Raw genomic sequence first — 113,274 nt, forward strand, 5'->3', positions numbered from 1 at the left:
GACCAGCCGTACCGAGCCGTCCGGCAAGCGCACTCGCGGCACCCGCACTTCCAGATAGCACTCGTGTTGGAAAAAATTAAGGTGGCGCAGCCGCTTGATTTGCGTGTCATGCGCAGGGTGCTCGCCGGCGAGCCCGGGGTAGGCGAATCGGCTGCCGGCAACAAAGTCCACGGCAATCGTGAGCTGCCGTTTGGCAGTATCAAAGTCGACACCTTGCACATACCACGGGGCCTTGATTCCCAAGGCGGCTTCAAAGAGTTGATTCGTCATCGCTTCGTCCCGCATGGCTGGTTGCAGCATTCTGCCGCAACCAGCCATGCCCCAGCTTATCGATTCAAGGCGCCCCAAGGGTGCGCTGCGCCGGGCTCACGCCCGCCCTTGACTCGCTAGACCACCCACTCGGAATTCAAAAGAGGCCTTTTTCTCTGGCGTCCGTTCCGCTTCAGGTCTAACGCGCTTGCGAAGCCTATCTTCTTCCTCGCAAAGCGCAGGGAAGTCGATGCCGTAGACCATGGCCTGGCCAACGGCTTTGCAAAGATGATTTTTGAACATGCGGCCAAGCGCTGCGTCAGGTATTTCGAGCAGGGTTTCGGCGACTCTCGGGTCAAATAGGATGGCCGCAACGACGGCCCGATGAATGAGATGCTCCAGCCAATCTTCATCGAGCGCTGTTTTGTTGTCCGTACTACCTGTCGACTTCGCCATTCTCATTGTCTTACCTAAGTGGCCAATTCCTACTCCGCGCGGAATCGATGAAGCTTATGGCGCCGAAAAGGCTTGCGCAGCAACTGACGCGCCGAGACCAGTTTCATCTCTCACCGTAAGCGCGGTACTGTTAAACGTCTACGCTGACCCCGCAATGAGCAGTTCCGTGACATCGGTAACCGCGCCCTCACAGTTGGCTTGAAACCAGCACTCCCACACGCGTTCAACGTCCCAGAACGTCCCGGGCTTCCCAACAAGTCGATAGGTGTTCCCGTCGCTTGTAAATGCGCGCATCGCATCGTGGTCAAAGACGCCGACAGCCCAGCTAACGCGCCCTCGATTCACAGGGTCGAAGCCGACAAGATGCATCAAGCCGTCCGATGTCTCAAAGGCTCTCCAGCGCGATAAAGATATTTCAGCCTCTGGCGGAGACAGGAATTTGGGGCAAAGGGGCATGGAAACCTCCTTGATTGCTCGAGCGCGTCCTTTCGCTGGCACTGAGGGGGCCGCTGCCCGGTGTCGTCCTTCGTCCAGGCAGGCGTGGGTCAGCAAGGCACCGGCATGACCTGACGACCGACTACACCGACAGTTGCGCTGGTTAGCGGTCGTCGCACATCGGCTCGCATGTGCAGGCCCCGGACAAATGGCAGGCTCCGACGTTGACTTGGCAAGTCGCCCGGAACACCTTGACGAACCAGCAATTTCCGGTATGCGTCGAGTAGACGTCACTACCGTTCCCAATTCTACGAATTACGTAGAGATTCGACAAGCGACTTCTACGATATTCGTAGAATGACCAAACAGCAACCTGCATCCCTTTTCGGGCGTCGGCTTCGAGAAGCGCGACGCTTGGCGGGCATGCCACAAGACAAATTAGGCGTTCAGATTGGACTCGATGAGCACACAGCGAGCGCGCGAATCAGCCGCTATGAGACTGGCGTGCATGAGCCGCCCTTCGAAATCGCCGTGAAGCTCGCGGAAGTGCTACGCCTGCCGGCGGCATACTTCTACTGCGAGGACGAGGACCTCGCGGGAGTGGTGTTGGCTTGGGGGCGACTGCCGAAGCCCGACCGCAGGCATCTGCGGAAGTTGGTTGAGGCGCAGCTTGAAGAGAGAATCGCCTCGAGATAACCGCGCTTTGAGATACGACCCTTACCCGACCGCAGCATCCTGCTAATCATCCGCCAACGGTCAGCTCTTGCCTGATGCACCGCAAACTCTTGCTCACGCCCTCCTCGCTTCGCTTTTCTCACCGTCAATGCGTAATGCTCCTCGCGCTCGGCCCAGAAGCAGAAATGCGTAACGTCGGCAAAGCTTGAACCATTAGAGACGGAACGCCTCGGTCCGCTGGAAATCCCCGATGAGTTCGCTGACAGTCATTCTAAGGCCGCATTTTACCTCAGAGACCCGCCCCTCAAGCTGTCCGGTCGGCTACGAGGACGCGTAGCGCGCGACCGCCGCTGTGGTTTGCTGATTCGAAAATTAGCGGCCACGACCGTAACAGTCGTGGCCGCGCCGTCCTGCGTCGTATCAATTTGGGTTGTGACCGATAGTTTTTCCGTCGGCACTTTTTGGTTGATGCCCCACTCGCAGTCGCGCTTCGACATCGGTCAATGCTTACGTTGCTTGCGCCTTTCCGTTTGGCAACGACGTAAATCCCGCTGACATCGTCATTGAAAATTTGTGCATTGCACGTCGAATTTCGCAGTTCCCGCACACTTTATTGTTCCTGGCAGGGGGCTCTTGCCTCCCCGCACACCTTGTTGTGCGCCGATACCGAAACAAACTCCATTTGACAAACACTCTTAAGATATATAACTTAAGATATGTTTTACGATACCTGGAGCCAGTCGATGAAAAACCATTTCCCTTTCGGCCGCGGTAAAGACTTCGCGGCGCACTTCGGCCCTCACTCGCACGTCGGGCGCTGCATCGCGCAGGCAATCGGCCGGCACCGCGGACACGGCGGCGACTTTCCGGGCGGGCCCGGCGGCCATGGCGGACGCGGTGGCCGGGGCGGCTTCGGCGGCGATGACGGCATGCCGCGCGCCCGCAAATTCACCTCCGACGACCTGCAACTCCTGCTGCTCGCGCTGCTCGCCGAGGCGCCGCGTCACGGCTATGAACTCATCAAGGCGCTGGAAGACCGGTCGAACGGCTTTTACGCGCCGAGCCCCGGCATGGTCTATCCCGCGCTCACGTATTCGGAGGAACTGGGCTACGCAACCGTCGAACTGGAAGGCAACCGCAAGCGCTACGCGCTGTCCGACGCCGGTCGCGAGCATCTCGCCGCAAACCGCGAACGCGTGGACCTGATGCTCGCGAAGCTCAAGCATTTCGCCCGCAAGATGGATTCGGTGCGCCGCGCCTTCGCGGGCGAGGAAGCCGACGACGCCAGCGAAGGCGGCTGGGTGCCCGAACTGACCGCCGCTCGCCGCGCGCTCAAGCGCGCGCTGCTTCTGCGCACGGACGCGCCGCAGGACGAACAGCGGCGCATCGCCGCGATCCTCGCGCGCGCCACCGACGAAATCGAACAGGGCGCCGCCCGAGACAAGGAGTAATCCGCCGATGAACGACACCACCTTGCAAAGCCGCCCCGATCTGGAAGTCACGCGGGTGCGCCACGCGCTGAAATTCCGCCTTCTGCAGGTGACGCATGTGCAGGCGCTCACGCCGCATCTCACGCGCGTGACGCTCACGGGCGAAGCGCTCGACGACTTCGTGTCCGCCTCGTTCGACGATCACATCAAGGTCTTCTTTCCCGAGCCGGGCCAGGACAAGCCCGAGGTGCCGGTCGCGGGTCCGGACGGCCCCGTTTTCGATCCGGACAAACCGCGTCCGGTCGCGCGCGATTTCACGCCGCGCCGCTATGACCGCGAGGCGCGCGAGCTCGACATCGAGTTCGCGTTGCATGAAGCGGGCCCCGCCACGGCGTGGGCCGCGCAGGCGAAGGTCGGGCAGTATCTGGGCGTCGGCGGGCCGCGCGGGTCGTTCGTGATTCCCGCGCATTTCGACTGGCATCTTTTCGTCGGCGACGAAACCGCTCTGCCCGCCATCGCGCGCCGTCTGGAGGAATTGCCGGCCGGCACGCGCGCGGCGACCGTGATCGAAGTGGCCGATCCCTCGGCGCGCATCGAATTCGAAACGAAAGCGGATCTCTATGCGGAGTGGCGCTATCGCGAAGACGCCGTTCATCCGGACGGCGGCGCCCTGCTGCTCGCGCTGCGGGAAATGTTCCTGCCCGACGGCGACGGTTATGTCTGGGCCGCGGGCGAAGCGACGCTCATGCGCGCCGTGCGTCGGTTGCTATGCGGGGAACGGGGCATCGACAAGCGCCGGATTCGCGCCTCCGCCTACTGGAAACGCGGCGCGCAGGCGGTGCACGAGACGATCGACGAATAAGGCGTTCAGAGCGGCACGTCTTCGATCAGATCCGCGCGCACCGCGCGAATCCTGCGATCGACGAAGTAGCCGCCGCCTTCCGTGTAGCGCAGATAAAGAGCCCGCAGACCGAACATTCCCACACGCCGCAACGGTTGTACGGAAAATAGCGCGGCGCGATGGGCGCATCGGCGGACCAGTAGTTCGTCTTGCCGGGCAAGTACTCGGAAAACGTCGGCTCCGGATCGTTCTCCGGCGCGAGCGTACCGATCTCGCGCAACTGCGTTTCGTCGAGCGAAAGCGGCTGGGACTGCCAGCCGTCGAGCGGCGTCTTCGTGCATCCGCACGGACCGGGCGCCCGCGCTTCCGCGCGCCGCGCGTGGTCGATAAGGGTGGCTGCGTTCATATGAGGGAAGTCGTTAAAGCGAACGGGCCATGATGCGCGTGCGCACCTCGCACGGCAAGTCGTCAGCCGTTCATCATCCGGTCGCGCTGCGCGCTCACCCATGAGCGGTCGAACCGTCCCTCGGCAATCGATGCCAGCGCCGCCGCTTCCTTCGCCGCCTGCCGGCGCGCGCCTTCGATCACCGCGTGCACGTCGGCGGGCGAGATCGCGAGCACGCCGTCCTCGTCGCCGACGACGATATCGCCCGGATGCACCACCATGCCGCCGACCGTCACCGGGACGTTGATCTCGCCCGGCCCGTGCTTGTACGGCCCCCGATGCGTGACGCCGCGCGCGTACACCGGGAAATCGCGCTGGCCGAGCGCGCCGACATCGCGGATCGCGCCGTCGATCACGAGGCCCTGCACGCCGAGGCTCTCCGCGAAGCTCGCCATGATGTCGCCCATCAGCGCCTGCGTGAGTTCGCCCGCGCCGTCGATCACGAGCACGTCGCCCGGGCGACAGTAGTCGAATGCGCGATGGATCGCGAGGTTGTCGCCGCCGCGCGTGCGGACCGTGACCGCGGTGCCGGCCATCGGTTTGGGCCGGTGGAACGGCCGCAATCCGGTCGTTCCGCTCACGCGGGCCAGGTTGTCGCTCAGGAGCGATACCGCGAGTTCGCGCAGGGCGTCGAGCGTCGCCGGGCTCGCCTGGGCAGCCGATTCGTATTCACGCCATCCGGCCGGATTCATGAGGTCGCTCCTTCGGTTGATCGTTGTCGTTCGAGTTGCACGGACAGGCGCCCGTACACCGTGCGGGCGTTGTCCTCATAGATGCGTTGCCGGTCCGCCGCGCTCAGCCATTCGATGCCGTCGATATAGCGTCGCGTGTCGTCGTAGTAGTGGCCGGTTTCGGGGTCGATGCCCTGCACCGCGCCGATCGTCTCCGAGGCGAACAGGATGTTGTCGACCGGAATCACTTTCGCGAGCAGTTCGGCGCCCGGCTGGTGATAGACGCAGGTATCGAAGAAGACGTTCTTCAGCAGATACTCGGTGAGAAGCGGCCGCTTCATGTCCTGCGCGAGTCCGCGATAGCGTCCCCAGTGATACGGCACCGCGCCGCCGCCGTGCGGGATGATGAACTTGAGCGTCGGGAAATCCGCGAACAGGTCCGCCTGGAGCAGTTGCATGAAGGCGGAGGTGTCGCCGTTGATGTAATGCGCGCCGGTCGCGTGGAAGTTCGGATTGCACGACGACGAAACGTGGATCATCGCCGGCACGTCGAGTTCGACCATCGCTTCGTAGAGCGGATACCACGAGCGGTCGGTCAGCGGCAGTCCGGACCAATGGCCGCCCGACGGATCGGGATTCAGATTGCAGCCGATGAAGCCCAGTTCCTCCACGCACCGCCGCAATTCGGCGATGCAGTTCGCGGGAGCGACACCCGGCGCCTGCGGCAACTGGCAGACGCCCACGAAATTGCGCGAAAAAAGCCCGCACACGCGATGCACGAGGTCGTTGCATTCGCTCGACCAGGCCGCGTTCGCTTCGGCGCCGGCCAGGTGATGGCCCATCCCGGCGGCGCGCGGCGAGAAGATCGTGAGATCGGTGCCGCGCTCGCGCTGGATGCGAAGCTGCCCGCCTTCAATGCTCTCCCGGATTTCGTCGTCGGAGATGAACGGGCGCGGCGGCGGCGCAACGCCGTCCTTCAGCGCGGCGACCTGCTTCGTCCGCCAGGCTTCGTGTTGCGGCGGCGAGGTCGTGTAGTGGCCGTGACAATCGATGATCATATGTTCAGTCCCAGTGCGTGTTCTCAGGTGTGCGTGGCCGGATCGGCGGCGGGCAGTGCGGCGGTTTCATCGTCGGCGGGTTTGACGCGCATCACGAGCGCGATCACCGTCGCCACGACGAGGAATGCCGCGATGGTCAGCAGCGCAAGCTTGAAGTTGCCCGTCGCGCTGCGCACGAGGCCGATGCTCCACGGCCCGACGAGTCCGCCGAACTGCGCGATCGTGTTGATGAGCGCGATGGTCGCCGCGCCCGCCGCGCCGGTCCGAAACGACGAAGCGAGGCTCCAGAAGAGCGGATTGCCCGCGTAGATGAAGAGTCCCGTCACGCACAGCAGTGCATAGGCGATCACGGGATTCGGCGCATACGCGCTGCCCGCGATCGCGATGGCGCTCATGCCGTAGACGAAGGCGAGATGCTTCTTGCGATCGCCGGTGCGGTCGGAGCTGCGGCTGATGATGAACGTGCCGAGCACGCCGAGAAGCGGCGGCGCCGCCGAAAGAAAGCCGACCTCGATGTTGCTCAGTTGGCCGAGACTCTTGACGATCTGCGGCAGCCACAAGAAGAGGCCGTAGATGCCGACCAGCGCGCAGCCGAAAAGACACGCGAGGCTCCACACGCGGACATCGCCCGCGACGCGCATCAGCGGGAAATGCTTGTCGCCGCCGACTGCCACGCGCTCGGCCGCGAGCGTCGATTCGAGCCATTGCTTTTCGTCGGCGGCGAGCCAGTCGGCGTCGGCGGGGCGCTCCGTCATGATGCGCAGCGTGAGGAGGCCGAGCAGCATCGCCGGGACGCCCTCGAGGATGAACATCCATTGCCATCCTTGCAGGCCGAGTATGCCGTTCGCATACGTCATCAGCGCGGTCGAGATCGGACCGCCGAGCACCGCCGAAAACGAGCCCGCGATGATGTAGCCGCCGACCGCGCGCGCCCGGTAGCGCACGGGAAACCACTTCGTCAGGTAGACCGCGACGCCCGGCAGGAAGCCCGCTTCCATCACGCCGAGCAGAAAGCGCAGAACGTAGAAGCTCTTGTCGTCGAAGACGAAGGCGGTCGCGGCCGCCACCGCGCCCCACGTGAGCAAAATGCGTGCGATCCAGCGACGCGCGCCCACGCGATGCAGCAGCAGGTTGCTCGGCACTTCGAGCAGCATGTAGCCGACAAAGAAGATGCTGCCCGCAAAGCCGAACACGGCGGGGCTGAAGCCGAGCGCCTTGTTCATGTCGAGCGCCGCGAAGCCGATGTTGATCCGGTCGAGGTAATTGAAGAACATCATCGCGAAGAGCAAGGGCATGAGCCGCCCGTACACCTTTCGCATAGTCGCTGCTTCGTTGAAAGAGGTCATGCCGTCTCCTGCTCGTCGGCTTCGGCGGTAGCCGTTGCCGCGTTCTTATCGTCGGGTCGCGTGCCTCACGGCCCGCACTTGCGCTTCATGCCTACAAACACCCTTCGTCGATACGCTTGCAGGCATGAAGTCGATGATAAGAATCTGAGCAGGACGCGTCCAAGACGACTTCCTTATGCTTCTATAAGTCTTTTCTTATAGTGAGGCGTCGCCGAGCGGCGCGGGAAGGCAGCCGAGAAACGCACGCAGATGCGGCGAGGCGTCGTCGGTACGGAACGTCGCGGCGAGCGTCGACCACTGCGACGCGCCCGGCCCTGCGAGATGGCGGAACACGACATCCGTGCGCCCGTGCCGCGCCACCGACTCGCCGACGAACGTCACGCCGAGACCCGCCGCGACGAGCGCGATCGCGGTCTGGATTTCGTAGGCCTGATGCGCGACGAACGGCGTCACGCCCGCATCGCGATAAAGCGACTGCACCATGCGCTTGAACTGCGCGTTCTGATGCTTCGGATAGAGGATGAGCGGCGTATCGGCGAGTTCGGCGATGCGCACTTTCTTGCGCGCCGCCAGCGGATGATCCGGTGCGAGCGCGGCCACCACATGCTCGCGCAAGAGCGGATACGACGTGCAGCCGGGAATCGCGAGCGGCTGGCGTCCGATGCCGATGTGGATGCGCATGTCGCGCAGCGCGTCGGTCTGTTCCTCGGTGAGCATTTCGAAGAGCTTCAGTTCGACTTGCGGATACGCATGATGAAACGCCTTGAGCGCGGGCGGCAGGATGCTGTACATCGCGGAGCGCGTGAAGCCGATCGAAAGCCAGCCGCGCCGGCCGATGCCGATTTCCTGCGCGCCGAGGCTCGCCTGCTCCCACGAGCCGAGAATCTGGCGCGCTTCCGTGCAGAGATAGTGGCCCGCTTCCGTAAGACGCAGCGGCCGCCGCGCCCGGTCGACGAGTTGCGTGCCGAGCCGGTCTTCCAGCAGGCGGATCTGCTGGCTCAGCGCGGGTTGCGCTATGTGAAGACGCTCGGCCGCGCGGCTGAAATTCAGTTCCTCCGCGAGAATCACGAAGCACTGCAAAGCCCGAAGATTCATATCGACTTGTGTTGGGATGTGGCGTTGACGGGACGCCGCCTACTATAGCCGCGCCGTCCACGTCCGGCGCCGCGTTCCTTCTGCTGTGCTCATCCCCGTCTTATTGCAGCTTTCACACACTTCCGTTACGTACTTACAACATCTTTTAATGATAACGATTCGCATTTGAGTATAATCCGGGCGCCGCAAGTGCCGGCCGTCCGCGAATCAACCGGACGACACGCACACCGCCGCCCGGAATCCCTTTGCCCGGGACGGAAAACTCACCATCATGCATTGCTCCGTTCATGTCCGCTTCCCGTTTGTGCAATTCGCAGTTCGAAATTTCCCGGCGCTCCGTTCATCACGCGTCGATCGTCGCCGCGATCGCCCTCGCCTTCCAGCTTCCGGCCGCGTTCGCGCAGTCGGCCGACACCGCCGCACCGGCTGAAACCACGCTTCCCGCCGTCAAGATCCAGGCTTCGAAGGAAGCCCTGCCCGGCGATCTCGAACCGACTTTCGCGGGAGGCCAAGTCGCCCGCGGCTCCGATTTCGGCGTGCTCGGCCAGCAGAAGAACATCGACGTGCCGTTCAGCATGACGACCTACACGTCGAAGCTGATCGAAGACCAGCAGGCGCGCACGCTCGCCGACGTCCTCGACAACGATCCGGCCGTGCGCACCGCCTACGGCTTCGGCAACTTCTCGCAAGTGTTCGTGATCCGCGGCTTCGAAATGACCGGCGACGACATCTCGCTCAACGGCCTTTACGGCATCACGCCGCGCCAGCTCGTCTCGACCGACGCGCTCGAACGCGTCGACGTGTTCAAGGGCGCGAACGCGTTCCTCGGCGGCGCATCGCCGACGGGCACCGCGATCGGCGGCGGCATCAACCTGCAACTGAAGCGCGCCGACGACAAGCCGCTCACGCGCGTGACGGTCGAAGGCAGCGGCTCGGGCGAGTTCGGCGCGCATCTCGATGTCGGCCGGCGCTTCGGCAGCGAAGACCAGTTCGGCATTCGCGTGAATCAGGCGAATCGCGACGGCGAAACCAGCATCGACGGCGAACATCGCCGCGACAACACCACAGCGGTCGCACTCGACTGGCGCGGCGACAAGCTGCGTCTTTACGGCGACTTCCTCTATCAGCGCCAGCGCGTCAACGACGGCCGGCCGGTCGTGCGCGTGACGGGCGATGTGGTGCCGCAACCGCCTTCGGCTTCGTACAACTACGCGCAGACCTGGAGCTTCAGTTCGCTCGAAGACACGGTGGGCATCGTGCGGGCGGAATACGACTTCGTGCCCGGCTGGACGGCCTATGTCGCGGGTGGCGCGCGTCACACCAACGAGCACGGCGAATACTCGACGCCCGTCGTCGGCAACGCCGGCACGACGGCCTCGCGCCTCGGCGTGCCGCATCAGGAAGACGCCACCTCCGCCGAAGCGGGCGTGCGCGGACGTTTCAACACCGGGCCGGTTTCGCATTTCGTGACGGCGGGCGCGTCGATCGTGCGCGTCGACTCGCAGTCGGCCTACACGATGAGCCGTTCCTTCCCGACGAGTCTCTACGACACACAACAGGTGCCGTCGCCGGCCACGGCCTTCTCGGGCGGCGATCTGTCCGATCCGCAGACGACCGCGCTCACGCTGATGCGCAGCGTCGCGGTGTCCGACACGCTCGGCTTCCTGAACGACCGCGTGCTGTTCACGATCGGCGCGCGTCATCAGGGGCTCGTGTCGAACTCGTACGATTACACCGGCAAGCAGACCGAGGCCTATAACGATTCGATCACGACGCCGCTTTTCGGGCTCGTCGTCAAGCCGTGGCAGAACGTGGCGTTCTTCGCCAACCATAGCGAAGCGCTGGCCGCGGGCGACCAGGCGCCGTCGACGGCGAACAATTTCGGGCAGTTGCTGCCGCCCGAGCGCTCTAAGCAGTACGAAGTCGGCGTGAAGTACGACAACGAGAAATTCGGCGCGTCGCTGGCGGCATTCCAGATCGAAAAGCCGTCGACGTTCACGAACGGCGCGGGCTTCTTCGTCGCGGACGGCAACCAGCGCCATCGCGGCGTCGAGGCGGCGGTGTACGGCCAGCCGGTGAAAGGCGTGCGGCTGATCGCGGGCGCGACCTACATCAACGCGCAGCAACTCGACACGGCCAATGGCGCGACGGACGGCAACCGGCCGGTCGGCGTGCCGAGCTTCATGTTCAACCTGGGCGCGGAATACGACGTGCCGATGCTGACCGGGCTCACGCTCTCCGCGCGCTGGATTCACACCGGCTCGCAGTATCTGAACGTGACGAACACGCTGTCGATTCCTGCCTGGGACCGCTTCGACCTCGGCACGCGTTACGCGACCGTGGTGTTCGGCAAGCCGACCACCTTCCGGGCGAGCGTGACGAACGTCGCGAACAAGTCGTACTGGGCGTCGACGGCCGGCGGTTATCTGACGCAAGGCGCGCCGCGCACGTTCCTGCTTTCGATGACGACGGATTTCTGATTTCCGTCCATCGAGCGAGCCGCTAACGAAAACGCCGCCGGTTTCTGGAAACCGGCGGCGTTTTTTTTGCGCTGTCCTGTGGCCGGGCTAACGCGCGCCCCGCCGCTCCTCGTCAACCGAGGAGCGCGCTTCTTCGTCCCGCGCGGGCCGCGCCCGCAACGACCACACGCTGTCCGTGCGCGCCGATGCAACGCGCTGGCGCGTCTTGTGCCACATCCACGCGAAACACGACGCGCCGAGCGCCGCGCCCACGTCGACGCCGATGGCGTGCGCATCGGCGGAAAACCAGAGGCCGCTCGATGGCGCCAGCCAGCCGGCGACGCTCGCGAGCGGAATCGCGGCTGTACTGAGCGCCGCGAGCGCCAGCAGTTCCACCGATGCCCGCGCCGCGCCGCGCGCCATCGCCCAGACGATCGCGGCGACGAACGTCGTGTAGTAGATGCCGACATGCCACGCATGCAGGTCGCCGACGCGGCCGGCGAGCGCCTTGGCCGCCGCGAGCGTGAGCGATATCCCGCAGATGCAGCCGAGCGTCACGCCGACCGTCAGCGCGGCCATCACGAAGGTCGAGCGGCGTTGCGCGAGTTGCACGCCATCGCGGCGCGTCGCCTTGCGGCGGCTCTCGATCCAGAGCAGATTGCCCGAATAGAACAGAAACGCGCCCGCTAGTCCGAGGAAGAAATAGCTCCAGCGCACGGGCGCGCCGCCGTAGCTGCCGAAGTGGAGCGCGTAGAACGCACTCGTCGCCGCCGACCAGTTGCTGCCGCCGCCGTCGCCCGGCAGAAATTGCGCGTTGAGGAACGCGCCGGAGGCGGGGTCCATCAGCGCGAAACCGCCGTCGCGGGCGAGAAAGCGCGCGTCGTCGCCGGCGACGAAAACCGTCGCGCCCGGTTCGCCCGCGCGACGGTAGCGCAGCGCGGTCGGCTCGAAGTGCGGCGCGCGCTCACGGACCTTCGCGAGCAGTTGCGCGGGCGGCAGCATCGCGGGCGCGCGTTCGCCCGCCGCGTTCAGGTGCGCCGGCGCCTTCGCGAAGTACGGGTTTTGCGCCGCCATCATCGGCTTGAGCGCGCCGTCGTAGATCAGCTTGTCCTGCGCGCCGTAGATATAGTCGCCGAGGCCGAACGCGACCACCGAGAGCGCCATCACGAGATGAAACGGCAGGCTCAGGATGCCGACCGCGTTGTGCGCATCGAGCCACATCCGCTTCAGGTTCTTGCCGATACGCAGGGCGAACAGGTCCTTCACGAGCGTCGGCAGCAGCACGATCACACCGGACACCAGCGCGAGTCCGTACAGCAGCGACACGACGCCCATCACGCCGACGCCGAATTCATAGCCGCCCGGAACGCCGCCCGTCATGTGCAGCAAGTCGATGACGCGCGCCGCGTCCGAGGGCCGGCTTTCGGTCGCGTGCAACTGGCCCTGATCGTCGAGCCACGCATGCCAGCGACGTCCCGGCGACGGTTGCCAGGAAAGACGCACACGGTTTTCGTCGACTAGCGACAGGTTCAGGAGCTTGCGCGCGGCCGGATAAGCGGCGAGCGTGCGCTCGATCAGCGCGTCGGCGCGTTCGATCGGCACGGACGGCGTCGCGCTGGCGGCGGGCGGTGTCGTCCAGGCGGTCAGCGAGTCCTTGAACATCATGACGGCGCCGGCGTAGAACGCGATGAAGAGCAACAGCCCGGCGACGATGCCGGTCCAGGTGTGGACGGTCTTGTAGACACGAATGACGTCACTGCGCATGCTGAAGGAAGCCGAATCGGGGAAGTGGGTTGATGCGCTCAGGTCACGACGCGCTGGCAGAGCATGACGAGCGCGAACGCGGCGACGTTGAGCGCGGCGAGCCACGCGACGGCGCGCGCCCCGCTGCGGAACAGGAACGCGGCGGAGGCGACCGCGATCCAGACCGGCGGCACGAGCCACATCGCGACCTGGAATTTGCTAGCGGCGGCCAGACCGCCTGGCGAGAGGCGCGCGAGCAGCGCGCTGGCGGCGATCGCCAGTCCGAGACCGCCCGTGACGCCCGCGATGAACTTCGTCATCAGGGCGCGTTCGATCGGATTGACGGCGCGCGTCATCGTGCGCGCATCCGTTCGATCAGCACGCCGACAAACGGACACGCGGTCAGGCAGGCCATCGAAGCCGCGATGACGACGGAAAGCGACGTCGCGATTGGCAGCCCGCGCGCGGCGCTCACGAGCGACGCGACGATGCATACGATGCCCGCGATGCGCGACGGCCGGGCGGGCCAGGGGCGGCGAAGCCATCGCTGGTTGGGCGAACTGGAATGGAACAGCAGCGCGCCGGCGAGCGCCGACGCGACGGTGAAAGCGTGGTTCATGAATCTCGCGAAACGACCGGCGGACGTCTGCAATCAAATGAGAATGATTATCATACAGAAGTCGCTCTTGCTGATGACCGGTTTTTCGTGCCGTTCGGGGGATTCACCAAATTAATGTAGGGCGATTAATTCGACCGTTAGTTGCATTTGATGGCACTCGTTCGTAAAGGCCACCATCGCGAACGCCCGCAGAACGTCAGGGCGCCATCGCTTCGAGACGGCGCTGCGATCCACGTTCGAGCAGCCTGTCGAGCGAAACCGGCCTGCTCAACAAAAAGCCCTGCACCTCGTCGCAGCGTGCGTCGCGCAGAATGTCCATCTGATCCTGTGTTTCGACGCCCTCCGCGACGACCGCCATGCCGAGCTTGTGCGCCAGATCGATGACGCCTTCCACCACCGTCCTGACGGTCTCGTCGGACATGATGTTGTCGACGAATGACTTGTCGAGCTTCAGGACATCGGGACGAAAACGCGCCAGATAGCTAAGGCTCGAATAACCCGTGCCGAAATCGTCGATGGCGATCCGCACGCCCATGCGCTGGATCTGCGTGAGGACTTCCTGCGCGCCGTCGATGTTCTCGATCAGCGCCGACTCCGTGATTTCCAGCGTGATGCGGCGTGCGTCGATGCAACATCGCTTGATCGTCTGCTTGAGGACGGAAACGAGCTGGGGATCGCGGAACTGTTTCGGCGACACATTGATCGACACCGACTTCACCTCCGGCGTCGATGTCGCGAGCACGCTGGCCGCCTGCACGGCCTCGCGGATGATCCAGTGACCGGCCTCCACGATGAGCCCGCTCTCTTCGAGCACCGGAACGAAGGCGCCCGGCGCCAGCAGGCCGAGTTGCGGATGATTCCAGCGCAGCAGCGCCTCCGCGCCCGTGAGCGCGCCCGAATCGACGCGATAGTGCGGCTGGTAATGCAGGACGAACTGGTCGTCGCGGATCGCGTCGTGAAGCTCGGTCTCCAGATGCGCGCGCGCGAGGTCGACCTTTTCCTCTTCGCCGAACACGCGGAACGTGTTGCGTCCCGCCCGCTTCGCCGCGTACATGGCGAGGTCGGCGCTCGTGAACAGTGCCTCGGGCGTGCTGCCGTTCTCGGGATACATCGCGACGCCGATCGAGCAGGTCATCGTGACGGTCTTGCAGTCGATGCTGATCGGACGATGGCACGCGACCGCCAGCCGGCGGCACGCCTGGGCGATCCGGTCCGGGTCCGGCACGCCGGGCAGGAGAATCGTGAATTCGTCGCCGCCCGGCCGCGCCACGATCGCGCTTTCCGGCAGGACGCTGCGAATGCGCTCGGCGATGGCCGTCAGCACCGTGTCGCCCGCCGAATGGCCGGCGGTGTCGTTGATCGACTTGAAGCGGTCGATGTCGATGAAGAGATACGCGAACGGTTCGCCGGCATTGCAGTGGGCGAGCAGCGCCTCGGTCATCGAATTGCGGTTGTGAAGTCCCGTCAGACTGTCGATGTTCGCGAGCCGATGCAGTTCGCGAAGCCGCTCCTGCTCCTCGGTCGCGTCGACGCACACGCTCACCACGCGCGCCACCGCGCCCGCCTCGATGACCGGATAGATGTCCGCGCGCACCCAGCGGATACGCGCCTCGGGCAGACACAGCCGGAAATAGCTCTGCGCCGGCGCGCCGGTCTGGACGGCATCGCGCATCCGGCCGCGCAGTTGCGGCAGGTCGTCGGGATGAACGCGTTCGGCCCATGAGGTTTCATCGGCTTCGAGCGCGGACATCGGCATTTCCCACATCCGCTCGAACGCCGAACTCACGTGAAGCAGCGTGCGGAAGTCGTGGCTTGTGGTCCAGAACACGGCGTCGACGTGGTCTTCCATGTCTTTCTGGACCTGGGCATTGCCGCGCAGCTCGGCGATCAGATCGACTTCGGCCGTGATGTCGCGCGATTTGCAGAGGATCGCGACGACCTTGCCGCGCTCGCCGAACACGGGCGCGAAGGTCGACGTCCACCATTTCATCGAGCCCGTGACGGTGCGGCAGGCGCCCGAAAACGACGTCGATTCTGCCGCGATCGCGCGCGCGAATGCGTGCCGCGCCTCGGGGCCGTCCCAGAGGCCGAGCCAGTCGACGCCGACCATGTCGTCGGGGGAATCGGCTTCGAAGAGACGCGTACCGACGTCCGAAATGCACACGATGCGGCCATCGAGATCGAGCAGCTTGAGACAGTCCTCGGCGATGCCGAGCAGCCCTTTGGCGAACTGCTGCGCGACGAAAACCTGACGCTTCGATTGCTGCATGTGTTGCGCGACGACCGCCGCGCCCGCGATGAAGACGGCCAGCATCAGGTTCCACGGCAGCGGCGCCCACGCCGAGACAACCGCCGTCAGCGCGACGGCGGCGCATGGGAGCGCGAAGCCGTCGAGGCGCCGGCCGCACGTGACGTAGGAAAATCTCCTCAAGATCGTTTTGTCGATGGTCCCGAGGAAATCCGTCGCCTTTACCTGCACCGCACACCCCTTTCTACTGTTCGCTATTCGCTTCTTAACGGCGCGCGGCGGCGGGTCTTTAGTGGTCGATCCGCGACAATCGGCCGCATACTCAAGTTCGCCACGAACGCGCCGTAAAGCGCATATGGCAAAACCGGAGCAATCCGGCGACGCAAAACTAAAGGGACTTCGCTAAGAAGTCAGCCAGTTGCCCGGCGCGCGAGCGCAGGGCCAATCGACGGAAGTCCTTCAAGGGACGCCGCTCAGGAGGCAACAGATGTTCAACGTCCGCATCCGAATCGCTCTGCTGATGACGGCGCTCTTCCTCGCCATCCCGCCGACGCCATCGTTCGCAGCCGCGACCGGCCTGCCGCTCGTCGTACCCGCGTATTTCGATCCCGTCGGCAAGGGCGCGGCCTTCTGGAACGAGCTCGCGACAACCGCCGCGAAAGTCCCCACCATCGTGATCGTCAATCCGAACAGCGGCCCGGGCCTGCGCGAAGACCCCGCCTACACGGCGGCCATCGCAAAGGTGCGGGCGGCGGGCGGCAAGGTGATCGGCTATGTGTCGTCGTCGTATGCGAAGCGTTCGCTGTCTGCCGTGGTGAGCGACATCAACCTGTACGTGTCGCTCTACAGGATCGATGGCTTTTTCATCGACGAAATGACGAACGACAGCGTCACGTCGCACGTCCAGTTCTATCAGTCGGTGTACAACTACATCAAGGGCTTGTCGCCGCGCTATTCGGTGATGGGCAACCCGGGCACGAGCGTGCCCGAGCTTTACTCGAGCCTGCCGGCCGCCGATCAGTTCGTCGTATTCGAGGACAGCGCGAAACGCTACGCGAGCTATGCGAGCGCGCCCTGGCAGGCGCGTTATCCGAAGTCGCGCTTCGTGCATGTCGTCTATGGCGTGGACGCTTCGCAGCTAGCGAAGACGATCCAGTTCGCGAGCACGCATGGTGCGGGCGGTGTGTTCGTCACCTCGACCGGATTGCCGAATCCGTATAAGAACCTGCCGGCCTACTGGAATCACGAAGTCGCCGCCGCGGCGGCGATCCGGTGACGGCACACGAACGCGCGTCTAAAAGATCTTCCCCGGGTTGAGAATGCCGTGCGGATCGAGCGCCTGCTTGATCGCCCGCATCGATTCGACGTCGGCTTCCGTGCGGCTTTGGCGCAGGAAGTGCTTCTTCTTCACGCCGATGCCGTGCTCCGCCGAAATCGAGCCGTGGAATTCGCGCGTGACGTCGTAGACGATGCGGTCGATGTCGTCGTGATCGTGCTTCGGCATGCCCGGCACGTCCACGACGATGTGGATGTTGCCGTCGCCGAGATGTCCGTAGACCAAGATCGTGGCACCCGGCCAGCGCTCGCGCAGACGCGCCTCGCAGAGCGCCGCCGCCTCGCCGACCTGCGCGATCGAAAAGCTGACGTCATAGGCGGCATGATCCGGAATGAAGCGCTGGTATTCGCCGGGGGCGTCGCGGATCGCCCAGAACGCCTGCGCATGCGCTTCCGACGAGGCCAGCGCCGCGTCGCTCACGATGCCTTCTTCGAGCATCGTCCCGAGAAACTCCTCGAAGGCTTCGCCGTGCCGGACCGGGTCCGTGCCCACGCTTTCCAGCAGCACGTAGAACGGATGCGGTGAGGCGAGCGGCGCGCGCAACGTGTCGAGATTGGCGAGCACCGTATCGTGATAGCCCGCCCACATCACCTCGAACGCGGAGACACCCGGCGCGAGTCCCGCCTGCGCGCGCGTGAGGAGCGTGGTGACGGCCGCGAAGTCGGGCAGGCCGCACCACGCGGTCGCGGTCGCCGTGGGTTTCGGCCGCAGACGCAGCACCGCGCGCGTGATGACGGCGAGCGTGCCTTCGCTGCCCGTCAGCAGGTGACGAAGATCGTAGCCGCTGTTGTTCTTGATCATCTTGTTGAGCCCGCCGACGACGGCGCCGCTCGCGAGCACGGCTTCGAGGCCCAGCACCTGATCGCGCATCATCCCGTACTTGATGACGCGGTTGCCGCCCGCGTTGGTCGCGAGATTGCCGCCGATCGAGCAGCTGCCGCGCGCGCCGAGATCGAGCGGAAAGTAGAAGCCCGCCGCGCTCGCCGCTTCCTGGACCACTTGCAGCGGCGTGCCCGCTTCGACCGTCATGGTGCCCGACACGGCATCGATTTCCACGATGCGGTTCATGCGGTCGAGGCTCAGCGCGACCTCGTCGCCGCGCAGGTTCGCGCCGCCGACGAGTCCCGTCAGGCCGCCTTGCGTGACGACCGGCAGCGCGTGGCGCGTGCAGAGAGCGAGCGCCGCCGCGACTTCGGCCGTATCGCGCGGCCTGACGAGCGCGAGCGGCACGGCGCTCGGCAACCCGCTCCAGTCTTCGACGCGGCGGTCGCCGAATTCGCCGGGAAGCATCACCACTTGCGCGCCGAGCGTTTCCCGCAACGCGCGCACCCCTTCGTCTGCTGCCATGACTCTGTCTCCTTTCGTTATCGCGATTGCGGCCTTCATCATAAACAGATCAGACGAAGCCCGCGATCGCATGCGGCACATACGGCGCTTCGAGGCGCGCGATTTCATCCGCCGACAGATCGAGCGACAGCGCGGCGAGTGCGTCCGTCAGATGCGCGGGCTTCGATGCGCCGACGATCGGCGTCGTCACCGCCGCCTTCTGCGCGACCCACGCGAGCGCGACCTGCGCGCGCGGCACGCCGCGCTCCGCCGCGACGGCGGCCACCGCTTCGATCACCGCGCGGTCCGCTTCGAGCGAGCGCTCGTAGAGCCCGCTGCCGAAGTCGTCGGTTTGCTGCCGTTCGCTCGACTCGTTCCAGTCGCGCGTCAGGCGCCCGCGCGCGAGCGGGCTCCACGGCATCACACCGATGCCCATGTCTTCGCACAGCGGCAGCATCTCGCGCTCTTCCTCGCGATACAGCAGGTTCAGATGATTCTGCATCGTGACGAACGGCGTGAAGCCGCGCTCGCGCGCGGTGTAGAGCGCCTTGCTGAACTGCCACGCATACATCGACGACGCGCCGATATAACGCGCCTTGCCCGCCTTCACGACATCATGGAGCGCTTCGAGCGTTTCCTCGATCGGCGTGTGATAGTCCCAGCGATGGATCTGGTAAAGATCGACGTAATCGGTGCCGAGGCGGCGGAGGCTGTTGTCGATTTCGTTGAAGATGGCCTTGCGCGACAGTCCCGCGCCGTTCGGACCCGGACGCATGCGGTTGAACACCTTCGTCGCGATCACGAGGTCGTCGCGCTTGGCGAAGTCACGCAGCGCCCGTCCGACGATTTCCTCCGACGTGCCGTCCGAATACGCGTTAGCGGTATCGAAGAAATTGATGCCGGCTTCGAGCGCCTGCCGGATGAGCGGTCGGCTCTCGTCTTCGTCGAGCGTCCACGGATGCTTGCCGCGCGAAGGCACGCCGTAAGTCATGCAGCCAAGACACAGACGCGAGACGTCGAGTCCCGTCGAGCCGAGTTTCACGTACTCCATGGATTCGCTCCTTGCTGGAAGGTTGCCGGTGTCTGCCTGTGACCGGCGCACACGGCGTGCCGTTCCCGGGCGTGTCGTTTCGCATGGCAACTGAAAGCGTTCTAAAGTTCCGGCTTTACCGACCGATAGTTCCCTGATGGCACTTCCAATCCAACCGTCCACGATGAGTCAAGCCGAAGCACGACAGGTCCGCGAACCCGATGACGCCGAGCGGTCGCGCCTGCGCCGCGCCATCGTCGCGACCGTCATCGGCAACGGCTTTGTCGCGTACGACTTCACGGTGTACAGCTTTTCGGCCGGCATCATCGGGCGGCTCTTCTTCCCTTCGCACGACGCCGCTTCGTCGCTGCTGCTGTCGCTCGCGACCTTCGGCGCGGGCTTCGTCATGCGCCCGCTCGGCGCGTTCCTGATCGGCCGCGTCGCGGACAGTCGCGGCCGGCGCGCGGGCATGACGCTGTCGATCGCGCTCATGACCGTCGGGACGTGGCTGATCGCCTGCCTGCCGACGCCCGCGACCATCGGCTGGGCCGCGACCGTCCTGATGGTGATCGCGAGACTGCTGCAGGGGCTGGCCGCGGGCGGCGAGATCGGGCCGGCGTCGGCATCGCTGATGGAATCCGTCGCCTACGGGCGGCGCTGTTTCATCGTCAGCTGGCGCGGCGCGAGCCAGGGCGCGGCCGCGTGCGCGGCGGCGCTCGTCGGAGCCTCGACGACGGCGCTCCTCTCGCCCGCCGCGATGCACGACTGGGGCTGGCGCGTTCCGTTCGTGCTCGGCGGGCTGATCGGGCCGGTCGGCTGGTATCTGCGGCGGCGCCTGCCCGCCACGCCCGTCGCGCGCCGCGCGCGCACGCCGCTCGCGCAGGTCGTGCGGGAAGACGGCCGCGCGCTCGCCTGCGGCATCCTGATGATGGCGGCGCCTTCGGTGAGCATCTACGTCGCCGTGTTCTACATGCCGAGCTACCTCGTGCACACGCTGCACCGCCCCCCGGCGATCAGCCTCCTCACCGCGTCGCTCTCCGGGCTCGTCATTCTGGTGACGACGCCGCTCGTCGCCCATTTCGCCGACCGGCTCGCGAGCCGCAAGACGCTGCAGTACGCATCGCTCTGCGCGGCGCTCGTGACGGCGTATCCGGCCTTCCTCGCGCTCACGCACGGCGCGGCCGATCTGGTCGCGCTCGCCGTCATCACGGCCTATGTCGCGCTTGCCGTGAACAACGCGGGCGCCAGTTCGGTCCTGATGCTCGAAGCGTTCCCGACGCACCGGCGCGCGGCGGCGCTCTCGGTGATCTACGCGGTCGGCGTGGTCGCGTTCGGCGGATTTTCGCCGCTGATGGTCGCGTGGCTGATCGACGTCACCGGCAATCCGATGACGCCCGCCTGGTATCTGCTGGCGGCGACCTGCGTGACGCTCGTCGGGCTCAGGCGCTTTCCGGAACGTGCGTCAGGCGAACGGCCGGCCAGCGCGTGACACGCGCGCCGCAGCGTCGCGCCGCAGATCGAGCGAGCGCAGACGCGCGTCCTGCGGACTCATGTCGAAGGCCCGGCGAAACGCGCGCGTAAAGTCCGACGCGCTCTTGAAACCGAGCCCGTAGGCGATGTCGGTCACCTGGAGATGCGGGAAGCGCACGAGTTCGTCGGCCGCCTCGCGCAGCCGTCGATGACGGATATACGCGCCGAGGCCGCCCTCGTGCTCGAACCAGCGATAGAGCGTCGCCCGCTTGAGTCCGAGCGCTTCGACCACCCGCATCGGCGTGAGATCGCCCTGATGCAGGTTCGCGTCGATGAAGCGCCTCACCTGTCCCATCAGCGCGCGCTGCACGGCCGCGCGGCCCGTGTCCGTCAGCTTCGTCTCCTCGCGAAACGCCGCGATCAGGAGCTGCGCGCCCGCATCGAGCGTGCGGGCGGCGTCCGCGGCATTCTCGGCATTCTCGGCATTCTCGGCGCCGAGGCCCGGCAGTTCGCGCGCCGTCGCGCCGAAGTGATCGAAGACGAGTTGCGCGAGCGGCGCTTGGTACGGCACGACGCGGCCGTGCAGCGCGTCGCCGTCGCCGAGTCCCGCTTCGACGATCGCGCGCGGCACGAACATCGTCAGCACGCGGCACGCCGGACGGTCCACGCGAAACGGCTGATTCATGTCGAACGCGACGATGCCCCGCACCGACCCCGGCGCGCTGCGCTTGCGGCTCACGCCGCTCACCTCGCCGGTTTCGCCTTCCGCATACACGTGAAACGCGAAATCGCGGCGCGTGTCGGCGGAAACGCGCGCGACCGAGCGCTCCAGACGCATCGCTTCGGTACGCGCGTCGGTGAAAACCAGTCCGCCGACCGAATGCAGGTCGATGTTCGCGCCGAAGCCGTCCGCGAGTTGCGTCTTCTGCGGCGGCACGTCGACGACGTGGCCCACCCGCGCGCGCCACGCGAGCAACTGCTCGACGGCGGGAAGCGCGTGCGTGCTGAAGCGGGTCGACACGATGCCGGGACGCGGCGCGTCGTCGCGGGCAGGCCGGTCGGCGTTCGGACTCGAATTCATAGACGGTGGTCGAGGCGGCGGCGCGCGGTCATTCGCACGGGCGGGAGCGGCCGTCGCCATTTTTGTTCTGCGGATTTGAGACGCATGGTAAAGCCGGTCGAAGTCAGCACGTTATCTTGTTTTCCCGAAGTCGGCAGTTGCGCGAAGCGTGCGCGAAACGCCGCCGATTCCCTGTTTACGGCAGCGCAACCCGGAAAACACAGCCTCGGCGCCGCGAGGATGCCGGGGCCACACGAGATGAGTACCCCCATGACCAGCAAGTCCGCCCATGTCGACGGCGCGAAACTGTTGCCGTCGAATCTGGCGGATAGCGAACTCGACCATCTGGAACGCGTGATCGAATCGTTCGCGCGCTCCAACAAGCCGCACATGCTCGGCTGGCTCGACGACGACTATTGGCAGAAACGCGTGCGTACGCTGGCCAAGGAGAACGACCTCGTCGCGGCCCAACGTCAGCGCGTGCTGCGGCTGCTCGATTTGCTCGAACGCAAGGCCTTGCTCAGCGAGCGCAGCCGCGCCGCCTAGTGCGTCGCGCGCGAATCGTCGGAGCGGCGTCGCGAGCGGTTCTGCGGCGCGGCGCGCCGGGCGGTTTACTTGCCATTCCCCCCGCGACGCATCCGTTTCTCTCCACCGAGTCAGCGCGGCCTGCATCTTCCGCCGCTTCTCCGGCCCGTTGCGTAAAGCATGCGAAAAACGCCGAGCGCGTCCGCGAACGTGGCGACCGTCCAGTCGCGTTCGGGATCGCGATGGACCGTCGCAAGGCCGCTCGGGCGCCGCGCTCGCGATTTCCGCGAATACGCACGCATACCGACGCGCCGGCGCATGCGAACCGAACTGATCGGCCGGGAAACGGTCGGAATGAGCACTGACTGCACCGAACGGCGCACGCGCCGCCGCCCAGAATCGAACGATTGCCACGCGATGGCATGTTCGGTGCTAGTTCTGCGACCATGAATGGGAGCACGCCATGAGGATCGCATTGACACATGAGCTGGGTCTGAAACGAATCGCCCGAGGGGCGGCGGAACAACTCGCGGCGCTATGGCCGAAGCCGCGCGGCGACGGGCCCGACGCGGCGCCGGGCGGCGACCCGGCCGTAGTGGGCGTCATCGACGACTGTTATTCCGAGGCGGTCAACTTCCGTTTCGAGATGCACGGCGTGACGCACCGGGGCCTCGTGACTTACGACGCTTTGAAAATTCGCCACGGTGATGCGGGCCACGAGCCGGAAATGGCGCTGTTCCTTCAGCACGCGCAGGAGATTTGCGCGTCGGCGGCCGAGAAAGTGTCGCGCGGCGAAGCCGAGCCCGTCGTGCTCGAAACCGAAGACATCTAGCGCGCCGAAACGCGCCTGCCCTCAGGCCGCGCGACGCGTCATCGTTCCGTCCGGCTGCTGCTCGCGGGCGATGAACACCGAAAGCGCATTCTCAAGACGGACGAGCCTCACTTTCTGCGGCGGCAGCAGATCGAAGCGCATCTGAAGTTCGGCGATGCGTCCGAGCCAGTACTGCGCGGTGAACGTCGCCGGCGTATTTCGGTGGCCGGATTGGACGTAATGCCCGATCACCATTTCCAGATGAACGATCGCCGGTTCGGCCGCGCACGCGGCATGGCGATACATCTTGGGCGTCTTTTCGTCGAGATGAAGTCGATTCTGCATCGTCTGCCTGCGGGTCAGGATTGAGTGGCGACCTTAGGCAATCTTCATACCTGAACGCGGCGCAAAGCCGCCCCGCCCCCGCCCCACAAGGGTTTTCCCGACATCGCCTTGCGCCGAACCGCCCCGCGCGCACGGCAAAAAGCGCCAACGTCTCTGCCGAAACTACAACCCGTTTCAGCCGCTTCAATCCCCCGCGGCCCGCAGCGCCGCGCGCGCGAGCACGCCCTCCAGTTCGGGCAAGTCGACCGGCTTGGTGAGATGAGCGTCGAAGCCCGCCGTCCGCGTGCGGGCGATGTCCTCGTCCGAACCGAGGCCCGTCATCGCCGCGACGATCACGTCGCCGCTCGTCGCCTCGCGGATGCGCCGGATCACGTCGAACCCCGTCATGCCCGGCATCGACAGGTCGAGCAACACGACCTGCGGCGCGCGTTGCCCGAACGACTGCAGCGCGTCGGGGCCGTCGTAGGCCGCGCGCGCGGTGTGTCCGAGCATTTCCACGAGCAGCGTCATGCTGTCGGCGGAATCCTTGTTGTCGTCGACGACCAGCACGTCGAGCGGCCGGTTCGCGTGCCGATCCGGCGTCGGCGGCACGCTCGCGGCGCGCGTCGGCGCCTGCACGAGCGGCAGCCACATGCTGAACGTGCTGCCCTGTCCCGCGCCGCCGCTGCGTGCTTCGACGTGTCCGCCGTGCAGTTGCGCGATGGCGCGCACGAGCGTCAGGCCGATGCCGAGGCCGCCCTCGTCCGCATGGGCGCCAGGCGGATGTTCCTGCACGAACAGGTCGAACACGCTGTCGAGCGCATCCGGCGAGATGCCGCGGCCCCGGTCGATCACGCGGACCACCACCGAATTCCCATGCGGCCCGGTTTCGAGCGTGATCTTCGAACCGACCGGGCTGAATTTCGATGCGTTGTTCAGCAGGTTGTTGAGCGCCTGGACGAGCCGCGTCGTATCGCCTTTCACGAACAGCGGCTGCTCGGCGCCGCTCACCGCGAGCCGTTGCTGGCGCTCGTCGAAAAGCGGCTGGCTCGCCTCGACGCTCAGCTGGATCACGTCGGCGACGTTGACCGTGTCGCTCGACAGGCGAATCTTGCCCGAACTGACGCGGCCCGCTTCGAGCAGATCGTCGACGAGCTTCGTCAGGTGCGCGAGCTGACGGTCGACGATCTGGCGGCTGCGCACGACGTCGGCGTCTTCGGTCGACTTGAGCTTGAGAATGCTGACCGCATTGCGGATCGGCGCGAGCGGATTGCGCAGTTCGTGGCCGAGCAGCGCCAGAAATTCGTTCATCCGGCGGCTCGACGCTTCCAGTTCCTCGAGCCTGCGCCGCGCGGTCATGTCGCGCGTGATCTTGACGAAGCCTTGCTGCTGTCCGTCGCCATCGCGCAGCGCGGTCAGGATCACATGCGCCCAGAACGCGGAGCCGTCCTTGCGCAAGCGCCAGCCTTCGTTCTCTACGCGTCCCTGCGACGCCGCCCGCAGCAATTCGGCCTCCGGCTTCTTCTTGCTGACGTCGTCGGGTGAGAAGAACAGCGTGAAATGCCGCCCGACGATTTCGTCCGCTTCATAGCCGTGGATCTCGCGGGCGCCGTCGTTCCAGGACCGCACGAAGCCGTCCTGGTCCAGCATGAAGATGGCGTAGTCGCTGACGGAATTGATCAGCAGACGCAGGCGTTCGTCGGCTTCCGTGGCGCGGCGCCGGTCGGAGATGTCGTGGATGAAGCAGGTGAACTGCCGCTGGCTCTCGAACCAGACCTCGCTGATCGTGAGTTCCGCCGGAAACTCGCGCCCGTCGCGGCGCATCGCCGGCAACTCGACGCGCTTGTTGATGAAGCGCGCTTCGCCCGTCGCGAGGTAGCGCGTGAGGCCCGCCCGGTGCGCATCGCGAAAGCGCTCGGGCACGATCAGCGCGGACAGTTCCTCGCCGATCGCCTCATGGGTGCGCCAGCCGAACAGGTTCGCCGCGGCCTCGTTCCAGTCGGCGATGAGCCCCGCTTCGTCGATCGCCACGAACGCCACGTGCGCGTTGTCGAGCACGGTGCGCCGGCGCCGCAGCGCGTCGGCGAGCTTTTTCTCGTATTCGATGCGCAGCGACGACTCGACGTTCAGATCCGCGGCGACGCTTTGGTTCGCCCGCAACAGCTTCTCGTTTTCCTGGGCGATTTCTTCCCGCGCGATGGTCACGGCGATGCAGGCGCAAAACGCGTCGAGGATGCTGACGTCGGCGGCCTTGAACTGATCGACCTGGCGCGAAATCAGCTTCAGCACGGCAACCGAGCGTCCTTCGTAGACGACGGGCGCCACCACCATCGACACGGCCCCGACCGCTTCGCACGCGGCGCGGTCGACGCGATGATCGGTCGACGCATCGCGGCAGATGAGCGGCTGCTGCCGCGTGATGCACAGGCCCGAGAGGCTGCCCTCCAGGGCGATCCGCGTGCCGATGTGACGGGCGGCCTCGCCGCTCACGGCGCGATAGACGAGTTGATCGCCCTCGATCCACTCGACGACCGCCGACGCCACGCCGGCGACTTCCTTCAGCGTATCGGTCACGGATTGCAGATAAGGATCGAGCGGCAGCCGGGAATGCGCGAGGCTCGCAAAGGTCGAAAACCATCTTTGAAAATGCGCGTGCCGAACGGGATTCGACTGTCGCTCTTCAGGTGATGACGCCTCGTACTGAAAGTGCATGGCCCGTTTCCGTTGTTATTGAATTCGCATCGGTAACGCGGAACGTGTCCGCGAAACGCCGTCCGATTGAAACACAAAACTCGCGCAAACGTTTGCGCACGGCGGTCAAACTCGCCTTCAAGATTTCAATATTAGTTTTATAGACCGTTGTTAGCTCCGCCAATTAACCGATTTAATCGATTACATACACTATGTTCCGGGTTTATTGAAATGATTCTTCGACACCATGTAAATCCGTCTTTTTAATCCGGGGCGTATCGCGAAGGAAATGCCGACAAAATTGCGCGCGGATGTCCCGATACGCTCCGAACGGTATCATCGGGCCTCGCGATTCCATAACAACAACATGACCCATTCGACGACGCGCTCGCGCTGGCCCGGCCTGATCTTCCTCTTCGTGACCGCCGTCGGCTGGGCGCTCAACTGGCCCGCCATGAAAGTGCTGCTCAAGCAATGGCCGCCGCTTTTTTCGCGCGGCGTCGCGGGCGTCGCGGCGGCGCTTTTGCTCGGCGCCATCGCGACCGCGATCGGCGAGAACACGCGCATTTCGCGCCAGGTCATGCCGCGGGTCGTCCTCGCCGCCTGCACCAACGTCTTCGCGTGGATGGGTTTTTCCACGCTCTCGATGAAATGGCTTTCCGTCAGCGAGGGCGCGCTGCTCGTCTACACGATGCCGGTCTGGGCGATGCTGCTCGCCTGGCCGATCCAGTCGCGCCGGCCGACGCGCCGCGGCTTCGCCGCGCTCGCGCTGGCGCTGGCGGGCGTCGTCGTGCTGCTCGGCGGGCACGGCATCGCGTTCGACGCGGGCAAGCTCGCCGGCATCGGCTTCGCGCTTTCGGCGGCGGTGCTGTTTGCGCTCGGCACCGTGGTCGCGCGCACGGCGGTGCCGGTTGCGCCGGTCACGCTCGTCGCGTGGCAGGTCGGGATCGGCTGCGTGCCGATGGTGATCGCCGGCCTGCTTTTCGAGCATCCGGATTTCGCGGCGCTCAAGGCGAACGGCTGGGCCGTGCTCGTCTACATGGCGCTCGTGCCGATGGGCGTCTGCTATCTCGCGTGGTTCGCGACGCTGCGCTATTTGCCGCCGGAAGTCGCGTCGATCGGGATGCTGCTCGTGCCGATCATGGGCATCGTGGCCGCCGCGATCGCGCTCGGCGAACCGCTCGGCGCCCGCGAAGCTGCGGCGATGGCGCTCACGTTAAGCGGCGTCGGACTTGCGCTGCGCCGACCCGACGCGCCGTCGCGCGGCGAATGACACGGCCGCCGCAGCAACCGAGAAGCAGTACGCAGAGGGCCCACGCGCGACCTAAAATATAAGCGTGGTCGGGCTCGGATGCGGAGGCCGCGATGAACGAGTTTTTGGGTACCCTGATCCGGTTGTCCGGTTCGGCTTTGAGTTCGCGCGTGACAGTGGGCGACGTCGTCAACGTGCTGTTCGCGCTCTCGCTGCTGGCGCTCGTCGCGCTGGTGCTGCTGGTGCACGAGGGCATCGAATCGCGCCGCTCGCGCGAGGCGCTGCGCGGCCATGCGCCACACGAGGCGCATCACGGCTGGCTGCGTCATCGCCATTGAGCGGCTGCGAAACATTGCCGGGCGCGGGCGCTTGGACGGCCGCGAGCGTCCGCAAAACTAAAGGCCCCGTCGCGCAATGCGCCGGGGCCTTCTCTCAAGATAGTTCGTCGATGGGAAGTAGTAGGCGCGGCTGTGTCCTGCCGCGCCAGAACGCTTCTTACATCGGCTCTCACACTCTGTGGCGGATGTCCCAATGTACATACAAATAAATGCCGCCTGTGTGGGACGTCGCACGCAGAGTGCGAAATAGCGCGACGCTCGGCGGCTCGTTTCAGGGCGCGGCGCCCGGGCCGGAGGCGGGCTGCTGCTCTTCGGACGGCAGCGGCAGCAACGGCGGCATCTCGGCCGGCATTGACGACGCGATGATCGGCGGCACGGCCTGCGGCGCTCTCGCCGGCTTCGAAGCGAACCGGTTCGCGAACCATCCTCGAACACTCGCGACCCACGCGCGCAACGTGCCGGTCTCTTCTTCCCTGGCGAAGCGCTCGCGCGGATCGATCAGACGCGAGCGCATCGAACGCTGGAAGAAATCGCCGACGATCGGTAACGCGCTGTGCGCGCCCTGTCCCCAGTAGTCGCTGCGCAGCGTCACGCGACTGTCGTTGAAGCCGACCCACGCGCCCGCCACGAGCTGCGGATGCACCAGGATGAACCAGCCGTCGGCGTTGTCCTGCGTCGTGCCGGTCTTGCCCGCGACCTCTCCGCGAATCCCGAAGCGGCTGCGAATGCTCGAACCCGTGCCGCGATCGATCACCGCGCGCATCGCGTCGAGCAGTTTCTGCGCGGCGTCCGCGGGCAGCACGCGTTCGGGCGTCGCGGGCTCGAACTGCGCCAGCAGTTCGCCCTTGCGATCCTCGATGCGCGTGACGAGCACCGGCTCGACATGGCCGCCGCCGTTCGCGATCGTCCCGTATGCCGACACCATTTCCTTCAGCGTCACCGGACTCGTGCCGAGCGCGAGCGACGGCACGAGTTCGAGCCTGCTGTCGCGCACGCCCATCGCACGCGCGAGCCGCGCGACGCGCGCGGGCCCGACTTCCTGCATCAGTTGCGCCGTGATGCGGTTCTTCGAATAGGCGAGACCATCGCGCAGGGTCACGGGACGGCCGCTCGGCGGCGAGTCGTCCTCGGGACGCCAGACTTCGCCGCCCGCGAGCGGGATCTCGACGGCCTGGTCGATGAACGTGTCGTCGGGCTTGGCGCCCTGCTCGAAGGCCGCGCCATAGACGAACGGCTTGAAGGTCGAGCCCGGCTGGCGCCGCGCCTGGCTGACGTGATCGAACGGGTCCTGGCTGAAATCGCGACTGCCGACCCACGCCCGGATATAGCCGTTGCGCGGATCGAGCGCGAGAAACGCCGCCTGCATGCGCGTCTTGTTCTCGCACAGCGTGCGCATGAAGTTGCGGTCCGATGCGAAGCGCTTCATCGCTTCGTCTTCGGCGACGCCGGCATCCTTCGCCGCGCGGTATTCGGGCGACTCGCGCACGAACGCGCGCACGAGGTCGGGATTGCCGCCGGCGCAGCCCGCACGCGCGCCCCACGCCGCGTTCGCGATCGACTGCAACTGGTTGCCCTGCCACGTGACGGCTTGCGTCGCCATCGTCTGCAGACGCGAGTCGATGGTGGTGCGCACCACGAGCCCGTCGGAATAGATGTTGTAGTCGTTGTCGTCGGCCCACGCGATCAGCCACTTGCGCAACTGCTGCGCGAAATGCGGCGCGCGGCCGGGCGCCTCCAGCTGACGCTCGAAATCGACGCGCAATGGCCGGCGCTTCAGCGACTCGTAGGTCGTAGGCGCGAGATGTCCGTACTTCACCATCTGCGCGAGCACGATGTTGCGCCGCTCCAGCGCGCGCTCGGGATTGATGACCGGGTTGTAGTAGCTGTTGCCCTTCAGCATGCCGACGAGCGTCGCGCTTTCGGTCACGTCGAGACGATCGGCGGATTTGTCGAAGTAGGTGCGCGCCGCCATCTCGATGCCGTACGCGTTGTACAGGAACGGCACGGTGTTGAGATACGTTTCGAGGATCTCGGCTTTCGTGTAGATCATCTCGATCTTGAGCGCGGTGATCGCTTCCTTCAGCTTGCGCGTGAGCGTCTGCGAGCGGCCGATGTCGTCCGGGTACAGGTTGCGCGCGAGCTGCTGCGTGATGGTGGAGCCGCCCTGCCGGTCGCCGGAGAACGTGCGAACCGCCGCCGACGCCGTGCGCCGCCAGTCCAGGCCGTGATGCTGATAGAAGCGATGATCCTCGGTCGCGACGAGCGCCTCGACCACATGCGGCGAGATGTCCGCGAGCTTCGCCCACTCGCGGTTGACGGGTTTGAATTCCGCGAGCAGCTTGCCATCGGCGGAAAAGATGCGCGCGGGTTCGTCGACCTTGGCACGGCGGATGTCGCCGATGCCCGGCGTGAACGGAATCAGCACGAGCACGTAGAGGAGCACGAGCGCGGGCACGGCCGCCGCCGCCCGCACGAGACCGCGTCGCGTGGGATGACGCAGGCGGCGCAAAAGTTCGGCGGCGACCGGACGCGTGCGCGCGATGGCGCGGTCGAAATGGTCTCGAAGGAAGGATACGTCGGGGCGCTTCACACTGACCTGCCGGCTGCGGGGAAGGCAGCATGCTAGCAAATTGGGCACGGACGGGATCGGAAGGCGCGCCTCCCACGTTTTTTTCGATCGGCCATAATGTGCCGTCCGCACGATCGAGCCCATCGCATGATCCAGGAATCCGTGACACGCGCCGCGAGCGCCCTGCGCAGCACGGCGGACTTCTGGTCCGTGCGCATCGTCGATGAACGAATCGACCAGCATGCCGTGCGCAACGACGTCGTCCAGCCGCTCTCCACCACGCGCGATCGCGGCGCGATGCTCGTCGCGTGGGCCGGGGCGGGCGCCGGTTATGCCGCGAGCCCCGACCTCTCCGCGTCGGGCCTGCAAGCCGCGCTCGACGTCGCCACGCAGCGCGCACAAGCGTGCGCGGCCGCGTCGCTCGTCGATCACCGGCAGATGCTGCGTCCCGTCGAAAGCGGCCGATACGAATCGCCCGGCGCACAAGCGCCCCTGCCCGATCGCAACGAATGGCTCGCGCGTCTCGCGCACGAATGCGCCGCCGCACGCATCGACGAGCGCATCGTCGAACGCATCGCGGGCGTGACCCTCACGCGCATCGAGCAAACCTTCATCACGAGCGACGGCGTGCGCGTCGACCAGCGTTTCAATCTCGTGATGCCGCAATTCACCGCCGTCGCGCACGCGGCGGGCGACACGCAAGTCCGCACGCTCGGCGGCGACTACGGCACGCTCGCGCAAGGCGGAATCGAAGTGCTCGCGCGCTATCGGTTCGACGGCGCGGGCGAGCGCATCGCCGACGAAGCACTGCAACTGCTCGCCGCGCCGAATTGTCCGTCGGGACCGCGCGACCTGCTCCTGATGCCCGACCAGATGATGCTGCAGATCCACGAATCGATCGGTCATCCGCTCGAACTGGATCGCATCCTCGGCGACGAGCGCAATTTCGCGGGATCGAGCTTCATCAGGCGCGAAGACTTCGGCACCTATCGTTACGGCTCGCCGCTCCTCAACGTGACCTTCGACCCCGGCTACGCGGCCGAAGCCGCCACCTACGCGTTCGACGACGACGGCACCCGCGCGCACAAGGCGTATCTGATCCGCGACGGCGTGCTCGAACGGCCGCTCGGCGGCGCGCTGTCGCAACAGCGCGCGGGGCTTCCCGGCGTGGCGAACTCGCGGGCGTCGGGCTGGAACCGTCCGCCGATCGACCGCATGGCGAATCTCAACATCGAGCCGGGATCGAGCTCGCTCGACGAGATGATCGCCGGCATCGAACGCGGCATCATGATGCGCACGAATACGTCGTGGTCCATCGACGATCATCGCAACAAGTTCCAGTTCGGCTGCGAGTGGGGCCAGTTGATCGAGAACGGCACGCTCACGCAAGTGGTCCGGCAACCGAACTATCGCGGCATCTCGGCGAACTTCTGGCGCAGCCTGGCCGCCGTCGGCAACGAGGAGACGCGCCGCGTGTATGGCACGTCGATGTGCGGCAAGGGCGAGCCGATGCAGATCGTGCGCGTCGGCCATGCGTCGCCGGCATGCGTGTTCAGCAACGTCGACGTGTTCGGAGGCGCGCGATGACCGCACCGGCATTCGACTGGCATCGTCATTTCGCCTCGCTCGCGGACGACATCGAAGCGCGGCTGCGCGAAGGCGAAGTCGCGTTGACGTCGCTCTCGGCCGAAGACTCGGACTTCGTTCGCTTCAACGCGGGCAAGGTGCGGCAGATCGGCCGCGTGACGCAGGGCAAGCTGACGCTGCGGCTCGTCGAGGGCGAACGGCAGGCGTATGCGACGCTCACGATCGGCGGCGACCCCGCGCAGGATCGAAGCGATATCGCCGAGACGCTCGCTATCCTGCGCGACGGTCTGCGCGACGCGCCCGACGATCCGCACCTGCTCTTCGACCGCTCGCCGTGGTCGCAGTCGACGCACCGGCGCGGCACCTTGCCCGGAATCGACGCGCTCGTGCGCGTCGTCACCGGCTGCGCGGCCGGGCTCGATTTCGTCGGCTTCTACGCGGGCGGCTCGATCGTGCGCGGCTTCGCTTCGTCGCTCGGCAGCCGCGGCTGGCACGAGGTCGAGAACTTCAACTTCAGCTGGTCGCTGTGCGAAGCGGGCGGACGCGCGATCAAGACAACCTACGCGGGCGACGACTGGCGCGACGATGTCTTCGCGAGCCGCGTCGAGCAGGCCGCCGCCCACATGCGGGTGTTCGAGCGCACGCCGCGCGTCCTGTCGCCGGGACAGTACCGCACTTACCTCGCGCCGGCCGCGCTTTGGGAACTGATCGGCACCGCGTCGTTCACCGCGTTCTCCGCGCGCCAGCAGGCGAGCGGGCGCAGCGAGTTGCATCGGTTGCACGCGGGTGAGGTATCGCTCGATCCGCGCGTCACGCTGACCGAAGACCTCGGCCTCGACATCGCGCCGCGCTTCAACGAGGACGGCTATCTGCGCGAGAGCGTGCCGCTCATCGAGCAGGGCCGCAGCGCGGGGCTGCTCGTCAGCGCGCGCACGGCTCGCGAACACGGCCAGCGTCCGAACGGGGCGCTCGCAAGCGAGATGCCGGTCACGTTGTCAATGCAAGGCGGCGATCTCGCCGACGCCGATGTGCTGAAGGCGCTCGATACGGGGCTGTATGTGGGCAACCTCTGGTACGTGAATTTTTCCGATCGCGTGAACGGCCGGCTCACCGGCATGACGCGCTTTGCGACGTTCTGGGTCGAGCATGGCGAGATCGTCGCGCCGGTCGAGGCAATGCGTTTCGACGACAGTCTCTATCGCCTGCTCGGCAGCGAACTCGAACGGCTCGGCGAGACGCCGGAGCTGATGCTGAGCGACTGGACCTGGGGCGAGCGGTCGACAGGCGGGATGAAGCTGCCCGGACTTCTCGCGCGTTCATTCGACCTGACTCTTTAAGCAGGGCAACGACTCGCGTTCGAATTCGCACGACGAGTCATATTTCTTACACAGGTAATACCTATCCTTGGACCCCATCTCTTCAAGATGCGCGCGTCCGGGTATGCCTGCGTTCTTCCTTCACTCCGTCTTCACGCTTTCTGCGCGCGTCTGTCGCTCGACGCTGCGGGCGCTTCGGCGTCCCTTGCTCGCGCCTCTTGTGCTGCTCGCATGCGCAAGCGTTTGCGCATGCGATGACGCGAACAACAGCGCGAATGACGACACCAAGCCAACGCCCGCAACGTCCCTTTCTGAACGTCCCAACCCGCAACAGCAACAAGCCGTGAGTTCCCTGCAAAGCTGGGCGCAGCAGGCGACCACAGGCGAGGCCCCGGCGCCTCGCCCTGCGTCCGATGTGCTCGCCCCGCCCGTCATCCACACCGTCGACTAACCCCTCCCCTGGTGCACACCCCATGACATCGAAAAACCGACGCGAATTCCTGCGCGCCGCCGCTCAGGCGGCCGGCGCGGCCACTGCACTGAACGTGATGCCGGCAGGCATCCGCAACGCGCTCGCGATCCCCGCGCACAACCGCCACGGATCGATCAAGGACGTCGAGCACATCGTCGTGCTGATGCAGGAGAACCGCTCGTTCGATCATTACTTCGGCACCTTGCGCGGCGTGCGCGGCTTCGGCGACACGCGCGCGGTCACGCTGCCGAACGGCAAGCCCGTCTGGCATCAGCCGATCGCAGCGGGCGCCGGCGACGTGCTGCCGTTTCATCCGGACGCGCCGAACATGGGCCTGCAGTTTTTGCAGGACCTGCCGCACGACTGGAAAAGCGGCCTCGGCGCCTTCAACGGCGGCCGCTACGACCAATGGGTGCCGTACAAGGGCACGACGACGATGGCCTACCTCACGCGCGAGGATATTCCCTTCCACTATCGGCTCGCCGACGCCTTCACGATCTGCGACGCGTATCACTGCTCGACCAACACGTCGACCGATCCGAACCGCTACTACCTGTGGACCGGCTACGTCGGCAACGACAATACCGGCGGCGGCCCGGTCATCGACAACGCCGAAGTCGGTTACGGCTGGTCCACCTATCCGGAAGTGCTGGAACGCGCGGGCATCTCGTGGAAGGTGTATCAGGACATCGGCACGGGCCTCGATGCGAAAGGTTCGTGGGGCTGGACGCAGGACGCGTTCATCGGCAACTACGGCGACACGTCCCTGCTCTATTTCAAGCAGTATCAGAACGCGCAGCCCGGCAGCGCGCTGTACGAGAAGGCGCGTCGCGGCACGAACGCAGCCGCGGGCGACGGCTACTTCGACATCCTCAAGCGTGACGTGCAGAACAACACGTTGCCGCAGGTATCGTGGATCGTCGCGCCGGAAGCGTTCTCCGAGCATCCGAACTGGCCGGCGAACTACGGCGCGTGGTACATCGACCAGGTGTTACAGGTCCTGACGTCCAATCCGGAAGTCTGGAGCAAGACCGCGCTCTTCATCAATTACGACGAGAACGACGGCTTCTTCGATCACCTCGTGCCGCCGTTCGCACCGGGATCGAGCGCGAACGGACTCTCGACCGTCGATACGACCGGCGAGTACTTCCCCGGCGACGCGAAGTACGCGCCCGGTCCCTACGGGCTCGGCGCGCGCGTGCCGATGCTCGTGGTGTCGCCGTGGTCGAAGGGCGGCTGGGTCTGCTCGGAGACCTTCGATCACACGTCGGTGATCCGCTTCATCGAGTGCCGCTTCGGCCACGGTCGCGACGTGAAGGAAGCGAACATCTCGCCGTGGCGCCGTGCGATATGCGGCGATCTCACGTCGGCGTTCAACTTCGAGAACCCAAACGACGCGTTCCCGCCGTTGCCCCCGACGACGGGCTACGTCCCCGCCGACAAGCAGCGTCATCCCGACTACGTGCCGTTGCCGCCGGTCTCGCAGGCCGTGCCCCGACAGGAACCGGGTGTGCGCCGCTCGCGCGCGCTGCCTTACGAGTTCTTCGTGCGTTCGCGGATCGACGAATCGGCGAAGCAGGTGTCGATGGCCTTCATCAACACGGGCCGTGCGGGCGCCGTCTTCCTGCTGTATCGCGCGCCGAGCACCGACGCGCCTCGCACCTACACCGTCGAGGCAGGCAAACGGCTCACCGACCGGCTCGCGCTCGACGCCGACGGCACGTTCGACTTCACGATCCACGGGCCGAACGGTTTCCTGCGCCGGCTGGCAGGCAAACCGGCCGCGGGCGGCGGGTGGAATCAGCGCGAACGCGCGCTGCCCGATGTCGCGGAAGGCTACGACGTCGCGAACGGCAACCTTCAGTTGCGCCTGAAGAACCTCGGCACGTCGCGATGCGAGTTCTCCATCGTCAACGCCTACGATCCTTCGGCCGTGGTCAAGCGTCGCGTGGCGGGCGGCGATACGGCGGCGGTGTATCTCGACTTGCGCGGCGCGCATGGCTGGTACGACGTGCAGGTGACTGTCGATACGGACCGCGCGTTCGTGCGCCGGCTTGCCGGCCACGTGGAGACCGGCCGCGACAGCGCGAGCGATCCCGCGCTCGGGGGTTAAAGCGCCCGGCGTAAGACAGCGGCGCGCGCCGCTGTCCTTCCATGCGAGCTTCGCCAATACCGCAAATAACGATACGAACGGTTGCCATTCGCGCTAAAAGCGCATAACAAGGGCTTGGCACGCGAATCATCCGGCGTCGGCTAACCTCTATCGGTTCGCATCCGAAACGAGGCGACCGGCGATGGCATCGAACAACGAACTCAAGCGATATCGCGCGAACCTGATCGACGAGCTTCACAGCGCGGCGCTTTATGAAACGCTTGCCCGCGTCGAGAAAGACACCTTGCGCAAGCAGGTGTTCGGCGAACTGGCGCAATCGGAGCGCAAGCACGCACGCGTCTGGGCGGACAAGCTGGAAGCGAACGGCGTGCACGTGAAGTCGCGAGGCCCGGGCGTCAAGACCGTTCTCATGCGCGGCCTCGTGCATGTATTCGGACCGGCGTTCGTCCTTCCTTCGCTTGCAGCCGCCGAATACGCGGATCGCAACAAGTACGCAGGACATCCGGACACCGCGGAGATGTCGGAAGAAGAACATCGGCACGCAGACGTCGTGCAGGCCATGGCCGATGCCGACAAGCCCGACGCGTCGAAGGGCGCGCAAATCGCGAGTGCGGAGTCGTGGCACAAGGGCGTGTCGTCGGGCAACGATCTGCGAGCGGCGGTTCTCGGCGCGAACGACGGGCTCGTGTCGAACTTCTGCTTGCTGATGGGGGTCGCGGGCGCGGGCACCAGCAACAAGACCATCCTTTTGACGGGGCTCGCCGGACTGATCGCCGGCGCCTGCTCGATGGCGCTCGGCGAGTGGCTCTCGGTGACCAACGCGCGCGAGCTTGCGAAGACGCAGATCGCCAGGGAAGCAGACGAACTCGAACATACTCCTGAAGCCGAAGAGCATGAACTCAGCCTGATCTATCGCGCGAAGGGACTCGACAGCGCGGTCGCGAAGCGCGTGGCATCGCAGATTATGCGCGACAAGGACAAGGCACTCGATGCACTCACGCGCGAAGAACTCGGCCTCGATCCTGCCGAACTCGGAGGCAATCCGTGGTCGGCGGCGGCGGTCTCGTTCTGCCTGTTCGCAATCGGTGCCATTTTTCCCGCCATGCCCTTTCTTTGGGCGAACGGCTTAACGGCTGTGATCCAGTGCATCGCGCTAAGCGTACTCGCCCTCGCTGCGATCGGCATGTTCACCTCGCTCTTCAACGGACGCGGCATCGCATTTTCGGCTATCCGCCAGATCGTGATCGGCCTTGTTGCCGCTGGATTCACCTTCGGCGTCGGCCGATTGCTGGGCGTCTCGGTGACCTGAGGGAGCGAGACTTACCGAACTAACCGGTTGGTACAACCGTTGCGCATGAGGTGGATCGTGTTTTTTAAATGCGCTCTTAAGGAAGCAAAAAAAGCACATGCGGCCGTATGACAATGCACCCGACGGTATGCGGCCCAGACAACATCCAGCGTCAATCCGCCAAATTGAAAGTCGGGGAGACGCGTATGATGCACTGCATGCAACACGCTCCGCGCGCATCCGATTTACCGATCCGGTTCAAATGACCGCAAATCTGCCGCACAGCAGCAATCAAAGCGTAAACCCGTAACACGGCGCTTACATTTGGACCTCGCCATACCGAAGCGGCAGCTAGCAGGCGTGGAAAAACGTACTTCTTTCGTCCTTCGGATGTGGTACCGCTTAGTCATAGCGTTGACGAGCGGACGCCCGACAGCCTTTAGGCAGGCAGCAAAAGTCTCCGACATCAATACGGATGATCCATTACGATAGGGTCATCGCGCACAGCATGAAAGACCCGGCTAAGACTTAGCGTCAGGCGACGTGTTAGGTTCGTCTCACCATCGAAGCAAGTCGTCCGTACCTGTCGCGCGCACTCCCGGCACTTGAATCCTTGGCGCTAAAAAGCGTTTCCGGTGAAATTCCTCATAGGATATGGAATGTTTTTTCCCAAGCATATAGTTAGCAAAACGAAAGGTATGAAATCAGATCGACTGATCGGATGGGACGCCATCAGGAGTTCTCTATGAAGGTATTGATTGCGAACACCCTGTATTACCCCGATGTCGTGGGCGGCGCCGAAGTCTCGACGCAACTGCTCGCGGAAGGTCTTGCCGCGGCCGGCGTCGACGTCACTGTCGTATGCGCGACCGGCACCGGTGTCGATCACATCAGCAAGCTCAATGGCGTGAAGATATGGCGGCTTCGCTTCGCGAATGTCTACTGGCCCCATCGCGCGGGCAAGCGATCGCGCGTAGCGAAGCTCGTATGGCATGCCATCGACACGCACAACCTCATCATGGCGCGCAAGCTGAAAACCGTCGTGGCTCGCGAGAAGCCGGACCTCGTGAGCACGAGCAATCTCTCGTGTCTGTCGGTTGATCTTTGGCGGATTGCGAAGAACGCCGGCCTGCCGGTCGTTCATACGACGCGCGACTATTATCTCTTGTGCCCCGCGGCGACGATGCTCTCCAACAATCGGAGTTGCGAGCGTCAATGCACGCTTTGTGCGTGCTACGCGGGTCACAAGCGAACACAGTCGGAAAAGGTCGACATCGCCATCGGCGTCAGCCGCTTCGTGCTCCAGAAGCATCTCGACAACGGCTTCTTCCCCGCGGCGTCCTCGACACGCGTCATCAGCGACTGTCATTTCTCCGATGCCGGCGAGCCCCCGGTCTCCACCGCGCCGTCGGTCAAGGACGTCGTTCGGCTCGGCATGCTCGGCCGCATTTCGCCCGAAAAGGGTATCGAGCTGCTGATCGACGAACTGATGAAGGACAACTCGCTCAACTGGAAACTGACGATCGGCGGAACCGGCGACGGTGATTACGTCGCCAGCCTGAAGTCGCGCTACAACGACGCGCGCGTGCGATTCCTCGGCCATGTCGATGCGTCGAGCTTCCTGCGCGAACTCGACGTGCTGGTCGTCCCGTCGCGGTGGAACGAGCCGTTTGGCCGCGTGATCGTCGAAGCGTACTCGCAGGGGATACCTGTCGTCGGCGCCAACACCGGCGGCATTCCGGAGGTGATCGAACCGACTTCCCATCTCGTCTTCGACATCGACAAGCCGCAATCTCTGATCGAAAGGATTCACGATGCGATCGAGATGGCGCGGGATCCTGAAACGCACGACCGGCTTTTACGCTACGCTGATTCTTTCAGTCCCGACAGGATGGTTGCAGCCTACCTGAAGGTCTACAGCGATGCGCTCAAGCAGAGCGCTCCGACAGAGAACCACGAGGCGCAGTTGCATGTGTCGAGCGAATGAGGAAGTCTTCGTATGAATACACCGAGTCTTGACTATGTCCCCGCGCGCGGCGGCCCGACCGTAACGTCCACGACCGCAAGCCTTTACCAGGCGGCGGTCGACAATGTCTGGGGCGTCGTATTGATCGTAGTGGCCGTCACGTGCCTGGCTATCGGCTATGCATTGCTGTCGGTTCCGAGCTACACAGCCGACGCCATCGTGCGAGTCGAATATCCGAACTCGAACGCGCTCGGCCTCAATTCACGTTCGGGACGCGGCTCGCAGGAAGTTGTTCCGAAGACCCTGCCGAGCGATGCCGAGATGCAGATCATCCTGAGCCGCACGGTACTGTGGCCGGTCATTCAGAAGTACAAGCAGGACATTCTCGTGACACCGGATGAGGTGCCTGTCATCGGGCGCATCTCCGAACTGATCGCGGCTGCTCGTTCGTCCGATCAACCGATGGCGGCCTTTCTCGGCCTGCACGCCTATGCGTGGGGCGGCGAAAAGATCGACGTGCAGACGCTCGATGTGCCGTCGCGCTACATCAATCAGGAAATGACGCTGCGCGCACTCGCCGACCAGCGCTATCAACTGATCGACAAAGACGGCAACACGCTGATTGAAGGCACCGCGGGTTCGCTCGCGCAGAAGGATGGCTTGTCCATTCTGGTGAGCCGCCTCGTCGCGCGGCCCGGCACCGAATTCACGGTCGAGCGCCTGAGCGAATATTCGGCGTTGCAGCGGTTTAGCAAGCAGGTCAAGGCATCCGAGCCCCAGAAGGAATCTGGCGTCGTGCAGATTTCCTACGAAGACAAGGACCCGAAACTCGCGCAAGACATCACGAATGCGATTGCGCAGACGTATATCGCCTCGCATGTCGATCAGCGCCGGACCGAAGCGGGCAGCACGCGCGAATTCATTCAGAGCGAACTGCCCCGGCTGAAGGAACAACTCAAGCGCACGGAGACCAACCTTAGCGACTATCGAACCAACGCCGACTCGATGACACCCAGTTCGGAAGCGGATTCGTACCTCAAGAGCACGCTCGACATCGACAAGCAAATTGCCGCACTCGACATGCAGCGCGCCGAGGTGGCGAGCCGCTTCGGCCCCGGCACGCGCGACATGCAAACTATGGACGAGCAGCTCGGGCTCTTGAAGCAGCAGAAGGCGGAACTGGAAAGCCGCTTCAGCCAGTTGCCCGAGTCGGACCGCAGGGCGGCCGACCTGACGCGGGAAGCCAAGGTCGCGGAGAGCATCTACGTGGCGATGCAGGGCAAGTCGAACGAACTCGACGTCACGCGCGCCGGCACGCTCGGCAATGTGCATCTCGTCGATTCCGCGTTGTTCCCGAGCGAGCCTTCCAAACCGAAGCGCTTGATCGTGATTGCGGGCGGCCTCGTTGCCGGCTTGCTGCTGGGCTTGCTCTTCGTGGTCTATCGCAAGCTCACGTCGCGCAGCATCGTGCTGAGTCCGGACGCCGCCGAATATCAACTACAGCTGCCTGTCTTCGGCACGGTGGCCTTCAGCGCGGAACAGGCGCGTCTGGAAGATTCGCCGATCCGCACGGCGCGCATGCTCAGCCAGCGCGCGGGCGTGCCGCCCTTGGACAAGACCGCGCTCGTGCTCTCGGCCGACACGGAGAACGAAGGCGCCATCGAGGCATTGCGCGCGATCCACGCATCGCTCATGCGCGACATCGAGCGCACGGGCAGCAACGTGCTCGCGATCGTCGGCGCGGCGCCAGGCACCGGCAAGACCTTCGTCGCATCGAACCTCGCGGTGATTCATGCGCACGCGGGCAATCGCGTGCTGCTGATCGACGGCGACCTGCGACGCGGCAAGGTCGCCACCGAGTTCGGCTTGCCGAACGACATCGGTCTCGCCGACCTGCTCGCGGAGAAACAGGAGATCGACCGCGTGATCCAGTCGTGCGCCGTGGCGGGACTCAGCGTGATCTCGTCGGGCGTGCCGCCTGCGAACCCCTCGAAGCTCTTGTCCACGACGCGGCTGCGCCTCTTGCTCGAACGGCTCGCGCCTCACTACGACCTCATCGTGATCGACACGCCCGCGGTGCTCGCCGCAAGCGACGCGGTGATGATCGCAGCGACAGCCGGCTCGGCGGCGATCGTGGTGCGGCCCGGTGCGCAAACCGGGGATCAACTCGGCGAGACGACGCGTCGGCTCGACCGCGCGGGGGCGCGTGTCGCCGGTGCAATTTTCAACGCGATGCCCAAACGTCGCAGCGAAAAGCGCATGCATCCCTACCCGCATCATTACTCCGACCCGTCCACGCGTGGTCACTCACCCGCCTGACCCCAGGCATGCAAAATGCGCAGGAGCTTCGACGAATCAACCCCATGCGCAAAAGCAGGACACAATAAATGTCGATATCAAAAACAACGCAAAATCTCCTGAAGAGCCTGCTGCCGGATGCGATTTTCCTGAGTCTTTCGCATCGGCAAAAAGTCGGGCGCTTTCCTCGCCTCAGGCACCCCGTCACGTTCAATGAAAAGATCCTGCAGCGCTGTCTGTATCCCGATCCACGGTACGCCGATTTGACCGACAAGCTGCTGGTGCGCGACTTCATCAAGCGCACGATCGGCGAGGAGCATCTGATTCCTTTGCTGGCGAGTCCGGAGACCTTCACGGAAGCGGACTTCGCGGCCTTGCCTTCGTCGTTCGCGATGAAGGCCAATCACGGAAGCGGCTTCGTCAAGATCGTCCATGACAAGACGCAGACGTCGTTCGAGGAGCTTCGAGCACTCGGCGAAAGCTGGCTGAAGACGGACTTCTACGACGTTGCAAGAGAACGCCACTACCGCGATATCAAACCGAAGCTCTTCTTCGAAGCATTGCTCATCGAGAGCGACGGCAACGTGCCGCCCGACTTCAAGATCCATTGCTTCAACCAGCCCTCGGGCGCGCATCAGGCGTACATCCTCCACATCTCGGACCGCTTCAAGGCGCACCCGCGCGGCGATTTCTATGACGAAGAGTGGAATCAGCTTGCCGTCCGGATCGGGCACTATCCGTGCAGCACGGTGCCCACGCCGCGCCCCGCTCATCTCGACGCGATTCTCGCGTGTGCGCGTTCGCTGTCCGCGCCGTTCGACTATGTGCGCGTCGACCTGTACGCGCCCGGCGACCGGATTTACTTCGGCGAGTTGACGTTCACGCCGGGCGCGGGCGTCTATCCGCTCTACCCGGAGAGCATCGACTACGAATGGGGGCGCATGCTGCATTCGCAGCCCATCCTGCCGACGCTCGCGACCGCCACGCCCGATATGCGAAGCCGCGAGGAAGAGCGTCACGCCGTGGATTTCGCCCAGCGGTAACAGGCGGTTCTTCGGCGCGCGGCCGCAGGGAATCATCGTCGCGCTCCGTTCTCATGCAGCGGCCATAAACAGAATAGGATGGGCCGCAGACGGGATTGCATGACGCGCTCTGGCGCCCTGCCGGGGGCGCCAGAGCGCCGCTATACTCAGGCTCCGTAGCGACGACCGTGCACCGCACGATCGCGCCGTACAGGGCCGACCATGGACAATCACGAACCGCTGAACCTTGCCTATCTGCGCGCATTCAGGCTCGTCGCGCAGACCGGCAGCGCCACGCGCGCGGCCGCCGCGCTCTTTCGCGCTCAGTCCGCCGTGACACGTTCGTTGCGGGAACTCGAGGCATCGGTCGGCGAGGCGCTCTTCGAGCGACGCTCGTCCGGCATGCTGCCGACGCCAGCCGGCCGCGCGGTGCTGCAACGCTGCGACCGCATTTTCGCGGAGCTGGAAGAGCTGGCCCAGTGGTGCACCGCGCGCCAGTCGCGCCGGCGTCCTGCAACGGGCAACGCGTTGCCCGCGTATCTGCTCAATACGCGACGCCTTCAGTTGTTCTCGGCGCTCGCCCGTCACCGTCACATGCCGAGCGCCGCGCAGACCTTCGGCATCAGCCAGCCTGCGGTCAGCAGCGCCATCCGCATCATGGAGAGCGGTGCGGGCATGCAGCTTTTTTATCGCAGCCCGCGCGGCCTTCTGCTGACGAGCGAGGGCGAGACGTTCCTGCTTCACGTACGCCGCGCGCTAAACGAGCTACGCCACATCCCCGACGACATCGCCGCGCTGCACGGCAGCATCCAGGGCTACGTGACGGTCGGCGCATTGCCGCTCGGGCGCACGCTCATTCTTCCGGAGGCCATCGCGCGCGTGGCCGCGCGCTATCCCGGCGTGCGGATCGTGACCGACGAAAGCGCGTATGAAACGCTCGTCGCCGGGCTGCGGGCCGGGGACATCGATTTCGTGCTGGGCGCGCTGCGCGCCAACGATGCGACGAGCGGCCTCGCCAACGAACGATTGATGTCCGAGGATCTCGTCGTGCTCGCCCGGCGCGGTCATCCGCTCGCGAACGCCCGCGGGCTCACGCTCAGGGACCTCGCGGATACCCAATGGATCCTGCCGCGCAGTCACGCTCCGGCGCGCGGGCTCTTTGAATCGCATTTCAAGCGCATGCGACTGAAGCCGCCGATGCCGAGCGTGGAAACCGCCGACCTCGCCATCATTCGCGGCGTGCTGTTGCATACGGACATGCTGGCCGTGCTGTCGGCGCAGCAGCTTTACTACGAGTGCGAGTCGGACCAGCTCGTCGTGCTCGACATCACGATGCAGAACACGTCGCGCGACATCGGGCTCATCGTGCGGGCGGGCGGCACGCCGTCGCCGGCTGCGCGCGTGTTGATCGACGCGATCCGTCTGACCGTCGACAAGGTCGCGCGCACCACGCTCGTCGCGATGCGCTAAGGCGTTGTTCAGCAACCCTTGATCGCATCCTCCAGCGCTTCCTGCGAAATCGGCTTTAGCAGATAGCCGTCGAACGCATCGAGTTCCTGCGCGCTCAGGTTCGCGCGGCCTGTCACTGCAACGACGCACGCCTGCGCGCTCGGGGTCGCCGCGCGAAGCTGCCGGCAGAGCGTCCGGCCGTCGGCGTCGGGGAGGCCGATATCCAGAAAGATCGCATCGTAGGTATTCGCCGCCGTCAAGGCGAGCGCGGACTGCCCGTCATACGCGACCTCTGGCTCGTGGCCGATCGATGCCGCGAGCGCCGCGAACGCATCCGCGAGGCGCGGATCGTCTTCGATAAAGAGAATTCGCATGATGGGCTCCACGACCCGGTTCAAGTGTCGGCCGACATCGCTTCGATCCAGCAGCGTTCGTTCCTGAACCGGATCACGCGGAAGCACCGGGCCGGTGCACTCGCGCTACGGATTTTTAAGCCGTTTCTCCGTGCACTCACTGCGCCCGGAGCGCATCGACGATATTCATGCGCGCCGCGCGCACCGCTGGCAGAAAGCCGCCGACGAGTCCCATCGCGACCGAAAACAGAAGCGTCTTCACGACGACGCCCGACGTGAGAACGAAGCCGAACGAAATGTCCGCGAAGGTCTGGAAGTTCGTGGTGGAGAACGAGGCGAACTGCATCAGCGCGGCGCAGCACAAGCCCACGACACCGCCGACGAAGCCGAGCAGCAACGCCTCCAGCAGAAACGCCGCGAGCACGTTCGCCCGCTTGAAACCGAGCGCGCGAAGCGTCCCGATCTCCGACACGCGGTTCGCCACCGAAGCGTACATCGTGATCATCGCGCCGATCATCGCCGCGATCGAGAAGATGATCGACAGCGTGAGGCCCAGGATGTTGATGAACGTGGAGAGCGCTTTGGACTGGTCGCTGTAGAACTGGCGTTCGCGCTTTGCCTGATCGGCGAGGCGCGGATCGACGTCGATGTCGGCCGAAAAGCGCTCGAAGAGATCGCTGCGCGCGAGCCGCAGCACCATCGACGAAAACGCCGAGCGCCGGAACGACTGCATCAACTGATCGACGTCGCCCCAGATTTCCGAGTCGAAGCCGCTGCCGCCGGCGTCGAAGCGGCCGACGACGGTCCAGTCGCGCTGGGCGAACCGCAAATGCTCGCCGATGCGCGTCCCGCTGAACCCCTTCGCGATGCTGCTGCCGACCACGATCTCCGACGACCCCGGCCGGAACATGCGCCCTTCCACCAGCCTGACCTGCGGCCGCAGCGCGAGCCCGAGCGGCGAGACGCCACGTATCACGACATTCGACAGCCGCTCCGAGCCGATCTTCGCGAGCGATATCAGCACCACGATTTCCTTCGACGCGAGCGGCCGGCCGTCCGCGCCCATCGCCACCGACGGATGCATCTCCATCACGTTCGCCTGATTGCGCTCGATCGCGCTCTGCACCTCGGTCTCGGCGCCCTTGCGGATCACGACGACGTTGTCTTCTTCGCCGGTGGAAACGAGCGTCTTCTGCAAACCCGCATCGAGCATCAGCACGGTCGAGAACACGAAGACGACGAGCGCGAGGCCGCCCGCCGTGAGGAGCGTCGTGAGCCGCCGGGCCCACAGGTTGCGCGCGACATAAGAAAGCGGAATCGCCATCGCCGCCCCTAGCCGATGGCCCGCAGGCCTTCGACGATCCGCACCCGCGCCGCCTGCACCGCCGGCACGATGGCGGCGGCGAGCGCCACGACGAGCGCGCACGCCGCCTGCAATCCGACCGTCTGCGCTGACACGCGGAACACGGGAAACACGCCGCCCGTCGCCTGCTTGAAGAAGCTCGCGGCGGGCGGCGTCGCGAGCATGCCGAGGCCGCCGCCGATCGTGCAGATGACGATCGACTCGCCGAACACGAGCAGCCCGAGAAACGCGGGACCGAAGCCGAGCGCCTTCAGCGTCGCGTATTCGGTCGTGCGTTCGCGCGCGCTCATTGCCATCGCGTTCGCCATCACCGCCATGATGATGAGGATCACCACGTAGGACACGACGCGGATCGCCGCGATGATCTGGTTCGACATCGCGACGAACCCGAGCTGGAACGCCTGCTCCGTTTCGGTCAGCGTCTCGGCGAGCGAGTTCTTGAACACGCCGTCGACGCGGCGTGAGACTTCCGCCGCTTCATCGGGGTTCGCCACGCCGAGCACGTAGATGCCGACCTGATCGGCGCGGCGCGGCGTCGTCTTGCGCACGCTTTCGTTCAGGTAGTCCCAGTGGAAGATGAGCTGGCGCGTGATCGTCGACTCGTCGCGCCCGTCGAGAATGCCGCGCACCACGAAGTCCCAGATGCCCGGAAAGATCGTGCCCTTGATCGGGATCACGTCGCCGACCTTGAAGCCGAACTGCGTCGCCAGTTGCCGGCCGATCAGGCAGCCCTTGCGGTCGCGCAGGTAGTCCGCGCGTTGGGCGGCGGGGAGGATGAACTCGGGATACAGGTCGAGATAATTGTCCGACACGGCGAACTGCGCGAAGAAGTTCTTCGGATCGCGATAGACGCCGCCGAACCAGTTGGAACGCGCGACGGTGGTCACGCCCTCGACGCCGCGGATGCGGTTCTCGTAGCTCAACGGCAGCGGAAACACGAGCGAGATCGCGTTGCGCGTCACGAGCCGCGCATTCGACGCCGCCGCCGCGCCCGCGTACCACGCGTCGACGACCGTATGCAGCAGGCCGTAGGCCAGCACCGCGATGGTCAGGCCGAGCACGGTCAGCGTCGTGCGCAGCCGGTGGCGCAGCGCGTTGCGGGTGATCAGCTTGACGAGGTACATGACGTCGGTTCAGTTCCGGCCTGCATCGATCAGCTCCCCTTTCTCCAGATGAACGAGCGCGCGCGCGGCGCCGGCCGCGTGCGCATCGTGCGTCACCATGATGATCGTCTTGCCGAGTTCGCGGTTCATCCGTTGCAGCATCGAGAGCACGTCGGAGGCGGAAGCGCGGTCGAGGTCGCCGGTCGGTTCGTCGGCGACGATCAGCTTCGGGTCGGTAATCAGCGCGCGCGCGATCGCGACGCGCTGCTGCTGCCCGCCCGACAGCTCCGACGGATAGTGGCTCATGCGGTCGCTCATGCTGACCATGTCGAGCACCATCTCGACGCGCTCGCGCCGCTCGCGGCGCGTGAGGCGCGTGAGCATCAGCGGCAGTTCGACGTTCTCGAACGCGTTCAGGACCGGCATCAGGTTGTAGAACTGGAAGATGAAGCCGATGTGGGCCGCGCGCCAGTCCGCGAGCGCCGCCTCGCCGAGCCGCGCGATATCGAGGCCCGCCACGCGCAACTCGCCGCTGTCCGGCCGGTCGATGCCCGCGATCAGGTTCAGGAGCGTGCTCTTGCCCGACCCCGACGGCCCCACCAGCGCGATGAAATCGCCCTCGGCGATTTCGAGCGTGATGTCGGTCAGGACCGGCACCGTCTGCACGCCGCGACGGTACGACTTCGCGACATGGCGTATCTCGACGAGCGGCATCGTGCTCATGCTATTTCTTCGCCACGGAAACGCGCGCGCCGTCGCCGAGCTTCTCGCCAGGCGCCAGCACGAGCGTTGCGCCCGGCTTCACGCCGTCCACCGCGACGAGTTCGCCGATCTTCGCGCCCGGCGTCACGGGCGTCTCGCGCACGCGGTCGTCCTTGACGACGTACACCACCTGCCGGCCATTGCGCGCGACGACCGACGAAGCCTGCACCGCGACCACCGGCTTCTCCTCGTTCGGCGGCACCGGCTTCGACAGAAACGCGATCTTCGCGCTCATCTCGGGCAAGACGCGCGAATCGCGTTCGACGAAACGCACCTTCACTAGCACGGTCGCCTTCGAGCGGTCGACGGTCGGCACGATGCGCGAGACGCTGCCGGACAGGCGCAGTTCCGGCAGCGCGTCGAGCTGGATCTCGCACGGCGCGCCCACGCCGATCTTCGCGATGTTCGATTCCGCCACGTCCGCTTCGACTTCGAGCGTCTCCATGTCGGCGATGGTCACGACCGCGCCCTTGCTGTCCGACGCCGACGAAAACGGCGTGATGTTGTCGCCGACATTCGCGTGCTTTTCGAGCACGACGCCGTTGAACGGCGCGCGGATCAGCGTCTGGTCGACGGCGACCTGCGCCGCGCGCGCGTTCGCCTGAGCCGAAGCGATGGCGGCGCGGTTGCTGTTGATCGACGCCTGCGCCTTGTCGTAGCGGGCGCGGTCCGAGTCGTACTGTGCGGCGGGGATCGCGCCCTGCGGCGCGAGGATCAGCGAGCGGCGCAGATTGGCCTCGGCGTCCTTCATCTCGGCGTGCTGCAATTCGAGGTTGGCGCGCGCGACGTTCACTTGCGCGAGCGCCTGGGCAAGCGACGCCTCCACGTCCCGGCTTTCCAGCCGCGCGATCACTTCGCCCTCCTTGACGACGGAGCCTTCGAGCACGCCGAGCCATTCGACGCGCCCCTGCGCCTTCGACGCGACCGCCGCCTTGCGCTGCGGCACGACGTAACCGGTGGCATTGAGCAGCGTGTAGTTTTGCGACGGATAGACCGAGGTGACGGTGGCCGTTTCGACGGCTTGCGGGCTCGTGAGCCTGAGGGCGATGCCGAGCGCGATGAGGAGGATCGCCGCGATGACGGCGTAGCGGAGCCAGCCGCGCCGGCGCCGTGGGACGATCGCGGAAGGCGACCGGTCGATTTTCAGTTTGTCGAGATCGTGTTCAGCCAATTTGGGGCCTTGCGCCCGCGGCCGGTCACTTTGATGAAGCGTCATGCAGGAACGCCGTACGATCAGCGACCGTCCGGCTCGTGGCGCCGTGTACGGGGCCCCCAGTATAGCGCCGCGCCGTGCCCGCGCTTTGACCTAAGCGGATGTTGCACTACGGGTTGGGTCCGTCGTCGGCCGTATTCGATGGCGGCGCGAGCGACACGACGTTGACGATCCCCTGCCGCGCCATCTTCGCGTACGGGCAGAAGCGCTCGGTGTGGCGCACGAGTTCTTCCGCGATCGCCCGCTCGACGCCCGGCAGATGAATGCGGACGTCGGCGGTCAGCGTGTAGAGACCGTCGACGGGATCGCGTCCGAAGGTGATCGACGCCTGAACCTTAGCCCCCGGAATCGGGATGCCCGCGCGCGCCGCGAGCAGGCTCAGCGCCCCGTGAAAACACGCGGCGTAACCCGCCGCGAAGAGCTGTTCCGGATTGGTCCCGCCGCCCGGGCCGCCGAGTGCGCCGGGAAGCCGCAGGTTCACGTCGAGGTTGCCGTCGTCCGAGCGCGCGACGCCCGACGCCCGGCCGTGGCCCGCGTCGCCGCCCGTCACGCTGACGGTCGTCGAATAGAGGCCGTGGAAGTCGGGCCCGTAATACTTGTCGAGCAGCGTGAGCGGCGGCGGGACCAGGGGTTTCATCGCGCAAATGCCTCGTGACGGACGATGCCGTGGCGCTCAGTGCGCCGCCGCGTGCGACCGGCTGAACCAGTCGTCGAGCGTCACGGCGCCCAGACGCGCGCCCGCGCCGGGAACGAGCGTGTCGTCCTTCAGGAGCGCGCCGAAATAGCGCTCGGCGGAATCCGCGACCACCTTGCGCGGATCGTTCGTCCCGGCGAGAAAACGCTGGATGAGATCGGTCAGGCGCACCTTGTCCGGCCCCGCCACCTCGACCACGCCATTGACCGGCGCCCCGAGCGACAGGTCGGCGACCGCGAGCGCGACGTCGTCCGACGCGATCGGCTGGATGTAGACCGGCGCAAGCCGCACCGATTCGCCTTGCGTGCCTCCCTGCGCGATGCCGCCGAGGAATTCCAGGAACTGCGTCGAGTGGATGATCGTGTACGGAACGCCGGACGCGCGGATCAGCTTCTCCTGCGCGATCTTGCCGCGGAAGTAGCCGCTTTCCGCGAGCCGGTCCGTGCCGACGACCGAGAGCGCCACGTGATGCGTCACGCCCGCCCGGGCTTCGGCGGCGAACAGGTTGCGGCCGGAGGCCTCGAAGAATTCGAGCACGGCCCGGTCTTCGAACGACGGCGAATTCGCCACGTCGATCACCACTTGCGCGCCCTTCAGCGCGGCGTCCAGGCCTTCGCCCGTGACCGTGTTCACGCCCGACGCCGGCGACGCCGCCAGCGCCTCGTGACCCCGCGCGCGCAATTCGCTGACGACCTTGCTGCCGATGAGCCCGCTGCCGCCGATGACTACGATCTTCATGATGTTCCCTCGATGGTGAACTCCGGCTTCATGCGCGTGCCGGGAATGGGGTCGACTTGCGGGATGCGCGCCCGGCATCCCGGCGCTTTGCCCGACGAACCGCGTTTCGCGCGGCGTGAGGCATGGATCGAATGGTAGGCGTGCGGGCGGCGCGGCAGTAGCCTCGCGCTGGGACGCGCGGTGTTGCCGTCAGCGCATCAATCGGTGCGCCGGTCAGCGCGCAGCCTGCACCGGCAGCGTGGACAGACAGTCGAGATCAAGCGCGCGCGCGTGCTCGGTCAGATAGTCGACGAAAACGCGGATTCTCGCGGGCAGTTGCCGGCGGCTCAGGTAGCAGACGTAATGGCCGCGATCGTCCGGCGCATGCTGTGCAAGACACGCGACGAGCCGTCCGTCGCGCAGTGCGTCGCAAGCCTGATAGCCCGCGAGTTGCGCGACGCCTTGTCCTTCCAGCACCGCCTGCAGCACGAGATCGGCGTCGTTGAAGGTGGCGAACGCATGGGGCGTGATCTTTTGCGGATGACCGCTCACCTTGAACTCCCAGTCGGCGACACGCCCCGAAGCCATCCGGAAATTGATGCAGCGATGCTCCGCGAGCGCCTCGACGCTGCGCGGCAAGCCATGCTCGCGCGCATAGCCAGGCGTCGCGCATACGATCATCTGCATCGGGATCAGTTGCCGCGCGACCACCTGGCTGTCTTCCATGCGCCCGTCGCGCAAGGCCACGTCGACGCGGCCCGACGTGAAGTCGGGCGGACCCTCGTCGAGCGACAGTTCCAGCGCGATCTCGGGGTACGTCTCGTGAAAGCCGCGCAGGAGCGGCGCGACGACCTTGCGGCCGAAACCGGTCGTCGATGCGATGCGCAACTGGCCGCGCGGCGGTCCGTTGCGCAACTCGCGCATGTCCTCGATCGCCTGAACGATGCGCTCCACGCCCGGATGACAGTTGCGGTAGAAGAGTTCGCCCTCGCGCGTGAGCGACGTGCTGCGCGTGGTGCGCAGAAAGAGGCGTGCGTCGAGTTGCGCTTCGAGCTTCTGCACGTTGCGGCTGACCGCCGAACGGCCGATGCCGAGCCGGTCGCTCGCCTTCGCGAAGCTGCCTTCGTCGGCGACGGCGAGGAACGCGACGACGCCCGCATAGCTCGTCGCGAAACTGTTGGCGAGCGCATCGGCGGTGCCCGCGCGGGGCGTGGAAGCGAGATTTTCAGCGAGGTTGTCGGGCATGGAAGTGCGTTCCGAAGTGTCCATGTCCGACTAGACGTTCGACTCGCGCTTCCTGTGACATCGTCCCCGTGATTTTTTTGTGGCGGGCGCTACTTCACGGGCGTCAGCACCGGCGCGTCCTTGTTTTTCAGCAGCAGCACGATGAACTTCGCCGGCTTCGTCGTGCTGGCGTTGCGGCCGACCGTGTGAATGTCGTTCGGGCCTTCGTAGAAGGTCTGGCCGGGCTTGAGCGTGACTTCCTTGCCGCCCTTCACCTGCATGACAATCGTTCCTTCCAGTACATAGATGAAACCGTGCGCGTCGTGCCGATGCACCGGGTCCTCGCCGCCCGGCGGATAGACGACCTCGATCATCAGCGCTTCCTTGCCGGGGTAATCCGCGAGCGCCTGCGTCATCAGCGGCGTGACGACGGCGTCCGGCGCCGCCTGCGCGGGGCCGGCGAGCGACGCCGCGCAAAGCAGCATCGCCGCGCGGGTTGGGGTCAGGCTGAACATGATGTGTCCTCGATGGTGGCCCGCGCTTCAGGGCCCGTTTGTCCCGTTTTTCCCGTTTGTACCGTTTGTCTGCTGCACGCGCGTCCGGCCTTCGCGTGCGACTTCGACTTACTGCAGCCCCGCCTTGTCGAGCCCGAACACCTTGTCCGACGAACCCGGCACGGTCCTGAACGCGACGTTCGCGCGATTCCAGCCGTTGATCGCCATCACTTCGAAGGTGAGGTCGGAGAGTTCCTTCTCCGAAAACTGGGTGCGCACGCGCTCGTAGAGGTCGTCGGGAACGCCGGCTTCCGGAATGCGCGTCAGCACTTCGGTCCATGCGAGCGCGGCGCGTTCGCGCGGTGCGAAGAGCGTCGATTCGCGCCAGATCGCCACATGGTGCAGACGCAGTTCGCGCTCGCCGTGCAGCTTCGCTTCCTTGACGTGCATGTCGACGCAGAAGGCGCAGCCGTTCATCTGCGACGCGCGGATCTGCACGAGATCGACGATCGAATGCTCGATGGCCGCTTCCTTCATCCGGTTACTGAATTCGAGGAATTTCTTGAACAGTTCCGGGGATTGTTGGATGTAGTTGAGTCGCTGAGTCATGATTTCTCCGTGCGATTGGGACAGACAGCCCGCGGCTTTCGGGGCGTCGCTGGCGGCGAAGCGCCGCACGGAAACCATCGTAGAGTCGGCGGGCGCGCGCCGGTAGACCCGCCGAAGTGCTCACGCTGTTGCCCGCGCGGCACCAATCGCGCGCGGCATGCATCGGCGCGCGGCGCGCATCGTCCTTCAGCCGCCGACCGCTGCCGCGATGCGCGCGAGCTTGTCGGGATTGCGCTGCACGTGCACGCGCACGATGCGCACGCCGTCGGTCTCGTAGGATTGCGCGGATTCCAGCTTGCCCTCGATGAAGCGCAGCAGCGCCCATTGCCCGTTGAGCAGCGCGAGTTCGACGCGCACCGCGTCGCCATAGCGCAATCTCGCGGCGAAAAAAAGTTGCGCGATGCGCCGACCGCCTTCGAGCGGCTTCGGAAAGCTCGGCACCCGGCCGCCGCCATCGCCGATCAACACGGCGTCGTCGGCGAGCAGCGCATGGATCGCGGCGAAATCGCCGCGAGAAAGCGCCTGCGCGAAATCCTGCAACAGGCTGCGGTGGATGTCGCGCGCAACCGTGGCGCGCGGCCGCGCGTCGCGCAACTGCGTCTTCGCGCGGCTCACGAGCTGGCGGCACGCGGCCTCGCTCTTGCCGATCGCGCTCGCCACTTCGTCGTAGCCGGCATCGAACACTTCGCGCAGCAGGAAGGCCGCGCGCGCTTCCGGACTCAGGCGTTCCAGCAGGACGAGGAAAGCCACCGACACGTCGTCGGCGCGCTCCGTCATCTCTTCCGGCGTGGCGGGCGATGCGCTGTATTCGGGCTCGGGCAGCCAGATGCCGGCGTAATGTTCGCGCTGGATCTTCGCGGCGCGCAGGCGGTCGATGGAAAGGCGCGTCGTCACGGAGACGAGCCAGGCCTCGGCGTTATGGATGGTCTCGTGCGCGGCCGCGTGCCAGCGCAGCCAGACATCCTGCACGATGTCTTCGGCTTCCGCGACCGATCCCAGCATCCGGTACGCGATGGCCTGCAAGCGACGTCGCAGGCGGTCGAAAACGCTCGTGGCATCGTCCATGGTGCGGCTTGCTCCCTCGCGACGTGGCAAGCGATTATGCTACCGCGTTGGGGGCGCCTCGCACAGGCGCTGTTTTGTGCTTCTATGGAACCTGTTCACGTAAGCGCGCAAACATCAGACGGTGTACAACGCCCGGGAGCCCTCGATGGAAACCAAGCCAAAAATCATCGTCCTCGACGACGAAGCCGAACTGCGCAACATGCTGCAACGCTTTCTCGGCTCACAGGGCTTCGAGGTGCGCGCGGTCGCCGACAGTCAGCGGCTCGACCGCTACCTGCAACGCGAGCCCTACGACCTGCTCGTGCTCGACCTGATGATGGAGCCCGAAGACGGTCTCTCGGTCTGCCGGCGTCTGCGCGCCGAAGGCCACACCTTGCCGATCCTGATGCTGACCGCGAAGGGCGACCCCGTCGACCGCGTGATCGGCCTCGAAACCGGCGCCGACGATTACCTCGCGAAGCCCTTCCTGCCGGGCGAGCTGGTCGCGCGCGTGCGGGCGCTGCTCCGGCGCCAGAAGATGGCGGCCGGCGACCCGACGCTCACCACGCAGTCGATTCGCTTCGGCGAATTCCGGCTCGATCTCGGCCGGCAGCGCCTCTATCAAAACGACGAGCCGTTCGAGATCCATTCCGCGCAGATGCAGTTGCTCGCCGCGCTCGGCTCCTCGCCGAACCGCGCGATCAGCCGCGACAACCTGATCGCGCGCACGCGCGGACGCGAACACGACGCGCTCGACCGCAGTATCGACGTGCAGGTGCTGCGCCTGCGGCAGATCGTCGAAGCTGACCCGTCGAAGCCGCGCTTCATCAAGACGGTGTGGGGCGTCGGCTACATGCTGCTCGCGGATATCGAATCGTGACGCGCCTGTTGCGTTCTCTTTTCGCGCGCAACATCGCGCTCCTGGTGGCGCTCGTCGCGCTGAGCCAGGTCTGCTCGCTCACGGTGCTGATGCATTACGTCCAGACGCCGCGCATCGAACGCGCCGCCGCGACCTTCGCGAACTATATCGACACGCTCGGCGGCATCGTCGCGGCGGCGCCGCCCGACGCACGCGCGGCATTCGTCGAGCGACTGCAGGCCCGGCGCGAGTTGCCCGCCGAAGCCGCGCTGGAACCGCCGCGCTCGCTGACGACGCTCTACCGCTCGTATCAGCGCAGCACGTTCCTCGCGATGCTGCGCCGCCATCTCCCGGCCGACGTGCCGGTGCGCTGGCAAATCGCCGACGACCGGTCCGGCGGCGAAGAACGGCTGTGGTTGCGCATGCGTGTCGGCGGCGAGCCGTACTGGATCGCGCTCGCGATTCCCGAAGCGGCGCACGGCGAAGGCTTCGTGTCGACGATCCTGCTCTCGCTCGCCCTCGCCGCGCTCGCGACGCTCACCGCTTACGTGATCCAGCGCCACCTGAACCGCCCGCTCGACGACCTCGCGCGCGCAGCGCGTCATCTGAGCGCGGGCGGCCAGCCCGAACCGCTGCCCGTCGACGGGCCGACCGAAATCGCGCAGGTGAGCCGCGCGTTCAACCAGATGACCGACGCGCTGCGCGAAGCCGAGGCGACCCGCGCCCTGATGCTCGCGGGTATCTCGCACGACATCCGCACGCCGCTCACGAAGCTGCGCCTCGCGATGGCGATGGCGGTTCCCGCGGGCGGCGATCAGACATTCGTCGCATCGTCGGAGAACTATCTCGACCAGATCGACGCCATTCTCCAGCAGTTCATGGACTACGCGGGCAGCGGCGCGAAGGAGGTGCCCGTCGACGGCGACCTGAACGCGCTCGTCGCGAGTCTCGCCGGCGACTTCGCGGGTCTCGGCCATGAGTTCGAACTGACGCTCGGCGACCTGCCGTCCTTCCCGTTCCGGCCCGTGAGCACGATGCGCCTCCTCATGAACCTGATGCAGAACGCGGTGCTGTATGGCGTGACCGGGCTCTCGGTGCGCACCTGGCTCGACGCCGACGCGCGGCTCGCGTGCATCGCGATCGGCGACCGCGGCAAGGGCATCGCGGCGGACGAGATGGAGAAGCTGAAGGAGCCGTTCCGGCGCGGGCGCGGCGGCGCCGGGCATCCTTCGGGCACGGGTCTCGGGCTCGCGATCGTGGAGCGCATCGCGAAGCTGCACGGCGGGACGCTCGTGCTGCGTCCACGCGAAGGCGGTGGGACGGAGGCCGTGGTCACGATGCGCCTCGGCTAATTGCCCGCGCTCGCCCGCCGTCACGCCGTGGGTGAAGAAAACCGCCTGATTGCTCCGTTCACGCCGACGGCGAAGTCGAACGGTCGCCCTCGCCATCGGTTTCGACCGCCTGCGTGCCGGGCACGTCGTCGGCGAGCGCTTGCGGGTCGATCATGTGCTCGGGTGCGATCGACTCGCGGCGTCGCGTGCGCTTCGGCGCCGCGCCCGCCTTGCCGGTCTTGCCCGGCTCGTTCAGAACGCTCGCGGCCGCCGCGCTCGTGATGGGCGGTATCGACTGCAACGGCACGATCGGCTGCGAGCGCGCGTTGACGTTGATCGGACTCGCCTCGTTGTCGTGGATCAGCGCGCGCACGCGCGGATAGATCTGCCGCTCCCAGCGCCTGCCGTTGAAGACGCCATAGTGACCGACGCCCGTCTGCACGTGATGCGCCTTCAGGTACGGCCGCAGCTTGTCGCAGAGATCCTGCGCGGCGAGCGTCTGTCCGACGGCGCAGATGTCGTCGCGTTCGCCTTCGATCGTGAGCAGCGCCGTGCGCCGGATCGCGGACGGCTCGACCTTGCGTCCGCGCACTTCGAGTTCGTGCAGCGGCAGCGAATGCCGCTGAAAAACCGTGTCGACGGTCTCCAGATAAAAATCCGCCGTCAGGTCCATCGTCGCGAAGTATTCTTCGTAGAAGACGCGGATCGCGTCGGCGAGACGCTCGTCGCCCTTCGCGCGCTGGTAGTGCATGTCGACGAACGAATCCAGATGGCGCGAGAGATTCATCGCCATGAACGCGTTCAGCTGCATGAAGCCCGGATACACGCGCCGGTGCGCCCCCGCGAAGCCGAACGGCACCGCGCTGATCAGATGCTTCTCGAACCATTCGAGCGGCTTGCTCTTCGCCAGTTCGTTCACGCGCGTCGGGTTGATGCGCGTGTCGATCGGGCCCGCCATCAGCGTCATGCTCGCGGGCTGCGCGGGATCGTTGTCCGCCGCCATCAGCGCGACTGCCGCGAGTGCCGCGACGGTCGGCTGGCAAACAGCGAGCAGATGCGCGCCCGGACCGATCTTCTGAATGAAGTCGATGATGTGCTGCACGTACTCGTCGAAGCCGAAGCGGCCGTGCATCAGCGAGATGTCGCGCGGATTGTGCCAGTCGGTGATGTAGACATCGTGGTGGGCAAGCATCGTGCGCACCGTGCCGCGCAAAAGCGTCGCGAAGTGGCCGGACATCGGCGCGATCACGAGCACGCGCGGCTGCGCATGGTCCGAGCCGTTGCGCGCGGCGTCCTTGGCGAAATGGACGAGCGAGCAGAACGGCGTCGAAGCCGCGACTTCCTCGATGACGGGAACCGGCTTGCCGTCGACGTCGACGGAATCGATTTCGAAGGGCGGGCGCGAATGCGTGAGGCCCGACAGCGTGAGCAGGTCGCAGGTCGCCCGGAGCGACCGGCCCTGCGGCGTCCCGGCGTAGGCCTGCCATGCAGCAAGCGAGTGATTCATTAGCGCGGCGCCGTGGCGAACCGGCAGCATCAGGTCCGACAGCACCTGGAAGGCGGGATAGGCGAACGGGTTCATCGATCTCCCACGGGTGCGCGAAACACAACGAAGGCCCTGAAGAACGCAATACATATGCCACAGGTCGACGCGCCTGCGACTTTGCATGACCCGCGCCGTCACCGGCGCGTCATCGGCCCATAGTAGCGTGTTCGGCTTGGCATGGCACTTGCGCCGTTCCCGCCCACGCGCTGGTTTTGCCGCGATTTGGTGCGCCACCGCACGGCGGCGTGCATCGGAGCGCGGACGGCGCCGGCGCTGCCCGAAAACGTCGCGCATTCCTAACCGGCTGGAGATTCGTATGGCAAATGCGACGCTGACCATCAGCAGCAAGAACTATTCGTCCTGGTCGCTGCGCGGGTGGCTGCTCGCGCGTTTCAGCGGTCTGCCGTTCGAGGAAGTCGTCATGCCCGTCGACGATCCCGTCGCCCGTGCCGAACTGCTGCTGCTTTCGCCTTCGATTCTCGTGCCCTGCCTCGTCCACAACGGCATCAAGGTATGGGACACGCTCGCGATCGCCGAATACCTGAACGAAGTCTGCCCCGACGCCCGGCTCCTTCCCGCCGACCGCCGCGAACGCGCGCATTGCCGCGCGATCTGCGGCGAGATGCATTCAGGCTTCGTCTCGCTGCGCTCCGCTTTGCCGATGAACCTCAAGGCGCACTTCCCGGGCTTCAAGGTCTGGGCGCGCGCGCAGACCGACATCGAACGCGTGACGACGATCTGGCGCGAGTGTCTCGCGCAATACGGCGGCCCGTTCCTGTTCGGCGCGCGCAGCGCGGCCGACGCGATGTTCGCACCGGTCGTGACGCGCTTCGTGACCTACGACGTGAAGCTCGATCCCGAGATCGTCGAATACGGGCAGCGCATTCTCGCGATGCCGGAGATGCAGGACTGGATCTCGGACGCGCAGCACGAAGCCGAGGAAATCGACGAACTCGACGTCGAGTTCTAGCGCACCTTCAACACGGCCGCGCCCGTGACACGGCCGGCGCGCAGGTCGTCGAGCGCGCGGTTGGCATCGGCGAGCGGATAAGCGGTCGTGCGCATCTCCAGATGGAACTGGCCCGCTAGCTTCATGAATTCGCGGCCGTCCTCGCGCGTGAGGTTCGCCACCGACGCCACGCGCCGCTCGCCCCACAAGAGCGCGTACGGAAACGACGGAATGTCGCTCATGTGAATCCCGCCGCACACGACGATCCCGCCCTTCCTCACCGCCTTCAACGCGGCCGGCACCAGTGCGCCGGACGGAGCGAAGATGAGCGCGGCGTCGAGTTCGTCGGGCGGCGTTTCATCGCTGCCGCCGGCCCATTGCGCCTTGAGGTCGAGCGCGAGTTGCTGCGCGGCCGCGTCGCCCGGGCGCGTGAACGCGTACACGCTGCGTCCCTGATGGCGCGCCACCTGCGCGACGATATGCGCCGCCGCGCCGAAACCGTAGATGCCGATGCGCTCCGCGTCGCCGGCCATCGCGAGCGTGCGGTAGCCGATCAGCCCCGCGCACATCAGCGGCGCCGCTTCGATGTCCGAGTAGCGCGGCGGCAGATGCAGGCAGTAGCGGCTGTCGGCGGCGACGCGTTCCGCGTAGCCGCCATCGAGCGTATAGCCGGTGAAGCTCGGTGCGTCGCAGAGATTTTCGCGGCCCGCGCCGCAATACCGGCAATGTCCGCACGTGTGCCCGAGCCACGGCACGCCGACGCGGTCGCCCGGCACGAAGTCCGTCACGCCGACACCCACCGCCGTCACGATGCCGACGATCTCGTGTCCCGGCACGAGCGGCAGCTTCGGCTGCGTGAGTTCACCGTCGACGACATGCAAGTCGGTGCGGCACACGCCGCACGCGTGGACGTCGATCATGAGCTTGCCGGTGTCGAGCACCGGATCGGGCAGATCGCGCTCGACCAGCCGGGGCGACGTGCCGTCGAAGACCATGGCGCGCATGACGAACGCTCCTCTTATGGAAGTGCTTAGACAACGCACGTTAGACACCGATGCTGCATCTGCATATCGGGCGCGCAGGCCGCTTGGTGGGGCGCCGGCGTCCGCGCTTGGTGCACGTTTGCACCGCATCGTGCTGCACGGTCCATGCCTGCGTCGGGCACGGCTGTTCGCATCGGGGAACGAAGTATTCATCCGTGTTTCCGAGCATAGGCAGTGCGCGGCGCGGCGATCGGCTTGCCGCGTCGATATGGCGCACGAGATCGCCTCGCGGCTGTCAGATTCGACGCCTAGACTCAAAGCAGAAGCGACAGAAGATGAGGGGCGTTGCGAATCGAACGGAACTTCGGCATCGGGCTTGCTTTCTTACGTCACTGGAAGCAGACAGCCAGGCGCCCAAGAGCGTCGCCGTCAGAAGTTGCTGCGATGCAAGGCATCGCCCGCAAGCATAAAGACATGGCCGGCATGCGCGCACCCGCGCCGTCATGCCGAAGCCGATCGACCGGCAGCCGAAGCGCATTTCGCGCGCCTCGCCCGTTCATCAAATTCAATTGAATCGAAGTCGTGGAGGATGTCATGCGTATTACCGTCAAGCTCGATGCGTTCGAGCGCGTCGATTCCGGCGCGTTCGCCATCCTGTGGCTCGACAAGGACACGCGCCGCTGGTCACGCGAAGGCCATCAGAGCGTGGATCTGCCCGACTGGGGCGACCTGCAGGCACGGCCCGACGGCACGCTCATCTGCGGCCAGCATGCCGACTCGCCGCTCTGCGTGCTCGAGCGGCTGGATTTCGACGTCGCAGGCGGCCCGTCCGAAGGCCAGGCCGGCCGCGCGCTCTGGTACGTGCACGGTTCGCCGGAGCCGGCGGCCGGTCGCTGGCATGTGCAGTGCATCGACCGCGAGCGCATCAAGGCCGAACACAGCGTCTTCGCGGGCGAGGAAAACGTCTAGCGGGAACGTCGGATTTCGCCGGATGCTCAGGCCATTCGTTTCGTGTGAGCGGCTCCGTTCCCTCGTTCACGCGGGCGCGTGCTCACGCGCCCCGTCCCGCACAAGCATGCGCGCTCTGGTGTTTTCCCTTGGCTCTTTTGGTCTCCGGATGTTGGTAGTATCAGTGGCCGGCTAGGTCGTTCGAACGAACGCACTCGGCGCGCGCGAGGGCGCCGCCGCGCTGCGAACCAAACTGCGAAAACCGAACTGCGCGACAAGTCGCAGACCCTGGGAGACACGCATGAATCAAGCAAAATTCGCCGATCCTTTCAGCCAGTTCGCCGCGATATTCCAGCAATACAAGCTGCCCGGCTTCGACGTGACGGCGATCCTCGAATCGCGCCGCAAGGACGTCGAAGCGCTCGCCGCCGCCAATCAGGTGGCGTTCGGCGGCATGCAGGCACTGCGCGACAAGCAACTCGAAATCCTGCGCCGCGCGCTGAGCGAACTCGAAGTCATTGCGCAGCAACTGGAAGCGTCGCCGCAAAAGCTCTCGTTCGATGCCACCGAAGTCGTGCAACGCGCGCTGCGCGACGGTCTCGCCGACATGGAAGACATCGCGCGCACCACCCAGCAGACTCAGGCCGAAGCCTATGCGCTCGTGGCGCAGCGCATGGACGACGCGCTCAAGGAGCTGAAGGCATCGCTCGCCCGGCCAGCCAGCTGAAGCCCGCCGAGACGCCCCGCCGTTCGACCGCCTGCACGCAGCCGTGAGCGGCTGCGCGCGAGCGTCGGCCACGAAGCGCGATGCCGCCCGTCACGCGGAGATTCTGCGATGGACTACGACGATTTCACGGCATTCGAGCACCGTGGCTGGGAGCATATCGTCCAGCCGTATGAGAATTACTTTGGCCGTCTGACGGCGCAGTCGCATGGCGCGCTGCTCGACGCGCTCGAAGTCGGCGCGGGAACGCGCATGCTCGATGTCGCGACCGGCCCCGGCAATCTGGCCGCGGCGGCGCTGGAGCGCGGCGCGACGATCTCGGCCGTCGATTTCTCCGCCACGATGATCGCGCACGCACGGCAGTCGCATCCGGACGTCGAGTTTCAGGTCGCGAGTGCCGAGTCGCTCCCGTTCGGCGACGAGCGTTTCGACGCGGTCGGCATCAGTTTCGGCATGTTGCATTTTCCGCATCCGGAAGCGGCGCTCGCCGAAGCGGCCCGCGTGTTGCGCAAGGGCGGGCGCGTGGCGTTCACGGTATGGGCCGCGCCCGAGCGGGCGGTCGGCTTCCAGATGGTGCTCGACGCCGTGCAGCAGCACGGGCGGCTGGACGTCGCGCTGCCCGCCGCGCCGCCGTTCTTTCGCTTCAGTGACCCCGACGAATCGAAGCGCGTCCTCGTCGAGGCGGGACTGGCCGATCCGCAGGCGGTCGAAGTCGATCAGACGTGGCCTTTCGCGCCGCCCGAGACGCCGTTCCACGGCCTGCTGCACGGCGGTGTGCGCATGGGCGCGTTGCTCCGGGCGCAGGAGGCGTCGGCGCTTGCGCGGATCGAAAAGGAAGTGAAGACGCGCGCCGCCGCTTATCTGCGGGAAGGCCAGTTGCTCGTGCCGATGCCGTGCATGCTGGCATCGGCGGTAAAACGGTAAACCGGCTGCGCGCGCTACGCGCCATCGGTCAGGCCAGTCAGTTCGCTTTGCAGCAGCGCGAAGTCGACGGGCTTCGCCAGCATGCGCACGTCCGGAATCGGCTCGCCGATCTCGGCGCTGTCGCCATAGCCCGATATCAGCAGCACGCGCATGCCCGGCCGCGTGCGCCGCACTTCGCGCGCGAGTTCGGCGCCTGACATGCCGGGCAGGTTCATGTCGCTCAGGAGCGCGTCGAACTTCTCCCGCGTCACGACGGCGAGCGCTTCTTCCGCGCTTGCCACGGCAGTGCAGTCGAGACCGAGGATCGTCAGCAGATCGTGCATCGCTTCGCGCGAGTCGGTTTCATCCTCGACGAGCAGGACCGAATGCACGCCCGCCGACCGCATCGTGGCAGCGCCGGATTTCCTTTCCACTTCAGCGCGTGTTTCGACACCGCGATCGAGCGCCGCGCGGATCTTGCGCGCGAGATCGTCACGCCGATACGGCTTGTTCAAAAGCGTCACGCCGCGATCGAGCTTGCCCTGATGGAAGATCACGTCGCGCGTGTAGCCCGAGGCGAACAGCACCGGGATCGGCGGCGTGCGCGCCGCCGCGCGCCGCGCGAGTTCGGCGCTCTTCACTTCGCCCGGCATCACGACGTCGGTGAACAGCAAGTCGATCGGCATGCCGCTCTCGACGAGCCTCGCCGCCTCGTCGCCGTTCGCCGCCTTCAGCACGTCATAGCCGAGTTCCGTCAAGAGCTCGACGGCGGTGATCCGCACATCGGCATCGTCCTCGACGACCAGCACCGTTTCGTGCGCCCCGAGCGGCACGCCGCCCGTATCGGCGGCTTCGGGTGTCTCGGCCTCGTCGCAGCGCGGGAAATACAGGCACACGGTCGTGCCGCGGCCCGGCGCGCTCTCGATGGCGGTGTGCCCGCCGCTCTGCTTGACGAAGCCGAACACCATGCTGAGGCCGAGGCCTGTGCCGCGGCCATCGGGCTTGGTGGTGAAGAACGGTTCGAACGCGTGTTCCAGAACCTCGGGCGCCATGCCCGCTCCGGTATCGGACACCGAAAAGCGCAAATAATCGCCGCGCGGCAGTTCGACGGACTCGCGACAGCACGCGTGGCCCGCCTCCTTCTGCGCACCGATGACGACATTGGTCGCCGTCAGCGTCAGCGTGCCTTCGCCGTGCATCGCGTCGCGCGCATTGATGGCGAGATTGAGCAGCGCATTTTCCAACTGGTTGCGATCGACGAGCACGTTCCACGACGCGCCGTCGCTACGCGTCTGCACGGCGACGGTCTCGCCCAGCACGCGATGCAGCATCTCCTTCATGCCAGCGAGCAGCCGTACCGGATTGACCACGGCCGGTGAAAGCGGCTGGCGCCGCGCGAACGCGAGCAGTTGCGAGGCGAGCCGCGCGCCGCGCTGCACGGCGTCGGTCGCGGCGGAAATCCGGCGCTGCGTGGCGGCGTCGTTGCCGACGCTCGTCGCGAGCATCTGCAGATTGCCGCTGATGACCTGCAACACGTTGTTGAAATCGTGCGCGACGCCGCCCGTCAGACTGCCGATCGCTTCCATCTTCTGCGCCTGGCGCAACTGCGCCTCGGCCGCGGCGCGCGCGGCGACCGCATCGGCGACGCGTTGCTCAAGCGTGCCCGTCAAGTGGCGCAGCGCTTCCTCGGCGATCTTGCGCTCGTGGATATCGATCAGCACGCCCGGATAGCGGCTGGGCGCACCCGTTTCGTCGAATTCGCAGCGTCCGTTCGCCTGCACCCAGCCGTAGCTGCCGTCGGGCCGACGGATGCGGTACTCGGCGTTGAGCGGCTGGCGCGTGGCGAGCGTCTCGTGCGCCGTGCGTTCGATCCGCTCGCGGTCGTCGGGATGAATCGCCTCGTTCGCGATGGCGCGCGGCAATCCGCGCGCGGCCTCGTCCACGTCGACGCCGAAGGTGCGCGCAAAACGCTCGTCGCCCGTGACCGTGTCGGCGGCGATGTCCCAGACCCAGGTGCCGAGCACCGCGCCCGTGTTCAGTGCCATCTGCAGGCGTTCGTCGGTCGCGCGGAAAGCGGCTTCGGCGGCCTCGCGGTGCCGCTCGGCGAGAATCCGCCCGGTCGTTTCCACGACGACCGAGAGGACGCCGGCCGGCGCGCCGTCGTCGCCGGGAACGGGGCTGTAGTACAGATCCATCCACACCTCTTCCGGGCGGCCGTTGCGCAGCAGCACGAGCGCCTTGTCGCGATACGTGAGCGTGCCGCCCGCGAGGCAGGTGTCCACGACGTTGCGGTTGAAACTCGCGATCTCCGGCCAGCCGAGTTCGACCGGCGAGCCGAGCAGATAGGGATGCCGGCCGCCCGCGAAGCCCGCGTAGGCGTCGTTGTAGATCATGTAACCCGGGCGCCCCCACAACATGACGAGCGGCACCGGCGAGGCCAGGAGCAGTTGCACGGCGGTCGCGAGCGCGCGCGACCAGGATTCGATCGGACCGAGTTCGGTCTGCGACCACTCGAACGTCCTGATGCGTCCGGCCATCTCGCCCTTCCACCCTGGGCAGCCGTGATCCTTAATCAAAAAGGGCATTTGACGTTCTCTCCGCCCATTCGAACGATGGGGCTTCTATTGGTATTGTCGGTTTGTCGTTGTGGCCGGCGCTCGCGCCCCTGCCGATTTTATGCCATCCGACTTTGGCGCGACTTAGCGCCGTGCCCGCCGCTCAGCGCGCCGCCGCCTTCACGATGATCTGCGACTGCGTGTCGCGCTCGATCCTTTTCAAGATCGCGAGCGCGGCCTCGAAATCAGCGGGCGAGCATACCTGCTTGCCGAAATCCGCCCGCAGGCGGCGCGTCACCTGGATCACGTTGGTGGACGGATCGAACAGGTACCGAGAGCGGTAATCGAAGAAACGGCCCGCGACATCCGCGCCGTCCGGCACCTCGACCACCCGCACGTCCTTCGGCAGCGCGATCTGCGACACCTCGTCGAAGTCGCCACCGACGCACACGTAGGGCTGCGCGCGCGTGCGCTCGGAAAGCCAGTTGCGGACCTGCGTCGCGATGCCGCCCGAGAGGCTCGACAGCGCCGGGAGCGCCGTCGTGCCAGTCGGCCAGACGACTTCGTCGAGCGAGCCGTCGATGGTCGTGACGAACGGGCCGCCGGTCGCATCGACGTCGCTCGTCGTAAGCGTCGCGCTGCCGCGCAGGCCGGTCGCGCGCAGCCGGTCGGCCGCGATCAGCTCGCGGCGCTGGGCGCTTGCCGCGCGCAGGTTCGAGCGCTCCATCTCCGCGCTCCAGCCCGCGTCCTGCACCCAGTACGACAGCGCCGCCGTGCCGCTCGCCGTCACGTCGACTTGCAGGCGCGCATCGCGCGAAAGCGGCTGCACGGCAGGCGTGCGGGCGAGCGTGCCGGAATCGACGAGCAGCGTCGGGCGATCCATGTCGGTGAGCGGCAGATAACCGAATTCGACGCTCGACGCGGTCGCATCGGCGTAGAGGTTGAGGTCCGGCAGCCACGTGATGACGTGATTGATCGCGCCGGAACCGTAGCCCGGCACCGACGGCAAGGTGTAGACGGAACCGAGCGCGATGAGCGCCGGCTCGCTCCGGATGCCGACGGCCGAAAGCAACGCGCCGTAGAGCGCGACGTGGTCCTTGCAGTCGCCGTAGCGGTTCGCGAGGATGTCGGCGGCGCGGTGCGGCACCGCCGGACTCTGGCCGATGAAGAGCGCCACGTAGCGGACGTTGCGGCGTACCCAGTCGTAGAGCGTCTTCGCACGGGCGCGGTCGTCGGTATCGTTCAGCGTGAGGGAGCGCGCGAGATCGCGGATCGCGGGCGCGTTCGCCGTCGGATCGGCGGCGGGTTCGCGGTAGCTCGCGGCGAACGCGGCGTAGTCGGGAAAGGTCGAGACGATCAGGCGGTCGCCGTACTGCGCATAACCCACCGAGCCGCTTTCGACGCGCTCGAAGCGCTCGCGGCTGTAGTCGAACTGATAACGCGTGCGGCCGTTCTCGGTGACCGGCGGCCGGGCGACGTAACCGCGCGCGTCGGCGTAGAGGGTCTTGCCGGCAGGCAGGTCGAAGATCAGCGTCTGGCTTTGCACCGGGCGGCGTCCCGGCTCGACGAAGTAATTGAACTGTCCCGCGACGACGGCCGCGGACTGGCTCTTGTGAAAGCGCAGATAGACGCTCGACCCGGTGCCGACGCCCGGATAGATCACGGCGCGCAGCTTCGCGTCCTGGAAGGTCGGCGCACCCGCCGAGCGCGGCTCCTGGATGTCGCGGATCTGGTCGGGCATCACGGCGTGGCGCACGCCGTTCATGTCGATCGCATAGGCATCGACGATATCGACCTTCGACACGCTCTTGTCGAACCAGACGTAGCGCTGCGCGATTTCGTCGATGCCGGCGGGCGTGTTTGCGCGCAGGATGGTTTCGTCGTCTTCGGTCAGCGAGCCGTCCTCCGCCACGACGAAGACGTGCACGTCGCTCACGACCGTGGACGGCTCTTGGGGCGCGGACACCGCCGCTGCCGGCAACGCTCCGCCCGCCGCCAGCATGCATGCGAACGCGATACGCCGCGCGAAATGGTGTGAAGGGTGATGCATGGCTCGCCGGTCCTTGCGTCGGACGCTCACGGGGACGAGCCATCGTACCGTAGTTCATGCGGGGGCGCGGGGGCGCCTGCCGCAGCGCACGCGCCACCAGCATCGACCGGTGTTTCGTCCGGTTTATTTCGACACTTTTGCCGCAACCGCGTCCTTCTTTTCTTTGTCGCTTGAATCGTCTTCGGCGGGAATCTCCGTCACGCTCACTTCGACTTCGAGTCCGCGAAACGCGCCGGGCGTACCGTTCCACGTGCCCCAGAGCGGCAACGCCTGATAGTGGTTCCACGCGACCGCCACGCGTATCAGATGACGATTGCCGATGATGCTGTTGGTCGGGTCGAAGTCCACCCAGCCCGCACCGGGCAAATAGATCTGAAGCCAGGCGTGGGTCGCGCCGCCACCCTGCGTCGCCGAATGGTCCGGCACGAAGATATAGCCGCTCACGAAACGCGCCGCGAGCCCCAGCGACCGCACCGCATCCATCATCAGCACCGCGAAGTCGCGGCAACTGCCGCTCTTGTGACGCAGCGTGTCGGCCGGACGGTTCACGCCCTTCTCGGTGCGGCGCACATACTTGAAGTCGTTGGCGATGCCGAGTGTCATCGCGCGCAGCATCGAGAGTGTGCCGGTCGCCGTTCCCGATGAAAGGAACTGGCGCGCCCACGTGCTCACGTCTTCGTCCGGATGCTGGCGATTGCGTGCGTTGACGAGATCGGATGCCTCTTCGTTCGTGTAGGCGAAGGGGTACGTCGCGGCATAGCGTTCGAGCGCGTAGTCGGGCTGCGGCGCCTCGTAGTGTTCCAGCGTGACATGGCTTTCGAAGATCAGCTCGGGCGCCTCGCCGGCGAACGTCGCCACGGCGACGGAATTGTCGAACACGTCGTGCAGCCAGTGAAGATGCGCGGGCGTCGGCGTGATGTGCAGGTGCGTCGTGACGAGTCGCAGATCGTGGCTCGATCTCGGCCGGAACATCATGCGATGCTCGCCGAACTCGACCGGCTCCGAATAACGATACGCGCTCAGGTGCCGCACGACGAAGCGTTGCGGATCGGTCACCTTGATCATTTCGCGACCACGGCGAAAAAGGCAGAGGGAACAAGCGGCTCGCTAGCCGAGACTTCCGGCATGGCGCGTGAGGGTCGTAAGGTCAAGATTCATCTCCCGTGGGCTCTCGGTGTCGGGACCACTGTAGACCTTTCGCGGGGCGGGCGCATGATTGCCACGCGCGGATGTCACCGTCGAGCGGTCGAGGGGATGCACGATTTCCTGGTCGGCGAAACGCGGGGTGAAGCGGAAAGGCACGGTCGTGCCGACCATCAAGGCGCTCGACGACTTAGAAAAGCTCGCATGTCTCGACGAGGCGAAGATGTCGCGCTGACAGCGCCTGCTGTCGAAAAGGCGCATCATTTCAGCAAGCGCCTGTGATGCGCGACCCCGACCGCTTGCAAGCACGTCGCTTCAGTCCTGTCACTATGACTTCATCCAAGCACGATCGCCGTGCCTTTCTGCGTTTCACGACCCAGGCCGCCCTCGCGCTGCCGCTCACGCACGTCGCTCGCGCCCAGACGCCCGACACCCACACCATGCTCAAGCGTCCGATTTCATCGACGGGCGAGGCGCTTCCCGTCGTCGGCTGCGGTACATGGCGCACCTTCGACGTCGGCAGCGACGCCGGCGCCCGCGCGGGTCTCGCCGACGTGCTGCGCGTGCTCTTCGAAGCGGGCGGCTCCGTGATCGATTCGTCGCCGATGTATGGCTCTTCCGAGGAAGTCGCCGGCGCGCTGCTCACGCAACTCGATGCCCATCGCAAGGCGTTCGTCGCGACCAAGGTGTGGACGCAGGGACGCGAAGCCGGCATCGCGCAGATGGAGCAATCGATGCGGCGGCTCCAGCAACCGCGCATCGACCTGATGCAGATCCACAATCTGCTCGACTGGCGCACCCAGCTCGCGACCTTGCGCGACTGGAAAGCCAGCGGCCGCATTCGCTACATCGGCATCACGCATTACACGTCGAGTGCGTTCGGCGATGTCGAAGCGGTATTGCGCTCGGAGAAACTCGACTTCGTGCAGATCAACTACGCAGCCGACGACCGCGACGCCGAGCGGCGCATCCTGCCGCTCGCGGCCGAACGCGGCGTCGCGGTGATCGTCAACCAGCCGTTCGGCGGCGGCGGATTGCTCGGGCGGCTCAAGGACCGTCCGTTGCCATCGTTCGCACAGGAAATCGGCTGCGGAAGCTGGGCGCAATTGCTGCTCAAGTTCGTGCTGGCGAATCCCGCCGTCACCTGCGTGATTCCGGGCACGGGCCGTCGCGAGCACATGATCGACAACGTGCAGGCAGGCTTCGGCGCCTATCCCGGCACTGCATTGCGCACGCGCATCGTCGAAGCGGTTGCCGGCTGAACGCGTGGACGGCAATAGCGGCGGGAATAAGCGTTGCTGCTCGAATGCGACCCTCGTCGAGCCAGGAAGGAGGAGATGACACATGAGCGACGACTACGATCTGGAACGCTTCGTCGATGCGCAGCGGACGGCCTATGACGACGCCCGCAGCGAATTGCAGGCGGGAAGAAAGCGCACGCACTGGATGTGGTTCATGTTCCCGCAGATCGCGGGCCTCGGGCATAGCGCGATGGCGCAGCATTATGCGATTGCGTCGCTTGCCGAAGCTGAAGCGTACCTTGCGCATCCGGTCCTCGGCGCGCGCTTGCGCGAACTCACGCGCATCGTGAACGACGTGCGCGAGCGCACCGTCGATCAAATCTTCGGCTACCCCGACGACATGAAATTCCATTCGTCGATGACACTGTTCGCGCAATGCTCGACCGATACGGCCGAGTTCGACGAAGCGCTCAATAAATACTTCGGCGACAAGCCCGATACCGGGACGCTCGACCGGCTGAGATAAGCCCTCACATTCACGAAGGGAACCCACATGACAACTGCCTTCAAGGTACGCGATCACGTCAGCTGGAACACGCCGCAAGGGGAGACGACGGGCCACATCGTGCGCGTCATCACGGAGCGCACGACCGTCGCCGGCCATACCGTCGACGCGTCCGCTTCCGAGCCGCACTATGAAGTGGAGAGCGAAAAGAGCGGCAAGCACGCGGTGCATAAAGGAAGCGCTCTCAAGCATCGCGCGGGGTGACGATAAGAGAACCGCCCGGTGACGCTTGACGTTCCGGGCGCTTCGTCGCCTTGCTCGATCTCGGTGCATGACGCCATATCTGCAAAGCGCACGCGAATCCGTCAAACTGCTAGCGCGCTCTCTCGCGCGTTCCGGATTCACTGCTCTTTCAACCTAAAGGAAATGGACACATGAAATCGAGAATCGTCGCTTTACTGATCGCGTCTTCCGCGATGGGCCTGGCGTCCTCCTCCGCATTCGCGCAGGTGGCGGGAGCGCAACCGCTCGGCGTGTCCGTCGAAGTATCGACGGCCATCGTGGAAGGTTGGAGCGTCAAGAAGTCCATTCTGAACAAGCCGGTCGTGAACGACGAAGGCGCGCGCGTCGGCGTGGTGCACGACATCATCGTGGCGCCCGACCGCTCGGTGTCGTTCGCGATCATCGCGGCCAACCAGTTCCTCGGCGTCTCGCATCATGACGTGGCGATCCCGATCGAGCAGCTCGACTTCGTCGGCGGCAAGCTGGTGCTCGCAGGCGCGACGAAGGCCGCGATCAAGGCGTTGCCGGAGTTCCAGTACACGAAGGTTAAAGCCGCACCTGTGCCGCGCGCCCAGTTCGAGCATCACTGACACGCCCGGCCCATGAAGCGATAGCTCAACGGGTCATCGCTTCATAGAGCAATTTGATTAGCTGTGCAACCAGATAAGCGCTTCGTTGCCGCGTGTGCGGACCGCAAGCCGGAGACATGGAGCTTCGCCGATGTTCAAAGCACTGCTGCTCGAGAAAGAGGACGACCGCACGAAGGCGTCCGTCCAGTCCATCGACGAAGCGCGTCTCGCCGATGGCGACGTGCTCGTGCGAGTCGCGTATTCCACGCTCAACTACAAGGACGCGCTCGCGATCACGGGCAAGGTCCCGGTCGTGCGCACGTTTCCGATGGTGCCGGGTATCGATTTCGCGGGCGTCGTCGAGGAAAGTTCGCATGCGGAGTTCAAACCCGGCGACAGCGTCGTGCTCAACGGCTGGGGCGCCGGTGAGACGCACTGGGGCGGCCTTGCGCAGAAGGCGCGCGTGTCAGGCGATCACCTGATTCAACTGCCCGAAGGCCTCACCGCGCGCCAGGCGATGGCGGTCGGCACCGCGGGCTACACCGCGATGCTGTGCGCGCAGGCGCTCGAACGCCACGGCGTCGCGCCGGGCGACGGCGACGTGCTGGTGACCGGCGCGAACGGCGGCGTCGGCAGCTTCGCCATCGCGATACTCGCGCGACGCGGCTATCGCGTCGTGGCATCGACGGGGCGCAGTTCCGAGGAAGCACGTCTGCGCGAACTCGGCGCGGCCGAGGTGATCGACCGCTCGACGCTGTCGGCGCCCGGCAAGCCGCTGCAAAAGGAGCGCTGGGCGGCGGCGGTCGATTGCGTCGGCAGCCACACGCTCGCGAACGTCTGCGCGAGCCTGCACTACGGCGGCGCGGTGGCGGCGTGCGGACTCGCTCAGGGCATGGATCTGCCGGCGACGGTTGCGCCGTTCATCCTGCGCGGCGTGGCCCTGCTCGGCGTGGACAGCGTGTATGCCCCGCGCGAGTGGCGGCTGCGCGCGTGGGCCAGCATCGCGAGCGAAGTGGCGGTGCAAACCATCGAGCAGGTCGCAGGCGAAATCGCGCTCGGCGAAGCGGTCGATGTCGCGAACCGCCTGTTGCAGGGCGAAGTGAAAGGCCGCGTGGTCGTCGACGTGAATCGATGAACCGGCACGCGCCGCCATGAGCATGGCGGCGCGTTCGCGTCAGAACGTGTTCCAGCCCTCGTTACCGCTCGCCGCCGGGCGCAGCGACGGCGCGCGGACGTGTTTCGCGGCGACCGGCGGCGTCAAGGCCGCTCGCGCGGGCGCAGCGTGAGACGAACCGTGCGACGACCCGGCGAGCACGAAAAACGCCACCGTTTCGTTCAGTTGCCGCCCCTGTTCGTCGAGCGCGTGCGAGGCAGCCGCCGCCTCTTCCACGAGCGCCGCGTTCTGCTGCGTCACCTGGTCCATCTGCGCGATGGCCTGGTTCACCTGCTCGATGCCGCGTCCCTGTTCGTCGGATGCCGCCGCGATCTCCTGCATGATGTCGGTCACGCGCGCGACCGCTTGCGTCACTTCCGCCATCGTCTTGCCCGCGTCCTCGGCGAGCGTCGAGCCGTCCTGCACCTTTTCCACCGAACTCGCGATCAGGTCCTTGATCTCCTTCGCCGCCGTCGACGAGCGCTGCGCGAGGCTGCGGACTTCGCTTGCGACCACGGCAAAGCCGCGTCCCTGTTCGCCCGCCCGCGCCGCCTCGACGGCCGCGTTCAACGCGAGGATGTTGGTCTGGAACGCGATGCCTTCGATGATCCCGGTGATGTCCGCGATCTTCGACGAGCTTTCGCTGATGCCGTGCATCGTGTCGACCACGCGCCCGACGACTTCGCTGCCCTTGTTCGCCACCGCCGACGCGTTGAGCGCGAGCGTGCTCGCCTGCTGCGCGTTCTCGGTGTTCTGCTTCACGGTCGACGTGAGTTCTTCCATGCTCGCGGCGGTTTCCTCGAGCGAAGCGGCCTGTTCCTCGGTGCGCTGGCTGAGGTCGGTATTGCCCGTCGCGATTTCCTTCGCCGCGCCGCCGATGGCGCCGCTGCTGGTGCGCACGCGGCCGACGGTCTCGGTCAGGCGGTCGTTCATTTCGCGCAGCGCGTGCATCAGCGCGCCGACTTCGTCCTTCGAATCCACGACGATCGTGCTGCGCAGGTCGCCGCGCGCCACCGTGCGGGCGATGTCGACCGCGACGCCGATCGGCCGCGTGACCGAACGCGTGATCGACACGCCGGACACGACCGCGAGCAGCACGGCGAACACCGACAGCGAAAACAGCACGTCGCGCCGCGTCTCGTAGGCGCGCTGATAGTCGTTCACGATCACTTCGCGGCGTGCGCGCGTATAGCTGGCGTAGGCATCCGTCGCCTTCACGAGCGTGGCGAGGAGCGGGCGGCACTCGTCGTCCATCTTCGCAATCGCCTCCTCGCGGTTGCCGGCGAGCGCGAGGCCGACGATGTCGGTCGCAACCGGACCATAGAGCCCCTCCACGCGATCCATCTCCGCAACGAGACTGCGCGCCTTTTCGCTCGTATCCGTGGCGGCGGCGATCATGTCCTTCAACTGCTTGAGCTTCGCTTTCACGTCGTCGTGGGCGCGCAGGACCTCGGCCTTTTCGAGTTCGACGTCGGCGGGCGTCTTCACCAGTACCAGATTGCGGGCCGCAATCGCGCGACCGTCCACCGCGGCACGCAACTGCTCCGCGACGTCGGCGCGCGCGTTGATGCCGTTCACGTAGTGCGAGAATCCGTCGGTGGCGGTGCCGAGCGCGCTCAGCGACATGCCCGCGATCACAAGGACGAGCACCGCCATGACGCCGAAGCCCGCGATGAGCTTGTTCTTGATTGTGATGTTCTTCAGACCCACGTGTCTCTCCGTGTCCATTCGGACGAAGGCGCCTATCCGCCGGCCGAAAAGGCCGGCTGTCGATGTCCGACCGGGTGCCGCGGCCCTGCGGTCCGATTCGGTGCTCTTAGGGATATAACGACACCGATACAAATGTCTGAAGGGAAGGTGGACAAAACCATATTGCATCGTTTGCGGACAGGCGATCTGGGATGCTATCTTTCCTGGCGTTCCTTTTGTCCACCCTAAACGACACGCTCCAGCATGCCGCAACTCGACTACCGCCTGCCCGAATTCGATGCCGCACTTGGCACGCTGCCCGTCACGCCGACGGCGAACATCGCCGGCGACGAGCCCTACTGGAGCGCCGTGCGCGCGCTCTACCGCCAGTCGGACGCGCTCGTCAACCTGGAGAACGGCTTCTGGGGCGCGATGGCAGAACCGGTGAAGGCGATGTTTCTGCACTGGACAGAACGAGTCAACTTCGAAACCACGCTGCTCGTGCGGCAGCACTGGCCGCAAATCATGGACGGCGTGCGCGGGAAGGTGGCGCAAGCGATGGGCTGCGGGATCGACGAAATCGAGCTCACGCGCAACGCGACCGAAGCGCTGCTCGCGCTCGTCAGCGGCTATAACCGGCTCGAACCCGGCGATACCGTGCTCTACAGCGACCTCGACTACCCGTGCGGCCGCGACGCGATGGAGTGGCTGCGCGAGCGCCGGGGCGTCACGCCCGTGCGCCTGACGATTCCCGAGCCCGCCACGCGAGAAAATGTCCTCGACACTTACGCCGCCGCGCTGCGCGCGCATCCGCGCACGCGGCTCGTGTTGCTCTCGCATGTGTGCTTCGCGACGGGTCTGGTGATGCCGGTGCGCGACATCGCCGCGATGGCCGAGGCGGCGGGCGCCGGCGTGATCGTCGACGCGGCGCATTCGTGGGGCATGCTCGACTTCGATGTGCCGGATCTCGGCGCGCCGTTTGCGGCGCTGAACCTGCACAAGTGGATCGGCGCGCCGCTCGGTTGCGGCGCGGTGTATATCCGGCGCGGCAGTCTCGATGCGATCGACCCCTATCTCGGCGACCGCACCTGGCCCGCCAGCGACATCCGCTCGCGCGTGCACACCGGATCGCCGAATTTCGCCGCGTGGCTGACCGTGCCCGCCGCGCTGGAATTGCACGGGAAAATCGGCGCGCATGCGAAGGAGGCGCGCCTGCGCGCGCTGAGGAACGCGTGGGCCGAGCCCGCGCGCGCCTTGCCCGGCGTGCAGATCATGACGCCCGCCGATCCGTCGATGACGGCGGGCATTACGTCGTTCCGGCTGCACGGGCGCACGTCGAAGGCAGACAACGACGCGATCGTCGCGGCGCTGCGCGAGCGTTTCGGCGTGTTCACGGTGGCGCGTCCCGGGCCTGACGCCGGCGAAGTCGTGCGGGTCACGCCAGGCGTTTTCACGCGCATGCAGGACGTCGAGCGCCTGCTCGAAGGTCTTTCAGTGCTGGCGCGCGAGGGCTAGCGCGCCAGTTCGCGCGCGTCCAGCCGCTCGATCAGCGCACCGAGCGCCGCCGCGCAGGGCTGTTCCGCTTTCACCGCGAAGAGCGCATCGGCGCGGGTGCGGCCGATGTTGATCGCCGCGATCGGCTTGCCCGCGCGATGCGCCCACTCGGCGAAGCGATACCCCGAATACACCATCAGCGACGACCCGAGCACGAGCATCGCGTCGGCGGCTTCGAGCGCGCGGGCGGCATCGTCGACGAGGGCGCGCGGCACGCTCTCGCCGAAAAACACGACGTCGGGCTTCAGCACGCCGCCGCAAAGCTGGCAGGCGGGCACGTCGAACGCGGCGAAATCGAGGTCTTCGATTTGCGCATCGCCGTCCGGCACCGCGGGCGCGGTGAGGCCCGCGAACGCCGGATTGGCCGCCTCCAGCATGCGCTGCACCGCCGCCCGCGGATGCTGCGCGCCGCAGTCGAGGCAACGCACGCGCCCGATATTGCCGTGCAGTTCGATGACGTCGGCATTGCCCGCGCGCGTGTGCAATCCGTCGACGTTCTGCGTCACGAGCCGCGCAATCCGTCCGCGCGACGCCAGCGCGCGCACCGCGTGATGCGCCGCGTTCGGCTCGGCGCCCGCGACCACCGGCCAGCCGATCAGGCTGCGCGCCCAGTAACGGCGGCGGGCGTGATCGGAATTGAGGAACTCCTGCAGCAGAATCGGCGAGCGGCCGGTACGCTGGCCCTCGCGGTCGCGGTAACACGGGATGCCGGAATCCGTGCTGATGCCCGCGCCGGACAGCACGAAAAGACGCGGATGCCGCTCGACGAAATCGAAAAGATCGTTCACTGCCGGTGTCCTCTGCGTTGCGACTCGTTGCAATATATGACGAAGCCACGCGCCGCGCTCGGCCGCCCTACCGGCCTTACCAATTCCATCCGAAGAACAACTGGCTTGACCAAATCGCGCGAGATCGCTAGATTAGGCCTCGCCCCACATTATTCTGAGACAAAACATGCTGACTGTGATTTGCGAAACGCCCGGCCTGCTGCGCGCCGAACAACGCGACAAGCCGCAACGCGGCGAGGATGAAGTGCTGCTGCGCGTGAAGCGCGTCGGCGTCTGCGGCACCGACCTGCACATTTTCACCGGCAACCAGCCGTATCTCGCCTATCCGCGCGTGATGGGGCACGAACTATCCGGCGTGATCGAGGAAGCCGATCCGGCAAGCGGACTCCAGGCCGGCGACCCGGTCTACGTGATGCCGTACCTGTCGTGCGGCAAATGCATCGCGTGCCGCCAAGGCAAGACGAACTGCTGCGTGAACATCCAGGTGCTCGGCGTGCATCGCGACGGCGCGTTCACCGAATATCTCACGCTGCCCGCGCAGTTCGTCCACAAGGCCGACGGCGTCTCGCTCGACGAAGCCGCGATGATCGAATTCCTCGCGATCGGCGCGCACGCCGTACGCCGCGCCGACGTGCAGGCGGGCCAGCGCGTGCTCGTCGTGGGGACGGGGCCGATCGGCATGGCGGCGCTCACGTTCGCGCGCCTGCGCGGCGCGACGGTCACCGCGCTCGACACGCGCGAGGACCGGCTGGCGTTCTGCCGCCGCGAACTGAAGGCGCACTCGACCGTGCAGATTGGCGAAGGCGACAAGGACGAACTCTCGCGCCTCACCGACGGCGAATTCTTCGACGTCGTCTTCGACGCCACCGGGAACGCGCGCGCGATGGAGCGCGGCTTCGAATTCATCGCGCACGGCGGCAAATACGTGCTGGTGTCGATCGTGCCGGAGCGCATTTCGTTCGCCGATCCGGAGTTCCACAAGCGCGAAGCGACGCTCATCGCGAGCCGCAACGCGACGCCGGAAGACTTCGAAACCGTGCTCGCCGCGATGCGCGCGGGCGAAGTGCCGAGTGCGGCGCTCAACACGCACCGCCTGCAACTCGCCGACGTCCCCGCCGAATTCTCCGGCCTGCTCGATCCGAAGGCGGGCGTCGTGAAGGCGATCGTCGAGTGCTGAGGCGCGGCCGCGCGTCGCGCTCAGGCTAAGGCGCCGCTTCCGGGTACTGCGGGCGCCCTTGCGCGTCGTGCCACGGTTCGCGGTGCTTGGTCCAGATCTCGTAGGTCGGCGGATAGAGGCCGACTTCGTCGAATAGGCCGGTCGGGATTTCGACTTCGGGCACGCCGTCGAACGCGAGATACACCGGCGATCCGCAGATCGCGCAGTGGTGCCGCCGGCCCGTCGCCGAACTCGACCACGCGCGGGTCTCGCCGGCGAACTGCGCGGCGTCGCGCGCGAAGATTGCATAGACGCCGAACGGCGCGCCGTGAATCTTCCTGCACGTCATGCAGTGGCACAGGTTCACTTCGAGCGGTGCAGCGCTCACCCGGATGCGCACAGCGCCGCATGCACAGCCGCCTTTGTGAATCGTTTGCTGGCGGGTCGGTTCGTCCATTCTTGCTCCTTTGCCTGTTCATTGCGCTGACGGATGCTCGCGTTCAGGGGCGCGCGAGCATCGTTTCCGATGATTGCACGCGTGCGGATGCAACGGCATCTTCTACATTCATCGCCGACAAACTTTTCGTTCGGAATCCGTGACATATCTGGCCGGCGCGGCGATCGGCGCGGGCGCCAAACTTGCTAGCAGCAGACATTGCAGCGGCGCAAACTGCGCATCCTGCCTTCGGACGCCAAGGTCGACGCCCAGCCGCTTTACGTCACGAATCTGACGATTGGCACGGCGGCGTACAACGTCGTCTACGTCGCGACGCTCACGCCCGCACGACGGAGACGCCCGCCGCCGCGAGCGGGTCGGTGAGCGCGGCGGGCGTGTTGCGCTCGACCACGAGGGTGCTCGCCATCGCGATCTCGCCGATCTTGTACTGCGACGCCGCGTTGATCTTGTCCGACGAGGCCAGCACGACCGTCTCGGCGGCATGGGCAGCGAGTGCGCGCTTCATGTAGGCCTCTTCGAGATCGCCGGTGGAAAAGCCGGCGCTGGCGTGCACGCCCGTCACGCCCATGAAGAAGAGATCGGCGCGAATGTGCGAGAGCGCTTCGAGCGCGGCCGCGCCGACCGTCACGATCGAATGCTTGAAGAGCCGTCCGCCGATCACGACGACCTCGATCGACGGATGGTCGACCAGTTCTATCGCGATGCTCGGGCTATGGGTAACGACGGTCGCGCGCAAGCCGCGCGGCAAGTAGCGCGCGAGCTGCACGCACGTCGTCCCGCCGTCGACAATCACGACCTGCCCTTCTCCGACCATTTCCGCCGCCGCTTTCGCGACAGCGCGCTTCGCCTCCGATTCGATGGATTGGCGCTGCGCGAAATCGGCCGTCGCGGGCGATGCCGGCAGCGCGCCGCCGTGTACGCGCTGCAATAGCCCCTCGCCTGCCATCTCGCGCAGATCGCGCCGCACGGTGTCTTCCGACACGCCGAATGCGTCGGCGAGCGCTTTCGCCACCACCTGGCCGTCGCGCGCGAGCGCTTCGAGGATCGCTTTCTTTCTCTGTGAGGTCAGCATCGGCATCCGTCGGGTGCATGTGTATGCACGAAATTTCTTGTTTTTACACGAACCTGCACGATACCATGCGAACGTGTTTTTCTCACAGCGGAGCACGCGCATGTCGACACCGACCGCAGAGCGAGTACGCATTATCGAGACCGAGGTTCTTTCCGAAGACTGGTATGTGCTCAAGAAAACGACGTTCGACTTCCTGCGCCGCGACAACGTCTGGCAACGGCAGAGCCGTGAAACCTACGATCGCGGCAACGGCGCGACCATCCTGCTCTTCGATCCGCTTCGCGAGACGGTCGTCCTGACGCGGCAGTTCCGGCTGCCGGCGTTCGTCAACGGACACGACGGCATGCTGATCGAAACGCCTGCGGGCTTGCTCGACGCGGCATCGCCCGAAGAGCGCATCCGCGCGGAACTGGAGGAAGAGACGGGTTATCGCGTGCGCGACGTGGAGAAGGTCTTCGAGGCGTTCATGAGCCCCGGTTCGGTGACCGAGAAGCTGTATTTCTTCGTCGCCTATTACGATTCGGCGTCGCGGATCGCGCAGGGCGGCGGCGTGGCATCCGAGGGAGAGGACATCGAAGTGATCGAACCGACGCTCGATCAGGCGCTCGGCATGATTGGGCGCGGCGAGATCGTCGACGGCAAGACCATCATGCTGCTGCACCACCTCGCGTTGCAGCGCGCGAGAAAATGAAACGCGCGGACGGGGCTCGCCCGGTCCGCGCGCATCGGGCGAGACGCGGCGCTCAGCGCACGAAGTAGCCCTTGCCCTGCATGCAGTCGCCGTAAGCGCGCCAGTAGCGCGCCATCGGCGGCTCGGGCGGCGGCAGCGGCGGCATCTTCATCTCCGCGTAGGCGGCATCCGATGCGCCGCTCGCGCCGGCCGTCGACGCTGCGCCAGGACCGGACGCGGCGCCAGGCATCGACGCACCCGCGACCATTGCCGCTGATGCGCCGCTCGCCGGCATCGCCGCGCTGGCGGACATCGGCGCCGATGCAGCCGAAGCGGCAACCGCACCGGACGCGCTCGGCGGCAGCGGCGGCTCGACGGGCCGCGGCGCCACGAGCGGGCGTGCTTCGCGCGGCTGATCGCGCGGCGCGGTCTGCGGCTCGCGCGCCATGACGACGCGTGTGTTCTGGTTGGCGTAGGCGTAACAGGCGGCGTTATCGACGGCCTGCTGGCCTGCGCTCTGGCTGCGGCCGGGCAAAGTCAGCGGCTGCTGCGCGAGCGCGACGCCGCTGGCGGCGAGCAGTGCGATTCCGGCAAAGGTGGACAGTCTCATTGGCGTGCGAACCCCGAAGCGGTGTTTTGTAATCGTAGCGGCGGTGGTCGGCACATGGCGGCTCGGCTTGTCGTTCGAGCCCCCTTTGGTTGCCGCCCGGCCTGCAGTCAAGGATACCGTTCCTGCGTGGCATGCCACGCCAGAAGCACCGGCTTCTTCCGCCATTTTCGTGCATTCCGGCTGCATGAGACGCCCGCCCGCATGAATCGCCGCAAGCCGACTGTTCGCTGCGGCACGTACGACAACCGCCGTCAGCGATCAGCCGCGGCAGTCCACCCACGCGTGTGCCCAGCGGCACGAATGGACGAGCGCGTCCTGTTCGTCGTCGAAATAATCGAGGACGTGGAACTGGTAGCGCGCTGCCTCGCCCGTGCCGTCGCGGCGTTCGAGCAGGAGGTCGGATGAGAACGATCCGTCAGGCAAACGATGTGCCGACGGCAATACTTTGTAGCCGTTGTAGTTATGAATATTTGAGTTTTGCATGATGGTGCGAGCGCACGCGGGGGTCGCGGCAAAGCATGCCGGCCACAGGCGCAACGCTGGATTTAAAGCCTGAATGAACCGCTAGAAGATGCGAGAAAAAACGCTGGGATATGCTGAAGGGGCGCTGCGATGGTGTACCGCCTGGGCGGCAACCTTGCTGGGAGCTAAGAGGCTCCGCGAGGTTCAGCTACAGTCGCGGACCGATGGTTCGATCCGCGACGAGCGTTGTATCTACTACTTACAGCGCGTGATTACAGCGGCGTGATGTTCGACGCTTGCAGACCCTTCGGGCCTTGCTTGGTTTCGAAGCTGACCTTCTGGTTTTCCGCGAGGGTCTTGAAGCCTTCGCTTCGGATCTCGGAGAAATGCGCGAAGAGGTCGTCACCGCCCTTATCCGGGGTGATGAAGCCGAAGCCCTTGCTGTCGTTGAACCACTTGACGGTACCGGTATCCATGAGAATTCCTTGAGTAAAAAAATTAAAACCATCCCGAACGGGACGAGAGAAGCATCAAGGAAGGGAGAGAGGACAACAAATACCGCAGGCGGAGGATGATGAACGACAATCGGGCTTCTTGAACACTTCGACCCGAACGTTACGTGTTCTCTGATTGACTGTCAAGCGAATTCGGTGCCTAGAGCAATTCTGCGCTCCAGCGCTTCAATTGTTCGACATTCGTACCGACTCCGCCGCACACGATCAGCAAGATATTCCGGGCATCGCGCAAAAGTTGCACGTCCGAATCGAGCGCGGCGACCGAAGCGCCGCACGCCGGCTCGACAACGACGCGATGCTCGTCCAGCATTTCCAGACATCCGCCGACCGCCTGCCGGTCCGACACGACCACGCTCGTGACCGCACGCCGTTTCGCGATCGCAAGCGCTTCCGCGCAGACGCTGCGCGCGCCGAGCGACGTCGCGATGCTTGTGATCGCAGGCAACTCGACGCGTTCGCCCGCTTCGAGCGATGCGGCATACGAGGCCGCGCCAGTCGTTTCCACCGCGACGAGCGGCACGTCGTCCCAGCGGTTGCGCCGCAGGCCTTCCGCCACGCCGCATAAAAGCCCGCCGCCGCCCACCGAGAGCACGACCGCATCCGGCTTCGATGCGGCGCGCGCGACCTCGTCGATCATGCTCGCATGGCCTTCCCAGATGAGAGGATCGTCGAAGGGATGAAGGAAGGCGTCGGCGGAGGTGCACGACGCGAGCGCGAAGCGGTTCGCCTCGTCCCACGACTTGCCATGCACGATGACTTCGGCGTTTTCCATGCCGATCAGATGCTTCGCGCGCTCCGATGTGGTCTCGGGCACCACGACCCGCACCGGCACGCCGAGCTTGCGGCCGGCATAGGCCACGGCGAGCCCCGCATTGCCACCCGATGACGATACGAACCGCCGCGCGCCACGTTCCATGTAGACAGAACAGGCATGGCCGATGCCGCGCGCTTTGAACGAGCCCGTGGGCTGCATCGCTTCCATCTTGAGCCAGATGGATTTGCCAAGCCGTTGCGACAGGGCACGCGATTCCAGCAGCGGTGTTTCGATGTACATGGCGACGAGGTCGGATCGATGTGAAAGCGTTCGATTTTACCCTCGCCGCCGAAACGGCATTGCCGCTATCAGAACTTCATGCCGACGCCAACGCCCAGCACGAGCGGATCGATATGCAGCGTGCCGAGCGGCGTACCGCCGAGCGATGCGTCGGTCTTCATCCAGATCTTCTTGATGTCGGCGTTGAGGAACACGTTCTTCGTCACGTCGACGTCGATGCCCGCCTGCAGCGCCGGGCCGAAGCTGTGGTTATTGACCGAGACGGACTGTCCGCCCGCGTGCAGGCCGTTGTTGTAGAAGAGCGTGTAGTTGAGCCCCGCGCCGACATAAGGCCGCACCGTTCCCGCATGATTGAAGTGATATTGGAGCAGCAGCGTGGGCGGCAGCACGCCGACGCCGCCTAGCCCGCCAAGATTCGACGTGACCTGATGGCGCGACGTGCCGAGAATCAGTTCGACACCGATACCGTCGGTAACCATATACGTGAAGTCCAGTTCGGGCACGGTTGCGTTGTTCACGCCGACGTTGAGCGCCGAGAGCGTGTCGCTCGTGCGTACTGAAGGCAGGATGCTGATCGACCTGAGTCTGACGAGCACGTCGCCCGCGTGGATGCCTGTCATCGACGTGCTTGCCTGCGTCGTGTCGCTCGCCATGGCGGGCATGGCAAAAAGGCTTGCCGCGCAAGCCAGACCGAGTACCGCGATACTTCTTTTCATGCTGTTTCGAGCCGTTGAGTGAAGACCTCCTATTGTTGGAGATGCGTGGCTTCTTCGCGTTGATGGCGCGCAACGTACTTGCTATGAACGTAGGGGCTTGACGGACTCTCACAGGTCGCATGCAGCATTTTCCGGGACCGATCCTTGCTGGATTTGCAGCAGGCGCAACACATCAGCGAGGATCATCGTGAGACACATCTCCACAGCGCTCGGCCGCACCGCGGCCATCATGCTCGGCAGTACGCTCGCCATCGTCGCCAGCGCGCAACAACAGCCGAACAAGCTACAGCCGGACAGCACGCCGGCCTATCAGGAGCACAACACGACATCGCCTGCGAGCGCGACGGCAGCCTGGGATCACGCGCTGAAAAAGGATCCGGGCAAGACGTCGTCGGGGAAAGGACCGGCGCCCGATCGCCCGAACGGACTGGGCATGGACGCGGGAGCGGGCAGCATGGGGAAAAAGCAGTAACGGCAAAGTGCCGGCTGTGCCGGCGCGGGAAACTTCATTCGTTCGCGGGCCAGGGCCACGTCGAATAGCGCGAAGACCTGGCGCCTTCCGATGCGGATTCGGAGTCCGCCGCCACGTCCGTTTCGCCGGCATCGGCGCTGTTGGAATCCGGCACATCGGGCAAATCTTCGCCGAACCACGGCACTTCCTTGCGCCGCTCGCTCAGATAAGCGGTCCATCCCGCTTCGTTGCCCGCGAAGAGATCATGCTGCACCGTCTGCGCCAGCAGGCGCCGGTTGAGGGTTTCGTCGAGCAGCGCTTTCGGCCAGACGAAGAACGCGCCCGTCGCGCGCCGCACGAATTCCTGCGGATGCATCCCGGCATCGACCTGGCTCAGGATGGCGAAGCTCACCAGAGCATCGTCCTTTTGCAGCGCGTCGCCGATGCTCGCCCGGCTATCCGCGCATTTCGACAGGCAGAAGATCGCTTCCAGCACATCGCCGAGATGGAGCAGTAGAGCGCGTCGTTCGTAGGGATCGTCCATTGCGGCCTCTGATTGATTCATGTTGCTGATTTACGTCGAGTGACAGCGTGATTTTAACGAACCCGCCCGCCCTCGGCCGCCGAGTATGTGCGCGACCGCGCTATCGGCAGATGCGATACGGTCCCATGTCGATGTGAAAGTGCATCCGGTGCAGCGCGTTGTAGTCCGGACCGAGCGTGGTGTCGAACGCATGGCACGCGCCGTCGTGGACGCGCTCGAGAAACGCGGCATCGGCGGAACCGTCGTTCCAGCGCGCGAGCGTGATGCGCCGTCCGCTTTCGAGCACGAAGCCGGTCAGATCGATCGCGTTGGCGCTCGCATGCTGGCTGCGCGAGCCGTCTTCCTGGTTGTTCACCTTGCGGCATGCGAAGCTGCCGACGTGCTCGATGCGCCGCACGCGCTGCCCGAACATCTCGACCGCCGCCGGCTGCAAATACTGATGCTCGAAGAACGCCAAGCCGATCGCGAGCGGACACGTCGCGAGAAACGGGCCGCTGTAGTCGACATCCGAATGTGTCACGCGAAGTACATCTTTGAGTTCGCAACCGGCGGGCGTCGTCGAATCGGCGACTGGACGAAACGCGACGCCGGAGCGTTCGAGCGTCGCCACGCACAGCTCGCGATCGTGGACGGTGCGCCACAGCTTGAGCGCGGTGAGCGGCCCGCGCGGCTCGCGCACGTCGAGCGGCGCGAATGGATTCCATCGATCCGGCACCGCCACCCGTCCCTGGTACACCGCGTAGCCGAAAGCAGCCGCTCCCGCCATCAGCACAAGCAGCAGCCACCCGACGATGCGTGCGCCCACCGAAGCCTCCGCAGTCGATGAAAACCGGACCACGGAGCACGCCGCGTGCCCGTCTAGCCGCGCGGCATGTCCTCGACGACCGTCGCGAGGATCATCGCGCCCGCGTTGAGCGGCGAAGGCCGGCACGCGCGCGGCCGATAGATTGCGTCGCCCCGGCCGATGCTCCTGCCGCTCAATGCGCAGACGCCCGGCTGGCGGGCGACGCTCGCGCGCCAGACCTGATCGCCGTAGCGGCAGGAACGCGGGTCGCACCAGGCGACCGTCGCGGTGCTCGACGTCGGCCGGTCGATCACGCTCACCACGACGTTCGCGTGCGTGGGCGCATCGCCTGCGCAGCGTCCGCGCGTCGCGATCGCTTCGTTTTCCCGCTGCGGGTCGCGTGCACGTACGTTCGTCGCGGCCGACTGCAGCGTCAGCCAGCCGACCGTCTGCGACCACGGGTCGATACCGATGGTTCGTCCATCCATGTGGCACCTCTTCTCGTCAGATCAGGAAGACCCGGCGCATGCACGCACCGGGCATTGACTGCAAGCCGAAATGAAGCGGCAGCGCCGGCGGCGCGAAGGCGTCGCGCGAGACCGGCGGGCAAAGGAAGTTCGTTATGTAGTAGACGATGTGATGCGCTGCGAGGCCATACCTTACCGCGTAAGAAATATCGGCGCCATGCTCGCGGAGCATAAATCTCGCGGCGCCAGTCCTGCTCTCGGGTCGACTCGAACGCGCGCGCCGGCCGTCTCGGATAGTGGAACAACGAACGGCACGACGCGGCGAATCGATCGCGCTAAACGCGGTTACGTAGCGGTCGCCTGCACGCGCTCGGCGAGCTTTGCGTCGTAACTCGAATGCACGTGCACGCGCTTTTTCTCGGGATACGCATACGCGTAAGCCTTTCGCAATGCGAGCGACGCTTCGTGAAAGCCCGAGAGGATCAGTTTCTGCTTGTTGGGATAATTGGCGATGTCGCCAACGGCGAAGATGCCCTGCCGCGACGACTCGTAGTTCGACGTATCGACTTCGATACGGCCGCCGCGAATCTCCAGTCCCCAGTTCGCGATCGGGCCGAGGTCCGCGACGAGGCCGTACAGCACGGCGAGCATGTCGGCGGGAATCTCGACGCTGCCCTCGACCTGCTTGACCGCGACCGAGTGCAACGCGCCGCCTGGCGCGTCCAGCCCGCCGATCATCCCGACGACGAAATCCATCTCGCCCGCCGCGACCGCGCGCTTCATGCTGTCGACCGATGAGGCCGTCGCGCTGAAGCCGTTTCGGCGATGCACGAGCGTCAGGCGTTGCGCGACGTGGCGCAGCGCGAGCGCCCAGTCGAGCGCGGAGTCCCCGCCGCCCGCGACGACCACGTGCTTGCCCGCGAAATCCGCGAGCCGCGCGACGCTGTAGAACACATGCCGTTCTTCGAGCGCGGTCGCGTCGGGCAACAGCAGGCGTTGCGGCTGGAAGGCGCCGTTGCCCGCCGCGATCAGGATCGCCGCCGCGTCGAACGTCATGCCCTGCTCCGTGCGCACGGTGAAGCGGCCGTCGTCGCGCTGCGTGAGGTCCATCACGCGCTGATCGAGGTGGATCGGGACATCGAACGGACGGCACTGCTGCATTAGCCGCTCGACGAGTTCGCGCGCGGTGCACGAGGGAATCGCGGGAATGTCGTAGATGGGTTTGTCGGGATACAGTTCGATGCACTGCCCGCCGACGCGCCCGAGCGCATCGACGATCTGGCACGAGAGCCCGATCACGCCCGCTTCGAACGCGGCGAAGAGGCCGACCGGCCCCGCGCCGACGATCAGGACGTCGGTTCGTATCGGCGCGCGCGGGTCTTCATGCGCGCCGGAGTTTGCGTCGGCTTCCATGTGCTGGTCCTGGCCTTGTCTGCGATGACGGTTTCGACAAGCCCAAGATACAGAACGCACCCCGCGCGAGCAACGATAACACCGCAAGCGGTGTGGACGAACGACCGTGCGCGCTCAGCGTGCGTTGACGCCTGCGTAATACTCGGCGGCGGCGTGGATCTCGTCCGGCGTCATGTTGCGCGCAACGTTGCGCATCTGTTCGTTGATGTCGTTATTGCGCGTGCCGTTCGCGAACGCCTGCAATTGCGCCTTCGTGTAGGCGGCCGGAAGACCGTCGAGCCACGGGCTGCCCGCCTTGCTGTCGATGCCGCCGTGGCACGCCGCGCACGGCGCGATATTGCGCATCGGCGAACCGTGCGCGACGATCGCCGGCGCGTTCGCCTCGCTCACGCGGCGTTGCGCGGGCGGCCTCGGCAGGCTCGCGTAATACGCCGCGAGATCGCGCATGTCCTGGTCGCTGAGATTCATCGCCATCGGCGACATCACCGCGTTGGTGCGCACGCCGTGCTGGAAATCGAGCAACTGCTTGTAGATCACGACCGCGTATTGCCCCGCGAGATTCGGCGAATTGGCGTCGCTCATGCCGCGTTCGCCGTGGCACATCGTGCAGCGAAGCGCGAGCGTCGCGCCGCGTCCGATGGAATTGCTGCTCGGATGCGCGAGCAGTTGCGGCGTCACTTCGACCGACGTCAGTTTGACCTTCGACGCCACCGGTTCGCCGCCGCCGAACCATTTCTGCGGCACGCCCGCCGCGCTGCAGATCGCGTTCCAGATGCCCTTGAACTGCGCATCGCTTTGCACAGACGGCAGCCAGACGAAGCCGACGATCGCGGATACCAGCGCGAGCCCGACCGTCGCGGCGACGCTCGCCTTGAACCACGGATTGCCGACCGAGAAAAGACGTTCGTCGCTCATCGCTGCGCTCCGATGGGAACGGCGGGCACCGACGTCTCCGAGCGCGTCATCAGTTGCGCGATCGGGTAGCCGTAATTGACGAGCGTGAGGCCGATCATCAGCGCGAGCCAGAGTGCGAAGCCGTTCAGCGCGACCGGAATCGTGCGCGGCTCGTGCACGGCGACGCTGAAGCGGAACTCTTCCGGCACGATGCGCTCGCCGCGATGCGCCTGGATCAGCACGACGAAGAACAGCACCGCCGACACGACGAGGATGAAGCCGCCGATCACCGAGAGAATCACGGAAAACGCCTGCGCCGCGATCTCGGGGTTCGAATAGTCGTAGAAGGCCATGCGGCGAGGCATGCCGAGGATGCCCGCGTAGTGCCACGGAAACGTCAGCACGATCATGCCGATGAACCACAGCCACAACTGCGCGCGAATGAGCTTCACGTTCGCGAGCGCGCGGCCGGTGAGATGCGGCCACAGGTCGTATGCGATCGCGAAGTACATGATGACGATCGCGCCCGCGAAGATCAGATGGAAGTGGCCCGTGATCCACTGCGTGTTGTGCACGGTGGAATCGAGCTGATAGCTCATGTTGATGATGCCGCCCGCGCCGCCGAAGCCGAGCATGACGAACGAGAACGCGACCGCGAGCATCATCGGGTTGTGCCACGGCAGCGCGCGAATCCAGCCCAGCGCGCCACGGCCGCCGCGCAGCCGCGCCGCGATCTCCACCGAGGCGCAGATCGTGAACACGGTCAAAAGCGTCGGCACCGCGACGAGCGCGGTGAACACCGAGTGCATGAACTTGAAGCCGGAGCCGACTTGCGGATCGGCGAACAGATGGTGAATGCCGATCGGCATCGACACCACGAGGAACAGGATAAACGAGATGCGCGCCATCGAATCGCTGTAGAGCCGCCCGCCGATCGCGCGCGGAATGATCGTGTAGTACGCGATGTACGCCGGCATCAGCCAGAAATAGACGATCGCGTGCAGCGTCCAGGAGAAGAAGACGCGCGCGAGTCCCGCGTCGATCGTGCTCTTCAGACCGAGCGCGACCGGAAGTATCTGGAACAGGATTTCGATCGCCGCGCCCACCGCCGTCCAGCCCCAGAGATAGGCGCCTGCCACCGTCGCGAACATCGCGAGCGGCACCGGGCGCCCCGGGTTCTCGCGCTTCCACGCATTGAGGTTCACCGACATCAGCGCGACCCAGATCCACGATCCGACCACCACGAGCACCACGCCGATGTAGTAGAACACGCTGCCGATCATCGGCGGATAGAAGGTGTAGAGCACGGACGCGAGGCCCATCGCGACCGGCACCATCGCGACGACCGATCCCACCGCGACCAGCAGAAAGCCCGCCCACGCCCAGCGCACGCCGATCAGCGGTTTCTTGAGCGCGAGTTCGCTGACCGCGTAGCCGAAGCCCATCGCGATGAGCGTCGGGAACACATAGCCCATCGCCGAGCCGTGCGCCGTGACGGAGCGATAGTAGATTTCGGCGTCCTGCAGCCACGGAGCGAGCGGGCTGCGCACATACATCTGCCATGCACCGAGCAAGAGCGCGATCCCGAACGCCGCGAACGCGAGCCAGAAGTGCGCGAGAACGAGTCGCTTGCTATTTAACACAGCTCAACCTCCGCGAATTCGCCGGCAGGCCGGCTGCCATCTGCATGAAGGCCGACTTGTCGATCACCCTGACATGCGCCCACATGCCCTGATGCCCGACACCGCAATATTCGTGGCACGGCATCAGATGGTCGCCCGGTTTGTTGAACGTGGTCTTGAACGTCGAGATGTAGCCCGGTTCGAGCATCGAATTGATGTTCGTGTTCGTGATGAGAAAGCCGTGCACGACATCCGAACTCGTCGCGCGGAAGGTGATCGGCGTGTCGGCGGGAACGAGGAGACACTGCGGCGTGAACGAGTACTGCTGCGCGACGATGCGTACCGTCACCGATCCATCCGCTTCCACCGCGCTCCCCAGATTGCTTTCGATGAATTCGCCCGAGACGTGCAGCGTCTCCGGCCGCACGGTCTCGACGCGCGACGGCGGCATCATCGCCCAGTTCAGGCCGGTGAAGATCACCATCGCGACGAGCACGGTGACGATCGCGATCACGACCATCGCCCAGCGCTTCTCGATGCGCTCGGCGACTTCGTGCGAATGTGACGGCGGAGGGTTCGTCGCCATGTGCGTGGCCTTTATTGAATCACGCCGCGAGGCAGGAAGACGAGGAAGTAGAACGCGAACCACAGGCCGACGACGATCGCCGTCGCGATGCTCGCGAGCGCGATCGCGCCCGTCGGCCCGCTTGCGACGATCTCGTCGACGGCGGCTTCGTCGCTCGCGTCCCTCTCGGAGAATGGCTTGCTCATTACGTCCTCAGTAAAGTGGCGCCGAGCGCAGTTCGTTCACTTCCTTCACGCTCACGGGCGCGCCGCGATTGCCCCACGTCGTGCGGATATACGTGACGACCGCCGCCACCTCCACATCCGACAGCGACTGCGCGAACGGCGGCATGCCATAAGGCTTCGGATTCTTGAAGGTGCCGGGCGGATAGCCGCCGTTCAGCACCATGCGGATCGGATTGACCGCCGAGTTCATCACGATCGACTGGTTGTTCGCGAGCGGCGGAAAGTGCGGCAGCTTGCCCTGTCCTGCTGCCGCATGGCACAGCGCGCATTGCGCGTCGTAGACCTTCTTGCCGAGCGGCGCGAGATCGTTGCGCGCCTCGGTGACGGCCGGTGTCGGCGGCTCGGACTTGTCGCCGGAGCGCTGCGGCAGCGCCTTCAGATAGACCGCCATCGCGCGCACGTCGTCTTCGGTCAGGTACATCAGGCTGTTGTAGACGACTTCCGCCATCGGCCCGTAGACCGCGCCGCGGTTCGAGATGCCCGCGTGCAGGAGACCGACAATGTCGTCGATGCTCCAGTCGCCGAGACCGGCTTCCTTGTTAGACGTGAGCGAAGGCGCGTACCAGTTCTGCAGCGGAATCAGCCCGCCCTCGAACGCCTTCGACGCGACGTTGCCGCCGAGCGCGTTGATCGCGGTGTGGCACATCGAGCAATGCCCGAGACCTTCGACGAGATACGCGCCGCGATTCCATTCCGCCGACTGTTTCGGATCGGGCTCGTATTCGCCCTGACGGAAAAAGAGCGAACGCCAGCCGATCAGCAACTGGCGCTTGTTGAACGGAAAGCGCAGTTCATGCGGACGATTCGGCTGGCTCACCGGCGTCGTGGACATCAGGTAGACGTAGATCGCGTCGGAATCGGCGCGCGTCACCTTCGTGTACGAGCCGAACGGCATCGCGGGATAAAGCAGTTCGCCGTCGCGCGACTTGCCCGTGTGCATCATCGTGTAGAACTCGGCGGCGGTCCAGTTGCCGATGCCCGTCGCCTTGTCGGACGAGATGTTCGGCGTGAAGAGCGTGCCAAAAGGCGTGTCCATCGGACGGCCACCGCCGAACACCTTGCCCGCCGGCAGCGTGTGGCACGCGACGCAATCGCCCGCGCGCGCGAGGTACTCGCCGCGCGCGATCTGCGCCGCATCGCCTTTCGCGCCCGCCGCCGTCGCCTTGGGCGCGCTCGACTGCGCGCCGGCATCGGCGATGAGCGCGCCGGACATCGCCAGCGCGCCGATCGTCCGGATCAGCGCACGGGCCGAAGGCAGTTGCAGGCGTCGGAGACCGGGCACGTCGATGAGCACTCTTCCTCCGCTAGTTGGGAACGCTGCCGCACGCGAGCGGCATCTTGAGCGAACCGGCGGCAACCGGCACCGGATTCGCCGGCGCGGGCAGCGACGCAAGGAAGGCCGCTACCGCCGTGATGTCGCGGTCGCTCAACTGCGACGCGACCTTCTTCATGCAATCGGGCGCGAGCGCGCTGCGGGTGCCGTAACGCCATGCGCCGAGCTGCGCACTGAGGTAGTCGGCATGCAGGCCGAGCAGGCCCGGAATGGCGGGCTCCATGCCGGTCATCGCGGCCGCGTGGCACGAGACGCACGCGGGAATCTTGCGCGACGGATCGCCCTGCGTGACGATGGCCTTGCCGAGCGCGAGCGTCTTAGCATCGACGGTCACGGTGCTCGGCGGCGGAAACGGCGGACGTTCGGCCGCGAAGTAACTGGCGATGTCGCGCAGATACGCATCGGGAAGATACGCGAGCAGATAGTTCATCGGCGGATACTTGCGGCGTCCGTCGCGAAACGCTTGCAGCTGGTTGTAGAGATAGCCGGCGGGCTTGCCGGAGAGACGGGGGAAATAGTCGTTGTCGGTGCCTTCGCCGCGCGGGCCATGGCAGGCGGCGCAGGCGAGCACGCGGGCAGCCATCGTGTCGGGCGCGCGCTCGTTCGTCGCGTCGGCGCTAAAGGCGTTCATGCTGAAGAACGCGAGAAGCGCATGGATCACGAATACGAAAAGGGCGCTGCGTCGTCCCACGTGTCCCCCGTTTCGATTCGCCATGTTCGACCCGTTGCATCGGGAGCGCCGGAGAATGCGGCGATCCGGCAACAGGCTTGTGTTAAGGCACTGCCAAAGCGATTGCTGGTGTCGCTTGCTTAACTGATCTTAGAAGACTCGTCGAAAATTGCCAGCATGATTCCTGCATCCGGGAATGCGAAAACGCTGAAATCACACGCGGCCAAAGCGCGCACCGCTTGGCACTTGAATAATCAATACCACTTTTTTAATGCGGGCAACAATAAGCGACGAGAAATCGCCCGCCTTTAATGCGCTTTCTTGACATAGATCAATTTCTATCCGGCTCGACGCTTATTTGAGGCCGAGTCGTCTCGCCAGTCGATTCAAATTGGCGCGGTCCATGCCCAGGTCACGCGCAGCCGCGGCCCAGTTCTGATCATGGCGCGCGAGTGCGTCGAGGAGCAGCGTGCGTTCGAACGACGTCACCGCGCCGCGAAAGTCCTGCTGCGCCGGCGATGGCGCCTGCGGTGCGGGCTCGGTCTGCGGCGGCGAAATCAACTGACCGGCTGCATCGGACAAGCCGAAGTCGGCCGCCTGAAGCGTGAGGATGCGCGGACGCTCCCGATGCGCCGCGAGCGCCTTCAACGCCGTGCGGCCGATCAGATGCTCCAGTTCCCGCACGTTGCCGGGCCACGCATAACCGAGTAGCGCCGTCTGCGCATCGGCAGCGAGACGCAGGCTTTGCAGGCCGAGCCGCCGACGGTTCTCTTCGAGGAAATATCCTGCGAGCAGCAGAACGTCGCGTCCACGCTCGCGCAGCGGCGGCACGACGAGCGGATACACGCTCAGCCGATGATAGAAGTCCGCGCGAAAACGCCCTTCGCGCACTTCATGCGCGAGATCGCGGTTGGTCGCGGCGATCAGCCGCACATCGACGGTATGTTCGCCATCGGAGCCGATGCGCTGCAATTGTCCGTTTTGCAGCACGCGCAGCAGCTTCGCCTGCACGGCGAGCGGCAGTTCGCCGACTTCGTCGAGAAAGAGCGTGCCGCCGTCGGCGAGTTCGAATTTGCCGCGCCGGTCCGACGAAGCGCCCGAGAACGCGCCGCGCACGTGGCCGAACAGCTCGCTTTCGACGAGCGTGTCGGGAAGCGCCGCGCAATTCACGCTGATGAGCGGCTTGCCCGCGCGCGGCGAGAGCGCGTGGATCGCGCTCGCGACCAGTTCCTTGCCGACGCCCGTCTCGCCCGTGACGAGCACGGTCAGGTCGCTCTTCGCGACGATCGCGATCTCGTCCTGCAAACGCTTGTGCTGTTTGCTCGCGCCGATCATCTCGCGACGGCTTGGCGCGCTCGCCTGCCGGTACGCTTCGGCGCGCTCGTGCTCTTGTTCGCTCGTGCGCGCGAGCGAATCAATGCGCTCGACCACGCTCACCGTCGCTGCCGCGAGACTCAGGAAGGCTTCGAGCGCACCCATGTCGACGCTGTCGAAGCGCGCCGGGTCCAGCGCGTCGAGCGTCAGGAGGCCCCACGGCCGGCCGCCGATGAAAAGCGGACAGCCGAGGCAATCGTGCACTTCGAGATCGCCGCTGACGCCCTTCACGAGCCCGTCGTAGGGATCGGGCAGGTTCGAGTCGGCGGCGAATCGTGTCGGTCCGGATTGCGCGAGCAGTTGCGCAAAGCGCGGATGCTCGGCAACGCGAAAGCGCCGGCCGAGCGTGTCGCTCGTGAGACCGTCGATGGCGAGCGGCACGAGCGTGTCGCCGTCCAGACGCAGCAATGCCGTCGCATCGCTCGGAAAGAGGGCGCGCAGGCTTTGCAGGAGCCGCCGGTAGCGCTCGGTGTCGGAGAGATCGCGCGACAAGTCTTGCATGAGCGGCACGAGCGCGTCGAGGAGCTCTTTTGCAGTCGAATTGACTACTAAAGGAGTCTTATTGACCAGAGTCTTATTGACCATGCCGAATTATAAACCATTGATTTTCTTGATATTCGAATCTGGCACGGATCGTGGATAGAAACGCTGGATAATTCAACCCGACGCGAGGACTCAAAGATGCTGTCATCCGAACACCGTGCAATCATCAAGGCCACTGTTCCGCTGCTCGAAAGCGGCGGCGAAGCGCTCACGCGGCATTTCTACAAGATGCTTCTCGACGAGAATCCCGAAGTGCGCCCGCTCTTCAATCAGGCGCACCAGGCAAGCGGCGCGCAACAGCGCGCGCTCGCCAACGGAGTGCTGATGTACGCGCGTCACATCGATCATCTCGACAAGCTCGGCGGCCTCGTCTCGCAGATCATCAACAAGCACGTCGCGCTCAACATCCTGCCGGAGCATTATCCGATTGTCGGACGTTCGCTGCTCAAGGCGATCCGCGAAGTGCTCGGCGAGGAGATCGCCACCGATGCCGTCATCGAGGCGTGGGGCGCGGCCTACAACCAGCTCGCTGACATCCTGATCGGGCTCGAGGAAAACATCTACAGCGAGAAGGAACAGGCGCCGGGCGGATGGCGCGGCACGCGCGTGTTCCGCGTCGCGCGCAAGGTCGAGGAAAGCGACGAGATCACGTCGTTCTATTTCCGCCCCGACGACGGCCGCCAATTGCTCGACTTCCATCCGGGCCAGTACATCGGCTTGCGGCTCGTCATCGACGGCGAGGAAGTGCGCCGCAACTATTCGCTCTCGGCGGCGCCGAACGGACGCGAGTATCGCATCAGCGTGAAGCGCGAGCCGAACGGCAAGGTGTCGAATCATCTGCATGCGAACGTGCATGAGAACGACGCGCTGGAACTCTTCGCGCCGTCGGGCGACTTCAGGCTCGAACACAACGAGAAGCCGCTCGTCCTGATCAGCGGCGGAGTCGGCATCACGCCGACGCTCGCGATGCTGCAGGCCGCGCTCGCGACCCAACGCGTCGTGCATTTCATCCATGCCGCGCGCCACGGCGGCGTGCACGCGTTCCGCGATCACATCGAAGCGCTGGCGCAACGTCATCCGCAACTGAAGCGCTTCTACTGCTACGAACATCGCCGCGACGAAGACGATCACGCGCACGGTTTCGGTCATATCGACGAAGCGCGGCTGCATCAATGGCTGCCCGAAACGCGCGACGTCGATGCATATTTCCTCGGACCGGCCGCTTTCATGAAGGCCGTGAAGAAGCACCTGAAGGCGCTCGGCGTACCGGAATCGCAGACCCGCTATGAGTTCTTCGGTCCGGCGGCGGCGCTGGAATGACGAGCAGCCAGGGAACATCGCAATGACAATTCATGAGCCCGCGACCGCGTATGTCGCGCCGCCCGGCAAGCACCAGCCTCACAAGCGCTTCGCCCTGTTCAATCTCGGCTTTCGGCCGTTCTATCTGTGCGGCGCGGCTTGCGCGGCAATCGCACTCGCCGTATGGCTGCTCGTGCTCGGCGGCGTGCCGATAAGCGGCGGCTATCTGCTGAAGACGAACCCGGTCGGTTGGCACGCGCACGAGATGCTGTTCGGATTCGCGGGGGCGGTTATCGTCGGCTTCCTCTTGACCGCCGTGCGCGCGTGGACCGGGCGCAACACCGCGCAAGGCGCTGCGCTCGCTGGACTCGTCGCGTTGTGGCTCGCGGCGCGCGTGCTCGTGTGGAGCGGTCCGGCGCTGCCCGCCGCGATCGTCGACAGCGCGTTCATGCCGGTCGCGGCGCTCGTGCTCTTGCGGGCTCTGATGCAGGCCGGCAACCGGCGCAACTACTTCATCGTGCCGGTGCTCTTCGTCTTCGGCGCGCTCGATGCCGCGTTCCACGTCTTCACGACAAGCGGACGCGCCGATCTCGCGATGCGTTGCATCTATGCCGCCGCGGGCATCGTCGTGCTGCTCGTCAGCGTGATCGGCGGGCGCGTCATTCCGATGTTCACCGCCAACGCGATTCCCGGTTTCGTCGCGAGAAAGTGGCGGCCGGTCGAACTCGCGGCGGGGCCCGTCACCGTGCTCGCGCTCTTCGCCGATGCCGCCGCGATCGACTCGCGCGTCGTCTTCGTGCTCGCGGCTGTCGCGTGCGCGACGCATGTGGCAAGGCTGGTCGGATGGCGATCGTATCGCGTGCGCGGTCCGGCGATCCTCGCGGTGCTGCATCTCGCCTATGCGTGGATTCCGCTCGGCTTCGCGCTGCTCGCGTTGAGCGCGGCCGGCCGCGTGCCGCACACGATCGCGATGCACGCGTTCACGGCGGGCGTGATCGGCGGCGCGATCATCGCGATGGTCACGCGCACCGCGCGCGGACACACGGGGCGTCCGCTCGTCGCGGATACGCGCGACATCGCGAGCTACGCGCTCGTCATGGCCGGATCGGCATTGCGCGTATTCGGCCCGCTGCTCGCGCCGCACTTCGCCATGCTCTGGATAGCGATCGCGGGCACCTGCTGGGTACTTGGCTTCGCGCTCTACCTGGGGGGCTATGCGCGACCGCTCTGGCGTCCGCGCGCGGACGGCAAGCCGGGTTGACGCGCCCTCCCTGCTTTCGCCAGTCCCCCGAATACGCGCGCGTTCCCTGCGCGCGGCGGGTTTCCCGCGAACGTCCTGAACGGAGATACTGGGTCATCGGTTCAACGACCGGTAACCCGGCAAAAACGTAACGCACTGGAGAAACGCATGAGCGCAAGCGTCGCTGTGACAGGTGGATCGGGGAGTCAACGCACGCGCATCATGCCGACATGAATAACCGCTCGCGCCGGTAACGCTCGGATAAAACGGGCGAGGAGACCACCTGCCGGCAGCAGCGACAACGCGCATCGAGGGAAACATCCAGACGCGGCGGGCCAACCGCGCGATGCGCGTGCTCATATAAAATAACGGGCGACCTGCCGGGTCGCCCGTTTTACATTGCGTCGCCGTTTCGCGGATGACTCAGCGCACCTTGCCGCTCTTCCACGCCGAGAGCAACTCGTCGTACTTCACCGTCTCGCCCTTCGGCTTTTCGTTGGCGAGCTTCTTCCACGGCGCGTGCTGGTCCGACAGCCACTTCGACGGATCGCTTTCCGCGTTCAGTTGCGGCGCGCAGACCTTCATGCCCGCGCGTTGCAGACGCGCAAGCACCTGGTCCATCTCCTTCGCGAGGTTGTCCATCGCGGCCTGCGGTGTCTTCTCACCCGCGACCGCCGTCGCGACGTTCTTCCACCACAGCTGCGCCATCTTCGGATAGTCGGGGACGTTGTTGCCGGTCGGCGTCCATGCAACGCGCGCCGGGCTGCGATAGAACTCGATCAGGCCGCCGTACTTGTCCGCGTTCTTCGTGAAGTAGTCGCTATGAATGTCCGAATCGCGGATGAACGTGAGACCGACGATCGACTTCTTCAGCGACACGCTCTTCGACGTCACGAACTGCGCATAGAGCCACGCGGCCGCGCGCTGGTTGGCGGGCGTCGACTTGAAGAAGGTCCACGAGCCGACGTCCTGATAACCGTTCTGCATGCCGTCCTTCCAGTACGGTCCGTGCGGCGACGGTGCCATGCGCCACTTCGGCGTGCCGTCCGCGTTGGTCACGTTGCCGGGCTTGAGCATCGACGCCGTGAAAGCGCTGTACCAGAAGATCTGCTGCGCGATCTTGCCTTGCGCGGGCACCGGACCGGCTTCGTTGAAGGTCATGCCCGAGGCTTCGGGCGGCGCGTACTTCTTCAGCCAGTCGATGTACTTGGTCGTCGCGTACACGGCCGCCGGGCTGTTCGTGCCGCCGCCGCGTGACACCGAAGCGCCTACCGCATGGCAGCCGTCCGGCGTCACGCGAATACCCCATTCGTCGACGGGCAGTCCGTTCGGAATGCCCTTGTCCGCTTCGCCGGCCATCGAGAGCCACGCGTCCGTGAAGCGCCAGCCGAGCGACGGGTCCTTTTTGCCGTAGTCCATGTGACCGAAGACCTTCTCGCCGTCGATGGTCTTCACGTCGTTCGTGAAGAAGTCGGCGATGTCTTCATAGGCGCTCCAGTTGACCGGCACGCCGAGGTCATAGCCGTACTTGGCCTTGAACTTGTCCTGCAAGTCCTTGCGCGCGAACCAGTCGGCGCGGAACCAGTAGAGGTTCGCGAACTGCTGGTCGGGCAACTGATAGAGCTTCTTGTCGGGCGCGGTCGTGAAGCTCGTGCCGATGAAGTCCTTGATGTCGAGGCCCGGATTCGTAAAGGCCTTGCCCTCGCCTTCCATGTAGTCGGAGAGCGGAACGATCACGCCATAGCGGTAGTGCGTGCCGATCAGGTCCGAGTCCGAAATCCAGCCGTCGTAGATGCTCTGGCCCGACTGCATCGACGTCTGCAATTTCTCGACGACATCGCCTTCCTGGATGATGTCGTGCTTCACCGCGATACCGGTGATCTCCGTGAACGCCTTGGCGAGCGTCTTCGATTCGTACATGTGCGTGTCGAGCGTCTCCGATACAACGTGCACTTCCTTCACGCCTTGCGACTTGAGTTTCGCCGCCGTATCGACGAACCACTTCATCTCGTCCATCTGCTGTTGCTTCGAGAGCGTGCTCGGCTGAAACTCGCTGTCGACCCACTTCTGCGCAGCCGCCGTATCCGCAAGGGCGGCGCTGCTCGCCAGCGCCCCTGCGAAGATGCCTCCGACTGCAAGCGCGACGATCCGTCTCCTGTGTTTCATTGTCTTCTCCTCACTCTCACACCCCTTGGATCATCTGCCGGCCCCCGTTCGGGGTAACAACGGAACCGGATAACCGGATATCGGAGTGCTAGCCCTTCCACATGATCACCGCAAGCACGAGCATCGAAATGGCGAACCCGGGCCATGCGCTCGCGCCCTCCGCGCTCACGCCGACCCACGCGAGATTGAGATACGCCGCCGTCAACAAGCCTATAAAGAGCCGGTCCCCGCGCGTCGTCGCGATAGGAAGAAAGCCCTTGCGCTCGACCGTCGGCGAGCGGATTTCCCAGACCGTCATGCCCGCCAGCATCACGGCGATGCACGCGAAGAAGATCGCGACTTCGGGCGTCCAGTACATCCACGTGATCATCAGACTCTCCCCATCGCAAAGCCCTTCGCGATGTAGTTGCGCACGAAGTAGATGACGAGCGCACCGGGGATGATCGTCAGCACGCCCGCCGCCGACAGCACGCCCCAGTCCATGCCCGCAGCCGAGATCGTGCGCGTCATCACGGCGGCGATCGGCTTCGCGTTCACGGTGGTGAGCGTGCGCGCGAGCAGCAGTTCGACCCAGCTGAACATGAAGCAGAAGAACGCCGTCACGCCGACGCCCGACTTGATGAGCGGCAAGAAGATCTTGATGAAGAAGGCCGGAAACGAATAGCCGTCGATATACGCCGTCTCGTCGATTTCGCGCGAGACGCCCGACATGAAGCCTTCGAGAATCCACACGGCGAGCGGCACGTTGAAGAGCATGTGCGCGAGCGCGACGGCCACATACGTGTCCATCAAACCAACGCTCGAATACCACTGGAAGAACGGCAGCAGGAACACGGCCGGCGGCGTCATGCGGTTCGTGAGCAGCCAGAAGAACATGTGCTTGTCGCCGAGAAAGCGATAGCGCGAGAACGCATAAGCCGCCGGCAACGCGACCAGCACCGACATCACCGTGTTCATCAGCACGTAGATGATCGAGTTGATGTAGCCCCAGTACCACGAGGGATCGGTGAAGATGACCTTGTAGTTCTCGAAGGTGATCTGGCGCGGAAACGTCGAGAATGCGGAGAGCGTCTCTTCGTTCGTGCGCAGCGAAATCGACAGCATCCAGTAGAGCGGGATCAGCGCGAAGAGGATGTAGACGACGATCGTCAGCGTGCGCATCCAGCGGCGGTCGTCACGCATGGTCGTCTCCCGTCGTCGAGGGGCCGCCCTTGCCCACGCGCTCCATCCAGTTGTAGAGAATGAAGCACAACAGCAGGATGATCAGGAAGTAGATCAGCGAGAAAGCCGCGGCCGGGCCGAGGTCGAACTGGCCCACCGCCTTCTGCGTGAGGTACTGCGAGAGGAACGTGGTCGAATCGCCGGGACCGCCGCCCGTCAGCACGAAAGGCTCCGTGTAGATCATGAAGCTGTCCATGAAGCGCAGCAGAACGGCGATCATCAGCACGCCGCGCATCTTCGGCAATTCGATGTATCGGAACACGGCGAAGCGGCTCGCGCCGTCGATCTCCGCCGCCTGATAGAACGCATCGGGGATCGCGCGCAAGCCCGCGTAGCAGAGAAGCGCGACGAGCGGCGTCCAGTGCCAGATGTCCATCACGAGCACCGTGACCCACGCGTCCGAGGGACTCGCCGTGTAGTTGTAGTCGATGCCCGCATGATTGAGCCAGTAGCCGAGCAGGCCGATATCGGGCCGCGCGAAAATCTGCCAGATCGTGCCGACGACATTCCATGGAATCAGGAGCGGCATCGCGAGGATCACGAGCGCCGCCGACGCGCGCCAGCCCGTTGCGGGCATCGCGAGCGCGAGTCCGACGCCGAGCGGAATCTCCAGCAGCAGCACGCACAGCGAGAAGATCACCTGGCGGCCGAGCGCGCCACGCAGGTCCGAATCGTTGATGATGTTGCGAAACCACTCGGTCCCGACGAACACGTGCTGCGTCGGGCTGATGATGTCCTGCACCGAATAGTTCACGACCGTCATCAGCGGCAGCACCGCGGAAAACGCGACGCAGATGAACACGGGCACGACCAAAAGCCACGCTTTCTGATTGATGGGCTTCATCGTCCGATCCTTTCGTCGTTGCTGAAGAACACGGTTTCGGGCGCGGCGAGCCGCAGCCATACCGGCCCTTCGGCGAGCGTCACATGCGGTTCCACCTTTGCCTTGAACACGTGGCCGTCGCAATCGGCGGTGACGAGCTGGTAGGTGCCGAGGCTCTGCGCGCGCAGCAGCCGCGCCTTCACCGCGCCCGGCTCTTCGCTTGCCGCGATGCGCGTGAACTCCGGACGAATGCCGAGCTTCAGTTCGCCATTCGCGCTCTGGAGCGTGGCGAGCGTGTTGCCGTCGACTTGCAGGCGCTGCGAACCGATCTTCACCGCATCGGCATCGAGCGCGATCGGGCAGAGGTTCATCCCCGGGCTGCCGATGAAATAACCGACGAACGCATGATCCGGGCTCAGGAACAGCGCCTCCGGTCCGCCCTTTTGCACGACCCGCCCATTCGTCATCACGACGACTTCATCGGCGAACGTGAGCGCTTCGACCTGATCGTGCGTCACGTAGATCAGCGTGAGCTTCAGTTGCTGATGGATCTTCTTCAACTGACGCCTGAGCATCCACTTCATGTGCGGGTCGATGACGGTGAGCGGTTCGTCGAAGAGAATCGCGGCGACGTCCTTGCGCACGAGGCCGCGCCCGAGCGAGATCTTCTGCTTCGCATCCGCCGCGAGGTTGCTCGCCTTGCGTCCCAGTTCGCGCGTCATGTCGAGAATCTCGGCGACCTCGTGCACGCGCGCCTTCACTTCGGCCGGGGGGAGCTTGCGGTTGCGCAGCGGGAACGCGAGGTTGTCGAAGACGCTCATCGTGTCGTAGATCACGGGGAACTGGAACACCTGCGCGATGTTGCGCTCGCGCGCCGAGAGCGCGGTCACGTCGCGGCCATCAAACAGCACCTTGCCTTCGGACGGTGTGACGAGCCCCGAGACAATATTGAGCAGCGTCGATTTCCCGCATCCCGACGGCCCGAGCAGCGCATACGCGCCGCCGTCGTCCCAGACCATGCTCATCGGCTGGAGCGCGTAGTCGTCGAGCGTCGCCGGGTTCGGGCGATAGGCGTGCGCGAGGTTCTGGAACTCAATGCGCGCCATGGCTCGCCTCCGGATGGGACACGAGCTTCGCGTCCTTGTCGAATACGAAGAGATCGGCCGGGTCGAGGAACACGTCGAGGTCGGTGCCGAGCGCGATCTGGTGCACGCCCTGCAACTGCGCGACGAGATCGATGCCGCCCGTCTTCGTGCGCACATGCAGATACGTTTCCGAGCCGCTCAGTTCGGCGAGTTCCAGGCGGCACGGCACGGCGATCGCGCGCGGCGAGCGCGCCGCGAGCCGCAGATGCCCGGGACGAATGCCGATACGGCAGGTGCCGCCGTCCGCGTTCAGCCGCACCGGCACGTCGACGCCGATCGGCAGCCGCGCGAGACCTTCGGTCGTGATGTCGCTCGTCAGCATGTTCATCGGCGGATCGTTGAAGACGGCGGCGACATCGACGGTCGCGGGCGCGTCGTAGACATCGAGCGTGCGGCCGTGCTGCAGCACGCGCCCCTTGTCGACGATCGCCGTATGGCCGCCGAGCAAGAGCGCTTCGAGCGGCTCGGTCGTCGCGTAGACGACGGTCGTCTTGCCGTCGGCGAAGAGCGTCGCGAGTTCGGCGCGCAGTTCTTCGCGCAGCTTGTAGTCGAGATTGACGAGCGGTTCGTCGAGCAGCACGAGCGACGAGCGCTTGACCAGCGCCCGCGCGAGCGCGCAACGCTGCTGCTGGCCGCCCGACAGCTCGCCCGGACGGCGCGTGAGCAGATGTTCTATATGAAGCTTCGCGGCGACTTCGTTCACGCGCGCATCCACTTCCTTCGCCGCGATGCCTTGCAGCCTGAGCGGCGACGCGATGTTTTCGAACACGGTCATCGCCGGATAGTTGATGAACTGCTGATAGACCATCGCGAGGTTGCGCTGTCTGACACCGACGCCCGTCACGTCGCGTCCGTCGACGAGCACGCGGCCGCTCGTCGGCTTGTCGAGGCCGGCCATTACGCGCATCAACGTCGTCTTGCCGGCCTGCGTCGGGCCGAGCAGCACGTTGATCGCGCCCGGCGTGAGGCGCAGATCGACGCCGTACAGATACGTCTGTCCGCCTGCAACGACGGTGACCCGCTCCAGTTCCAAGACCAAGTTCCGCTCCTTGTGGATGCCTGTTTTGCTGCCCGCGTCGCCACCGATGACCGTGCGCGCGTCGTCGACGGCTCGGCGCCAGATTGCGTTCATCGAAACGGCCCGCGCCGGGCGCTCTCGCGCGCGCTCAGGAATCGAGCAGACGGGCAGTCGAAGCGGCTCGGACGAGGCGCGCGCGGGAGCCGCGCGAGAGGCGGCCGGAGGTGCTGCTGGGCATAGGGTTCATCCATGTCTCGTTCGTTTTTTATTTGGACACCGATGCTGCGTTCGTGGCCCTGATTTTCAAAAAGGAACCCAAAACAACAAGGAGCATGTTCCTTTTTGTTCGTTTACGTTGAAATCGGGGTTAACCATACGAATCCATGCGTCCCTGCCCACGAACGGCTGACAGGGACAGAAGCCAAGTGTAATAGCGGAGCGCGTTTTCGCGACGATGACAGGCTCGCTGTAAACGAACACGGCGGACGCCGTGAGCGTCCGCCGCGAGGGAAAAGCTTGAAAGAGCGAACCGCGTCAGTCCTTCACGGTCGTGGCGTACGTCATGTCGAGGTCCCCGCGCGAATGCTTCTGCACGTGGGCGTTACGCATCGGCTTGAGCACGAAGATCGCGAGCAGGGCCGAGAGCGCCGCCATGCCCGAAGCCAGCGTGAACACGGCGTGCCAGCTTCCGGTCATCGTCGTGATGACGCTGCTGAACGGCACCAGCAACGCGGCCGTTCCCTTTGCGGTGTAGAGCAGACCCGCGTTGGTCGCGGCGAACTTCGGTCCGAAGGTATCGCCGCAAGTCGCCGGGAACAGGCTGTAGATTTCTCCCCAGGCGAAGAACACGATGCCCGTCAGCACGACGAACGCCACCGGACTGTGCCCGTACTTCGACAGCATCATGATGCCGACCGCCTCGACCGCGAACGCGATGAACATCGTGTTCTCCCGGCCGATCCGGTCCGAGACCCAGCCGAAGAACGGACGCGTCAGACCATTGAGCACGCGGTCGATGGTGAGCGCGAAAGTCAGCGCGGGCAGCGTCAGGCCGAGGATCGACACCGGCGAATCGTGCAGGCCGAAGTCCTTGGCGATCGGGCCGAGCTGCGCGGTTGCCATCAGGCCGCCGGCCGCCATCATCACGAACATCAGGTACATGACCCAGAAGATCGGCGACGTGAGCACTTGCTTCGGGCTCGCGTTGTAGACGGCGCGCTTGAGCGCATTCTTCGCCGGGGCGAGCATGCTGGCGGGCGGCGCGAAGAGCGCCATGCCGAGCAGGAACACGATGATGCCCTGGCCGAGGCCGAACCAGAGGAACGTCTGTTCGTAACCGCTGCTCTTGATCATGTGCGCGATCGGCACGACGGTCGCCGCCGATCCCGCGCCGAAGCCCGCCGCGGTAATGCCGGCCGCGAGCCCGCGACGATTCGGGAACCACTTGAGCGCGTTGCCGACGCAGGTGCCGTACACCGCGCCCGCGCCCACGCCGCCGACGGCTGCCGCGAAATACAGCATCGGCAGCGACGACGCGTAGGAATTCATCACCCACGCGATCGCGCACAAGAGGCCGCCGATGACGACCACCGGACGCGGTCCGTACTTGTCGACGAGATAGCCTTCGATCGGAACCAGCCAGGTTTCCGTCACCACGAAAATCGTAAACGCGACCTGAATCGCCGCGCGTCCCCAGTGATATTTTTCGTCGATGGGGTTCACAAACAGCGTCCAGCCGTACTGCATGTTCGCGATCATAGCCATGCAGATCACGCCGAATACGAGTTGTACCCACGGCGAAGCCAGCCGCGACGCTCCTGCCTGACGTTCCGTTTCCATTGCCTGTCTCCTTGGCGTATTGCCTTGTCGTTCGGGATGCCGATCGGCACCCTCCGTCTTGCCCAATTTTCCTGAGCGATTAGATATACACAGTATGTGATATATCAAGTAAGTCAAGCGAAAGAATCGATGGGGTTTTCACTAGGAAACCCTTCAACGTAAGGTTTTGAAAGCAAGCGCTTAACAAAGACGACGAAGCGAAAAAAAAGGCCCGCAGGAAAGCCTGACGGGCCTGAGACGTGACGCGAGACATGGCGATCCACGGCACGCACTCACGTTATAGTCGAAAGCTTGTTGTAATGCTAAAGTTTGTGATTGTAGGTTTCCCTAGGATGATTCCGGCCGCAGTTTGAGGCATGCTTCCAAGCCCCTTTCAGGACTGTAAGCTCAGAATACATTCACCGGCACATTCACCATCAGGCGGTAGACGTCGCTGCTACTGTCGGAGTAGTACTTGCTGCCGTGGTGATGCATGTAATAGAACTTGACCGATGTGTCCTTCAGCTTTCCGCTTGCAATCGTATAGCTCGGAATCACGCCGAATTCGTAGTGCGTGCCGTGAACCGGCTCGCCGTTTTTCCAGTACAGACCGTGAAGTGCGCTATCCGGATCGGCATAACGATTCGCCGATTCCGTCGCGTCCGCGCCCCAGCCATAGGCCGTCCACATCGTCATTTTCAGGCCGGGCGCGCCGTAATCCTTGAAATTGATCGAATACGACAGGCTCAGCGACTTTTCATGCGGCGCGTTGTAATCGACGTCGAGCGAGTTCGACAGGAAATCGCCTGCCGACTGGCCTACATAATCGAAAAACTGATTGCTGGCGATTTGCTGGAAACCGACCTGGACCGTATGCGCGCCATGCTGTCCCGACAATGCGAGGCTGTACGCGTGATTATTGATCGGGCCTTCGCGGCTCTGGCCCACGTCATGCGTGTAATAATAATTCAGCGCGCCGGTCCAGCGAATCGTCGACGGGCTGCCAATGCTGTGCGTCGCGGTCAAGTAATACTGGTCCCATACGTTCTCCGCGCGACTGCCGTAAAGCGAGATCGCGGTATCGTCACCGATCGTGTAATCGCCGCCCGCGTAAGTGAAGCGGCTGAACTTGACGCCGCCGTATTCCGTGTAGAGCGACGACGTGCTCGTCATGCCGCGCGCGAGCACGGCATCGACGCTGCCCGCCTTCATCGTCAGATTTTTGATCTCGTCGCTCGCGAGCGAAAAGCCGCGATAAGTCGGCGGCAAGGCGCGATTATCGTGCGGCACGAGAAAGGGATTATCGAAGAGTTGCTGGCCGTATTTCACCACCGTATTCGACACGCGCGCCTTGACGTCCCAGACGCCCGGATACGTCCATGCAAGCTGGTTTTGCCCCGTCGTTTTATCCGCGTTCAAATGCACACGATTTCCCGCGCCCTGCCCGCCATTCAGTTTCAACGCGCTAAAGAGCGAAGCATCGAAACCGACGCCGAACAATCCACGCGTATAACCCGATTCGAACACCGCCTGATTGCCGATGACCCACGCATCCTTGTTCTTCGCGCCTTCCACTTCAAAGTGCTCCGAATAGGAGCGGAAAAGCAGTTTCAAATGCGAGTCTTCGATAAACCCATTCGATTTCGCCTGATTGCTGACCGGCGCATCGGCTTCGGTATTCGGCGGTGAACTCGGCGGCGCTTCGGTATGGCGCGAAGGCGGGTCGGTTTCGATTTCGTCGGCGTGCGCGAATACCGCCGTCGCCATTAAACCGCTGAACAGCAAAATCGATAACGCGAGTGAGTGCTTTTGTTTTTTCACGAATGATCTCCACTTATTGTTGTTTCTACTGCTTGCTTTAGCGCCGTTGTGAATCGATGGAATGCACGATGCCGCGCCCGGCGACCGGTAAAGGTCGGGGCATCGACGGCGACGACAGGGGACGGATGCTTCGAGGCGGGTCGTTCTTCAGTTCATGGCGCTCACGGGTCGTCGGGTAATGAAGGGATCAGGCAAGGAGGCACGCCGCCGCGACAGAGTCCGACAGCGTGCGCAGCGCGGGCGTTTCGATGGCGCAGCGCGCTTCGGCGATCGGACAGCGCGTATGGAACACGCAGCCGGACGGCGGACTGATCGGGCTCGGGATATCGCCTGAGAGAATCTGCACGACCTTGCGGCGCTCGATGGCCGGATCGGGCACCGGCACCGCCGACAGCAGCGCGCGCGTGTACGGATGGCGCGGCTCGGCATAGAGCGACTGCTTCTCCGCGAGCTCCATCACGTGGCCGAGATACATGACCATCACGCGATCCGAGATGTGCTTGACCACCGCGAGATCATGCGCGATGAAGATGAGCGCAAGCCCCATCTCCGATTGCAGCGACTTCAGCAGATTGACGATCTGCGCCTGAATCGACACATCGAGCGCGGACACCGGCTCATCGCACACGACGAGCTTCGGCTCCACGATCAACGCCCGCGCGATGCCGATGCGCTGGCACTGTCCGCCGGAAAATTCGTGCGCGTAGCGGTTGATCATCTGTTCGCGCAGGCCGACTTTCGCCATCATCGCGCGCACGCGCTGCATGGTTTCGTCCTTCGACATCCCCGGACGGTGTTCGCGCAACGGTTCCGCGATAATCTGCCCGACCGTCATGCGCGGATCGAGCGAAGCGAGCGGGTCCTGGAAGATCATCTGGATGTCGCGCCGCACGTCGTGCCACGCGCGCGGCGACGCGCCCGAAAGCGTGTTGCCCATCCACACGATCTCGCCTTGCGTCGCGGGAATCAGATTAAGGATCGCGCGCGAAAGCGTCGACTTGCCGCAGCCCGATTCGCCGACCACGCCGAGCGTTTCGCCCGCCTTCAGATCGAAGCTGACGCCGTCGACGGCTTTGAGCGTGCGCGACGGCGCCCACGGCAGCCGGCTCTTGGCCTTGACCTTGAAATGCACCTGCACGTCGCGCACAGACAGGATGGTTGGCTCAGACATGACGCGCCTCCTCGTGCAGCGACTTCAGCTGTTCGACGGGGCGATAACACGCGCGCAGCCATGCGGCGTCGCCGTGCAAGGGTTCGAGCGCAGGCGCGCGCTCGCCGCAGCGCGCGTTCGCATCGACGCAGCGTTCCTGAAACGGACAACCCGAGGGCGGATGCGCCATGTTCGGCGGATTGCCGGGAATGCCCTGCAACGCGGCGCCGCTCTGATCGAGACGCGGCAACGCGCGCAACAGCCCAATCGTGTACGGATGCGATGGCCGCGCGAACAGGTTAGTCGCGCTGCAATGCTCCATCACGCGGCCGCCGTACATCACCATCACCTTCTCGCACAGACCCGCGACCACGCCGAGATCGTGCGTGATCAGCACGATGGCCGTGCCGAAGTCGTGCTGGAGATTGCGCAGGAGTTGGAGGATTTGCGCCTGCACGGTGACATCGAGCGCGGTCGTCGGTTCATCGGCGAAGAGCACTTGCGGCTCGCACAGGAGCGCCATCGCGATCATCACGCGCTGGCGCATGCCGCCCGACAACTCGTGCGGATACTGGTCGATACGATGCGCCGCTTCGGGAATCCGCACGGCTTCGAGCATGCCGATCGCGCGCGTTTTTGCCGCGCGGCGCGTCATGTTCTTGTGCAGTTCCAGCACCTCGGTCATCTGCCGCTCGATCGTCAAATACGGATTGAGCGACGTCATCGGGTCCTGGAAGATCATCGAGAGGCGATTGCCGCGGATGCGGTTCAGCGCCTTCGCCCGCATCGCGAGCAGATTCTCGCCGTGATACATCGCGCGGCCGCTCGCACGGCCGTTGCTCGCCAGCAGACCGAGCATCGCGAGCACGCTCTGGCTTTTCCCGGAGCCCGATTCGCCGACGATGCCGAGCGTCTCGCCCTCTCGCAGATCGAAGCTCACGCCGTTGACCGCGCGCACGCTGGCGTCGGGCGTCTTGAACGCGACTTCGAGGTCGCTTACCTTGAGCAGAGTCGACATGGGCTCACCGGTCCTTCGGATCGAGCGCATCGCGCAGCCCGTCGCCGACAAAGTTGATGCAATAGAGCGTGACCGACAAGAGCGCGGCCGGGAACAGCAGAATCCACGGCGAGCTTTCCATCACGCCGACGCCGTCCTGGATCAGCACGCCCCAGCTCGTCATCGGTTCCTGCACGCCGAGGCCGAGAAACGACAGCACGGACTCCGTGAGAATCACGCCGGGCACGGTCACGGTCGTGTAGATCGCGACGATGCCGAGCAGGTTCGGCACGACATGCCGCACGATGATCCCGCTCGTCGAGACGCCGATCGCGCGCGCCGCCTCCACGTATTCCTTCGAGCGGATCGCGAGCGTCTGCCCGCGCACGACGCGCGCCATGTCCATCCACGAGAACACGGTGATCGTGAGCACGACGAGGTAGAACTCGCGGCCGAGCAGCGTGACCATCAGGATCGCGATCAGCAGGTACGGAATCGCGTACATCATGTCCACGAAGCGCATCATCGCGTTGTCCACGCGGCCGCCGACGAAGCCCGCCACCGCGCCCCACACGATGCCGAGCGTCACCGACGTGAGCGTGGCGAGCGCGCCGATCAGAAGCGATACGCGGCCTCCGATCAGACAACGCACGAGCAGATCGCGGCCGGTTTCGTCGGTGCCGAAGAGATGCCAGTTCGCGAAGGTCGGCGTGGCGCTCATCGCGTTCCAGTCGGCGGAATCGAACGCGTTCGGCAGCAGCATCGGACCGATAATGCAGGCAAGCGTGATGAGCGCGAGCAGCACGAGGCTCGCGACGGCAGCCTTGTTGCGCCGAAAGCGCATGCGCGCGTCCTGCCACGGGCTGCGTCCTTCGACGGGCGCGGCGGCGGCTTGTTCGAGCAGCGGCGCGAGAGAAGATTTCATGTTGGGTTCGATGCTCAATAGCGGATTTTCGGATCGAGCCACGCGTAGGCGAGATCGACCAGCAGGTTGAGCAGCACGGCCACGACCGTGACGAGCACGACGAGTCCGAGGACGAGCGTGTAGTCGCGATTGGCCGCGCCGTTCACGATCAGCTTGCCGATGCCCGGCAGCGAGAACACCGATTCCGTGACGACCGCCGCCGTGATCGACGCGATCGCGAGCGGCCCGAGCACCGAGACGACCGGAATCAGCGTCGGGCGCAGCGCATGGCGCAGGACGACGGTCCGTCGCGGCAGACCCTTCGCGAACGCGGTGCGAATATAGTTGGTGTTCATCACTTCGATCAGGCTCGCGCGCGTGACGCGGCCGACGGTCGCGACGCTGATCATCGTGAGGAGCGTGACGGGCAGCACCATATAGCGGACGTCGAAGCCGTTCCAGCCGCCCGCCGGCAGCCACTTCAGCAGGATCGCGAAGACGAGGATCAAAACCGGCCCGATCACGAACGAAGGGAACGCGCTGCCCGCGTTGGAGACGAGCATCAGCAGGTAGTCAGCGGGACTGTTGCGATAGAGCGCGGCGAAAATGCCGAGCGACACGCCGATCAGGATCGCGAGCAGCATCGAGATGCCGCCGATCGCAAGCGATACCGGCAAAGCCCGCAGCACGAGTTCGTTCACGCTCCAGTCCGCGTAGCGAAACGAAGCGCCGAGGTCGCCGTGCAGGAGACTGTCGAGATAGAGCAGGTACTGCTTCCAGAGCGGCTCGCCGAGATGGTATTTCGCCTGCAGGTTCGCGAGCACTTCCGCCGACACCTTGCGCTCGCCGTCGAACGGGCCACCGGGCGTCGCGTGCAACAGCAGATAGCAGACCGTGACGACGAGCAGCAGCGTGGGCAGCGTCAGCAGTACGCGCCGCAGTGTGTAAGACCACATGTTTTTTCTCCTCGCGGATGGCGCCGCCCTTAGGCGGCGCCATCGACATCAGTGCTTGACGATGTAGAGGTCCTTGCTGCTATAACGGTCCAACGGATTCTTCAGCGAGTATCCGCCGACATAGCTCTTCACCAGCCGCACGAGCGTGTATTGCAGGAGCGGCAGCATCGGATAGTCGTCCATCGCGAGCTTGGCCGCTTCGGTTTGCAGTTGCGTGCGCTTAGCCTGATCGGTGGTCGCGTTCGCTTCTTTGATGAGCGCGTCGGCCTTGGGATTGCAGCTGGAGTTGTCATTCTGTTCCGAATTGCACTGCACGAGCGTGAGGAACGTGGTGGCGTCGTTGTAGTCGGCGGTCCAGCCGTTGCGGGCGATCTGATAGTCACCCGTATGACGCTTCTTGATAAGCACCTTGAATTCCATCGCTTCGATCTCGGTGTCCAGCCCGAGCTTCGTCTTCCATTCCGATGCCGCGAAAATCGCCATCTTCTTGTGATATTCGCTCGTGTTCATCGCGAAACGCAGCTTGGTGCCCGGCTTCACGCCCGCTTCGGCCAACAGCTTCTTCGCTTCCTCGACGCGCTTTGCCATCGGCCACGTCGACCAGTCGTAAGCCGTCACGTCAGCACCCTTGATGCCCTTCGGCATCACGCCGTAGGAGGGAATCTGGCCGTCGGCGGTCACGCGCTGCGCGAGAATGTCGCGGTCGATGACCATCGAAAGCGCCTTGCGCACGCGCACGTCCTTCAGGAGCGGGTCTTTATTGTTGAACGAGTAATAGCGCAGGCCGAGTATCGGCGAATTCTTGATGTCGGCGGGGAACTGCTGCTTGTACTTCGCGTAGGTGCCCGACGGCAACTGCATCATGAAGTCGTTCTCACCCGACTGGAAGAGCTTCAGGTCGCTGTTTTCATCCTCGACCGGCAAATACGTGACCTGCGTCAGCGGCACCCGCGACGCGTCCCAGTAATTCGGGTTCTTGACCAGCACGAGCTTGCTGTTGACCTGCCATTCCTTCAGCACGAACGCCCCGTTGCTCACGATTTTTCCGGGCTTCGTCCAGTCGCGGCCATACTTTTCGACCGCGGCCTTGTTGACGGGACCGAGCGTCGTGTTCGACACCAGACTCGCCAGAAAGGGCACCGGATACGGCGTCTTCACTTCGAGCGTGTTCGCGTCGATCGCGCGCACGCCGAGTTCGCTCACGGGCTTCTTCCCCGCGATGATTTCGGCGCCGTTCAGCAGAAACTTGCCGAACGTCCCGGCGGAAGGCGACGCCAGTTTCGGATCGACGAGACGCTGGCAGCCGTACACGAAATCGTTTGCGGTAACGGCCTCGCCATTGGACCATTTGGCATTCTTGCGCAGATGGAAGATCCACGTCGTCGGGTCCTTCTGCTCCCATTTTTCGGCGACGCCCGGTTGCACGTTGCCATCGGGGTCGGTGGCGGTGAGACCTTCGAACAGGTCCTCGGACACGTTGTTGGCCGGCACCGATTCCACGAAATTCGGATCGAGCGTTTCGACTTCCGACGCGTTGTTGCGCACCAGTTCCTGTTTCGCCGCGAGTTGTACGCCCGGCGGAACGATGGCGGCTTGCGCGCACAGCGCGACGGCGCCGAACGCGGCGGCGAGTATCGCGGACACGGCGCGGCGGCGCGGCATCGAATGGCCCGAGCGGGGAGCGCGCGCGCGATGCACGGGCTGGATGGCGGGAACGACGAAGAACGTCATGGGGATCCTCTTGCCTTGTCTCATGTTGTTGTAGCAGGCCGGGATAATCGGCCCGATTCATACTGGCGGAACGTCGTCTAGCTTTGGCTGGCTAAACTCGATCGAATCGGTCCTTAGCCAGCCTGACGTTCCGCTTAACCCGCTTTCCGGCAGCAACTCAGGTTGGCGGCGAGTATTTAACAACAATAAGGCGGAATCCACTCACATGTGCTTATAGGCCATGTGATTTGCGCATACTTGCGACGTTTCTTTGACAAATAGCGCATTGTGTTGTGCCAACGCCATTTGAGCGGCGCAGTAAGTCTTTGTTTCCTATAAGATTCGAGTCCCGAATTTGCAATCCATGCTTTCAGTCAAGAATGATCCGTTTTCGCCAGATCGAAGCCTTTCGAAGTCTCATCATGACCGGCACGAGTGTCGGTGCCGCACGCAAGATGCACGTCACGCAGCCCGCCATCAGCCGCCTGATCGCCGATCTCGAAGCCGACCTCGGCTTTAGCCTGTTCAGTAGAATCGGCGGCCGCCTGAATCCCACGACCGCGGGGCTGCGCTTCTACAAGTCGGTCGAGGAGAATTTCCTTGGGCTGGAGCGGCTCAAGCAGGTCGCCGACATGATCCGCGACGAAGCCTCCGAAGGCCTCACCGTCGCGTGCATGCCGGTGCTCGCGACCACGCTCCTGCCGCCGATCCTCGCGGACTTCGTCGAGCGCCATCCGGGCGTGCCGATTCGCGTCGACTCGGTGAAGGTGCCCGAAGTGCTCTTGAGCTTGCAGAACCACAAGGCCGATGTCGCGATCAGCCAGGCGTTTCCGGCTGTCGCGGGCATCGAGGTGCAGACGCTGCTGCGCACGCGTGCGCTATGCGCGATGCCCGCCGGCCATCGGCTCGCGAAAAAGAAAGTGGTGCGCGCGCAGGACCTGCGCGGCGAGCGGATCATCGGCTGGCTGCCGAATTCGCGGCAGGCTTACGAGGCCGAGCAGTCGACCATCTCCGCCGCCGAGGAACGCCCGAACTACACGGTCTTGACCGACACCGCCCACACGCGCTATGCGATGGTCGCGGGCGGGCTCGGCGTGTCGATCGTCGAGCCGTTCGCGGCGAAAGTGTGGCGCGCGCACGGCGTCGTCGTGCGTCCGTTCGAGGCGCCCGCCGACTACGCGATCGAATACGAATACGCGCTCTCGTACCCGAGCAGCGGCATCCGTTCGGATCTGGTCGCGTCGTTCAGGGAGTCGGCGCTGCGCGTCATCGAGCGTTACTCGTTCGACGACTGAGCGCGCAGCGTCCGAACCTTCAGCCTGCGCCGCCGAAGAGATTCTCGGCGCGCACGCGCATCTCTTCCGGCGACACGTCTTCGATGTGCGTCGCGATCCACCAGAGATGGCCGAACGGGTCGCGCACTTTGCCGCCGCGGTCGCCGTAGAACTGGTCCGCGACCGGGCGAACGAGCGTGGCACCTTCGTCGACGGCGCGTTGCGCGACCGCGTCGACATCCTCCACGTAGAGATGCAGCGTGACGGGCGTGCCGCCCACCGAGAGCGGCCCGCGCACGTCCATTTCGGGAAACTCGTCGGAGAGATAGACGACGTTGCCGCCGATCGACAGTTCCGCATGCCCGACCCGCCCGCCCGGCGCATCGAGCCGGAACACTTCGGTCGCGCCGAACACCTTCGTGTAGAACTCGATCGCGGCAGCGCCGCCCGCCACCGTCATGTAGGGCGTCACGCCGTGGCGGCCTTCGGGAATCGGATCGACTTTCGCATTCATCGCTGTCTCCTGTTCGTTGTCGGATCGCTTGCGTGATGCATTGCAACGTCTTGCCCAACGACCAAGCATAACGCTTTTGCGCAGAGCGAACGGATCGTCGGCGCTGGATTGCGCATGCGGCGCCGGCACGGCAATCTCAAGATTCGAAACGAGGCGCGGCCTTTGCTGGCACGGTCCCGGCGCAACCGCGATCGTCGATGAATTTTCGGCGCAAACGATAGTCCGACGCGTTATGTAAGT

The 113,274-nt window shown here is 65.2% G+C and carries 103 protein-coding genes, 2 pseudogenes and 1 riboswitch; of the genes and pseudogenes, 36 read left to right on the forward strand and 69 right to left on the reverse strand.

Translation table 11 applies throughout. The features are described 5' to 3' along the window. Both AWB66_RS16625 and AWB66_RS16630 read right to left on the reverse strand, forming a co-directional pair. Positions 1 to 270 (reverse strand): annotated as a pseudogene (locus AWB66_RS16625) (ISL3 family transposase); the annotation flags it as partial. 96 nt (positions 271 to 366) lie between these two features. Then, complete coding sequence (locus AWB66_RS16630; protein WP_087631283.1) at positions 367 to 705, reverse strand: hypothetical protein; 339 nt, start codon at positions 703 to 705, stop codon at positions 367 to 369. A 792-nt stretch (positions 706 to 1,497) separates the two neighbouring features. On the opposite strand from AWB66_RS16630, the gene AWB66_RS16640 reads away from it, so the two are divergent. The 3 genes from AWB66_RS16640 to AWB66_RS16650 all read left to right on the forward strand — a co-directional run bounded on the left by AWB66_RS16640 (position 1,498) and on the right by AWB66_RS16650 (position 4,107). Then, positions 1,498 to 1,836 carry a helix-turn-helix domain-containing protein gene (locus AWB66_RS16640; protein ID WP_087631285.1) on the forward strand — a complete coding sequence of 113 codons (339 nt, stop codon included), beginning with the start codon at positions 1,498 to 1,500 and terminating at the stop codon, positions 1,834 to 1,836. A gap of 722 nt (positions 1,837 to 2,558) precedes the next feature. Beyond that, positions 2,559 to 3,266, forward strand: a complete 708-nt coding sequence (locus AWB66_RS16645; RefSeq protein WP_087631286.1) for a PadR family transcriptional regulator — start codon at positions 2,559 to 2,561, stop codon at positions 3,264 to 3,266. A 7-nt stretch (positions 3,267 to 3,273) separates the two neighbouring features. Then, on the forward strand, positions 3,274 to 4,107 hold the full coding sequence (locus tag AWB66_RS16650) for a siderophore-interacting protein (RefSeq protein ID WP_087631287.1): 834 nt from the start codon (positions 3,274 to 3,276) through the stop codon (positions 4,105 to 4,107). A gap of 5 nt (positions 4,108 to 4,112) precedes the next feature. Here the strand turns inward: AWB66_RS16650 and AWB66_RS16655 are convergent. The 5 genes and pseudogenes from AWB66_RS16655 to AWB66_RS16675 form a co-directional block, all read right to left on the reverse strand. Beyond that, positions 4,113 to 4,492 (reverse strand): annotated as a pseudogene (locus tag AWB66_RS16655) (hypothetical protein). 62 nt (positions 4,493 to 4,554) lie between these two features. Further along, positions 4,555 to 5,223, reverse strand: coding sequence for an RraA family protein (locus tag AWB66_RS16660; protein ID WP_087631288.1), 669 nt, complete (start codon positions 5,221 to 5,223; stop codon positions 4,555 to 4,557). Continuing rightward, positions 5,220 to 6,260 carry an amidohydrolase family protein gene (locus AWB66_RS16665; protein ID WP_087631289.1) on the reverse strand — a complete coding sequence of 347 codons (1,041 nt, stop codon included), beginning with the start codon at positions 6,258 to 6,260 and terminating at the stop codon, positions 5,220 to 5,222. Before AWB66_RS16665 ends, AWB66_RS16660 begins: the two co-directional genes overlap by 4 nt. Before the next feature lie 23 nt (positions 6,261 to 6,283). Next, entirely contained in the window at positions 6,284 to 7,606 is a 1,323-nt protein-coding gene (locus AWB66_RS16670) for an MFS transporter (RefSeq protein WP_087631290.1), read from the reverse strand. 195 nt (positions 7,607 to 7,801) lie between these two features. Next, complete coding sequence (locus AWB66_RS16675; protein WP_087631291.1) at positions 7,802 to 8,701, reverse strand: LysR family transcriptional regulator; 900 nt, start codon at positions 8,699 to 8,701, stop codon at positions 7,802 to 7,804. A gap of 287 nt (positions 8,702 to 8,988) precedes the next feature. Here AWB66_RS16675 and AWB66_RS16680 point away from each other — a divergent pair, with 287 nt between their 5' ends. Then, a complete protein-coding gene (locus tag AWB66_RS16680) occupies positions 8,989 to 11,181 on the forward strand; it encodes a TonB-dependent receptor (protein WP_087631292.1) in 2,193 nt (730 codons plus the stop codon). An 87-nt stretch (positions 11,182 to 11,268) separates the two neighbouring features. Here the strand turns inward: AWB66_RS16680 and AWB66_RS16685 are convergent, their stop codons facing one another. The 4 genes from AWB66_RS16685 to AWB66_RS16700 form a co-directional block, all read right to left on the reverse strand. After that, on the reverse strand, positions 11,269 to 12,924 hold the full coding sequence (locus AWB66_RS16685; protein WP_087631293.1) for a PepSY-associated TM helix domain-containing protein: 1,656 nt from the start codon (positions 12,922 to 12,924) through the stop codon (positions 11,269 to 11,271). Between the two features lie 38 nt (positions 12,925 to 12,962). Continuing rightward, positions 12,963 to 13,259, reverse strand: a complete 297-nt coding sequence (locus AWB66_RS16690) for a hypothetical protein (protein WP_087631294.1) — start codon at positions 13,257 to 13,259, stop codon at positions 12,963 to 12,965. Further along, a complete protein-coding gene (locus AWB66_RS16695) occupies positions 13,256 to 13,522 on the reverse strand; it encodes a hypothetical protein (protein WP_087631295.1) in 267 nt (88 codons plus the stop codon). The genes AWB66_RS16690 and AWB66_RS16695 overlap by 4 nt, the downstream gene beginning before the upstream one ends. Before the next feature lie 196 nt (positions 13,523 to 13,718). Next, positions 13,719 to 15,953, reverse strand: a complete 2,235-nt coding sequence (locus tag AWB66_RS16700) for a putative bifunctional diguanylate cyclase/phosphodiesterase (RefSeq protein WP_235021135.1) — start codon at positions 15,951 to 15,953, stop codon at positions 13,719 to 13,721. Positions 15,954 to 16,117: 164 nt separating this feature from the next. Further along, positions 16,118 to 16,196: riboswitch (cyclic di-GMP riboswitch) on the forward strand. Positions 16,197 to 16,257: 61 nt separating this feature from the next. Here AWB66_RS16700 and AWB66_RS16705 point away from each other — a divergent pair. Continuing rightward, positions 16,258 to 17,046: a spherulation-specific family 4 protein gene (locus AWB66_RS16705; protein ID WP_087631297.1), complete on the forward strand. Its 789-nt coding sequence runs from the start codon at positions 16,258 to 16,260 to the stop codon at positions 17,044 to 17,046. 18 nt (positions 17,047 to 17,064) lie between these two features. Here AWB66_RS16705 and AWB66_RS16710 read toward each other — a convergent pair whose 3' ends face one another. Next, on the reverse strand, positions 17,065 to 18,453 hold the full coding sequence (locus tag AWB66_RS16710) for an FAD-binding oxidoreductase (protein WP_087631298.1): 1,389 nt from the start codon (positions 18,451 to 18,453) through the stop codon (positions 17,065 to 17,067). A gap of 49 nt (positions 18,454 to 18,502) precedes the next feature. After that, positions 18,503 to 19,483, reverse strand: coding sequence for an aldo/keto reductase (locus AWB66_RS16715; RefSeq protein ID WP_087631299.1), 981 nt, complete (start codon positions 19,481 to 19,483; stop codon positions 18,503 to 18,505). 163 nt (positions 19,484 to 19,646) lie between these two features. On the opposite strand from AWB66_RS16715, the gene AWB66_RS16720 reads away from it, so the two are divergent. Next, positions 19,647 to 20,951 (forward strand): MFS transporter, encoded by a 1,305-nt coding sequence (locus AWB66_RS16720; RefSeq protein ID WP_087631300.1) that lies wholly within the window; start codon positions 19,647 to 19,649, stop codon positions 20,949 to 20,951. Here AWB66_RS16720 and AWB66_RS16725 read toward each other — a convergent pair. Continuing rightward, positions 20,925 to 22,013 (reverse strand): helix-turn-helix transcriptional regulator, encoded by a 1,089-nt coding sequence (locus tag AWB66_RS16725; RefSeq protein WP_087631301.1) that lies wholly within the window; start codon positions 22,011 to 22,013, stop codon positions 20,925 to 20,927. The genes AWB66_RS16720 and AWB66_RS16725 overlap by 27 nt on opposite strands. Positions 22,014 to 22,097: 84 nt before the next feature. On the opposite strand from AWB66_RS16725, the gene AWB66_RS34395 reads away from it, so the two are divergent. Together AWB66_RS34395 and AWB66_RS16740 are read left to right on the forward strand one after the other, a co-directional pair. Beyond that, positions 22,098 to 22,538, forward strand: a complete 441-nt coding sequence (locus tag AWB66_RS34395; RefSeq protein WP_235021136.1) for a hypothetical protein — start codon at positions 22,098 to 22,100, stop codon at positions 22,536 to 22,538. A gap of 442 nt (positions 22,539 to 22,980) precedes the next feature. Then, positions 22,981 to 23,349 (forward strand): hypothetical protein, encoded by a 369-nt coding sequence (locus tag AWB66_RS16740; protein ID WP_087631304.1) that lies wholly within the window; start codon positions 22,981 to 22,983, stop codon positions 23,347 to 23,349. Between the two features lie 21 nt (positions 23,350 to 23,370). Here AWB66_RS16740 and AWB66_RS16745 read toward each other — a convergent pair whose 3' ends face one another. Together AWB66_RS16745 and AWB66_RS16750 are read right to left on the reverse strand one after the other, a co-directional pair. Next, a complete protein-coding gene (locus AWB66_RS16745) occupies positions 23,371 to 23,673 on the reverse strand; it encodes a hypothetical protein (protein WP_087631305.1) in 303 nt (100 codons plus the stop codon). 183 nt (positions 23,674 to 23,856) lie between these two features. Further along, a complete protein-coding gene (locus AWB66_RS16750; RefSeq protein ID WP_087631306.1) occupies positions 23,857 to 26,364 on the reverse strand; it encodes a hybrid sensor histidine kinase/response regulator in 2,508 nt (835 codons plus the stop codon). Positions 26,365 to 26,710: 346 nt separating this feature from the next. Here AWB66_RS16750 and AWB66_RS16755 point away from each other — a divergent pair, with 346 nt between their 5' ends. Both AWB66_RS16755 and AWB66_RS16760 read left to right on the forward strand, forming a co-directional pair. After that, entirely contained in the window at positions 26,711 to 27,616 is a 906-nt protein-coding gene (locus AWB66_RS16755; RefSeq protein ID WP_087631307.1) for a DMT family transporter, read from the forward strand. Between the two features lie 92 nt (positions 27,617 to 27,708). After that, a complete protein-coding gene (locus tag AWB66_RS16760; RefSeq protein WP_125469739.1) occupies positions 27,709 to 27,933 on the forward strand; it encodes a hypothetical protein in 225 nt (74 codons plus the stop codon). A 271-nt stretch (positions 27,934 to 28,204) separates the two neighbouring features. Here the strand turns inward: AWB66_RS16760 and AWB66_RS16765 are convergent, their stop codons facing one another. Then, positions 28,205 to 30,523, reverse strand: a complete 2,319-nt coding sequence (locus tag AWB66_RS16765) for a penicillin-binding protein 1A (protein WP_407642287.1) — start codon at positions 30,521 to 30,523, stop codon at positions 28,205 to 28,207. 126 nt (positions 30,524 to 30,649) lie between these two features. Between AWB66_RS16765 and AWB66_RS16770 the strand changes: the two genes are divergently transcribed. The 8 genes from AWB66_RS16770 (at position 30,650) to AWB66_RS16805 (ending at position 44,034) form a co-directional block, all read left to right on the forward strand. After that, positions 30,650 to 32,089, forward strand: coding sequence for a TldD/PmbA family protein (locus AWB66_RS16770; protein ID WP_087631310.1), 1,440 nt, complete (start codon positions 30,650 to 30,652; stop codon positions 32,087 to 32,089). Further along, positions 32,086 to 33,426 (forward strand): TldD/PmbA family protein, encoded by a 1,341-nt coding sequence (locus AWB66_RS16775; RefSeq protein WP_087631311.1) that lies wholly within the window; start codon positions 32,086 to 32,088, stop codon positions 33,424 to 33,426. Before AWB66_RS16770 ends, AWB66_RS16775 begins: the two co-directional genes overlap by 4 nt. Positions 33,427 to 33,878: 452 nt before the next feature. Continuing rightward, positions 33,879 to 35,990, forward strand: a complete 2,112-nt coding sequence (locus tag AWB66_RS16780) for a phosphocholine-specific phospholipase C (RefSeq protein ID WP_087631312.1) — start codon at positions 33,879 to 33,881, stop codon at positions 35,988 to 35,990. Between the two features lie 181 nt (positions 35,991 to 36,171). Continuing rightward, positions 36,172 to 37,299, forward strand: coding sequence for a VIT1/CCC1 transporter family protein (locus AWB66_RS16785; protein ID WP_087631313.1), 1,128 nt, complete (start codon positions 36,172 to 36,174; stop codon positions 37,297 to 37,299). Between the two features lie 724 nt (positions 37,300 to 38,023). Next, a complete protein-coding gene (locus tag AWB66_RS16790) occupies positions 38,024 to 39,265 on the forward strand; it encodes a glycosyltransferase family 4 protein (protein WP_087631314.1) in 1,242 nt (413 codons plus the stop codon). 12 nt (positions 39,266 to 39,277) lie between these two features. Next, positions 39,278 to 41,563, forward strand: coding sequence for a polysaccharide biosynthesis tyrosine autokinase (locus AWB66_RS16795; protein ID WP_087631315.1), 2,286 nt, complete (start codon positions 39,278 to 39,280; stop codon positions 41,561 to 41,563). A gap of 68 nt (positions 41,564 to 41,631) precedes the next feature. Beyond that, a complete protein-coding gene (locus AWB66_RS16800) occupies positions 41,632 to 42,585 on the forward strand; it encodes an ATP-grasp fold amidoligase family protein (protein WP_087631316.1) in 954 nt (317 codons plus the stop codon). Positions 42,586 to 42,786: 201 nt separating this feature from the next. Next, a complete protein-coding gene (locus AWB66_RS16805) occupies positions 42,787 to 44,034 on the forward strand; it encodes a LysR family transcriptional regulator (protein WP_087631317.1) in 1,248 nt (415 codons plus the stop codon). A gap of 8 nt (positions 44,035 to 44,042) precedes the next feature. Here AWB66_RS16805 and AWB66_RS16810 read toward each other — a convergent pair whose 3' ends face one another. The 11 genes from AWB66_RS16810 to AWB66_RS16860 form a co-directional block, all read right to left on the reverse strand. Further along, positions 44,043 to 44,387 (reverse strand): response regulator, encoded by a 345-nt coding sequence (locus tag AWB66_RS16810; RefSeq protein ID WP_087631318.1) that lies wholly within the window; start codon positions 44,385 to 44,387, stop codon positions 44,043 to 44,045. A 136-nt stretch (positions 44,388 to 44,523) separates the two neighbouring features. Further along, complete coding sequence (locus AWB66_RS16815) at positions 44,524 to 45,690, reverse strand: ABC transporter permease (RefSeq protein ID WP_087631319.1); 1,167 nt, start codon at positions 45,688 to 45,690, stop codon at positions 44,524 to 44,526. A gap of 8 nt (positions 45,691 to 45,698) precedes the next feature. Next, complete coding sequence (locus tag AWB66_RS16820; RefSeq protein ID WP_087631320.1) at positions 45,699 to 46,853, reverse strand: ABC transporter permease; 1,155 nt, start codon at positions 46,851 to 46,853, stop codon at positions 45,699 to 45,701. Positions 46,854 to 46,862: 9 nt separating this feature from the next. Continuing rightward, positions 46,863 to 47,555: an ABC transporter ATP-binding protein gene (locus AWB66_RS16825; protein ID WP_087631321.1), complete on the reverse strand. Its 693-nt coding sequence runs from the start codon at positions 47,553 to 47,555 to the stop codon at positions 46,863 to 46,865. A gap of 1 nt (position 47,556) precedes the next feature. Continuing rightward, positions 47,557 to 48,765: an efflux RND transporter periplasmic adaptor subunit gene (locus AWB66_RS16830; protein WP_235021137.1), complete on the reverse strand. Its 1,209-nt coding sequence runs from the start codon at positions 48,763 to 48,765 to the stop codon at positions 47,557 to 47,559. A 151-nt stretch (positions 48,766 to 48,916) separates the two neighbouring features. Continuing rightward, entirely contained in the window at positions 48,917 to 49,444 is a 528-nt protein-coding gene (locus AWB66_RS16835; RefSeq protein WP_087631323.1) for an Ohr family peroxiredoxin, read from the reverse strand. 36 nt (positions 49,445 to 49,480) lie between these two features. Beyond that, positions 49,481 to 50,239 (reverse strand): SDR family oxidoreductase, encoded by a 759-nt coding sequence (locus AWB66_RS16840; protein ID WP_087631324.1) that lies wholly within the window; start codon positions 50,237 to 50,239, stop codon positions 49,481 to 49,483. Between the two features lie 213 nt (positions 50,240 to 50,452). After that, positions 50,453 to 51,463 carry a LysR family transcriptional regulator gene (locus tag AWB66_RS16845; protein WP_235021138.1) on the reverse strand — a complete coding sequence of 337 codons (1,011 nt, stop codon included), beginning with the start codon at positions 51,461 to 51,463 and terminating at the stop codon, positions 50,453 to 50,455. 89 nt (positions 51,464 to 51,552) lie between these two features. Then, positions 51,553 to 51,957 carry a cupin domain-containing protein gene (locus tag AWB66_RS16850; protein WP_087631326.1) on the reverse strand — a complete coding sequence of 135 codons (405 nt, stop codon included), beginning with the start codon at positions 51,955 to 51,957 and terminating at the stop codon, positions 51,553 to 51,555. A gap of 108 nt (positions 51,958 to 52,065) precedes the next feature. Continuing rightward, positions 52,066 to 52,545 (reverse strand): carboxymuconolactone decarboxylase family protein, encoded by a 480-nt coding sequence (locus tag AWB66_RS16855; protein ID WP_087631327.1) that lies wholly within the window; start codon positions 52,543 to 52,545, stop codon positions 52,066 to 52,068. Positions 52,546 to 52,731: 186 nt separating this feature from the next. After that, positions 52,732 to 53,610 (reverse strand): RNA polymerase sigma-70 factor, encoded by an 879-nt coding sequence (locus AWB66_RS16860; RefSeq protein ID WP_087631328.1) that lies wholly within the window; start codon positions 53,608 to 53,610, stop codon positions 52,732 to 52,734. 145 nt (positions 53,611 to 53,755) lie between these two features. Here AWB66_RS16860 and AWB66_RS16865 point away from each other — a divergent pair, with 145 nt between their 5' ends. Together AWB66_RS16865 and AWB66_RS16870 are read left to right on the forward strand one after the other, a co-directional pair. Then, positions 53,756 to 54,469 carry a response regulator gene (locus tag AWB66_RS16865; RefSeq protein WP_087631329.1) on the forward strand — a complete coding sequence of 238 codons (714 nt, stop codon included), beginning with the start codon at positions 53,756 to 53,758 and terminating at the stop codon, positions 54,467 to 54,469. After that, positions 54,463 to 55,800: an ATP-binding protein gene (locus AWB66_RS16870; protein WP_235021148.1), complete on the forward strand. Its 1,338-nt coding sequence runs from the start codon at positions 54,463 to 54,465 to the stop codon at positions 55,798 to 55,800. The genes AWB66_RS16865 and AWB66_RS16870 overlap by 7 nt, the downstream gene beginning before the upstream one ends. Positions 55,801 to 55,858: 58 nt before the next feature. On the opposite strand, the gene AWB66_RS16875 is transcribed toward AWB66_RS16870, so the two are convergent. Continuing rightward, positions 55,859 to 57,361, reverse strand: coding sequence for a polyhydroxyalkanoate depolymerase (locus tag AWB66_RS16875; RefSeq protein WP_087631330.1), 1,503 nt, complete (start codon positions 57,359 to 57,361; stop codon positions 55,859 to 55,861). 280 nt (positions 57,362 to 57,641) lie between these two features. Here AWB66_RS16875 and AWB66_RS16880 point away from each other — a divergent pair, with 280 nt between their 5' ends. Beyond that, on the forward strand, positions 57,642 to 58,295 hold the full coding sequence (locus AWB66_RS16880; protein ID WP_087631331.1) for a glutathione S-transferase family protein: 654 nt from the start codon (positions 57,642 to 57,644) through the stop codon (positions 58,293 to 58,295). On the opposite strand, the gene AWB66_RS16885 is transcribed toward AWB66_RS16880, so the two are convergent. After that, complete coding sequence (locus AWB66_RS16885) at positions 58,292 to 59,278, reverse strand: zinc-dependent alcohol dehydrogenase family protein (protein WP_087631332.1); 987 nt, start codon at positions 59,276 to 59,278, stop codon at positions 58,292 to 58,294. The genes AWB66_RS16880 and AWB66_RS16885 overlap by 4 nt on opposite strands. Before the next feature lie 573 nt (positions 59,279 to 59,851). Here AWB66_RS16885 and AWB66_RS16890 point away from each other — a divergent pair. From AWB66_RS16890 to AWB66_RS16900, 3 genes are all read left to right on the forward strand, one after another. Next, complete coding sequence (locus AWB66_RS16890; RefSeq protein ID WP_087631333.1) at positions 59,852 to 60,226, forward strand: DUF3564 domain-containing protein; 375 nt, start codon at positions 59,852 to 59,854, stop codon at positions 60,224 to 60,226. Positions 60,227 to 60,506: 280 nt separating this feature from the next. Next, positions 60,507 to 60,932, forward strand: coding sequence for a phasin family protein (locus AWB66_RS16895; protein WP_087631334.1), 426 nt, complete (start codon positions 60,507 to 60,509; stop codon positions 60,930 to 60,932). Positions 60,933 to 61,040: 108 nt separating this feature from the next. Beyond that, positions 61,041 to 61,853, forward strand: coding sequence for a class I SAM-dependent methyltransferase (locus AWB66_RS16900; RefSeq protein WP_087631335.1), 813 nt, complete (start codon positions 61,041 to 61,043; stop codon positions 61,851 to 61,853). 14 nt (positions 61,854 to 61,867) lie between these two features. On the opposite strand, the gene AWB66_RS16905 is transcribed toward AWB66_RS16900, so the two are convergent. The 4 genes from AWB66_RS16905 to AWB66_RS32970 form a co-directional block, all read right to left on the reverse strand. After that, positions 61,868 to 64,417, reverse strand: a complete 2,550-nt coding sequence (locus AWB66_RS16905; RefSeq protein ID WP_087631336.1) for a response regulator — start codon at positions 64,415 to 64,417, stop codon at positions 61,868 to 61,870. Between the two features lie 133 nt (positions 64,418 to 64,550). Beyond that, the gene (locus AWB66_RS16910) at positions 64,551 to 66,389 is read right to left on the reverse strand and encodes a DUF3857 domain-containing transglutaminase family protein (protein ID WP_235021149.1); all 1,839 of its coding nucleotides are present in this window, start codon (positions 66,387 to 66,389) and stop codon (positions 64,551 to 64,553) included. A gap of 171 nt (positions 66,390 to 66,560) precedes the next feature. Then, positions 66,561 to 67,502, reverse strand: a complete 942-nt coding sequence (locus AWB66_RS16915) for a transglutaminase family protein (protein WP_235021139.1) — start codon at positions 67,500 to 67,502, stop codon at positions 66,561 to 66,563. A 42-nt stretch (positions 67,503 to 67,544) separates the two neighbouring features. Continuing rightward, a complete protein-coding gene (locus tag AWB66_RS32970) occupies positions 67,545 to 67,844 on the reverse strand; it encodes a hypothetical protein (RefSeq protein WP_125469740.1) in 300 nt (99 codons plus the stop codon). Between the two features lie 65 nt (positions 67,845 to 67,909). Here AWB66_RS32970 and AWB66_RS16920 point away from each other — a divergent pair, with 65 nt between their 5' ends. The 5 genes from AWB66_RS16920 (at position 67,910) to acuI (ending at position 71,312) form a co-directional block, all read left to right on the forward strand. After that, complete coding sequence (locus tag AWB66_RS16920) at positions 67,910 to 68,842, forward strand: aldo/keto reductase (protein ID WP_087631338.1); 933 nt, start codon at positions 67,910 to 67,912, stop codon at positions 68,840 to 68,842. 82 nt (positions 68,843 to 68,924) lie between these two features. Beyond that, on the forward strand, positions 68,925 to 69,347 hold the full coding sequence (locus tag AWB66_RS16925) for a DUF1810 domain-containing protein (protein ID WP_087631339.1): 423 nt from the start codon (positions 68,925 to 68,927) through the stop codon (positions 69,345 to 69,347). A 27-nt stretch (positions 69,348 to 69,374) separates the two neighbouring features. Then, complete coding sequence (locus AWB66_RS16930; protein WP_087631340.1) at positions 69,375 to 69,590, forward strand: hypervirulence associated TUDOR domain-containing protein; 216 nt, start codon at positions 69,375 to 69,377, stop codon at positions 69,588 to 69,590. A gap of 170 nt (positions 69,591 to 69,760) precedes the next feature. After that, positions 69,761 to 70,198, forward strand: a complete 438-nt coding sequence (locus AWB66_RS16935; protein ID WP_087631341.1) for a PRC-barrel domain-containing protein — start codon at positions 69,761 to 69,763, stop codon at positions 70,196 to 70,198. Between the two features lie 130 nt (positions 70,199 to 70,328). Continuing rightward, positions 70,329 to 71,312 (forward strand): acrylyl-CoA reductase (NADPH), encoded by a 984-nt coding sequence (gene acuI, locus AWB66_RS16940; RefSeq protein WP_087631342.1) that lies wholly within the window; start codon positions 70,329 to 70,331, stop codon positions 71,310 to 71,312. A gap of 39 nt (positions 71,313 to 71,351) precedes the next feature. Here the strand turns inward: acuI and AWB66_RS16945 are convergent, their stop codons facing one another. Further along, complete coding sequence (locus tag AWB66_RS16945; RefSeq protein ID WP_087631343.1) at positions 71,352 to 73,040, reverse strand: methyl-accepting chemotaxis protein; 1,689 nt, start codon at positions 73,038 to 73,040, stop codon at positions 71,352 to 71,354. 243 nt (positions 73,041 to 73,283) lie between these two features. Between AWB66_RS16945 and AWB66_RS16950 the strand changes: the two genes are divergently transcribed. Further along, positions 73,284 to 74,534, forward strand: coding sequence for an aminotransferase class V-fold PLP-dependent enzyme (locus AWB66_RS16950; RefSeq protein ID WP_087631344.1), 1,251 nt, complete (start codon positions 73,284 to 73,286; stop codon positions 74,532 to 74,534). On the opposite strand, the gene AWB66_RS16955 is transcribed toward AWB66_RS16950, so the two are convergent. Next, positions 74,531 to 75,397 (reverse strand): NAD-dependent protein deacetylase, encoded by an 867-nt coding sequence (locus AWB66_RS16955; RefSeq protein ID WP_200819002.1) that lies wholly within the window; start codon positions 75,395 to 75,397, stop codon positions 74,531 to 74,533. The two genes, AWB66_RS16950 and AWB66_RS16955, sit on opposite strands and share 4 nt — an antisense overlap. A gap of 130 nt (positions 75,398 to 75,527) precedes the next feature. Between AWB66_RS16955 and AWB66_RS16960 the strand changes: the two genes are divergently transcribed. Then, positions 75,528 to 76,538, forward strand: a complete 1,011-nt coding sequence (locus AWB66_RS16960) for a zinc-binding alcohol dehydrogenase family protein (protein WP_087631346.1) — start codon at positions 75,528 to 75,530, stop codon at positions 76,536 to 76,538. 25 nt (positions 76,539 to 76,563) lie between these two features. Here the strand turns inward: AWB66_RS16960 and AWB66_RS16965 are convergent, their stop codons facing one another. Together AWB66_RS16965 and AWB66_RS16970 are read right to left on the reverse strand one after the other, a co-directional pair. After that, on the reverse strand, positions 76,564 to 76,974 hold the full coding sequence (locus AWB66_RS16965; protein WP_087631347.1) for a GFA family protein: 411 nt from the start codon (positions 76,972 to 76,974) through the stop codon (positions 76,564 to 76,566). A 316-nt stretch (positions 76,975 to 77,290) separates the two neighbouring features. After that, positions 77,291 to 78,046 (reverse strand): DeoR/GlpR family DNA-binding transcription regulator, encoded by a 756-nt coding sequence (locus tag AWB66_RS16970; RefSeq protein ID WP_087631453.1) that lies wholly within the window; start codon positions 78,044 to 78,046, stop codon positions 77,291 to 77,293. Positions 78,047 to 78,146: 100 nt separating this feature from the next. On the opposite strand from AWB66_RS16970, the gene AWB66_RS16975 reads away from it, so the two are divergent. Further along, entirely contained in the window at positions 78,147 to 78,737 is a 591-nt protein-coding gene (locus AWB66_RS16975; RefSeq protein ID WP_087631348.1) for an NUDIX domain-containing protein, read from the forward strand. Positions 78,738 to 78,789: 52 nt separating this feature from the next. Here AWB66_RS16975 and AWB66_RS16980 read toward each other — a convergent pair whose 3' ends face one another. From AWB66_RS16980 to AWB66_RS17000, 5 genes are all read right to left on the reverse strand, one after another. Continuing rightward, the gene (locus AWB66_RS16980; protein WP_087631349.1) at positions 78,790 to 79,326 is read right to left on the reverse strand and encodes a hypothetical protein; all 537 of its coding nucleotides are present in this window, start codon (positions 79,324 to 79,326) and stop codon (positions 78,790 to 78,792) included. A 258-nt stretch (positions 79,327 to 79,584) separates the two neighbouring features. Beyond that, positions 79,585 to 79,809: a hypothetical protein gene (locus AWB66_RS16985; RefSeq protein ID WP_087631350.1), complete on the reverse strand. Its 225-nt coding sequence runs from the start codon at positions 79,807 to 79,809 to the stop codon at positions 79,585 to 79,587. Between the two features lie 251 nt (positions 79,810 to 80,060). Next, entirely contained in the window at positions 80,061 to 80,264 is a 204-nt protein-coding gene (locus tag AWB66_RS16990) for a cold-shock protein (RefSeq protein WP_062633897.1), read from the reverse strand. A gap of 178 nt (positions 80,265 to 80,442) precedes the next feature. Continuing rightward, positions 80,443 to 81,357, reverse strand: coding sequence for a pyridoxal-phosphate dependent enzyme (locus AWB66_RS16995; protein WP_087631351.1), 915 nt, complete (start codon positions 81,355 to 81,357; stop codon positions 80,443 to 80,445). 68 nt (positions 81,358 to 81,425) lie between these two features. Further along, complete coding sequence (locus AWB66_RS17000) at positions 81,426 to 82,073, reverse strand: OmpW/AlkL family protein (RefSeq protein WP_087631352.1); 648 nt, start codon at positions 82,071 to 82,073, stop codon at positions 81,426 to 81,428. Between the two features lie 187 nt (positions 82,074 to 82,260). On the opposite strand from AWB66_RS17000, the gene AWB66_RS17005 reads away from it, so the two are divergent. Next, a complete protein-coding gene (locus AWB66_RS17005) occupies positions 82,261 to 82,545 on the forward strand; it encodes a hypothetical protein (RefSeq protein WP_125469741.1) in 285 nt (94 codons plus the stop codon). Positions 82,546 to 82,579: 34 nt separating this feature from the next. On the opposite strand, the gene AWB66_RS17010 is transcribed toward AWB66_RS17005, so the two are convergent. From AWB66_RS17010 to norR, 12 genes are all read right to left on the reverse strand, one after another. Then, positions 82,580 to 83,068, reverse strand: a complete 489-nt coding sequence (locus AWB66_RS17010; protein ID WP_235021141.1) for a hypothetical protein — start codon at positions 83,066 to 83,068, stop codon at positions 82,580 to 82,582. Positions 83,069 to 83,168: 100 nt separating this feature from the next. Beyond that, the gene (locus tag AWB66_RS17015; protein ID WP_235021142.1) at positions 83,169 to 83,873 is read right to left on the reverse strand and encodes an extensin-like domain-containing protein; all 705 of its coding nucleotides are present in this window, start codon (positions 83,871 to 83,873) and stop codon (positions 83,169 to 83,171) included. 53 nt (positions 83,874 to 83,926) lie between these two features. Continuing rightward, positions 83,927 to 84,340 (reverse strand): DUF3331 domain-containing protein, encoded by a 414-nt coding sequence (locus tag AWB66_RS17020; protein ID WP_087631355.1) that lies wholly within the window; start codon positions 84,338 to 84,340, stop codon positions 83,927 to 83,929. A 16-nt stretch (positions 84,341 to 84,356) separates the two neighbouring features. After that, positions 84,357 to 84,551 (reverse strand): hypothetical protein, encoded by a 195-nt coding sequence (locus AWB66_RS17025; RefSeq protein ID WP_087631356.1) that lies wholly within the window; start codon positions 84,549 to 84,551, stop codon positions 84,357 to 84,359. 113 nt (positions 84,552 to 84,664) lie between these two features. Next, on the reverse strand, positions 84,665 to 85,732 hold the full coding sequence (locus AWB66_RS17030) for an NAD(P)/FAD-dependent oxidoreductase (protein ID WP_087631357.1): 1,068 nt from the start codon (positions 85,730 to 85,732) through the stop codon (positions 84,665 to 84,667). Positions 85,733 to 85,846: 114 nt separating this feature from the next. Beyond that, the gene (locus tag AWB66_RS17035) at positions 85,847 to 86,647 is read right to left on the reverse strand and encodes a c-type cytochrome (protein ID WP_087631358.1); all 801 of its coding nucleotides are present in this window, start codon (positions 86,645 to 86,647) and stop codon (positions 85,847 to 85,849) included. Further along, a complete protein-coding gene (locus AWB66_RS17040; protein ID WP_087631359.1) occupies positions 86,644 to 88,269 on the reverse strand; it encodes a b(o/a)3-type cytochrome-c oxidase subunit 1 in 1,626 nt (541 codons plus the stop codon). The genes AWB66_RS17035 and AWB66_RS17040 overlap by 4 nt, the downstream gene beginning before the upstream one ends. Next, positions 88,259 to 88,834 carry a cupredoxin domain-containing protein gene (locus AWB66_RS17045; RefSeq protein WP_087631360.1) on the reverse strand — a complete coding sequence of 192 codons (576 nt, stop codon included), beginning with the start codon at positions 88,832 to 88,834 and terminating at the stop codon, positions 88,259 to 88,261. Before AWB66_RS17045 ends, AWB66_RS17040 begins: the two co-directional genes overlap by 11 nt. 11 nt (positions 88,835 to 88,845) lie before the next feature. Continuing rightward, entirely contained in the window at positions 88,846 to 89,019 is a 174-nt protein-coding gene (locus tag AWB66_RS34055) for a hypothetical protein (RefSeq protein ID WP_087631361.1), read from the reverse strand. 7 nt (positions 89,020 to 89,026) lie between these two features. Continuing rightward, complete coding sequence (locus AWB66_RS17055) at positions 89,027 to 90,271, reverse strand: c-type cytochrome (protein ID WP_087631455.1); 1,245 nt, start codon at positions 90,269 to 90,271, stop codon at positions 89,027 to 89,029. A gap of 91 nt (positions 90,272 to 90,362) precedes the next feature. Further along, positions 90,363 to 91,022 (reverse strand): c-type cytochrome, encoded by a 660-nt coding sequence (locus AWB66_RS17060; RefSeq protein WP_087631456.1) that lies wholly within the window; start codon positions 91,020 to 91,022, stop codon positions 90,363 to 90,365. Between the two features lie 393 nt (positions 91,023 to 91,415). After that, entirely contained in the window at positions 91,416 to 93,020 is a 1,605-nt protein-coding gene (gene norR, locus AWB66_RS17065) for a nitric oxide reductase transcriptional regulator NorR (RefSeq protein ID WP_087631362.1), read from the reverse strand. Between the two features lie 96 nt (positions 93,021 to 93,116). Between norR and hmpA the strand changes: the two genes are divergently transcribed. Beyond that, positions 93,117 to 94,298 (forward strand): NO-inducible flavohemoprotein, encoded by a 1,182-nt coding sequence (hmpA, locus tag AWB66_RS17070; RefSeq protein WP_087631363.1) that lies wholly within the window; start codon positions 93,117 to 93,119, stop codon positions 94,296 to 94,298. Between the two features lie 22 nt (positions 94,299 to 94,320). Beyond that, positions 94,321 to 95,538 (forward strand): NnrS family protein, encoded by a 1,218-nt coding sequence (locus AWB66_RS17075; RefSeq protein ID WP_087631364.1) that lies wholly within the window; start codon positions 94,321 to 94,323, stop codon positions 95,536 to 95,538. Positions 95,539 to 95,940: 402 nt separating this feature from the next. On the opposite strand, the gene AWB66_RS17080 is transcribed toward AWB66_RS17075, so the two are convergent. The 13 genes from AWB66_RS17080 to AWB66_RS17140 all read right to left on the reverse strand — a co-directional run bounded on the left by AWB66_RS17080 (position 95,941) and on the right by AWB66_RS17140 (position 111,267). After that, positions 95,941 to 97,683, reverse strand: a complete 1,743-nt coding sequence (locus tag AWB66_RS17080) for an ABC transporter substrate-binding protein (protein WP_087631365.1) — start codon at positions 97,681 to 97,683, stop codon at positions 95,941 to 95,943. Positions 97,684 to 97,771: 88 nt separating this feature from the next. Then, complete coding sequence (locus AWB66_RS17085) at positions 97,772 to 98,053, reverse strand: DUF2160 domain-containing protein (RefSeq protein WP_087631366.1); 282 nt, start codon at positions 98,051 to 98,053, stop codon at positions 97,772 to 97,774. Continuing rightward, positions 98,053 to 98,865, reverse strand: coding sequence for a carbohydrate ABC transporter permease (locus AWB66_RS17090; RefSeq protein ID WP_087631367.1), 813 nt, complete (start codon positions 98,863 to 98,865; stop codon positions 98,053 to 98,055). The genes AWB66_RS17085 and AWB66_RS17090 overlap by 1 nt, the downstream gene beginning before the upstream one ends. Further along, positions 98,858 to 99,748, reverse strand: coding sequence for a carbohydrate ABC transporter permease (locus tag AWB66_RS17095; protein WP_062633871.1), 891 nt, complete (start codon positions 99,746 to 99,748; stop codon positions 98,858 to 98,860). The genes AWB66_RS17090 and AWB66_RS17095 overlap by 8 nt, the downstream gene beginning before the upstream one ends. Continuing rightward, a complete protein-coding gene (locus AWB66_RS17100) occupies positions 99,745 to 100,833 on the reverse strand; it encodes an ABC transporter ATP-binding protein (protein WP_087631368.1) in 1,089 nt (362 codons plus the stop codon). The genes AWB66_RS17095 and AWB66_RS17100 overlap by 4 nt, the downstream gene beginning before the upstream one ends. Continuing rightward, a complete protein-coding gene (locus AWB66_RS17105) occupies positions 100,820 to 101,911 on the reverse strand; it encodes an ABC transporter ATP-binding protein (protein WP_087631457.1) in 1,092 nt (363 codons plus the stop codon). Before AWB66_RS17105 ends, AWB66_RS17100 begins: the two co-directional genes overlap by 14 nt. A 513-nt stretch (positions 101,912 to 102,424) precedes the next feature. Further along, complete coding sequence (gene oxlT, locus AWB66_RS17110; RefSeq protein WP_087631369.1) at positions 102,425 to 103,729, reverse strand: oxalate/formate MFS antiporter; 1,305 nt, start codon at positions 103,727 to 103,729, stop codon at positions 102,425 to 102,427. A gap of 387 nt (positions 103,730 to 104,116) precedes the next feature. Then, entirely contained in the window at positions 104,117 to 105,529 is a 1,413-nt protein-coding gene (locus AWB66_RS17115) for an OprD family outer membrane porin (RefSeq protein WP_235021143.1), read from the reverse strand. A gap of 187 nt (positions 105,530 to 105,716) precedes the next feature. After that, a complete protein-coding gene (gene oppF, locus AWB66_RS17120) occupies positions 105,717 to 106,700 on the reverse strand; it encodes a murein tripeptide/oligopeptide ABC transporter ATP binding protein OppF (RefSeq protein ID WP_087631371.1) in 984 nt (327 codons plus the stop codon). Then, positions 106,693 to 107,697, reverse strand: a complete 1,005-nt coding sequence (locus AWB66_RS17125; protein ID WP_087631372.1) for an ABC transporter ATP-binding protein — start codon at positions 107,695 to 107,697, stop codon at positions 106,693 to 106,695. Before AWB66_RS17125 ends, oppF begins: the two co-directional genes overlap by 8 nt. 4 nt (positions 107,698 to 107,701) lie before the next feature. Further along, positions 107,702 to 108,601, reverse strand: coding sequence for an ABC transporter permease subunit (locus tag AWB66_RS17130; RefSeq protein ID WP_268811155.1), 900 nt, complete (start codon positions 108,599 to 108,601; stop codon positions 107,702 to 107,704). Positions 108,602 to 108,615: 14 nt separating this feature from the next. Then, positions 108,616 to 109,536, reverse strand: coding sequence for an ABC transporter permease subunit (locus AWB66_RS17135; RefSeq protein ID WP_087631373.1), 921 nt, complete (start codon positions 109,534 to 109,536; stop codon positions 108,616 to 108,618). 48 nt (positions 109,537 to 109,584) lie between these two features. Next, positions 109,585 to 111,267, reverse strand: a complete 1,683-nt coding sequence (locus tag AWB66_RS17140) for a peptide ABC transporter substrate-binding protein (RefSeq protein ID WP_235021144.1) — start codon at positions 111,265 to 111,267, stop codon at positions 109,585 to 109,587. Positions 111,268 to 111,668: 401 nt separating this feature from the next. On the opposite strand from AWB66_RS17140, the gene AWB66_RS17145 reads away from it, so the two are divergent. Next, a complete protein-coding gene (locus AWB66_RS17145; protein ID WP_407642288.1) occupies positions 111,669 to 112,541 on the forward strand; it encodes a LysR substrate-binding domain-containing protein in 873 nt (290 codons plus the stop codon). A gap of 19 nt (positions 112,542 to 112,560) precedes the next feature. On the opposite strand, the gene AWB66_RS17150 is transcribed toward AWB66_RS17145, so the two are convergent. After that, positions 112,561 to 113,034: a VOC family protein gene (locus AWB66_RS17150; RefSeq protein WP_087631375.1), complete on the reverse strand. Its 474-nt coding sequence runs from the start codon at positions 113,032 to 113,034 to the stop codon at positions 112,561 to 112,563. Positions 113,035 to 113,274: the final 240 nt, after the last annotated feature.

Origin of the sequence: Caballeronia telluris (assembly GCF_001544495.1) — a bacterium.
In the GTDB taxonomy this organism is placed as follows: domain Bacteria; phylum Pseudomonadota; class Gammaproteobacteria; order Burkholderiales; family Burkholderiaceae; genus Caballeronia; species Caballeronia telluris.

Excerpts from the sequence above, each read along its gene's own strand:
- AWB66_RS17060 (WP_087631456.1), bottom strand. The coding sequence starts at position 91,022 with ATGAACGCCTTTAGCGCCGACGCGACGAACGAGCGCGCGCCCGACACG.
- AWB66_RS16785 (WP_087631313.1), top strand. The coding sequence starts at position 36,172 with ATGGCATCGAACAACGAACTCAAGCGATATCGCGCGAACCTGATCGAC.
- AWB66_RS16980 (WP_087631349.1), bottom strand. The coding sequence starts at position 79,326 with ATGAGACTGTCCACCTTTGCCGGAATCGCACTGCTCGCCGCCAGCGGC.
- AWB66_RS17130 (WP_268811155.1), bottom strand. The coding sequence starts at position 108,601 with ATGAAATCTTCTCTCGCGCCGCTGCTCGAACAAGCCGCCGCCGCGCCC.
- AWB66_RS16690 (WP_087631294.1), bottom strand. The coding sequence starts at position 13,259 with ATGACGCGCGCCGTCAATCCGATCGAACGCGCCCTGATGACGAAGTTC.
- hmpA (WP_087631363.1), top strand. The coding sequence starts at position 93,117 with ATGCTGTCATCCGAACACCGTGCAATCATCAAGGCCACTGTTCCGCTG.
- AWB66_RS16665 (WP_087631289.1), bottom strand. The coding sequence starts at position 6,260 with ATGATCATCGATTGTCACGGCCACTACACGACCTCGCCGCCGCAACAC.
- AWB66_RS16880 (WP_087631331.1), top strand. The coding sequence starts at position 57,642 with ATGGCAAATGCGACGCTGACCATCAGCAGCAAGAACTATTCGTCCTGG.
- AWB66_RS17135 (WP_087631373.1), bottom strand. The coding sequence starts at position 109,536 with ATGTGGTCTTACACACTGCGGCGCGTACTGCTGACGCTGCCCACGCTG.
- AWB66_RS16920 (WP_087631338.1), top strand. The coding sequence starts at position 67,910 with ATGACTTCATCCAAGCACGATCGCCGTGCCTTTCTGCGTTTCACGACC.
- AWB66_RS16875 (WP_087631330.1), bottom strand. The coding sequence starts at position 57,361 with ATGAACCCGTTCGCCTATCCCGCCTTCCAGGTGCTGTCGGACCTGATG.
- AWB66_RS16840 (WP_087631324.1), bottom strand. The coding sequence starts at position 50,239 with ATGAAGATCGTAGTCATCGGCGGCAGCGGGCTCATCGGCAGCAAGGTC.
- AWB66_RS17080 (WP_087631365.1), bottom strand. The coding sequence starts at position 97,683 with ATGAAACACAGGAGACGGATCGTCGCGCTTGCAGTCGGAGGCATCTTC.
- AWB66_RS16860 (WP_087631328.1), bottom strand. The coding sequence starts at position 53,610 with ATGGACGATGCCACGAGCGTTTTCGACCGCCTGCGACGTCGCTTGCAG.
- AWB66_RS16960 (WP_087631346.1), top strand. The coding sequence starts at position 75,528 with ATGCTGACTGTGATTTGCGAAACGCCCGGCCTGCTGCGCGCCGAACAA.
- acuI (WP_087631342.1), top strand. The coding sequence starts at position 70,329 with ATGTTCAAAGCACTGCTGCTCGAGAAAGAGGACGACCGCACGAAGGCG.
- AWB66_RS16800 (WP_087631316.1), top strand. The coding sequence starts at position 41,632 with ATGTCGATATCAAAAACAACGCAAAATCTCCTGAAGAGCCTGCTGCCG.
- AWB66_RS16780 (WP_087631312.1), top strand. The coding sequence starts at position 33,879 with ATGACATCGAAAAACCGACGCGAATTCCTGCGCGCCGCCGCTCAGGCG.
- AWB66_RS16915 (WP_235021139.1), bottom strand. The coding sequence starts at position 67,502 with ATGATCAAGGTGACCGATCCGCAACGCTTCGTCGTGCGGCACCTGAGC.
- AWB66_RS16890 (WP_087631333.1), top strand. The coding sequence starts at position 59,852 with ATGCGTATTACCGTCAAGCTCGATGCGTTCGAGCGCGTCGATTCCGGC.
- AWB66_RS16630 (WP_087631283.1), bottom strand. The coding sequence starts at position 705 with ATGGCGAAGTCGACAGGTAGTACGGACAACAAAACAGCGCTCGATGAA.
- AWB66_RS16895 (WP_087631334.1), top strand. The coding sequence starts at position 60,507 with ATGAATCAAGCAAAATTCGCCGATCCTTTCAGCCAGTTCGCCGCGATA.
- AWB66_RS16790 (WP_087631314.1), top strand. The coding sequence starts at position 38,024 with ATGAAGGTATTGATTGCGAACACCCTGTATTACCCCGATGTCGTGGGC.
- AWB66_RS16975 (WP_087631348.1), top strand. The coding sequence starts at position 78,147 with ATGTCGACACCGACCGCAGAGCGAGTACGCATTATCGAGACCGAGGTT.
- AWB66_RS16680 (WP_087631292.1), top strand. The coding sequence starts at position 8,989 with ATGTCCGCTTCCCGTTTGTGCAATTCGCAGTTCGAAATTTCCCGGCGC.
- AWB66_RS16710 (WP_087631298.1), bottom strand. The coding sequence starts at position 18,453 with ATGGCAGCAGACGAAGGGGTGCGCGCGTTGCGGGAAACGCTCGGCGCG.
- AWB66_RS17145 (WP_407642288.1), top strand. The coding sequence starts at position 111,669 with ATGACCGGCACGAGTGTCGGTGCCGCACGCAAGATGCACGTCACGCAG.
- oppF (WP_087631371.1), bottom strand. The coding sequence starts at position 106,700 with ATGTCTGAGCCAACCATCCTGTCTGTGCGCGACGTGCAGGTGCATTTC.
- AWB66_RS16705 (WP_087631297.1), top strand. The coding sequence starts at position 16,258 with ATGTTCAACGTCCGCATCCGAATCGCTCTGCTGATGACGGCGCTCTTC.
- AWB66_RS16825 (WP_087631321.1), bottom strand. The coding sequence starts at position 47,555 with ATGAGCACGATGCCGCTCGTCGAGATACGCCATGTCGCGAAGTCGTAC.
- AWB66_RS16815 (WP_087631319.1), bottom strand. The coding sequence starts at position 45,690 with ATGGCGATTCCGCTTTCTTATGTCGCGCGCAACCTGTGGGCCCGGCGG.
- AWB66_RS16965 (WP_087631347.1), bottom strand. The coding sequence starts at position 76,974 with ATGGACGAACCGACCCGCCAGCAAACGATTCACAAAGGCGGCTGTGCA.
- AWB66_RS16770 (WP_087631310.1), top strand. The coding sequence starts at position 30,650 with ATGATCCAGGAATCCGTGACACGCGCCGCGAGCGCCCTGCGCAGCACG.
- AWB66_RS16865 (WP_087631329.1), top strand. The coding sequence starts at position 53,756 with ATGGAAACCAAGCCAAAAATCATCGTCCTCGACGACGAAGCCGAACTG.
- AWB66_RS16835 (WP_087631323.1), bottom strand. The coding sequence starts at position 49,444 with ATGAAACCCCTGGTCCCGCCGCCGCTCACGCTGCTCGACAAGTATTAC.
- AWB66_RS16950 (WP_087631344.1), top strand. The coding sequence starts at position 73,284 with ATGCCGCAACTCGACTACCGCCTGCCCGAATTCGATGCCGCACTTGGC.
- AWB66_RS16925 (WP_087631339.1), top strand. The coding sequence starts at position 68,925 with ATGAGCGACGACTACGATCTGGAACGCTTCGTCGATGCGCAGCGGACG.
- AWB66_RS16725 (WP_087631301.1), bottom strand. The coding sequence starts at position 22,013 with ATGAATTCGAGTCCGAACGCCGACCGGCCTGCCCGCGACGACGCGCCG.
- AWB66_RS16660 (WP_087631288.1), bottom strand. The coding sequence starts at position 5,223 with ATGAATCCGGCCGGATGGCGTGAATACGAATCGGCTGCCCAGGCGAGC.
- AWB66_RS17075 (WP_087631364.1), top strand. The coding sequence starts at position 94,321 with ATGACAATTCATGAGCCCGCGACCGCGTATGTCGCGCCGCCCGGCAAG.
- oxlT (WP_087631369.1), bottom strand. The coding sequence starts at position 103,729 with ATGGAAACGGAACGTCAGGCAGGAGCGTCGCGGCTGGCTTCGCCGTGG.
- AWB66_RS16930 (WP_087631340.1), top strand. The coding sequence starts at position 69,375 with ATGACAACTGCCTTCAAGGTACGCGATCACGTCAGCTGGAACACGCCG.
- AWB66_RS16750 (WP_087631306.1), bottom strand. The coding sequence starts at position 26,364 with ATGCACTTTCAGTACGAGGCGTCATCACCTGAAGAGCGACAGTCGAAT.
- AWB66_RS16675 (WP_087631291.1), bottom strand. The coding sequence starts at position 8,701 with ATGAATCTTCGGGCTTTGCAGTGCTTCGTGATTCTCGCGGAGGAACTG.
- AWB66_RS17140 (WP_235021144.1), bottom strand. The coding sequence starts at position 111,267 with ATGACGTTCTTCGTCGTTCCCGCCATCCAGCCCGTGCATCGCGCGCGC.
- AWB66_RS16695 (WP_087631295.1), bottom strand. The coding sequence starts at position 13,522 with ATGAACCACGCTTTCACCGTCGCGTCGGCGCTCGCCGGCGCGCTGCTG.
- AWB66_RS16820 (WP_087631320.1), bottom strand. The coding sequence starts at position 46,853 with ATGTACCTCGTCAAGCTGATCACCCGCAACGCGCTGCGCCACCGGCTG.
- AWB66_RS17045 (WP_087631360.1), bottom strand. The coding sequence starts at position 88,834 with ATGGCGACGAACCCTCCGCCGTCACATTCGCACGAAGTCGCCGAGCGC.
- AWB66_RS17010 (WP_235021141.1), bottom strand. The coding sequence starts at position 83,068 with ATGGACGATCCCTACGAACGACGCGCTCTACTGCTCCATCTCGGCGAT.
- AWB66_RS16775 (WP_087631311.1), top strand. The coding sequence starts at position 32,086 with ATGACCGCACCGGCATTCGACTGGCATCGTCATTTCGCCTCGCTCGCG.
- AWB66_RS16645 (WP_087631286.1), top strand. The coding sequence starts at position 2,559 with ATGAAAAACCATTTCCCTTTCGGCCGCGGTAAAGACTTCGCGGCGCAC.
- AWB66_RS17085 (WP_087631366.1), bottom strand. The coding sequence starts at position 98,053 with ATGATCACGTGGATGTACTGGACGCCCGAAGTCGCGATCTTCTTCGCG.
- AWB66_RS16850 (WP_087631326.1), bottom strand. The coding sequence starts at position 51,957 with ATGTTCAGCCTGACCCCAACCCGCGCGGCGATGCTGCTTTGCGCGGCG.
- AWB66_RS16755 (WP_087631307.1), top strand. The coding sequence starts at position 26,711 with ATGACCCATTCGACGACGCGCTCGCGCTGGCCCGGCCTGATCTTCCTC.
- AWB66_RS16885 (WP_087631332.1), bottom strand. The coding sequence starts at position 59,278 with ATGCGCGCCATGGTCTTCGACGGCACGTCGCCCCGGCTGGTCGAGCGC.
- AWB66_RS16900 (WP_087631335.1), top strand. The coding sequence starts at position 61,041 with ATGGACTACGACGATTTCACGGCATTCGAGCACCGTGGCTGGGAGCAT.
- AWB66_RS16810 (WP_087631318.1), bottom strand. The coding sequence starts at position 44,387 with ATGCGAATTCTCTTTATCGAAGACGATCCGCGCCTCGCGGATGCGTTC.
- AWB66_RS17020 (WP_087631355.1), bottom strand. The coding sequence starts at position 84,340 with ATGGATGGACGAACCATCGGTATCGACCCGTGGTCGCAGACGGTCGGC.
- AWB66_RS16905 (WP_087631336.1), bottom strand. The coding sequence starts at position 64,417 with ATGCCCTTTTTGATTAAGGATCACGGCTGCCCAGGGTGGAAGGGCGAG.
- AWB66_RS17150 (WP_087631375.1), bottom strand. The coding sequence starts at position 113,034 with ATGAATGCGAAAGTCGATCCGATTCCCGAAGGCCGCCACGGCGTGACG.
- AWB66_RS17035 (WP_087631358.1), bottom strand. The coding sequence starts at position 86,647 with ATGAGCGACGAACGTCTTTTCTCGGTCGGCAATCCGTGGTTCAAGGCG.
- norR (WP_087631362.1), bottom strand. The coding sequence starts at position 93,020 with ATGGTCAATAAGACTCTGGTCAATAAGACTCCTTTAGTAGTCAATTCG.
- AWB66_RS34395 (WP_235021136.1), top strand. The coding sequence starts at position 22,098 with ATGGTAAAGCCGGTCGAAGTCAGCACGTTATCTTGTTTTCCCGAAGTC.
- AWB66_RS17125 (WP_087631372.1), bottom strand. The coding sequence starts at position 107,697 with ATGTCGACTCTGCTCAAGGTAAGCGACCTCGAAGTCGCGTTCAAGACG.
- AWB66_RS17100 (WP_087631368.1), bottom strand. The coding sequence starts at position 100,833 with ATGGCGCGCATTGAGTTCCAGAACCTCGCGCACGCCTATCGCCCGAAC.
- AWB66_RS16845 (WP_235021138.1), bottom strand. The coding sequence starts at position 51,463 with ATGCCCGACAACCTCGCTGAAAATCTCGCTTCCACGCCCCGCGCGGGC.
- AWB66_RS34055 (WP_087631361.1), bottom strand. The coding sequence starts at position 89,019 with ATGAGCAAGCCATTCTCCGAGAGGGACGCGAGCGACGAAGCCGCCGTC.
- AWB66_RS32970 (WP_125469740.1), bottom strand. The coding sequence starts at position 67,844 with ATGATGCGCCTTTTCGACAGCAGGCGCTGTCAGCGCGACATCTTCGCC.
- AWB66_RS17095 (WP_062633871.1), bottom strand. The coding sequence starts at position 99,748 with ATGAAGCCCATCAATCAGAAAGCGTGGCTTTTGGTCGTGCCCGTGTTC.
- AWB66_RS16795 (WP_087631315.1), top strand. The coding sequence starts at position 39,278 with ATGAATACACCGAGTCTTGACTATGTCCCCGCGCGCGGCGGCCCGACC.
- AWB66_RS16760 (WP_125469739.1), top strand. The coding sequence starts at position 27,709 with ATGAACGAGTTTTTGGGTACCCTGATCCGGTTGTCCGGTTCGGCTTTG.
- AWB66_RS16740 (WP_087631304.1), top strand. The coding sequence starts at position 22,981 with ATGAGGATCGCATTGACACATGAGCTGGGTCTGAAACGAATCGCCCGA.
- AWB66_RS16670 (WP_087631290.1), bottom strand. The coding sequence starts at position 7,606 with ATGACCTCTTTCAACGAAGCAGCGACTATGCGAAAGGTGTACGGGCGG.
- AWB66_RS16805 (WP_087631317.1), top strand. The coding sequence starts at position 42,787 with ATGGACAATCACGAACCGCTGAACCTTGCCTATCTGCGCGCATTCAGG.
- AWB66_RS16935 (WP_087631341.1), top strand. The coding sequence starts at position 69,761 with ATGAAATCGAGAATCGTCGCTTTACTGATCGCGTCTTCCGCGATGGGC.
- AWB66_RS16745 (WP_087631305.1), bottom strand. The coding sequence starts at position 23,673 with ATGCAGAATCGACTTCATCTCGACGAAAAGACGCCCAAGATGTATCGC.
- AWB66_RS17030 (WP_087631357.1), bottom strand. The coding sequence starts at position 85,732 with ATGGAAGCCGACGCAAACTCCGGCGCGCATGAAGACCCGCGCGCGCCG.
- AWB66_RS16970 (WP_087631453.1), bottom strand. The coding sequence starts at position 78,046 with ATGCTGACCTCACAGAGAAAGAAAGCGATCCTCGAAGCGCTCGCGCGC.
- AWB66_RS16640 (WP_087631285.1), top strand. The coding sequence starts at position 1,498 with ATGACCAAACAGCAACCTGCATCCCTTTTCGGGCGTCGGCTTCGAGAA.
- AWB66_RS16910 (WP_235021149.1), bottom strand. The coding sequence starts at position 66,389 with ATGCTGGCGGCGGGCGGAGCGTTGCCGGCAGCGGCGGTGTCCGCGCCC.
- AWB66_RS17090 (WP_087631367.1), bottom strand. The coding sequence starts at position 98,865 with ATGCGTGACGACCGCCGCTGGATGCGCACGCTGACGATCGTCGTCTAC.
- AWB66_RS16650 (WP_087631287.1), top strand. The coding sequence starts at position 3,274 with ATGAACGACACCACCTTGCAAAGCCGCCCCGATCTGGAAGTCACGCGG.
- AWB66_RS16990 (WP_062633897.1), bottom strand. The coding sequence starts at position 80,264 with ATGGATACCGGTACCGTCAAGTGGTTCAACGACAGCAAGGGCTTCGGC.
- AWB66_RS17000 (WP_087631352.1), bottom strand. The coding sequence starts at position 82,073 with ATGAAAAGAAGTATCGCGGTACTCGGTCTGGCTTGCGCGGCAAGCCTT.
- AWB66_RS16995 (WP_087631351.1), bottom strand. The coding sequence starts at position 81,357 with ATGTACATCGAAACACCGCTGCTGGAATCGCGTGCCCTGTCGCAACGG.
- AWB66_RS16855 (WP_087631327.1), bottom strand. The coding sequence starts at position 52,545 with ATGACTCAGCGACTCAACTACATCCAACAATCCCCGGAACTGTTCAAG.
- AWB66_RS16715 (WP_087631299.1), bottom strand. The coding sequence starts at position 19,483 with ATGGAGTACGTGAAACTCGGCTCGACGGGACTCGACGTCTCGCGTCTG.
- AWB66_RS17025 (WP_087631356.1), bottom strand. The coding sequence starts at position 84,551 with ATGCTCCGCGAGCATGGCGCCGATATTTCTTACGCGGTAAGGTATGGC.
- AWB66_RS16685 (WP_087631293.1), bottom strand. The coding sequence starts at position 12,924 with ATGCGCAGTGACGTCATTCGTGTCTACAAGACCGTCCACACCTGGACC.
- AWB66_RS17055 (WP_087631455.1), bottom strand. The coding sequence starts at position 90,271 with ATGTCCGGCGCGCTCATCGCCGATGCCGGCGCGCAGTCGAGCGCGCCC.
- AWB66_RS16985 (WP_087631350.1), bottom strand. The coding sequence starts at position 79,809 with ATGCAAAACTCAAATATTCATAACTACAACGGCTACAAAGTATTGCCG.
- AWB66_RS16720 (WP_087631300.1), top strand. The coding sequence starts at position 19,647 with ATGAGTCAAGCCGAAGCACGACAGGTCCGCGAACCCGATGACGCCGAG.